Consider the following 87,158-nt stretch of genomic DNA (forward strand, 5'->3'; position numbering starts at 1 on the left):
TATTATACAGATGGTCCGCGTGTTCATGAATATTTACAAGAGATGAACCGAAATGTTTTTGCAGGAAAAGATGTCATTACAGTTGGAGAAATGTCATCTACGACAATTGATAATTGTATTAAATATTCTAATCCTGAGCGTAATGAATTAAGCATGACGTTTAGTTTCCATCATTTAAAAGTAGATTATCCGAATGGTGATAAGTGGACGAAAGCAGAGTTTGATTTTATTAAATTAAAAGAGATTATGTCTAACTGGCAAATTGAAATGCAAAAGGGCGGAGGATGGAATGCGTTATTTTGGTGTAATCATGACCAGCCTCGCATCGTGTCACGCTTTGGTGATGATGGAAAGTACCGAAACGAATCTGCAAAAATGTTAGCGACAGCCATGCACATGCTGCAAGGAACGCCTTATATTTATCAAGGGGAAGAAATCGGTATGACGAATCCTAAATTTGAGTCCATCGAGCAATATCGTGATGTAGAATCGTTAAATATATACGATATAAAGCTAAAAGAAGGGCTATCAAAAGAAGAGATTATAGGGATTTTAAAGCAAAAATCTCGTGACAACTCTCGCACTCCGATGCAGTGGAATGAAGAGATGAACAGTGGTTTTACAACAAGTACACCTTGGATTTCAGCGGCTGAAAATTTTAAAGAAATAAACGTAGAGAAGGCATTAGAAGATAAAGAGTCCGTATTTTATCATTATAAAAAGTTAATAGAGCTTAGAAAAACGTATGATGTAATTACAGAAGGAGAATATGCTATTTTGGATAAAAATGATCCTAAAATTTGGGCATATACTCGTACTACAGAAAGTGAAGTACTACTTGTTATAAATAACTTCTATGGAGAAGAAATAACGTATTCAGTACCAGCGCACGTTCAGTTAGATGGAATGAAACAAGAAGTACTACTGTCGAATTATAAAGATGCCAGCAAGGATATTGCAAAACTTAACTTAAGACCATATGAATCAATTGTGTATCGATATACGAAATAAAAAGGTTGTATGCCCGAGCGGCATACAACCTTTTTATTTTAAGACACCACTATACAAAATGCTTACTTCTACTTCAGGTTTGAATTTTACTTTTGCATAATCTTTATTCCAATTTTTTTTCTTCCATAAGTTAGGATGATAAGCGATAAGATGTCTTCCAATACCGAAAGCATCACAATTTGCTTTTTGTAGTTTTCTTGTTATTTTTTTCGCTTCTTTCGTGAGTTGTTTAGAAAGTTCTTTATTTAGTTTTTCTCTATCGTCCATTGTATACATATTATCTCTTGGAGATTCAAGTGCTATAACTTTTAATTGGAGCTTAATGTGAGCATAAACATTTCCTTTTTTATCTGTTGTTATTTTTAAGTCGCGTTTTAATTTTCGATTACTAATTTCCATTGTTAAATAATCAGATGTCTTCTCAGATTCATCACTAGTCAGTTTTTGGGTTATACGGGCACTTGTTCCCATTTTTCCGGTTAATAACACGAATAAAACAGATTGTTGCAAAGGTAAATGCCCAGTTAATTTATCATTGTTAAATAAAGCTAACCCGTTTGTAACTACTTCTTTTCCTTTTATTTTTATAGAAGGAAGGGTAAAGTCTTTACCGGGATCTAACATTTTTGTAGCAGCTGTTTCTAAAGTTTCTTTTGGAAATACACTCATATCTTCTAAGCTTTTCACTTTTTTCTTTAGAAAATCTCCAATTAGTAAATTTCCTATTTTCTTTTTTTCGAGTATCTCCGATGTTTCACCATCTACTGCAATAAGTTTTACTAAAGCAGTTGGGTTTGTTGGATCTCGAAAGCTGACATCTAAATAGGGGAGTATACCCTTTTTTAGAATTTTGGTTCCGAGTAATTGAACACCATATTTAAAATAGCGAATATTCCCAGTCACATTTTTTTTTAGGGCATCGCCTGTATCCATTATGTTATGCCCGGTTGCTGAATATATTTCATTCTCAAATGAAGATTGCTCTCCGCTTGAACTTTTTACGAGCTCGATTGTTTGCTGGAGTTTATTCTCTTCCGTAATATCAGCTCCAACGCTATAAGCTAAACTTGCCTCCCTTAATGGTTCTTGATCCCAACAGCCAGAAAGGAGGGAACTAGTACATAATATTAAAAGTAATTTAACTCTTTTTGGGAACATACTGTTCTCCTTTCTTCTTTCTTATTATTGAATAAAGTAGAAATAAAAGAGGGAGGACAACGATGAAAATATAGGTGAACTTATCAGTGAAAGTTGAAATTACTTTTAATTCTTCAGGTGTATCTATAAATAAGGCTACACTAAAAGCAATAATACCAACGATTGGAACAGCCTTTTTATGATTAGCAAGGTTGAATATATGTCCAATTCCGATTGAAGCAGCGCAGTAATAACTAGCAATAGAAGCGACAACTGTTATCATCCAAATTGGGATGAAGATTAGGTCCGTTCGATCTATAATTCCAATATGCAAGGAGCGTAATAAGTAAGCAACTGGCTCTGGAATAAGCTCAATTTGCTTTGGACTAAATACGATAAAGCAAATCCAAACGGTAAAAGTATAAAAAAGAGTTACAAATCCATTGGCGATAGAAATGGCCTTCAGTTTTGCAATAGAACTCCCATTTACTTTTGGGAAAGCGATAAGAATAATTTCAAAACCATACATGGCTGTAATTGTTTCCTTGGATGCTTGAATTATATTCCACCATCCGGCTTCTGTAATAGGAAAAATATAAGAGAAATCAGCTCGTGAAAGCCCTAGGGCAATTAAAAGAGCCATTGGAATAATGAGAATAGAGGCCATGACATAAAATCGTACGATGACTTTAAATGTGTTATAAGCTACATAACAACAAGCTACTGTACATAATATGAGAATTGCAGACCACGGAGTTGCGTGTAAAACCCATACTTTAATGACGTTACAAGCATTCAACATAACCGTCATACCGATAAGGGTAAAATAAAAAACATAAGAAAAGCCCAATAGTTTTCCCAACTTATTACCAAATAGCATACAAACACTTTTATACATATCTGCATCAGGAAATCGTTTTAAGAAAAGCCACATAAGTAAAATAATAAGTTGAATGGCAAGCCCCGCGATGAGCGCAGAAATCCAACCACCACCTTTTGCTATCGGATGAAGCCGGTTAGGTAGAGATAGTATACCGACCCCAATTTGGCATTGAATAACGAAAAAGGTAAATTGAACAAGTGAAATTTTACTTTGCGTGTTTGTCACCGTCCTCATCCTCTCTCGTTACATGTTGGCGCTGCATTTTTTTCGGTTTTGGATCATGTGGTCTTTCCCAAAATGACCAAATTGGTAGTCTTATGAAAGAATCTTTCATATCTTTAATCCGCATCGGGGCAACAGGAGAAAGATATGGTGTATGAAATGAATGAAGCTGACATAAGTGAACGAAAGTTATAATGAGACCGAATGATATTCCTACATATCCGAATATGGCAGCAAGGAGCATTAATGGAAAACGAAGAATCCGAACTGCTGAACTCATATCGTTTGATGGAACGAGAAAAGATGAGATTGCAGTTAAAGCTACAACGATGATCATTGTGTAAGAAACGAGTCCAGCTTTTACAATTGCATCCCCAATTACTAAACCACCTACAATACCGATTGTTTGTCCAACGCGGCTCGGCAAGCGAATACCAGCTTCTCGTAATAACTCGAAAATTAACTCCATTAAGAGAGCTTCAAAAATAGGAGGAAGCGGTACTTTCTCTAATGAAGCTTTAATCGTATACACAAGTTCGAGCGGTAACACATCAGGATGAAAAGCAACAGTTGCAATATATAAAGCTGGTAAGAGAAAGGCAATTAAAAAACTTACTAAGCGAATCATTCGGACGAAAGAACCGACAATCCAACGGTTATTATAATCATCTGGTGATTGATAGAAAGCAAATAATGTAACAGGAACGATGAGCACTGTTGGATCTCCATCAGATAAAATAGCAACACGCCCTTCCATTAAATTAGCAACAGTTCTATCTGGACGCTCTGTATTTAATTGCTGCGGAAATGGGGAGAAAGACGTGTCCTCTATAAATTCTTGTATGTATCCTGGTGGCATAAGTGCATCCGTTTTAATGGTTTCCAATCTTCTTTTCACTTCTATAACTAAATCGTCATTCGCTATATTTTGCATATAAGTAATTGCCACTTTCGTGTGCATTTCTTCACCGAGTGTAAAATACTTAACAACTAAATTTGGACTCTTAATGAGTTTACGAATAGAGGTTAAATTAGTTGCTAGATCCTCTACAAAACCAGTATGTGGACCGCGCACAACTCCTTCATTATCAGGCTCTGCTATATCTCTCTTTAAAGATAAGGTTGTTTCGAAAATACAAAAACTGTCGACGTGTTCATGAAAATATAAGGATTTACCTTGTAATAAAAGTTGTATCCCATAATTTAAATTCGTTTCTTTTTTCATATTTAACGTAGAAAAAGCTTTATCTAAAGATAAATCTGATCGCGTTAATAATGGCTCAAGGACTAACTGATGAATTAGATTTGGATCTGCTAAAGATTCGATATATAAGATTGCTCCTTTTCCGTTTTGAAAAGGGAGATCTAATTTTTTTATATCATCAGAATGAGAAAGTTTATTTTCAATGTAATTAATGTTCTCCGGAAGTGATGGAAACATATGCTTTTGGTTTTTACTCTCTTGTTGTTCTTTTTGCTCTGTCATAATTTCCACCTCTCTTAAAGTGCAATTGTTTCTGTTAATTTTTGTCGTTTGTGAGAAATTTATGCTTGAATTATTTTAAAAAAAGAGGATTGAAGGTTACGTTACATTGTCTTTTGTGCATTATTCAATTTCATAGCAGTACTTCTAACATTTGTGTCGAATTAAGAAGATATATAGGAGGGATATATATGGAAATAGCTGTAGAACGTGTTTTTACGAAAGAGATTTTAAAAAGAGCAGCGAATTTGTTTCATGTAACAGTGGAAGAAAAGCCACTTGGAGATTTTGAGAATTATATTTTTAAGGCGAAGGGTGATAATGATGAAGATTACGTATTACGTTTAACACATTCTTCTCATCGTTCTAAACAAGAGGTAGAGGCCGAACTAGATTTTTTACGATATGTTGCGGAGAATGGGGCAAAGGTAGCAGGACCTCTTTATTCAACGTCTCGAAATCTCGTAGAAAAAATCGTAGCAGAGGATGGAACGTTCTTTTCCGCTTCTTTATTTACATATGCAAAAGGTGAGCAAGTAAAAGGAGAGGAATCGCCTTATTGGGGCGAGCCTCTCTTTGAAGCATGGGGAAAAGCGATTGGGCAACTGCATCGCCTTACAATGGAATATCCTAAAACAGACTATCGTGATACGTGGGAAGAAGACGAGAGTGGGATTGTTAATGAACTAGAAGATGATCAAGTGAAAAAAATCGCTGCGGTATTAATGAATGAGATAAAGGCTCTTTCAATTGAAAGAGAAACGTTCGGCCTTATGCACGGGGATATTCATCCAGGTAATTTTCATTATGATGGTAAAGAGTTAACAATCTTTGATTTTGATGATGCAGCTTATAATTACTTTATACATGATTTAGCGATGGTTCTTTATTACTCTGTTCTATTTACACCGTGGACAGCAGAAGAGAAGACAGATTTTGCTCGTAAACAGTTACAAGTGTTACGAAAAGGATATGAGTATGAGCACAGGCTGGCGGATAGTTGGTATGAATCGTTGCCACTATTTTTACGTTTACGTGATATAGGTTTATATGGAACGCTTCAGAAGAAGTTTAAAGGGAAAGATATGCCTGATAACTTCTTGAAATTATCAGAAGAGCTATACGAAAGAATTATTAAAAGAGAAGCAATTGTGAATATATAATACATTTAGTTTAAAACAAAGTATATAAAACAAATATATACTTTGTTTTTTTATACAAAAATATGTTTACTTTATTAAAATAATATTGTCCTAGATTCGGTATGCACTTATAATTTTATATATATTCTGAATATTCTTTATAAAGAAGGAGGGGGAATGTTGGAAACTTTCGTAAATTGGTTAAATAATATTGTTTGGAGTCCAGCACTTGTTTATTTATGTTTAGGAGTAGGTTTATATTTTTCTATTCGAACGAAGTTTTTACAAGTAAGGCACGTAGGAGAAATGGTGAAGCTGACATTTCAAGGAGAAAAATCAGAGGCTGGTGTTTCTTCATTCCAAGCGTTAGCACTTTCGTTATCAGGACGTGTTGGGACAGGGAATATCGCTGGGGTAGCAACAGCGGTTGCATTCGGTGGACCAGGAGCTGTATTTTGGATGTGGGCAGTAGCCTTTTTAGGGGCAGGATCAGCTTATGTAGAATCAACACTCGCGCAAATATATAAGACGAAACATCAAGGGCAGTTTCGTGGTGGACCTGCTTATTACATCGAAAAAGGTCTAGGAGTTAAATGGTATGCTTTAGTATTCGTTGCAGCGACAATTCTTGCAACAGGACTTTTACTACCAGGCGTACAAGCAAATAGTATTGCTGTAAGTTTAGAAACGGCTTTTGGTATTAATACTACCGTATCAGGGGCTATATTAGTTGTCGTATTAGCTCTTATCATTTTCGGTGGAGTAAAGCGAATTGTTAACGTAGCGCAAGTTGTCGTACCTTTTATGGCAATAGGCTATATTTTAGTAGCTTGCGTCATTGTTGCTATGAATATTGAAAAATTGCCAGAAGCATTTATGTTAATTATAAGAAGTGCATTTGCATTAGAAGCTGCTTTCGGTGGTATTATCGGTTTAGCAATCTCTTGGGGGGTAAAACGTGGTATTTATTCCAATGAAGCAGGACAAGGGACTGGACCACACGCAGCAGCAGCAGCCGAAGTATCACATCCAGCTAAGCAAGGTTTAGTGCAAGCATTTTCCGTTTACATTGATACATTATTTGTTTGTTCAGCAACAGCATTTATGATGATTATTACAGGCATGTATAACGTATTTGATGCAAGCGGAAAAAACTTTATCGTTAATAAACTAAATGGTGCTCAGCCAGGACCAGGATATACACAGGCGGCGGTAGAATCTGTTTTCCCTGGATTTGGAAACGGTTTCGTTGCAATCTCGTTATTATTCTTCGCGTTTACAACAATTATGGCGTATTACTACATTGCAGAAACGAATATTGCGTACTTAAATCGTGATAAAGACCGTCCTTGGATGTCTATGGTACTAAAGTTTGTATTTTTAGGAGCTGTATTCTATGGATGTATAAAAACAGCAGCAACGGCTTGGGCTTTAGGCGACATTGGGGTAGGAATTATGGCATGGGTAAATATCATTGCGATTTTACTATTACAAAAACCTGCATTAGTCGCATTAAAGGATTATGAAAAACAGAAAAAAGAAGGAAAAGATCCAGTATTCGATCCAGGGCCATTAGGAATTAAAAATGCTGATTTTTGGGAGCATGAATACGGGAAAGATAAGAAAGAAGAAGTATCTTAACAGAATAGAAATGAAGAAGCAAAGGGGAAACTCTTTGCTTTTTTTTATGGACAAATTGAAGCTAAAAGTTATTTTTGGGACTATTTTTGAATATAAAAAGAATGTACATGCATTGTTAGGGGAAGGGGGAGTATGTTGATAGAATTTCGTAATGTAAATAAATATTATGGTAACTTTCAAGTTTTGAAAAATATTAATGTGCAAGTGAAAAAAGGCGAAGTGGTAGTAGTTGTCGGGCCTTCAGGATCAGGAAAAAGTACATTGCTTCGATGTATAAATCAATTAGAGGCAATTACAGATGGAGAATTAATTGTACAAAATACAGAGGTACACAATAAAAAAACGGACATGAATGAATTGCGGCGAAATATTGGGATGGTCTTTCAACATTTTTATTTATATCCACATAAAACGGTTCTGCAAAATATTACATTAGCACCGATTAAAGTAAATAAAGTTTCCAAAGAAGAAGCAGAGAAAACAGCAATGTTTTATTTAGAGAAAGTAGGAATCCCGGAGAAGGCTAATGTATATCCGCATCAATTATCCGGAGGACAACAGCAACGGGTGGCAATTGCTAGAGGACTTGCAATGCAGCCGGAAATTATGCTATTCGATGAGCCTACGTCTGCTCTTGATCCAGAGATGATTGGAGAGGTACTTGATGTTATGAAAGCACTGGCTAAAGAAGGGATGACAATGGTCGTTGTCACGCATGAAATGGGATTTGCTAGAGAGGTAGCAGATAGGATCTTATTTATGGATGATGGTCAAATTATTGAAGATACAACACCGGCGCACTTTTTTGCAAACCCTGAACAAGAAAGAGCTCGTTTATTTTTAAGTCGGGTGCTAAATCATTAGAGGAGGAATTTCATGCTTAAAATGAAAAAATTATTTACTTTAATCGTATTTTCATGTTTATTCGTGCTTGTTGTTGCTGGTTGCGGAAGTAAGAAAGATGAGGCAAAGGAAACAAATACGAAGCAAGGCGGGGCTGTTGAGCAAATTAAGAAACGAGGGAAATTAGTAGTTGGGGTGAAGAATGATACGAATTTATTTGGATTAAAAAATCCTTCAACAGGGCAGGTAGAAGGATTCGATGTTGATGTCGCGAAGGCACTTGCGAAAAAGATTCTTGGAGATGAAAAGAAGCTAGAGCTGAAAGAAGTAACGTCTAAAACACGTATTCCAATGCTGAAAAATGGTGATATTGATGCAATTATTGCAACAATGACAATTACGGAAGAACGCAAAAAAGAAGTGGATTTTTCAGATGTATATTTTAAAGCAGGACAATCGTTACTTGTGAAAAAAGGAAGCAATATTAAGAGTGTCGATGATATAAAACAAGGCGTTAAAGTATTAGCTGTAAAAGGATCAACATCTACAAATAACATTCGTCAAAAGTCACCAGAAGCGACTGTATTAGAGTTTGAAAATTATAGTGAGGCATTTACAGCGTTAAAGGCAGGTAAAGGTGATGTGTTGACGACAGATAATGCGATCCTTTACGGAATGGCAAAACAAGATTCTAATTATGAAGTAGTAGGAAAAATTTTCACAGATGAACCATACGGAATTGCAGTGCAAAAAGGGGCAGATGATTTAACGAAAGAGATTAATACTTTAATTAAAGACATGAAAGCAAGCGGGGAGTATGACAAATTATATGAGAAGTGGATTGGACAAAAACCAGAAAAGTAGATAGTAAAAGTGAGAGGATGAGAGTGCTCATCCTCTTCTTGTAAAGAAAGAGGGGAGAATATGTGCCTGATTTTTCTATATTAACGAATAACATTGATATGTATTTAGAAGGATTTAAATATACAGTTATGTCTAGTGTAATTGCATTGATAGGCAGTTTTATTTTAGGAGTAATTTTGGCAGTAATGCGTATTGCACCTATTCGTATTTTAAATTGGATAGGATCAGCTTTTGTGGAGTTTGTAAGAAATATTCCACTCGTATTAATTGCATTTATATTCTATTTTGCTTTACCTGTAATAGGAATTACTTTAAATGGTTTTGTAGCAGGAACAGTTACGCTTACGGTATATACGGCAGCTTTTATTGCAGAAGTAATTCGCGCTGGTATTTTATCAGTTGCGAAAGGGCAAATGGAAGCTGCCCGCTCTTCAGGGCTAACGTATGTGCAGGCGATGTATTATGTTGTCTTACCCCAAGCAGTGAAAATTGTAATTCCCCCTTTAGGAAACCAGTTTCTCAATTTAGTTAAAAACTCCTCAATACTTGGAATTATTGCTGGTGCTGATTTAATGTATCAAGGAGATTTAATTTCAACGAAGACGTTTGTTACGTTTGATGTTTATATATTTGTCGGGATGTTTTATTTAATATTAACAATTCCGCTCAGTATGCTAGTGCGTTATTTAGAAAAACGCTTAGCAAAGGAGGCGGTGTAAATGGATTTCAAGGGAGCAATTACAGGAGATCATATTCTATTTTTATTAAAAGGATTACTTATAACATTAGAGGTAGCGCTCATAGCAATTGTACTTAGTTTTATTATTGGAAGTGTAATCGGTATATTGCGCTACACGAAAATACCTGTCGTCTCACAAATATTAGGAGTTATAGTTGAAGTGATTCGAAACTTACCACTACTGTTAATTATATTTTTCACGTATTTTGCACTTCCAGAAGCAGGCTTGAAATTAGAAATTATAACAGCTGCAATTGTTGCTTTAACAATATTTGAGGCAGCAATGATATCTGAAATTGTTAGAAGTGGTTTATTGTCTATTGAAAAAGGGCAGGTTGAAGCCGCAAGATCTTCGGGATTAACTTATGTGCAAGCGCTTTGGCATATTATTTTGCCACAAGCATTAAGGAGAATGGTTCCGCCGCTTGTCAGTCAATTTATTTCATTGCTGAAGGATACGTCGCTAGCGGTTGTTATATCACTCCCTGAGCTTATGCATAATGCTCAAATTATTAGCGGGCAAAATGTGAATTACATGATTCCAACATTTATATTAGTAGCTTGTATGTACTTTATCGTAAATTATAGTTTATCAATTTTATCGAGAAGATTAGAACTTCGTTGACTCTTACAATATATGTAAGGGTTTTTTCCTTGTTTCTCCTTATTTTCCTCTAAATAGAATCTAAATCTTGCAATAATTCGATTTTTATATTATTTTATCAGAAAAGTTTTAATTTTATATAGAAAATGTAATCGCTTTCGTGTATATTTTTATTATCAGAAAATTTTAACAAGATATAGGGGTATTGGTAGGGGGAGGATTTAGATGCAGCAACCAACGAATGAGAAATTACATCGTACGATGAAGAGTAGACATTTATTTATGATCGCACTTGGTGGTGTAATCGGAACTGGTTTCTTCTTAGGTTCAGGTTACACCATTAATCAGGCTGGACCAGGGGGAGCCATCCTTTCATATTTAGTAGGCGGATTTATTATGTATTTAACAATGCTTTGTCTTGGAGAGTTAACGGTAGCAATGCCAGTTTCAGGTTCTTTCCAAAAGTATGCAACGAAGTTTATTGGACCAGGAACGGGCTTTATGATTGGCTGGTTATACTGGCTTGGCTGGGCAGTAACAGTGGGTCTAGAATTAACGTCAATAGGTTTAATGATGAAAAGATGGTTTCCAAATGTTGATGTTTGGGTATGGTGCCTTGTATTCGGTGTTATTTTATATGCTTCAAACGCAATTTCGGCAAAAAGTTATGCTGAATTAGAATTTTGGTTTTCTAGTATTAAAGTAGTTACCATTCTTGCCTTTGTTGTTCTTGGTGGTAGTGCATTATTAGGGTTTATATCATATGACGGAAAAGAAGCAGCACCTCTTTTCTCTAACTTTGTAAGCGATGGTGGATTATTTCCGAATGGACTAGCTGCCGTATTACTTACGATGATTACAGTTAACTTCTCGTTCCAAGGAACAGAGTTAATCGGGATTGCAGCGGGAGAAAGTGAAAATCCAGAAAAAACAATTCCACGCGCGATCCGTAATACAGTATGGCGCATTATGTTATTCTTCATTTTAACAATGACGATTTTAGTAGGGTTAATTTCTTGGAAAGAAGCTGGCGTAATTGAAAGTCCATTCGTAGTCGTATTTGATAAAATCGGTATTCCGTATGCAGCTGATATTATGAATTTCGTTATTATTACAGCGTTACTATCTGTAGCGAATTCAGGATTATATGCGGCAACTCGTATACTATGGTCACTTGCAAATGAAGGAATGGCACCAAAGTCTTTCCAAAAAGTAAATAAACGTGGTATTCCAATTACAGCGTTAGTTGTAACAATTGCTGTAGCTGCTTTATCTTTATTAACAAGCTTCCTTGCAGAAGATACAGTATACATGTACTTATTATCTATAGCTGGTTTATCAGCTGTTTCAAGTTGGATCATTATTGCTTTATCGCAACTTCGCTTTAGAAGTCAGTATATAAAAGGCGGAGGAAAGTTAGAGGACTTAAAGTATAGAACACCACTATACCCAATCGTTCCAATTTTAGCTTTAATTACAAATAGTATCGTTGTTATTAGTTTAGCGTTTATTCCAGAACAAAGAATGGCGTTATACTGTGGTATTCCATTTATCATTTTCTGCTATATATATTATTATATTAGTAAGAAACGGCAGAAACCGATGAAAGTGGAGATGGAAAAAACAAATGAAACTAACAATCAAACACGATGATATAGAAGCAGATTTATCGTATGGTCAATTAGCGATTGGAAAAGAAAACGGTTATTCACCGTTACAATTACTCGTTTCTTCTATCGCAGGGTGTAGTGCAATTGTCTTTCGAACGATTTTAGAAAAGAAACGTATTCCATACGATACGTTTACAATCGAAACTGAAATTGGTAGAAGTGAAGCGTTATCGAAGCCAGTTGAAAGTGTTCATTTGCACTATAAAATTAAAGCGCAAAATATTACAGAAGAGCAGCTGGACAAGGCGCTGCAACTTGCAGTGAAAAATTGTACGATTGTTCAATCTGTAAAAGATAGTATAAAGGTTACGGAAACAATTGAACTAATAAAATGAAACATAAAAACGTGAGAATACGGCTCTCACGTTTTTATGTTTTTAATAAAGGGGGAAATATGATGGAATGTTTAGGGTGTAAATTAGCAGGCGGAGAGGAAATTATATATAAAATATATGAAGATGATTATGTAACTTGCTTTTTAGATCATGCGCCTTTCTACCCAGGACATACTTTAATTGTGCCAAAGCAACATGTTGTAGAAGTAGATGAATTAAATGATGTTGTAGCAAAATCCGTTATGGATGCTTCTAAGCTTATTGCAAAAGCGATTAAGATAGTATATAAACCTGACGGAGTTACAGTTTGTCAAAATGGTGGAGTATTTAACGAGTTAACACATTATCATATGCATGTCGTACCAAGATATAAAGAGCGTTCGTTTGCTGAGTTTTATATGGTACAACCAGGAGAAAAGCAGAATCATAACTTGGAAGAGACACAGAATTTGTTAAAAGAAGCGATAGAGCATATGCTGCTTACTGAAAAGGCGTAGCGGTCAGGAAAATTCTAATATTAAAAAGCCCAATTTCTCAGTTAAAATAGAGAAATTGGGCTTTTGTTTATTCTATTATTAAATTTTATACATAAAAAGATTTTGCAGTGTCACAAAGTATAGCGCTTATTCGTTATATAGAGTGAGAGGAGGAATTATATGAAAGTTACAAACAACGATTATGAAAAGATGGAAGAGCTATATGAGTTGTATGAACAAAAGATTTATTATGTAGCGTATTCTATTTTAAATAATATTCAACAGGCTGAAGATGCGGTTCAAGAGACGTTTATTACTCTTTATAAGAACTTGGAAAAGCTCCATAGCTTGGCTACTCAAGAGCTTAAACGCTACATTTTGAGGGTCGCGAAAAACAAGGCGATTGATAGTTACCGGAAAAACAAACGACATGAAACATTTTTAGAAGAATATGAAAGAGAATCAACAGAAGCAGTAGATGAAAATATTGAAGAGTGGGAAAAACGTAAAATGTCTGAGGTTCAAATTGATGCATTGCTAAAAGAGTTAAACGAATCTAATAGACAGGTGTTTAAGTACAAAGTCTTCTATAACTTAACGTATCAAGAAATTTCAAGTGTCATGGGGATAACCGAGGCAAATGTCCGCAAGCAGTTTGAACGCGCTCGAAAACGAGTCCAAAATATGATAGGAGGTATACAACATGACGAATTCAAAGAACTCCAAAGAAATATATGAACTTGCTGAAAAAATTGCTTTAGATGATTTTGATAAACTTGAAGAACAACATGAATTTTCACATACATATACGCGCAAAAAGAAATTGTTTATGGAGGAAATGAAGCCGCAAAATGGACAACCGCTGAAAAAGCGTAAAAGACATCGTATGTTAATCGCTGCTGCTTGCTTATTGATCGGCATGCCGACAACCGTTTTTGGAGCAGTAAAGGTCTATAATATGATCGTTCAAAAACAAAATTATGAAGTAAATGTTTCAGTAACAAATAAGGACTCGAAAAAGGCTGATAAGTGGTATAAGCTGAAAATCGATAAATTACCAGAAAATATGGAAGCAATTGATGACTCTGCTATGAAATATTCCTTTAAAGATAATGACGCAAATGGAGGCTTTTCATTTAGTCTTTGGAGAGTAGGGGAAAATGCGGACTTTCAAACTTTATATTCAAAAAGCTACGAAGAAAAAGAGATAGGTGGCAAGAAAGCAGTAATTGTTCATAAAGAAACTGGAAACAACAATGTAATGTTTGATAGGAAGGTCTTTCTCTTTTTTGAGAAAGAAGGGATTATGTTAGAAAGTTTTATTGGATCAGATATAAATGAAGAACAAATGATAGATGTCTTAGGGAATATTTCACTTGAGCCCACGTCAAAAGAAAAGGCATCACATATATCAAATTATGATAAAAAGTATTTTAGCCAAGCAGATGAACCTAAAAAATCTAAAGTGATTCCTTTGAAAAAAGATAGCAAACGACTATTTCATATAGGGCAAAAGGTTCCAGTAACGATATCTATGGATAACAGCCAAATTGAATATGTGATAGAAAAAGTTGAAGTTTTTGATTCGATTAAAGATTTTAAACAAGAGAACTTTAATGAACTTGGCCTAGGGATATTAAGCAAGAAGAAGGCTTTAGATCAGACGGGAAAACTGCTATCGTACAGACGGGATGTATATAAATTAGGGAATGGTAAAGATTCAATTGATACATTAGTAGATTCGCAATTAGTTAATGTTAAATTTGTCTACTTGACAACAACAGTGAGAAATATTGGTAAACAGGCGACAGAAGAAATCTATATGCATCCATCCATAAAGCAGCTTAAATTTGAAGGGAATGCATGGAAATACGCTAAAGAAGAGGGAATGGATGCAACGCGTATTATGACGGGAGAAGTTGATTATTTAGAGCCTCACGGAGATGGGAAAAGCTTCTACAATATTGGCAGTATCCGACCAGGAGAAACGGTAAAAGTTAACTTAGGTTACTTTGTAGATGAAGATAAACTAGATTCAATCTTTTTGGATGCTTTCCATTACAGAGGGAATGGAAGTACTGAAAATATGAATGCGTCATATCGTTGGTGGATTGATATTCGTCAACAGTCAAAACGATAGGAACAAATACACAAAAAGCTGCTTATATTTAGCAGCTTTTTTCGTCTTCATACATATGTAAAACTTCTTTCGCACGCATACGTAAACCATCTATCAATTCTATCGGTTCTAAAACTTTTGCATCTTTTCCGAGTCTATAAAATAAAGGGGTAATAAAATTGATTTCTCCTTTATCAATTGTTGAATGTATATATCCTGTCCCGTTTTCGTTTGTTACAACGAATTCTTCAAGGTAAGGCACGCTTTTACATTGGCGTACGCCTTCTGTTGACAGTAAAACATGTAACTGAGTAGGATTATGTACTACGTGAGAGTTAGAGGCAAACCACTCTTCTAAATTCATGAATGTATCTTCATTTTCTTCCGTTGATAATATAGAAAGAATACGATCGACGCGATACAGTAATGTTTTTTCTACATTAAAATCATAAGCAGGTAAATACCATAAACCATCATGCGCATATACACCGATAGGATGAACGTGTTTTGTTTTGATCCTTGATTTAGATTCGTATTGAAAGTGTAAATTTTTATTTTCAATAGCCGCTGTTAACACTTCGTTTAAAAGTGGTGTCTCAATTGTTCTTTTCGGATTCCAAAAGGCGATATAAGAACGTATTTTGTCAACTTTAGCTTTCGCATCATGTTGTAGGGAGCTATATAGTTTATGTGTAACGGAATTTATTTCTGTGTTAAAAGGCAAGTCTCTGTAGTAGCTTAAAGATTGAAAGGCAAAAAAGATAGAGACTGCTTCTTCTTCGGTAAATAAAATAGGTGGAATTACTCTATTCGTTAATACTTTATATCCTCCGTTGCGACCTTGTTCAGCGTAAATGGGTAATCCCATATCACTTAAATCTAAAATGTATCTATGGACAGTACGAACAGAAATATTAAATTCATCGGCTATTTCTTGAGCTGTAAATGCTTTTTTCGCAGAAGCAAATATAAGAATATCTAATAAGCGTTTAGCTTTTGACAAATGTATCACCTTTTTTCTTTTTAAACATGACATAAATTGTCGTGTTTTATTGTTAGTATATTGTTTACATCATAATGTTATCAAGATGAGGTATAAGGAGGAAAAAATATGTCACGTGAAATAGTTTTATTTATTGCGGCGAGCTTAGATGGATATATTGCGAAAGAAGATGATGATTTACAGTGGTTAATGGAAACCGAAGGAGAGGGAGATAACGGTTATACAGAAATGTACGAAACTATTGATACAATAATTATGGGAAAAAGAACGTATGATTATGTAGTAGAGCATATAGAACCATTGCCGTATTTAGATAAAAAATGTTATGTTTTTTCTAACTCAGAAAAAGGTTCAAACGAACACGTGGAGTTTGTAAATGAAGATGTAGTGGAGTTTACAAAAAGGTTAAAAGCACAAGAAGGATCTAAAATATGGATGGTCGGTGGAGGGAGTCTCTTAAGAGAGTTCTTTAAGAATAATCTAATTGATGAATATGTTGTTACGATTACACCTCACATATTAGGTTCTGGAGTTCCGTTATTTCAAGACAAGAACCCGGAAATTAATTTAACTTTAACGGATACGAAACGTTTTGGGCAATTTGTAAATTTATATTATAAAGTAAAGTGATAAAAAACACGACTATTGATGATAGTCGTGTTTCTTTATGGATGGTAATGAAATTATAAAGCAAGACCCATAATCGACTTCGCTCGTTACAGTAATATTTCCGCCGTGTAGTTCTACAATTTCTTTTACGATAGATAGTCCTAAACCAGTTCCGCCTGTAGCTCGTGTTCTCGCTTTATCAACTCGATAAAAACGATCGAAAATGTGAGGGAGGTCTTCAGGCGGAATACCTTCGCCTTCATCTTCAATTGTAATGAAAATACGTCTATGTTCTTCTGTAACAGAAATGTTTATATGAGAATGTTCTTTTGAATGCCTATAAGCGTTATTTAAAATGTTTATTATAACTTGTTCAAATCGCTGTTCATCTAAGTTTACTACCAGTGTAGGAGGACAAGAGAAAGAAACTTTAATGTACCTTTCTTTATACATAGCGTTAACTTTTTCGGCTATGCGAGTAAGGAAGGTGTGTAAATGTACTTCCTTTACTTGAATAGAAAAGTTATGTTGTTCCATTTGTGCAAGTGAAAATAAATCTTGAACTAAGTTTGTAATGTAATCAGACTCATCTTTTATAATAGATAAATATCGCAAACGTTGCTCAGGAGATGTGGTCTCTTTTAAAGCAATGTCAGCGTAACCTCTTACGTATGTTAATGGTGTTCGTAATTCGTGAGCAACACTTGCTAGAAATTCACTTCGCTCTGTTTTCATATAATGTAGATCATTTGCGAGCGTCTGGATAGATGATGCTAGTTCACCAATTTCATCATTTCGAGTAGTCGTTAATGAAACGGACAAATCGCCTTTACTCATTTTTTCAGTTGCATGTTTCATGTGTAACAATGGTTTTGTTAATAAACGTGATAATAGGAAAATTGTGATGACTGTGAGTAGAAACGTGATGGCGCCAGCAATAATGAATTGTTTCGTTAATCCATTTACCAACTTTTCAATGGATTTTGTTCCAAGAAACATATACACATACCCTTCATGTTTTCCAGCTACTATGATAGGACTAACTGTACATATATAATTAGATGTTTTCCAATGATTTTCTATAATCGCTCCGTTATGGTCTGTTCGAGTCTGCATGCTACTAATGTGATTTTTTATAGTCGTGTTTATTTCGTTAGATTTAGCTAGCACTTCTTTATTTGTATTTGTAATAACGACAGTTGTTTCAGCTTCAGATTCCATTAATGCTACGTGAGAGATGGTTTGCTCATCGTAATATTTTTCAAGTACATCTCGATGACTATTTCCTCGCTTTAATAAAGCTGTCATTTCTTCATTTACTCTAGTGTTTACGAGACTATAATAGAGCAAAATAAAGAGAACACTTTCAATTAAAAGTGTAACAATTAAAAAATAAAATCCGAATTGAATTGAAATTCGTTTCATCATTTTGCCCCTTACTGTTCAGTATCAACCCATCGATAACCTACTCCATACACGGTTTTTAAATGATGATCAATAGGGAAATTTGCTTTTCGCAATTTATCACGTAAATTACGAATATGCGAATCGACTGTGCGATCTTCTGTATTTGTGTTTAATCCCCAAATTCGTTCGATGAGCTGATCACGGTTTAATACGTAGTTCACATGGCGTAAAAATAATCCGAGTAAAGAAAATTCAATTGGTGTGAGAAGGAGTTCTTCACTATGGACAGAAACGAAGTGTTTTGTTTCATCCCATACAATACCGTGATATTGGATTTGTTTATGTTCATTTGTACGTCTTAAAACGGCTTCAATTCTTGCGAAAAGTTCTTCTTCATGGAAAGGTTTCGTTACGTAATCATCGGCTCCAAGTTTTAATCCTTGAACGACATCTACTGTTTGATCACGAGCTGTAACCATAATAATAGGAATGTTACTAAAAGATCGGATTTTTTTGCAGGTTTCCCATCCGTCCATCTTTGGCATCATAATATCGAGTAAAACAAATTTAAAGTTTCGATTTTCTATATGTAAAATAGCTTCTTCTCCTGAAGTCGCACATACGCAGTTATATCCAATTGGGGTAAGATAAAGCGTTAATAATTCAAGCATTCTCGGTTCATCGTCTACGAGCAGTATATCAATCATAGAGAGCCCTCCATATTTATAATCGTTACTTAAAGTGTAATGCAAAATCATGAAGAAATGGTGCAGATTATGATGCGTCTGCATAATTTCTTCAGAATTGCTTGTTATTGTGGAGTTGAAATTACATTTTAGGTAATCATATTGGCTCAAAAATGATTAATACGGAGGCGGTATAGTGAAAAAAATGACCCGAATTTTTGGGATAACAATAATTACAGCAGTTGGTCTTGCTGCATGCGGACAAACGAATACAGACCATAAAAACCATGAATCTACAAAAGAGAAGAAAACAGAGCAAAAGGAAATGAAAATGAATCAGGAGGTAACGGCGCCAAAAGAAATGAACGAAGGTGCATCTAATGATTTATTAACGACAAGTCTAAAAAATGTGACGAGGTTAAATACAAATGACCCCCTAAAAATGGCAGTATTAACTTCGCAAACGATATGGCCAGCAACTCATAAGGAGAACCAGCCAGGTGCTGTTATTTTAGTACCAGTAAGCGAGTGGCAATTAGGTATTGCGAGTGCAGATCTTATTCATCATCCGAATAACGGGCCGATTTTATTTATAGAAAAAGAAAAGATACCGGAAATGACGTTAAAAGAAATAAAACGATTAAATCCAATCGGAACGAAAGATGGAACACAAATTATGGTGATGGGAGATGTAGGTACTAGCGCGCTTGAACAATTAAAAGGTTATAAAGTAAAACAAATAAAAGAAACGGACCCAGTTATATTTGCGAAGGATGTTGATAAGGAGTATGCCGATATAACAGGAAGCTACCCAAATAGTGTTATTATCGGTTCGTCTGCAGAAGAAGGACGTTTATATACAACCCCCGCTGTAAATTGGATTTCTCATATGCCGGAACCACTACTCTATACAGAAAAGAATAAAGTGCCAGAAGCGACAATAGAGGCATTAAAAATGAGAAAAGATAAAGCAAATATATATGTATTAGGGCCAGAAAAAATTGTTTCAAAAGAAGTAGAAAAAGAGCTAAGCAAATACGGGAAAGTAACGCGTATTAGTGGAGAGACCCCTACAGAAAACTCGATTGCGTTCGCTAAATTTAAAGATGAAAAAACAAAATTTGGCTGGGGATTCACAAAACCTGGTCACGGTTTATCATTTGTTTCAAGTAAAACACCAGATTTAGCAGTTGCTGGGGCACCTTTTTCACATATGGGTAAACATGCACCTGTTGTATTATTAGAAGAAGGTAAAGCTTCACAACCAGTGTATGACTTCCTTGCTACTATTCAGCCGAAGTTTAAAGATGATCCAACACTTGGACCATATAATCACGGTTTCTTATTAGGAAGTACGAGTGATATTTCATTTGAAACACAAGGAATACTAGATGAGAGGTTAGAAATTGTTCAGGAAAGTGGTCAAGGACACGGTGGACATTAATGAAATGAGTAAAGACGCTACTGATATAGCGTCTTTTTCTTTAGGAAACTTTTACATAGTAAAAAATCTTCTACTCGTTATATAATAGCCTTCGTGCAGTCGGCTAGATTTTCTTATGGAGAAAATCAAATGATAAAGGAGTAGAGGAGTGGTATTTTGTTTCAAACGATAAAAAATGATTGGTTTTCTAATGTGAGAGGGGACGTGTTATCAGGAATTGTCGTTGCTTTAGCATTAATTCCTGAAGCGATAGCCTTCTCTGTTATCGCTGGTGTGGATCCGACCGTTGGGTTATACGCAGCCTTTTGTATTGCAGTTACCATTTCATTTGTTGGCGGAAGAACTGGGATGATTTCAGTTGCAACAGGTGCAATGGCATTATTAATGGTAACGCTTGTTAAAGATCATGGTTTCAATCGGAACGTTTGATTGGAACTCTGTAACAACAATTCATAAAGTACCAAAAGGAAACGCATTTGTTATGATCGTAACAGTTGTGATTGTCCTAATTACACATAATTTAGCATTAGGTGTAATTATCGGAACAGTAATTAGTGCGGTGTTATTTGCATTCAATATGGAAAAGATTCACGTGAAACATTTATATATTGAAAATAAGAAAATATACGAAATTCACGGTCAACTTTTCTTTGTATCTACAGCCGATTTCATAAATAATTTTTCATTTAAAGAAGATGTAAAAGAAATTGAAATGAATTTTACTCATGCGCACGTATGGGATGATTCAGCAGTGGCATCAATTGATAAAGTTATCATGAAGTATGAACAAAGTGGTGTGAAAGTAACTATAACAGGATTAAATGAACGTAGTTCAAAACTTGTTGCAAATTTAGCGACTTATAATAAAAGAATTGCTAGTTAAAAGCCTCCTTTTTAGGGGGCTTTATTATATAATACGAGTAGGATAACGAAAAGGGGATTCAGCATATGTACAAACAAATTATATTAGCATGTGACGGTTCTGAACATGCACTTCGAGCAGCAGAGCATGCAACATATATTGCGAAATGTAGCGAAGAAACAAATGTTGAAGTTGTGTACGTAGTAGATAATAGAACGGCAAAATCAGATATTATACAAGGTCAAACAGATTTAGAAACAATATCGGCTAGTCGAAAAGATAAATTAAAAGAGATTGAAGGTTTATTAAAGAAAGAGAACATTTCTTATACAATTACGATATTACATGGTGATCCTGGAGATACAATTGTTCAATATGTAAATACAGGAGATATAGATCTTGTCATTGCTGGAAGTAGAGGGCTCAATACACTGCAAGAAATGGTGCTTGGAAGTGTAAGTCATAAAATAGCAAAACGAGTGAAATGTCCGGTGATGATTATAAAATGAAATAGAATGTAACGAAGACCTTAGTATAACTGAGGTCTTTTTTTATGTATAAATGACTCTTATTTGTGGAAATACTAGATATATAAGTTGAAAAGATGTTAACTTACAAATTTGTAAGTTAGTTGTTAGAGAAATCGATGTTATGAGATTTTTCCCATTGGTAAAATAAAAGTATCAAAGGGGAGATAGGGAGGATGGAAGTAATGAAATCATTTCAAAATTTGTCATATAGTCAAGGGGTAAGCTTAATTTGTCTAGGGGGATTTGCTGCATCTGTTACGTTAGCTGTTTTAATAAAGGTGTTTCATCAAATCTTTTAATTTTATAGTAGGGAAGGAATTGGTTGTTATCATTAGTAGGAACAGCAATGAAAATAAAAAATAGCTCTTAGCATGTATGTAAATGCTAAGAGCTATTTTTATGCTTGTTATATGTTATTTAAGCTTGCTTTTGTTTTACTGACCCTGTATTTAAAGTAAGAGCAAGGAAGAACATTGCAAGTACGCAAGATGCAAGTAATAAGATGAATCCGCCATCCCATCCGAATGCATCTACGATAAAGCCCATAGCTGCACTAGCGAAAGCAGCTCCGCCTAAGTAACCGAAGAATCCAGTTAAGCCTGCTGCAGTTCCAGCAGCTTTCTTTGGTGCTAAATCTAGAGCGTGTAGACCAATTAACATAACCGGTCCGTAAATTAAAAATCCAATTGCGACAAGTGCGATACTATCAACCATTGGATTACCAGGAGGGTTTAACCAGTAAACAAGAACTGCGATAAATACACCAACCATAAATAAAATACCAGCAGGTGCACGACGTCCTTTAAATAGTTTATCACTCATCCATCCGCAAAGAAGTGTACCTGGAATACCAGCCCATTCATATAGAGCGTAAGCAGTACGTGAGCTACTATGAGTAAAGCTTTTTTCTTCTACTAAATAAGTAGGAGCCCAGTCTACAACGCCGTAACGTACGAAATATACGAAAACGTTCGCAATAGCGATGTACCATAAAAACTTATTGTTTAATACGTATTTAAATAAAATTTCCTTTACTGAAAGCTCGCGTTCGCGGTCTTTTACTTTTTCATCTGGTGGATATTCTCCAGTATGTTCTTCAATAGAAGGTAGTCCACAAGATTGAGGCGTATCTTTCATCGTAATTAATACATAAATACCAACTAAAATTGAAAGAATACCTGGGAAGTAAAAAATACTTTTCCAGTCATCTGCGAAGAAGTATAAGCCTAATGTTACAAGTGAAGGCATAAGCGCTCCGCCAACATTATGAGCGACGTTCCAAATAGACATTTTTGTACCACGTTCGCTAATAGAGAACCAGTGAACCATCGTACGACCACAAGGAGGCCATCCCATACCTTGTACCCATCCATTTAAAAACTGAAGTACAAACATAAGTATAATGCTCGTTGTAATGAAAGAAAATGAGCCGAAAATAATATTAATGATACCTGATAAAAATAGCCCAGCTGCTAAAAAGTAGCGAGGATTACAACGATCGGATACGATACCCATAAGAAATTTACTTAATCCGTAAGCGATAGAAACTGCTGAAAGGATAACCCCAAGTTCCCCTTTACTAAAGCCTTGCTCGATTAAGTATGGCATTGCTAGTGAAAAGTTTTTTCGAACAAAGTAGTAACCTGCATAACCGATGAAGATACCTAAGAATACTTGTAAACGTAATTTACGGTATTCGCTATCAACGCGATCAGCTGGTAAGCGTTCCGCGTGGGGCGCAGGTTTAAATAATTGTGTGAAAAACATAAAATGAAAATCCTCTCCTAATTAATTCGAAGCGTTTTAAGACAGAGAACATAAAAAGGCCATGAAATATAAAAAAGTTTCCTTTTTTATGATTCATAGCCGTGTACTCCGTTTCTCCGTGACTGTCAATATTAACTTCGTCGAAAATTATACAACTTTGTGACAAAAATGTAAACGTTTTTATGAATAAAAGTATTGACGGATTTTGTTCGTAGGATTAATATTTAAATACATTAAATATTTTATTGTTTAAATAAGAGGTGGATAACATGCCAAATGATATGACGCATATCGATAAAATTCAAGCTCTTGCCTTTTCGATTGGAAAGAAAATGCAGACGGAGTTATTAGAACAAATGCAAGCGACAGGACTTACACCACCGCAGTTTTATATTTTAAAGATTTTAGATCATTATGGGGCTTCAAGAGCGACAACATTAGCGAAAAAGATGTATGTGAAGCCTAGCGCGATTACAGTGATGATTGATCGTCTAATCGATCAAGAACTTGTAGAACGCTATCACGACAAAGGTGACCGTCGCGTTGTCATCATCGAGTTAACAAAAAAGGGGAAAGCTAGAGTAGAAGAGGCAATGACAGCTCGTAACGAGCATATTGCAAAATACTTTTCACATTTAGAGTTGCAAGAAAGAGAAGATTTATTACGTCTCTTTGAGAAGTTAGAAACCATTATTTGCGGGACACAAGAGAAAAAAGAGAATAACTAAGAGGAATTGAGGAGATTACATGGAGCAACAAGAAAATCAAAATAGAAAGTTGTTGTTAATCGGTTTAGTAATCGCGATGCTATTTGCTGCATTAGATGGAACAATTGTTGGTACAGCAATGCCACGTATCGTCGGTGACCTAGGCGGATTAAGTTTAATGACATGGTTAACGACAGCTTATATGTTAACATCAACGACAGTTGTACCAATTGCAGGTAAATTAGCGGATTTACTTGGTCGTCGTAACGTATATATAACAGGGCTAGTTATTTTCATGATTGGTTCGGCGTTATGTGGTATGGCGAATGGTATGACAGAATTAATTATTTTCCGTGGTATTCAAGGTCTTGGTGGCGGTATTATGATGCCAATGGCTATGATTATTATTGGAGATATGTTCACGGGAAAAGAACGTGCGAAATGGCAAGGTATTTTTGGTGCGTTATACGGTCTTGCTTCTGTAATTGGACCGCAAGTTGGTGGTTGGATTGTAGATGCAGTGAACTGGAGATGGGTATTCTACATTAACTTACCGGTTGGTATTTTAGCAACAATCTTTATTGCAATGGGATTAAAATCGCATAAACAAACAGGACCAATTAAAATCGATATCGCTGGAATCTTTACGATGATTCTCGGTGTTGTAAGTTTATTACTTGCGCTAACGTTTGGCGGAAAAGATTATGCATGGGATTCTTGGCAAATTATCGGTTTATTTGCACTAGCTGTAATTGGTATCGTTAGCTTTGTTATCGTTGAAACGAAAGCTGAAGAGCCAATTTTACCAATGCATTTCTTTAAAAATCGCACATTTACAATACTGAATGCGATTGGATTCTTTATGAGTATTGGAATGTTCGGCGCGATTATGTTCGTACCATTCTTCATGCAAGGTATTGTAGGAGTAAGTGCTGCTGAATCAGGAACAATTATGACTCCAATGATGATTACAATGATTGTGATGAGTATTATCGGTGGGCAACTTGTATTAAAAGTTGGTGTAAAACCACAAATTATCGCAGGTATGCTTATTATGGCCGGTGGTTTCTGGTTATTAACAACGATGGATATGCACACAACGAAGCTTACAGCTACTTCTTATATGATGGTTATCGGTTTAGGAATGGGTCTTGTAATGCCGACATTAACATTAGCGTTACAAGAAAGCTTCCCGAAAAAAGACCTTGGTGTTGTAACATCATCAAGTCAGTTCTTCCGACAAATCGGTGGTACATTTGGTATTACAATTTTAGGATCAATTATGAATAACACTTCAGGTGTGACATTAACAAAGAATTTAGTACCTGTATTAGATACATTCCCGAAAGAAGCGGGACAAATGGTAACGAAATTTAAAGATATGATTCACACAGATCCACAAGGTTTATATTCAATGCTATTTAGCCCAGAGGCATTAAAACAAATGCCAGAAGCGTTCGCTAACAGTATTGTACCTATTTTGAAAAACTCTTTAGTAGACTCGCTTCATACTGTATTCTTAACAGGATTAGTATTTATCGTAGTAGGTGCCATCTTTACGATTTTCTTACAAAAAATTAAATTGTCAGATCGTAAAAAAGATGCTAAAGAGCCTGCTGTAGAAGAAAAAGAAAAAACTGTATCATACTCGTAATGAAGAAGCATCGCCTTATGGCGGTGCTTTTTTGAGTATAACCTTAAAAGCTTTTTAGTGAGAAATGATTGACGTATTTTTAGAAATACGTTATATTATTTTCTGTAAACGGTTACATGAAATGAGGAGAAAAGAGAATGAGTACGATCAAAGACGTTGCGAAATTAGCGGGAGTATCTGTTGCGACCGTTTCCAGAGTTCTAAATAAAAATGGATATGTTCACGAAGATACATTAAAAAAGGTAGAACGTGCAATTGAGATGTTAGATTATAAGCCTAGTACAGTAGCGCGTTCACTGTATAATAAAAAGTCTCGTTTAATTGGCTTAGTTGTTCCAAATATCGTGAATCCATTCTTTCCGGAAGTTGCACGTGCCGTAGAAGATGTAGCACATAAACAAGGTTACACAGTTGTCCTTTGTAACTCTGATGAAAGTTTAGAAAAAGAGAAACAATATATTGATGTGCTTAGACAAAATAATGTAGATGGATTTATTGTAGCAACGAATCCACAAAATAGTGTTAATTACATGAATTTATCTATTCCAATTGTTGCGATTGACCGTATGTTTAATGAGCGTATTCCTACTGTATATGCAGATAACTATGCAGGAAGTCAGGCTGCGACAAAGTTGTTACTAGATAAAGGATGTAAACATATTGCACATATTCGCGGTCCACGTGATGTGAGTACTGCAAATGAACGTTTTGAAGGTTTTGTAGACGTTATTACGCAAAATAATCTTTCGTATATGATTGCAGAGAGTACGTTTGATCCAGCAAATAGTGAGCGTGTAGCGATGGAATTATTAGAAGAATACCCGCATATTGATGGTATTGTTGCTGGGAATGATTTAATTGCGATTGGTATTGTAAAGGCTGCACTTCAAAAGGGGATTGTCATTCCAAATGATTTACAAATTATCGGATTTGATGGAATTTCTTTAACGGAAATGATGTATCCATCTATTACAACAGTTGCACAACCGATATATGAAATGGGGAAAATTGCAACAGAGTTGTTGTTAGAGCAAATGGAAGGAAATACATTAAAAGAGAAACACTATCGTTTGCCGATTGAAATTTTAGAACGAAATACAACGAAGTAAGGAGATGAAACAGATGCCAAATATTGCAGTAGTAGGGAGCATTTCAATGGACTTAGTGGCTGTTTCAAAAAAACGGCCGAAAGCAGGAGAAACAGTAATTGGTGAAGCGTTTCATACAATTCCAGGAGGGAAAGGAGCAAACCAAGCAGTTGCTGCAGCTAGATTAGGAGCAAATGTAGCAATGGTTGGAGCGGTAGGAAATGATGATTATGGAACAGTAGTTAGAAAAAATCTAGAGAACGAACGCATTTTTATCGATTATGTGGTACCGGTTACAGATAGAACGACAGGAATTGCTCATATCGTTTTAGCAGAAGAAGATAACAGTATTGTTGTCGTACAAGGGGCGAATGCTCTTGTAAATAAGTCAGTTGTAGATCGCTCCAAAGACCTTCTTGTAAAAGCGGATATGGTTGTTCTTCAACTAGAAATTCCACTTGAAACAGTAAAATATGTATTGGCTATTTGTGAGGAACATAATATTCCTGTTATGTTGAATCCAGCGCCAGCACAAGTTTTATCAGAAGAAATTTTAGAAAAAGCGACTTATATTACGCCAAATGAACATGAGTGCCGCATCGTATTAGATGATTTTACATCACCAATTGAAGATTTATTGGCGAAGTATCCCAATAAATTATTGATGACAGAAGGTTCTAACGGTGTTCGTTTCCATAATGGCACGGAGATTGTACATGTTCCTAGCATTGCTGTTGATGTAGTGGATACAACTGGAGCTGGTGATACATTTAATGGTGCGTTAGCAGTTGCACTTTCTGAAGGAGAGACACTTCAAAAAGCAATTCGTTTCGCGAATATTGCCGGTGGTCTTTCTGTAACGAAACTTGGGGCGCAAGGCGGCATGCCAACGAGAGATAAAGTACGTGAAGTGCAGGTGATTGTTGGATGAAGAAACACGGCGTATTAAACAGTGAGATTGCATCAATCCTTGCTTCACTTGGGCATACGGATACGATTGTAATTGCTGATTGCGGTTTACCAATTCCTGACGGAGTAAAAAGAATTGATTTAGCTGTTGAAATTGGAAAACCTAGCTTTTTAGATGTATTGCAAGTGGTAGCTGATGATATGGCAATCGAAAAAGTGACGTTAGCAGAAGAAGTCATTATAAATAATGCGGAAGTAAATAAAGAAATAGAGCAGAAATTAATAGAGCCAGCATTTGAGTATGTATCTCATGAGCAATTTAAAGAGCATACAAAGAAAGCGAAGGCGATTATTCGTACAGGCGAGGCTACGCCTTATGCAAATGTAATTTTACATGCAGGCGTGATTTTTTAATAAAGGGAAGTGATGGGAATGCATATTGAAATGAAAAACATTTCAAAGGCGTTCAATGGAAATCCTGTTTTGAAGAATGCACAGTTTATGATTGAAACAGGAGAAGTCCATGCATTGATGGGGGAAAATGGAGCGGGTAAATCAACGCTCATGAAGATTTTAACAGGTGTATACAAAAAAGATGGTGGGACAATCACAATTGATGGGCAAGAGCGCACCTTTAAAAATGCGAAAGAAGCTGAAGAGTACGGCATCGCATTTATACATCAAGAACTAAACATATTGCCGAATTTAACAGTAGCTGAAAATATGTTTCTCGGTAAAGAGTTAATGTATGGGAAAACAGGTATTTTACGCACTCGCCAAATGAATGCGATTGCGCAGCAGCAACTAGCGGAGTTAGGGTTGCATGTAAGAGGCGCTATGTTAGCAGAGGAATTATCGGTTGGACAACAGCAAATTATCGAAATTGCGAAAGCATTAATGACAAACGCGAGCGTTATTATTATGGATGAACCTACTGCGGCACTGACGGATCGTGAAATCGAAACGCTCTTTACAGTAATCAATAAGTTACGTAAAGAAGGTGTTTCATTCGTGTACATTTCGCATCGTATGGAAGAGATTTTCTCAATATGTGATGCTATTACGATTTTGCGTGATGGAGAATACGTCGGAAAGAGATTAATTCCAGAAACATCATTTGATGAAGTAGTGAGTATGATGGTGGGGCGCAGCATTGGTGAACGTTACCCAGAGCGAAATAGTCAAATTGGTGATGTCATTTTTGAAATGCGTAACGGAACGAAGAAAGGGAAATTTGAAAATGTTTCGTTTCAAGTGAGGAAAGGTGAAATCCTTGGTGTAGCTGGTTTGATGGGGGCTGGTCGCACTGATATTATGAAAGCGATATTTGGTTATGAACCTTTAGACTCTGGACAAATTTTTATAAATGGACAAGAAGTAAAGATTGATAGTCCAATAGATGCAATTAGACAAAGAATTGCTTTCATTACAGAAGATAGAAAGTCTGAAGGATTAGTGTTAGATTTTTCAATTCGAGAAAATTTAGCTTTACCGAATTTAGAAAGTCTTTCAAAGGGAAGTATTCTAAGCAACGAGCTAGAACAACAGTTTACAGAGGATATGATGAAGCTTCTTAATGTGAAAGCATCTAGCGGAGAGCAGGCAGTGAAATCTCTTTCTGGTGGAAATCAGCAAAAGATTGTAATCGCAAAATGGCTAGGCATTCATCCGCAATTACTCATTTTAGATGAGCCAACAAGAGGTGTTGATGTTGGAGCGAAAAAAGAAATTTACTCTATTATGAATAAGCTTACAGAGCAAGGCGATGCCGTTATTATGGTATCATCTGAGCTTCCGGAAGTTTTAGGGATGAGTGATCGAGTTCTTGTTATTCATGAAGGAAAAGTCGGCGGAATTTTAGGGAAAGATGAGGCATCACAAGAGTCTATTATGGCACTAGCTACAGGGGGAGAGTAAGGATGGCTAAGAAGGGGAATGTATTACAACAACTCGGTTCTTTAATCGGTTTAGTATTAATTATCGTCGTAATTACAGCTTTAAATCCAGCGTTTATTGAAATTCCAAATTTATTTAATATACTGCGTCAAGTATCGATTAATGCGCTTATTGCATTCGGAATGACCTTCGTAATTTTAACAGGGGGTATTGACTTATCGGTAGGTTCTATTTTAGCATTATCAAGTGCACTTGTTGCTGGAATGATGGCAAGTGGCATGGATCCGTTCCTTGCAATGGCAGTTGGATTATTAGCAGGTCTTGTAATGGGAATTGTAAACGGTATCATCATTGCGAAAGGAAAAGTAGCTCCATTTATTGCAACTTTGGCAACAATGACTATTTTTCGTGGGTTGACGCTTGTTTATATGGACGGACGTCCGATCACTGGTCTTGGTGATCATTTAATGTTCCAAATGTTTGGCCGCGGTTATTTTCTTGGTATTCCGGTACCAGCTGTTACAATGATGATCGCTTTCGCAGTACTGTACTTCATTTTGAAGAAAACGACATTTGGTCGCCGTACATTTGCAATTGGTGGAAATGAAGAAGCAGCAGCACTATCAGGTATTAATGTTACGAGAATTAAAGTAATGATTTACGGTCTTTCCGGAATTTTGGCAGCGCTTGCAGGTATTGTCTTAACATCACGATTAGATTCTGCACAGCCGACTGCAGGTACTTCTTATGAATTAGATGCAATTGCAGCAGTTGTATTAGGTGGAACAAGTCTTTCTGGGGGAAGAGGATGGATTGTTGGTACATTCATCGGTGTACTTATTATCGGTGTATTAAATAACGGTTTAAATTTATTAGGTGTATCTTCTTTCTTCCAACAAGTTGTAAAAGGACTTGTAATCTTACTAGCTGTATTAATTGATCGCAGAAAAGAAGCGTAATGGAGGGACAGTTCATGAAGAAATGGTTACTTATACTCGTTGCATGTATTATGGTCATTACTGCTGGTTGTTCAATGGAACCGCCAGAATGGGCAAAGGATTCTAGCGATAAAGGTCGAAATAAAACTATTAAAGTTGGATTCTCTGTTTCAACTTTAAATAATCCCTTTTTTGTAACTTTGAAAAAGGGTGCAGAAAAGAAAGCGAAAGATAGTGGCATCGAATTAATTGCTGTTGATGCACAAAATGATGCAGCAAAGCAAACGAACGATGTTGAAGATTTAATTCAAAAGGGTGTCGATGTAGTTGTTATTAATCCGACCGATTCAGATGCTGTTGCTTCAGCAGTAAGTGCGGCAAATGCAGCAAATGTTCCTGTTATTACAGTAGACCGCGTTGCGAATTCAGGTAAGGTTGTTTCTCACATTGCTTCTAACAATATCGAAGGTGGTCAAATGGCTAGTGATTACATTCGTGAATTAGTTGGCGAAGGAGCAAACGTTGCTGAGTTAGAAGGAATCCCTGGATCTTCCGCTGCTCGTGAACGTGGGAAAGGATTCCATAACGTAGCCGATAAGTCTTTAAAAGTAGTTGCAAAACAAGCAGCTGATTTTGATAGAGCGAAAGGATTATCTGTTATGGAAAACATTTTGCAAGCAAATGGTGATATTAAAGCCGTGTTTGCGCATAACGATGAGATGGCATTAGGTGCACTTGAAGCATTGAAGTCTGCTGGAAAAACAGATGTAGTCGTTGTTGGATTTGATGCAACAGACGATGCAGTGAAAGCGGTTAACGATGGGCGTATGGCTGCAACAGTTGCTCAAAAACCGGAATTAATCGGGGAGAAGGCGATGCAAACAGCAAAAGAGATAACACAAGGTAAAAAAGTGGACAAATCTATTCCGATTGAATTAGAGCTTATTAAGAAAAATAAATAAATATAAAATGAAAATTAGGAAGGAAGAACAACAAATGAAATTCTTTATTGATACAGCAAACGTTAACGAAATTAAAGAGGCAAATGAATTAGGTGTATTAGCTGGAGTAACGACAAATCCATCACTTGTAGCAAAAGAAGGCGTAGACTTCCACGAACGCATTCGTGAAATTTGCAACGTTGTAGAAGGACCTGTAAGTGCAGAAGTAATTAGCTTAGAAGCTGATAAGATGATTGAAGAAGGAAAAGAACTAGCGAAGATTGCTCCAAACGTTGTAGTAAAAGTTCCAATGACAACAGAAGGTTTAAAAGCAGTAAAAGCGTTCTCTGATTTAGGAATTCGTACAAACGTTACATTAGTGTTCTCAGCAGTTCAAGCATTACTTGCAGCTCGTGCTGGTGCAACATACGTTTCACCATTCTTAGGTCGCTTAGACGATATCGGTCATAACGGTATGGACTTAATTCGTCAAATCGCAGAAATCTTTGCAATTCATGGCATCGAAACAGAAATCATTGCAGCATCTGTACGTCACAGTGTTCACGTAACTGACGCAGCATTAAACGGTGCACATATTGCAACAATCCCAGCAAACGTAATTGCTTCATTAGTGAAGCACCCATTAACAGATCAAGGAATTGAGAAATTCTTAGCTGATTGGGAAAAAACACAAGAGAAATAATAGAAAAGCAAGAATCCTAGTTTAATTGACTAGGATTCTTTTTTTTATTTAAAAGAATTTTCATGCAATTTTGCATATTGTCTTTTAAATTTGTTATATAAGATATTTAATATATATCACATAACTCTTTATTTTTCATATTTCGACATAAAGTGAAACTTTAATCAGTGGGGGCTTTGTTCATCCCCCCACTGATTATTAATTGAACCAAGGGATAAAAAGATAGAGGGTCTGACCAGAAAACTGGAGGGCATGATTCTATAACAAAAAGCTTAATGTTTATAGAATTATGTCTTTTTATATAGGGAGGGTAGTAAACAGAGATTTTGACAAAAATGCACCAATTTATCTGAATTTTAAGTTTTATAAAAGGGGAGAAATGGAATGAGAAGAAAAGCACCATTTAAAGTGTTGTCATCATTAGCAATTGCGGCAATTATCGGATGTACATCTGTAATGAGTGCTCCGTTAGCATATGCAGAAACGGCAGCAAAAAAGAAAGATAATGTATCTACAACACCAATTGATTACAATTTAATTCAAGAAGATCGTTTAGCGGAAGCACTGAAAGAAAGAGGAACAATTAATCCATCATCTTCTAAAGAAGAGACGAAAAAAGCTGTTGAGCAATATATTGAAAAGAAACAAGGAGATCAGGCGAATAAAGAAATTCTTCCAGATGCTCACTCACAAGAAACGTCTGATTTCACAAAAAAAGTAAAAGAGAAAAAGATGGAAGAAAAGGAAAATGTAAAAAAGGCTGAAAAAAATGTTAGCCTTGAGCAAAAGCCAGAACCAAATAAAAATCAATTGAATGGGCAAGTTCCAACTTCAAAAGCAAAGCAAGCTCCATATAAGGGATCTGTTCGATCGGATAAAGTATTAGTGCTACTCGTTGAATTTAGTGATTATAAACATAATAATATTGATCAAACACCAGGTTATATGTATTCGAAAGACTTTAGTAGAGAACATTATCAAAAGATGTTGTTCGGTAATGAGCCTTATACTTTATTTGATGGTTCAAAAGTAAAAACGTTTAAACAATACTATGAAGAGCAGTCTGGTGGTAGTTATACGACAGATGGATATGTAACGGAGTGGCTAACTGTTCCAGGAAAAGCATCTGATTATGGAGCTGATGGTAGCAGTGGTCACGATAATAAAGGTCCGAAAGGTGCACGTGATTTAGTGAAAGAAGCTTTGCATGCAGCTGCTGAGAAAGGACTAGATTTATCCCAGTTTGATCAATTTGATAGATATGATACAAACGGGGACGGGAATCAAAATGAACCTGACGGTGTAATTGATCATTTAATGGTAATCCATGCTGGTGTTGGTCAAGAAGCTGGTGGCGGTAAATTAGGTGATGATGCGATCTGGTCACATCGTTCAAAATTAGCAGTAGATCCAGTAGCGATTGAAGGTACGAAATCAAAGGTAGATTACTTTGGTGGTAAAGTAGCAGCACATGATTACACAATTGAACCAGAAGATGGAGCTGTAGGTGTGTTTGCACATGAATTTGGACATGATCTTGGATTACCAGATGAATATGACACGAAATATACTGGAAATGGTTCACCAGTCGAAGCTTGGTCATTAATGAGTGGAGGTAGTTGGACAGGGAAAATCGCAGGAACAGAGCCGACTAGTTTTTCACCACAAAATAAAGACTTCTTACAAAAGAATATGGGTGGCAACTGGGCAAAAATATTAGAAGTAGATTACGATAAAATTAAGAGTGGTGTGGGAGTTCCTACCTATATTGATCAAAGTGTTACGAAATCAAATCGTCCAGGCGTTGTACGTGTTAACTTACCAGGTAAAAGTGTTGAAACGATTAAACCGGAGTTTGGAAAGCATGCATATTATAGTACAAGAGGCGATGATATGCATACAACGTTAGAGACACCATTCTTTGATTTAACAAAGGGAACAAATGCAAAATTCGATTATAAAGCAAATTATGAGTTAGAAGCAGAGTGCGATTTCGTCGAAGTACATGCAGTAACAGAAGATGGAACGAAGACGTTAATTGATAGACTTGGAGAAAAAGTAGTCCAAGGAGATAAAGATACAACAGATGGGAAATGGATTGATAAATCATATGATTTAAGTCAATTTAAAGGCAAAAAAGTGAAACTACAATTCGACTATATTACAGATCCGGCTGTAACATATAAAGGTTTTGCGATGGATAATGTAAATGTAACTGTTGATGGACAAGTTGTATTTTCTGATGATGCAGAAGGACAGTCTAAAATGAATTTAAATGGTTTTGTTGTTTCTGATGGGACAGAGAAGAAAGCTCATTACTACTACTTAGAATGGAGAAACTATGCGGGATCAGATAATGGATTAAAAGCAGGAAAAGGTCCAGTGTATAATACAGGTCTTGTCGTTTGGTATGCAGATGATAGTTTTAAAGATAACTGGGTTGGGATGCATCCAGGTGAAGGATTCCTTGGTGTTGTTGACTCTCATCCAGAAGCGCTAGTTGGTAATTTAAACGGGAAACCAGCATACGGTAATACGGGCATGCAAATTGCAGATGCTGCATTTTCATTTGATAAAACACCAGCATGGAGTGTAAATTCATTAACACGTGGTCAGTTTAACTATTCTGGATTACAAGGTGTTACAACTTTTGATGATTCAAAAGTATATAGTAACAAGCAAATTGCAGACGCAGGAAGAAAAGTTCCAAACCTTGGACTTAAATTCCAAGTTGTTGGACAGGCAGAAGATAAATCAGCAGGTGCTGTTTGGATTAAACGTTAATAACATAAAAGCACATTCTTCATATGAAGAGTGTGCTTTTTAATTTGTACAGTAAGTTATTATTTTAGTTTATGTAATACAAGTTTTTATTCATGTGTAGTGTATCAAATTATGTGGGGAAAGGAAATATTTCCGAGGAAATTGTCGAAGTATCGTCAGTATTTATAAACTTTCTGTTTAAAAGAAGAGATGTATTATTGCCTTTACGGCTCAATTTATTTACATTGTTATTTGGTTATACACAAAAGTAATATATTCGGCAGTAAAAGAGCGCTATTGGATAGTGTTCTTTTTGTAGATAGAAAGGAGTTGAGTTAAATGAAAGAAATAATTGAATGTCCACAGTGTGAAGGAGAGATTACTGTGCAACATATTATTGATCTCCCGCATCCTTTTTCATTCAGATGTCCACACTGCAAGGTGAGGTTAAAAGAAATGAGAATCACACCGTGCTTAATATTAGCAGCAATTTGTATCATTCCACTGTTTATTATAATTGGAGAGAGTATTAAGGAATTACTAGTAAAATATTTTTCTATTATAGATGATGTACCAACTGTACTTATTTTCTTCTTATTTTGTTATCCATTGTATTATTTCTATGAAAAATATAATGCTATATTGTTTATTAAATACGGCTTATTGAAAGTTAAAAGTTGAATTGAATAGGAGATTATCATAATGCTTTGGAAAATATATTTAGTTATTGTAGCAATGTTAGCTATTATTTCGTTAGTAAGGGGCATGTTTCAAACACCAATTCAAAAGTTTGACTTTGTAGTTTCTATTATTACGTGGATAGGGCTCTTTGGTTTTGTATTTGATATACAAATATTAACCTCAATTGTTTGGAAATGTATCTTCTTGTTTAGCGTCATTTGGACTTTAACTGCAGTTTTTGTTTTTCGTTTATATGAAGAGCGAGATGAGCCGTTACCTTTTATATTTAAAGTAATTGGAATTATTCCAACGCTTCCATTATATTACGGATTATATCAATATGCATTTTAAAAAAGACAACGATGGATTATCCCATCATTGTCTTTTTTACTTTGCTTCTTACATAAATCATCCCAGCAAATGTTAATAAAAATGCTGTCCCGATAATGAAGCTGATGCTAGGTGATGCTCCGATTGCGCCGACTGTAAAGGAGCCAGCAACAACTCCTAATGAGAAGAAGGCATAAAATAATCCGAATGCCTTTCCGCGATTATCGTCTGTAGTATTTTCAACGAGTAAAGCGTTAATAGACGGGAAGAGGATTGCGAATCCAATTCCATAAATTATCATTACGATAAAGAGCATACCTTTTGTAGCAAATAATCCGAGTAAAGATAATGCGAATGCCATAACTGCAATTCCGATTAGCATTAGTTTCGAACGATTAAATCGATCGTAAATACGATTTGTTGGAAGCAAGAAGAAGAGGATAGCAGTTATACCAAATACACTTAACATCATGCCTGTTGTGGATGCTTTAAGCGCTAATGCCTCAACTTTTACTGGTAACATATAAGTGACAATTCCTTGTGAAAACATTAATGTGAAAGCACCAATATATGCTTGTAATAACGGTTCTGATTTTAAAAGTTCAACCATATCTTCTTTGTTTATCATTTGCGTTCTTGATGTATCTTTTCTTGATACGTTATTTGGTAAGAAGAATAGAGATACGATCGTACCAAGAGCCATTAAAATAGAAATAGTAATGAAGACCCATTCTACGCCAGCTGTTGCTTTCATAATACCGCTGAAAGCCGGTCCTACGATTGCGGCTGTTCCAACAGCAGCACCAGATAGAGCCATTGCTTTTCCTTGTCTTTTTGCATTTGTTTGTTTTGATAAAAATGTAAAGGCAGCAGGAATTAAAAAGCCATCACTAAATCCATGCATAAAGCGAACAACTAATAGTTGTTCACCACTTTGAACAACGGTGTATAACAAGACTATGAAACTCGTAATTCCCATGCTTATATAAAGGATTTTTTTTGCACCAAATTTATCGACAGCTGCTCCAGCAATAATATTACCGATCATATTAGCGAATGAGTACATACCGACAACTAGCCCGATAATAAGAGGGGTTCCTCCAAGGCTTTGAGCGAAAGTACTCATAATAGGTAATTGTGAAAATGTATCTAAAAATGCCACGATAACGATAAAGTAAATAAAATATTTCAAGCGATATTCACCTCTCCTATGCTATTATGGCATAATGCTAATTTCACCTGCAATGAAATTGAATTAACAGATGTGGAAAAAAGTACAAAGTGACAAAATATTGAACGTTATTTGTAAAAAATTAGTAGAGATGCGATTGTTTTTTTGAAATATATGGATAGAAGTATTATAATAGAATTGTAAACTTCACCAGGTTAAGTATATACATAGAGAGGGATGTATAAAATGAAAGCACTACTTTGGCATAATCAACGTGATGTACGAGTAGAAGAAGTACCAGAACCAACAGTAAAACCAGGAACAGTGAAAATCAAAGTTAAATGGTGTGGTATTTGTGGGACAGACTTGCATGAATATTTAGCAGGGCCTATTTTTATTCCAACAGAAGAACATCCATTAACACATGTGAAAGCACCTGTTATTTTAGGTCATGAGTTTAGTGGTGAGGTAATAGAGATTGGTGAAGGAGTTACATCTCATAAAGTGGGAGACCGCGTTGTTGTAGAACCAATTTATTCTTGTGGTAAATGTGAAGCTTGTAAACATGGACATTACAATGTTTGTGAACAACTTGTTTTCCACGGTCTTGGCGGAGAAGGCGGCGGTTTCTCTGAATATACAGTAGTACCAGAAGATATGGTTCATCACATTCCAGATGAAATGACGTATGAACAAGGTGCGCTTGTAGAACCAGCAGCAGTAGCAGTTCATGCAGTACGTCAAAGTAAATTAAAAGAAGGGGAAGCTGTAGCAGTATTTGGTTGCGGTCCAATTGGACTTCTTGTTATCCAAGCAGCTAAAGCAGCAGGAGCGACTCCTGTTATTGCAGTTGAACTTTCTAAAGAACGTCAAGAGTTAGCGAAATTAGCAGGTGCGGATTATGTATTAAATCCAGCAACTCAAGATGTGTTAGCTGAAATTCGTAACTTAACAAATGGTTTAGGTGTAAATGTTAGCTTTGAAGTAACAGGTGTTGAAGTTGTACTACGACAAGCGATTGAAAGTACAAGCTTCGAAGGACAAACTGTAATTGTTAGTGTATGGGAAAAAGACGCAACAATTACTCCAAATAACTTAGTATTAAAAGAAAAAGAAGTTATTGGTATTTTAGGATACCGTCACATCTTCCCAGCTGTTATTAAATTAATTAGCTCTGGTCAAATTCAAGCAGAGAAATTAATTACGAAAAAAATTACAGTCGATCAAGTTGTTGAAGAGGGATTTGAAGCACTTGTAAAAGATAAAACACAAGTAAAAATTCTTGTTTCACCTAAATAAGATAGAATCGAATAGAGTAGCCCTTTTCTAGAAATAGAAGAGGGCTACTTTTTTTCTATACTGAAAGGTGATAGACTTTCCTTTGACTAAATGTATTTTTGTTTGGAAGGGAGAATCTAATGCTTTCATTTTTGTTAACTTTAAAGCGAATGTTAAGAGCCTGTTTACGAGCGTGGAAAGATAAAGAATTTCAAGTATTATTCGTATTAACAATTTTGACTTTAATATCGGGTACGATTTTTTATAGTACAGTTGAAGAATTACGTCCTATTGACGCTTTATATTTTAGTGTGGTCACGTTGACGACTGTCGGTGATGGGAATTTTAGTCCGCAAACTGATTTCGGAAAGATATTTACAATCTTATACATATTTATTGGGATTGGATTAGTGTTTGGATTTATTCATAAGTTAGCAGTTAATGTACAATTGCCAAGTATATTATCGAATAGAAAAAAAGAGTAAAGCGTTCAGATGCTTTACTCTTTTTTTACATTAGTTTAGACAAGCCTTAATAATAGTTTATTAAAATGAAAGTGTATTCATTCATTATATTCACTGTGTATAAAGTTATAATGATATGAACATTTGCATATTTTAATTTATTGATAGAAATTTCGTGAAAGGTGGGATATTCTAGTCATAGGTTAACCGGACGACATCATAGGATCCTAACAAAATGTTTACAATAATTCAATTATAAAATGGAGGATTTTATATGAAAAAGAAAGTACTTGCTTTAGCGGCAGCTATTACATTAGTTGCTCCATTACAAAGTGTTGCATTTGCTCATGAAAATGATGGGGGACAGAGATTTGGAGTTATTCCGCGCTGGTCTGCTGAAGATAAACATAAAGAAGGCGTGAATTCTCATTTATGGATTGTAAACCGTGCAATTGATATTATGTCTCGTAATACAACACTTGTAAAACAAGATCGAGTTGCACTATTAAATGAATGGCGTACGGAGTTAGAGAACGGTATTTATGCTGCTGACTATGAAAATCCTTATTATGATAATAGCACATTTGCTTCACATTTCTATGACCCTGACAATGGGAAAACTTATATTCCGTATGCAAAGCAGGCAAAGGAAACTGGAGCTAAGTATTTTAAATTAGCTGGTGAGTCTTACAAAAATAAAGATATGAAACAAGCATTCTTCTATTTAGGATTATCTCTTCATTATCTAGGGGATGTAAACCAACCGATGCATGCAGCAAACTTTACGAACCTTTCGTATCCACAAGGGTTCCATTCTAAATATGAAAACTTTGTAGATACGATAAAAGATAACTATAAAGTAACGGATGGAAATGGATATTGGAACTGGAAAGGTACGAATCCAGAAGATTGGATTCATGGAGCGGCAGTAGTTGCGAAACAAGATTACGCTGGCATTGTAAATGATAATACGAAAGATTGGTTCGTGAGAGCTGCTGTATCACAAGAATATGCAGATAAATGGCGCGCTGAAGTTACACCAATGACAGGTAAGCGTTTAATGGATGCACAACGTGTTACTGCTGGATATATTCAGCTTTGGTTTGATACGTACGGAAATCGTTAAGTATTTAAAAAAGGTCAAATCTCAGAATAGAGTATTTGGCCTTTTTATCACTATACAATACATGGAGGTATGAAACGTGAAAGGTAAATTGCTAAAAGGTGTACTTAGCTTAGGTGTTGGTCTAGGAGCTTTATATAGTGGAACGTCAGCTCAAGCAGAAGCGTCTACAAATCAAAACGATACATTAAAAGTGATGACGCATAATGTATATATGCTATCAACAAACTTATATCCGAACTGGGGACAAACTGAGCGTGCTGATTTAATCGGGGCGGCAGATTATATAAAGAATCAAGACGTAGTTATATTAAATGAAGTGTTTGATAATAGCGCATCAGATCGTTTATTAGGGAATTTGAAGAAAGAATATCCAAATCAAACAGCAGTATTAGGTCGTAGTAGTGGAAGTGAATGGGATAAAACGTTAGGAAACTATTCATCTTCAACTCCTGAAGATGGTGGCGTTGCGATTGTGAGCAAATGGCCAATCGCTGAAAAGATTCAATATGTATTTGCAAAAGGATGCGGGCCAGATAATTTATCGAATAAAGGATTTGTATACACGAAAATTAAGAAAAATGATCGCTTTGTTCATGTAATTGGTACGCATTTGCAAGCGGAAGATAGTATGTGCGGAAAAACTTCACCTGCATCTGTACGTACAGACCAATTAAAAGAAATTCAAGACTTTATTAAAAATAAAAATATACCAAATAATGAGTATGTGTTAATTGGTGGTGATATGAACGTAAATAAAATAAATGCAGAGAACAAGAATGACTCAGAGTATGCATCTATGTTTAAAACATTGAACGCTTCTGTACCATCTTATACTGGACATACAGCGACTTGGGACGCAACGACAAACAGTATTGCAAAATATAATTTCCCTGATAGTCCTGCTGAGTATTTAGATTATATTATTGCAAGTAAAGACCATGCGAACCCATCGTATATAGAGAATAAGGTGTTACAGCCGCAATCCCCACAATGGACTGTTACATCATGGTTCCAAAAATATACGTATAATGATTACTCTGATCATTATCCAGTAGAGGCGACTATTTCTATGAAGTAGTTTCAAAAAGTTTCTTCGTAAAGAAGAAACTTTTTTTATTTGCAAACAGGAAAATCACACTTTCTTTCCAATATGTATAAGACATATTGAGAAGAGGAGAGAAAAATGTGGATCGAGGAATTTTTAAAGAAGTTCCATTACCGTGTGCATTTTTGGATGAAGTGGCTTTAGATAGAAATATTCAATCGATTATAGAGTTAAGTGGAAATAAAAAGATTCGTATAGCGAGTAAATCGTTACGCTCTGTTCCGATTATGCAAAAGATACTAGCTGCAAATGATCGATTTCAAGGTATTATGTGCTTTTCACCTAGAGAGATTTTATTTTTAATAGAACAAGGATTTAATGATTTATTGCTTGGATATCCTGCTTACGATGAAAGAGCTCTGTATGAAATTAGTTTGTTAACAAAGAAAGGTTTCATTATAACTTGTATGGTGGATTGTGAAGAGCATATTGTGTATTTAGAAAACATTGCTGAGCAATCTAAAGGATGTTTTCGTGTTTGTTTGGATATTGATATGAGTAGTCGCTTCTTTCAATTTCATTTTGGTGTACAAAGGTCCCCAGTAAAAAATGTGCAGGATGCGTTGAAAGTAGTAGAAAAGGTGAGAAGGTCATCATATTTAATGTTAGATGGTGTAATGGGATATGAAGCTCAAATTGCCGGGGTGGGCGATTATATACCGAATCAATGGTTGAAAAGTAAAGTGATTTCGTATTTAAAGCAGAAATCAGTGCTAGAAGTTAAAGAAAGAAGAGAACATATTGTAAAAGCAATACAAAACATTGGTATTGAGCTAAGGTTTGTAAATGGAGGCGGAACAGGAAGCATAAAAACAACCGAGAAAGATAATTCAGTTTCAGAGATTACAATAGGTTCTGCTTTTTATTCTCCGAAGCTGTTTGATTATTATAAAGAGGTGAAATTTCATCCAGCGGTCGGATTTGCCTTACCAGTTGTGCGTAAACCAGTCCCGTTTATTTACACTTGCCTAGGTGGTGGATATATTGCTTCAGGAGCAGTTGGAAAAGATAAAGAGCCTGAAGTTTGGAGACCGAAGGGTGCAAAATTATTAGCTTTAGAAGGTGCTGGCGAGGTACAAACGCCAATTTTTTATAACGGCGAGGAACGAGTGGATATAGGAGAGACCATTTTGTTTCGTCATAGTAAGGCTGGTGAATTATGTGAACGCTTTCCTTTTTTGTATCGTGTTAAAAAAGGAGAGATTGTCGGGGAGTATTCAACATATCGGGGGGATGGCCAATGCTTTCTATAAAGGGACAAAAGTGGAGAAATTGGACAGGGAATGTAGAAGGAACGCCGCATTATACGATGTATCCAGAAAGTATACAAGATGTAGTAGAAGTTGTGGGGCTTGCGCGAAAAAAGGGAAAGAAAATTCGTGTTGTCGGTTCAGGACACTCGTTTACCCCCCTTGTGCAAACGGAAGAAGTTTTAGTTTCTTTAGATGAATTGAAGGGTATTGTGAATATTGATGCAGAGAAGATGGTTGCTGAAGTATGGGCAGGAACAAAGTTATATGATTTAGGGAAGTTACTTGAGGAAAAAGGTTATGCGCAAGAAAATTTAGGGGATATTGATTCGCAATCTATTGCAGGAGCGATTAGTACGGGGACTCATGGAACGGGTATTACCTTTGGGAGTTTATCAACACAAGTTATAGAGATTACGGCAGTTCTATCTAATGGTGAGAGTATAGTTTGTTCGGAAGCTGAGAACGTAGAATATTGGAGAGCGTTTCAGTTGTCACTTGGAATGTTAGGTATCATTGTAAAGATAAAATTGAAGGTTATTCCAGCGTATTCACTCGTTTATGAAAGTGAAAAACAGTCATTATCCACTGTAATGAACAAACTAGAAGAATATAAGAAGCATCGTCATTTTGAATTTTTCGTTTTTCCTTATTCTGATGAAGTACAAGTGAAACTTACGAACGAAACAACGAATAAAGGCAGTGATTTGAAATGGCATAAACTAAAGGTGGAGTTACTTGAAAATAGGATGTTCTCTTTACTATCTAAAGGATGTAAATGGTTTCCTTCTATAAGTAAAGGCGTGAGTCGGTTATCAGCTAAAGCTGTACCAAACACAAAAATAATTGGCCCGAGCTATGAAGTATTTGCTACATCACGTACGGTGCCATTTTATGAAATGGAGTATAGCATTCCTTCAAAGTATATGAGGACGGTTGTAGAAGAAATCTCAAATCTTATTGAAAAGAAAAAGTATAAGGTGCACTTCCCAATCGAATGCCGTTATGTGAAAGGGGATGATATATGGCTTAGTCCGGCCTATGGAAGAGATTCAGCATATATCGCTGTTCATATGTATAAAGGTATGAAATATGCTGCTTACTTTGGCGAAGTGGAAAAGATTTTTCTAAAGTATGAAGGGCGTCCACATTGGGGGAAAATGCATACATTATCATATGAGCAATTACAATATATATATCCAGAATTTCATTCGTTTTTACAGGTGAGGAAATCTCTAGATGAACTTGGAATGTTTTTTAATCCTTATGCAGAAAAGTTATTTATCCCGCTATTTGTCGGGCAGTAACACTCTCGTCGCAAAATTCGGTGGGAGATAACCGCCCGGTTGGGGAGGGCTGATTAAAGTTTCACATTATGTATATGAAAAAGCTGACAAATAATTATTTGTCAGCTTTTTTTAGTGTAATTGCATTTCTTGTATGACTAATATGTTCATAAAATAGTAGTTTATCCCGGCTAAATACATGTAGTAAAACATGAATAATAAATAGGCCGTTAATGATGAATAAGAATAACAATGTAACGAGTAATACTAAAGGCTCTGTGTGATTTAAAATAGAGCTACTAGAAAGAATATAATTGATTCCACCTAATGCAAAATAAAATATACCGTAGCGAATAAATAGTTCTTTTAATGTAATACGATTTGATTTTCCTTTCACGTGAATGCGAAGCAATGCTTTCCCAATTGTTTTTCCGTTAGTAAAGTATGGAATAATAATAAAGTAAATAAGGATTGAACACGTAATGAAAATGAGTTCATACATATTGGTGTAAGATTGCATATTAGAAACGAAGAAAGAATTTCCTTTGTTTTTAACGACAGGTACGACGATAGATAAGAAAATCCAATCAATTTGCATCGCGATAAGGCGACGAATGAATCCGACTGGTTTCGTTTCCAAATCAATATGACTATCTAACTCGTTTGTCTTCGGAAGGAAGTACGTAAATATTGGTGCAATGATAAAACCAATTACGCCACCTAATGTATTTAAAAACAAATCATCGATATCAAATAATCGGTATGCACAATTGTATATACCGTATAATCCAGTCACTTGTGTTAGCTCGAAAAATAGTGAAAGGAAAAAGGAAATGCAAATTGTTTGTAAGAAACTACGTCGGAAATAATAACGTAAGTAAATACCGAATGGAACAGTTAATAGAACGTTAAAGGCAACTTGTAAAAACGCAGACTCTTTTAATAAGTAGAAATAAGTAGCTGGTTTCGTTAAAACTGCCGATGTATGACTACTAATCTCTTGTATGAAATAAAATGGTGCGAGTTGCATGTGTTGTGTATTAGCCGGTTGTAGGCTACAAGTATCAAACGTTTGTGGCAACGGCAAAATAACAAGAAAATAGGCATTTAATAAGTAAAGTAATAATGAGTATAAAATAAATGAGCGCCATTTATTTAAATAACCGTATTTTCGATAATTAAATATTAAAAAAGGGATTAAAAGAAACATTGCTAAAAAAGGAAATAAAATAAATGCTGTTTTCACTGGAAATAAATATGCAGTCAAAGTAAAACTCCTTTCAATAAAAATTCGTTTATCATTATAGCGCTAAAAATATTTAAATACAAAGTTAAAACCTTTCGAAATAGAAAAAATTACTAATTTGATAGAGATTAAGTTATAATAAATTTAATATAAGGATATTGTGATTATATAAGTTGAGAGAGGGTACAAGAGATGCGATATGAACTTTTTTCTGTAAGTGGGGATCATATTACGACTTTTGAAAGTGCATGGCGTTTTCAGGAGGGAGAACAGATTTTTGTTCATGATGATCAAACAAAACGAAACTTTATTATTATTCGGCTGACGCATGATGTATTTCAACAAAATAAACATGTTATTCGTTTGTATTGTCAAGAGAAGAAAGTGTATGCATAAGAGAAGCCCTCTTACAGTATGAAAAGTAAGAGGGTCCTTATCTCGTTATTTGTGAACAGCCCAATTGATGAGGGCTGATTAATTTAACTTTATCATTTTGGCCCTCGTAAGGAATAAAAAGAGAAGGATTAATGCACATAGGTAGCATTTGATTTGGAAGAAAGGATATAGCCTTGTATTTTGTGCTTCAAAGTTTCATTGCCTTCTTTTTGAGAAAGCCATGTATGGTAATCTTGTTGTGTTTTCCATAACATACGAATCATATACTCTGCCTTATCATTTGTACGATGAACAGGTGAAAACTCTATGTTAATACAACCGTTCGTTCCGGGGGAAGGATAATATTGTTTAAGCCCATAAAGTAGCTCATTTTCATATTCGTACTTAATGTGAATGAGTTTAGTAACTATAAACATATAAACACCTCTTTTACGATAATAGTAGGAAAGATAGAATTACTGTAATAGTGAATTTTATAAATATTATACTATTCAGAAAATTATAAGTAAATAACAGGTTTTAACTTAATAAAGGTATAAAAAAGCGAGCCATTCTATTACACTAGATGACTCGCTTTTAATTTGTAAGTTTTACTTTATAAGAAAATAAGAGTAAGTACACCTACGATAATACAATAGAAAGAGAAATATTTTAAATTTCCTTTTGCCATAATGTTCATAAACCATTTTAGTGAAATATACGTCATGATAAATGTTGCGATGAATGCAACGACATATGGTACGAATAATGTGTCTAGATTTGGATCATTTGCAATGTCTGTAATGCTTAACAATAAGCCACCTAAGCTAACAGGAATGTATAGTAAGAATGAGAAGCGAAGAGCTGTTTCTTGCTTCATACCAAGTAACATTGCTGCTACGATTGTGGCACCAGATCGGCTTATTCCGGGAATCAGTGCACAAGCTTGTGCTAATCCGACGATGATTGCATCTTTCATAGAAAGGTCGCCATCATTTTTACGACCGCGTAAATTTCTAATAATCCAAAGGCCGACAGCAGTAATAAGAAGGGAAACCCCAACCATCTTCACACCTTTTAAGTACTGATCGATGTAATCTTTAAATAAAACACCAATAACACCTGCTGGAATGGTTGCAATAACAAGATAAATAATAAAGAAGAAATCTGATTTTGCGTCTTCTGCTCTTGTAAATATATAAGAGAGACCATTCTTCGTTAGACGAATTAAATCATTTCTATAAATAAGTAATACAGCTAATAATGAAGCTGAATTAACAAGTAGTTCGAAGCTAAACCCTTCTATTTTTAGTCCTAGCAAATGTTGTGCTAAAACGAGATGACCACTTGAAGAAATCGGAATTGGTTCTGTTAGTCCTTGGAACAGACCGAGAATTAAATATTTTAAAACGTAGTAAAATTGTTCCATAATAACCTCCTTGTTTATTAGTTGAAAGAAACAACTTTTCCATTATAACAAAGATATGGATGAATATTGAAAAGAAATAAATATTCAAAATAAAATAAAAATCCCTTATAGCAGTATAAGGGATTCTTAATTTTAATTAAGAAGTCACTGTTCCTTGAAGACTTTTAGACAATTGAACATCGACTTTTTCAGCATCATGAATATGATTCATAATAGTAGTATTTAATTTATGGAACATTTGTTGTGTGTTAGCAAATTCTCGTAATATGTCATCATTACAAGACTTTTGGTTTTCGATAGCCTTAATAACATTTGTAGCACCATTTTGTAACGTTTGAATCATAACTAAAATATTTTCAATTCTAGCATTTGTATCGGCGCTCATTTCTACACCTTCATCGACTAAATGTAAATTATCTTTTGTGTTATCATATGCTTTTTCAATTTCTTCTTGAATTTTTTTCGTTAAGTTGCCGATGTTTTTTGTACTTTCTGCTGTACTTTCCGCTAGTTTTCTTACTTCATTGGCAACGACAGCGAATCCTTTACCGTGCTCTCCAGCACGCGCGGCTTCAATACTCGCATTTAATGCAAGTAAATTTGTTTGTGCTGCAATGTTTTGAATGACTTCTACAATTTGCTCGATTTCCTTTGAACGTTCGCTTAGATGATTCATACTATTAGACGTGCGTTGAGATTGTTCACCTAATTTATTAATTACAATAAGTAAGCGGTGAACGGATTCTTTTCCTTCATTAGAGCAGTCAATAATTTCTGCAATAGACTGAATTAAGCTTTGTTCCTTTTGTAACATTTCATTATTTAACTCATTGGAATGTGTCGTACGTGTTGAAACATTTTCGAAACATGAACTTAACTGTTGAACTAAATTTTGAAGTGTATTGTGTTGGTTATTTACAAGTTGATGCTCTTGTACAACGCTTTGTACACGATCGTGGATAGTAGAAATAGTCTCTTGCTTTTCAATATCTTTTTGTTTTAATTCTGCTTCTAATTCTTGTATACGCTCTTCTAATTGAGCAATTGTATGTTGGAGTGATTTTTTTTGAGTAAACATGTATTTATTTCAACCGCCTTCGAAAGTTATATTTTCTCTATATTTGGATTTTAGCATCTTTTGTATTTTTTAAATATAGGAATTGTTAAATATTTAAGAATCTATTACATTTTATTCATAATTCTCTTTTTTTCGTCACGAAAAATAAACTGTATTTAATCGTTTTGTAAACAAACTGTAAAATAAATCATGTATAACTGTATAAGAAGGGAGTCGGATTATGAACTATTTTAAGCGAATCAGCTGTCTAGTATTAGCAGGAATTATCGGTCTTTCTAGTACAGTCGCTGTTAAAGCAGAGTCAAACGACGAGAAACTTAACAACATGCAACAGCAATTGCAACAAAACGATGCAGAAATGCAAAAGAAAGAGCAAGAGAAGCAAGCTGTTAGTAAAGAAATTAAAGGTATCGAAAACGAACTACATAATTTAAATAATACAATTGCAAAAAATAAAGAGGATCAAGCTGCTATTCAACGTAAAATCGATGAAACACATAAGCAGATTGAGCAAAAAAAGCAAGAAATTGTCGTTTTGGAGGATAAAGTCCTTGCTCGTAAAGATATTATGAGAAAACGTATGGTTTCTGTTCAAAACAGTTCAAATACAAGTTTAGTAGTAGAAGTTGTAGTAGAATCAAAAAACTTTGCAGACTTCTTACAACGTATGAACGCAGTTTCTACTATTCTAGAAGCTGATAAAGAAATTTTACGTCTACAAGAACAAGATCTTCGTCAAATTGAAGAAGATAAGAAAACAATTGACGAAAAAGAAGCATCTTTAGTAGTAGACAAACAAAAATTAGCAAAAGCGCAAGCTGAACTGCAAGATAACTTGAAAAAGCGTCAAGATAACTTACAAACAGTTCAAGCTAAATATAATGAAGTTGCAAGTCAACTTAATTTAGCAGCGGAAGAAAAAGCTAAAATTGAATCAAATATGAAGACAGTACAAGAAACGATTGCTCGTGAGCAAGAAGCAGCAAGAATCGCAGCGGAAGAGCGTGCAAAAGCAGAAGCAGCTGCAAAAGCAGAGCAAGAAGCTTTAGCGAAAGCACAAGCAGAAATTGCTGAAAAGCAAAAGCAGGAAAAAGCTAGTAAACCAGCTGAACCTGTAGCAAAAAATACAGAAACACAGTCTAAGCCTGATACGAAACCAACTCAAGGTGGAAAAGAATTTTACGTAACAGCAACCGCTTATACAGCTGACCCATCTGAAAACGGCTATAAACCGGGTGAAACTGTAAAATCTAAGTTAGGACATAATTTAACTGCAAATCCAAACATGAAATTAATTGCTGTAGATCCATCTGTTATCCCATTAGGTTCTACTGTATATGTAGAAGGATATGGGACAGCAATTGCTGGAGATACTGGTAGTGCAATAAAAGGGCATATCATTGATCTATTAATGCCAAATTCAGCTCAAGCTAATGACTGGGGTAGAAGAACAGTTAAAGTTAAAATTCTAAACTAACAAGTAATCCAACTTTACAATACGTAGAGTTGGATTTTTTTATAATAATAATGTTAAGTTGAGTTTACATTTTGTTAAGGATAGCATACAATAATGGTGAGAGGTGGTAAATTTGACCATTTTAAACAGAGTAAAAGAATTAAGAGCTCGTTTTAACTTTACGCAAAGCGTATTAGCAGAAAAGGTTGGAGTAACGAGACAAACAATTGCAGCAATTGAAAAAGGGGATTACGTTCCTTCGTTGTTATTAGCACTTACGATTTGTGATGTGTTCCAGTTAAAGATGGAAGATGTGTTTGTTTTAAATAAGGAGGGAGAAGAGGATGAATAGAATTGTTTTTTCTTATATTATAAATGTACTCTATACTGCACTAGCATGTTGGACATTTGTTGAATTTTATAGTGTTATTACAGAGTTAGCAGATATAATTAAAAACGAGAAATTCCCATTTGAAGTATGGTTTAATGGAGTACCATTCATTTTATTATTTATTGGAGCAATTATAGTTACAATTTTTTATAGAATTCAAAAGAAAAAATATAAGAATTTATCTTTTTGGATGTATCCATTATTATTTCCGCTAGAAGATGAACGTGAAAAAGCGATTACGGATAAAGCTTGCCGAACAACATTTGTATCGTTATGGTTTGTGTTACCTTGTGCAGTTGGATTTTTAACTTTTTCGCCTATTATTAATGAATATCTTCCTGGATACCCATTATATATTCTATTTTCTATTTTCTTTATTCAAATGACAGTATTTCACGTATCACTATACAGAAATAAATTAGCTTAAAAAGAAACCTTCTTGCACCGGCAAGAAGGTTTCTTTTCAGCTAATACTTGTACATATGACGATATTATTTTATCATTTTATATAGAGTAAGATTTTGTAAGGGAAAGGAACTGTGTATGAATAAGCAAAGAATTTATAGTATAGTAGCAATTCTGCTATTTGTTGTAGGTGGCGTGTTAATTGGAAAGCCATTTTATGATGGATATCAGGCTGAAAAGAAACAGACTGAAAATGTGCAGGCTGTTCAAAAGATGGATTATGAAAAGCATGAGACGGAATTTGTAGATGCTTCCAAAATTAATCAACCAGACTTGGCGGAAGTAGCGAATGCATCATTAGATAAGAAACAAGTAATTGGTCGTATTTCGATTCCAAGTGTTTCAGTAGAACTGCCTGTTTTAAAAGCTTCTACTGAAAAAAACTTATTATCAGGTGCAGCGACAGTAAAAGAGAATCAAGTTATGGGAAAAGGAAATTACGCATTAGCAGGACATAATATGTCTAAAAAAGGTGTTTTATTTAGTGATATAGCTTCTTTGAAAAAAGGCCATAAAATTTATTTGTATAACAATGAAAATGAATATGAGTATGCGGTTACTGGTGTATCTGAAGTGACTCCTGATAAGTGGGAAGTTGTAGAGGATCATGGGAAAGATGAGATAACGCTTATTACATGTGTATCTGTAAAGGACAATTCTAAGCGTTATGTTGTTGCTGGTGATTTAGTAGGAACGAAGGCGAAGAAGTAAAAAAGAAGGGGAACTCTTTAAAGAGTTCCCCTTCTTTTTTACTAATGTTGAGAAATAATAGAATATTTCGGTTTGTATTTAATTATTCTTCTATTTATGTATAATAAATTTAGAATTCTATATTTTGGGAGGAACAAGAGTGAGACAACAGGTGAAGAAACTTCTTTTAACAACGAGTATAGCGTTATTGGTAGCTCCAATTTCAGCTTATGCGCATCCAGGGCGTACAGATGCTAATGGCGGACATACGTGTCGTACAAATTGTGAGAAGTGGGGATTACAGTACGGGGAATATCATTATCACAATAAACCAGCTTCTAGTAGTGGCGCAACGAGCCCAGCTCCTAGTCAGAATAATAATAGTGCTGTAGAAGCTGAGAGACAAGCAGAAGCACAGCGCAATACTGAGGCTGAAAAACAACGTGCTGCAGAAGCACAGCGTAAAGCTGAAGAAGAGAGACAACGTGTAGCCGAGGAACAAAGAAAAGCTGAAGAGGCACGTAAGCAAGAGGAAGCGCAGCGCCAAGCTGATATGGAAAAAGGTCAACTTGAAGGTCAAAAGAATGGAGAAACTGATTTTAAAGCAGGAAAAAATGATGCAGAAGTGCATGTAGCTGGAAAATCTGATGCATATAAACAAGCGTTTAAAGCGACTTATGTAGCCGCATGGTCTTTAGAAGAGCAGAAGAAAACGCATTTTGAAAAAGGAAAAGAACAAGGTTTAGCACAAGAGACAATGGACGATAGTCAAGTTGCTCCAGAGTTTAAGGTAAACTTTGCAGACGGATTCAAAGTAGGGAATAAAGAAAGAACAGAAAAAATTGAAAAAGAGCAAGCTAAATTAGGGGAAAAGACAGGGAAAGAACTAGCTGAAAAGAATCCTGGAAATAGAGAGAAAGAAGTATACGTGAAGGCATATGAAACAGCGTATGAAAAAGGCTATAAGTCTACAAAAAAGGCAGTAGAAAAGGCTGGCTATAAGTATGCATTTGAAAACTATGATTTAAAAGTTCCTGCTAAGTATGAACGAAATGAATTGTTAAAGAAATGGTTTACTGAAGGATTTAAATCGAATAAAAAAGCAGCGGAAATTCGAGAAGAAGGGTATAAAAAAGGAGACAGCTGGTTCTCATTCTTCTATAAGAGTTTCGTACCAAGTGAATATAAAGAACATAAAGAGCTGTACGAACAAGCAATAGAAAAAGGTAAAACAGCATAAAAAAGATGAGGAGAAATTCCTCATCTTTTTTAATCCATCCATTTCACTAATTTCTTAGAAATTAATAATAAAACACAGCCTAATACAATTGCTACAGCGCCAATAACTGTGAATACTTCAGCGTATCCAAGTGAAGTTGTGAAGCTTGCAAGTTGTCCGCCTAAAATGTTGGCGATACCTGAACTTGCTAGCCATACACCCATTAATAAAGATGCTAATTTTACCGGAGCAAGCGCACTAACCATTGATAGTCCGACAGGTGATAAGAATAGCTCACCTAACGTATGGAAAAGATACGTAAAGACGATAAACAGTAAGTTTGCTTTTTCTGTAATGTTATGTTCATCACTACCTGTTTTTAATGTAGCGATAACGAGAATGATATAACCGATACCGAGTAAGATCATACCAAGTCCCATTTTAGTTGGGATTTTTAAATCACCCTGATTGCGAGTTGCAAGTTTTGCCCATAATGCAGAAATGACTGGAGCAAGTAAAATAATAAATAATGGATTGACCGATTGGAACCAAGATGTTGGAACTTCCCATCCGAACACAGAGCGGTCTACAAATTTGTTTGTATATAATGTTAATGAGCTACCAGCTTGTTCAAAGCCAGCCCAGAAGAAGACAACGAAGCATGTTAAAATGACGATAACTGCGGTACGTTGTTTTTCTTTTTTTGTTAACGGTGTATCTCCTACTGATGGTTGTCCAGCAGCTGTTTGTAAATCGCGAGTTGGTTTTTTACCGATATTACCAAGGAAGCGATTTGATAGTGTTGTAAATAAAATTTGTCCAATGATCATTCCGATTGAAGCGGCTAAGAAACCGTAACGGAATCCGTAATGTACAACGCCATCAACTGTTGTTTTGAATAAATTTTCTGATAAAAATCCGCAAACGAGTGGAGCTAAAAATGACCCGACGTTAATACCCATATAGAAAATGGTAAATGCACTATCACGTTTTGGATCGTTCTCTTCGTATAATTCTCCAACCAGTGTAGAGATGTTGGGTTTGAAGAATCCGTTACCTATAATAATAAGCGCTAATCCGAGGTATAGGCCTAATTGGTTTTGCAAGGCAAATAGTGTAAGGTTACCGATTGCCATTGTTATACCACCAATTGTGATTGCTTTTCGTCTACCTAGAAAACGGTCTGTTAAGTATCCACCAATCATTGGTGTGAAATAACAGGCTCCAGTATAAAATCCGTAAATAGAGAGTGCCCATGCGGGACTAAACCCAAGACCACCGCTTACTAAAGCTGTCGTTAAATATAATGTTAATAATCCTCGTAATCCATAGTAACTAAATCTTTCCCACATTTCTGTAAAGAAGAGTAAGTATAAACCTGGAGGATGTTTCTTTTTTCTTTGTTGTTCTCTTTCTAGTTGTATCGCTGATTCCATGTTATTTTCCTCCTGACACAAACAAAAACAAAGTTAATAATTTTGTACATTTAATATTTTACCTTATTAACTATTATAAGTCAATAAAGGTTGATTTTTCAGAAGAAATTGGAAAAGAGGAATAGCTATAGAATGGGTGTTTCTTTTGTGATAGACTATGGACTATGTTTTCTTTGTAAGGAAGCGGGTTATTGTACTTTTTTATATGTGAAATTGATTTCATAAAAGATGAAATTAAAGAAGGAGAAAGAAATGAAATTGTTACAGAAAAAAGAAATTTTACTTATTAGCCTTATGTTATTCTCTATGTTCTTTGGAGCAGGGAATTTGATATTTCCACCTTTCCTTGGATATGAAGCAGGAGAACATGTTTGGATTTCATTAGTAGGGTTTATTATATCAGCAACAGGTCTTCCTATATTAGGTGTTATCTCTATTGCAAAAGCAGGAAGTTTTCAAACGTTAGCGGGTAGGGTTCATTCTTCATTTGCAATTATTTTTCCATGTATCGTGTATGTATTTATTGGACCTGGGCTTGGTATACCACGTGCGGGAAGTTTAGCTTTTGAAATGGGGCCAGGTCAGTTATTCCCTGAAGCAGGAAACGGATTATTATTGTTTTACACAGTTATTTTCTTTAGTATTGTTTACTGGTTAAGTTTATCTCCATCTAAATTAATGGGGTTGTTTGGAAAAGTCTTGACGCCGTTATTATTATGTATGATTGCACTCATTTTTATAAAGAGTATGTTTACAACGGTAGGAGATATGAAAGAACCAATAGGGAACTATGGACAAGCTCCTATGTTTCAAGGGTTTTTAGATGGATATTTAACAATGGATGCGTTAGCTGCTTTAATCTTTGGAATTGTTATTGCAAATGCATTACGTGCAAAGGGTATTGAAGATGATAAAGGTTTAGCGAAATATATGAGTATTGCTGGAATTGGGGCAGGACTATTATTATCGATTATTTATGTCATCCTTGGATATGTGGGGGCAATTAGTGGCTCATTAGGAACATTTGATAACGGTGCGAAAGTGTTAGCACAAGTTATGATTACATTATTTGGACAGGGTGGAGTCGTTTTATTAGGTCTTATTTTTACTATCGCGTGTTTATGTGTTTCAATTGGACTTGTTACGTCGTGTAGTCAATTTTTTGCGAGTGCATTTCCGAAAGTATCTTATAAATTGTGGGCATTTATAGTAAGCGTTGTTAGTATGATTTTAGCTAATTTAGGGTTAACGCAAATTTTAAAAGTATCAGTACCAATTCTTGGATTTATTTATCCAATTGCGTTAACGCTTATTATTCTAGGGTTATTCCATCAGTATATTGGAAAGTATGCATACGTATATGCAGTAACTGTTTTGGTTGTAGCGATATTTAGTGCAATTGATATTTTAAATAAAAATGTAATGATGAATCAGTGGACGTCAGCATTAAAATACATCCCGTTTTATACAGAAGGTGTTGGGTGGATTGTTCCAGCTATTGTAGGCATGTGTCTTGGTTTTATCGTTAGCATTTTTCTAAATAAGAATAAATGAGTAAAAAGGTGTTTTCCTATTTTGGGAAGACACCTTTCTTTTTTTGGAAAAATACTATTGAAAATGAATAGACTAAGAGTATGATAAAGATAATTGGTAATATATAGGTTTAATGAGAGTTACGAATAAGGGGGGAGCGTATGAAGAAGGATTTGGATAAGAAAATAGAAGCACTCGAAACGGCAATTGAAACAATTCAAGAAGCACTTGCTGAATTAAAAGTGAAGCAAAGGGAAATAGAAGTAGAAAACGCTCAGCAACATGTTAGTAAGAACAAGAAAGAATATATTGAAACGGTAATGGAGGAAAATCCAAAAGAAGAAATAGTTAAGATAAAAGAGCCTTTGCAAGAACGTCAGGTAAAACAAGTAGATATATCTGCTTTTAAACCAGAGCCATTTAATATTATTAAGTTTTGTCAAACATGGTTACCGCGTGTATTTGTCGGTATTATGTTGCTTGGAGTGATCTGGTTATTTAAAGCAGGGGTAGATGCTGGCTTATTAACACCAGCGATACGAATTGTGTTTGGTATCGTATTATCTATCGGATTGTATTATATAGGAGATATTCAAATTAAAAGAGAGCGGCAGGCGTTAGGGTTAGTATTAGCTGGAGGAAGTATTACCGGGATTGTTCTAACAACGTTTGCAGCACATTATTTATATGGATTTATTCCGGCAAGTGTCGCGTTTCTCTGTAATATTGCATGGGTTATTTTAGGTATTTATTTAGCGAAAAGATATCAATCGGAATATCTCACTATTTTCGTAGCGGTCGGAGCGTTCTTCGTACCATTCTTGTTAAATAGTACGACTCCTAATCCTTATATTTTCTTTGGATATGAGACAGTATTAACACTTAGTTTATTATGGTATGCGTTGAAAAATCGTTATAAATACTTATATATGATTTCTTACGCTGTTGCTGCCATTGTCCTTTTCGTTTTCTTTGCTGTTATGTCAATGTTAGTAGAGAACTTGCAAATACAGTTAACGATTGTATATGGTTTGATTCATTTACTATTATTTTGGCATATGTTTACGGAGAGAAGTTTTATACTAGAACCACGTTTGGCGATATTTAGTGCAAATGCAGTGTTCTTTATACTAGCTATTTCAAAAATACCTGATTTTACAACATGGGGATTAATTATTAGTGCAATCGTGCATGCCGCTATGTTCGTATTTGAATATAGGAAAAATAGACATTCTACATTTACAAATCTCTTATTTGGTTTCGTAATGGGAGCATTTAGTTTAGCAATTTTATATGAGTATAGTTTAGTGAATGCAGCGATTGTACTATTATTACAAGGTTTCCTCGGCATGGTCACTTCTATTAAAGTAAAACAACAGATAAAATTGTATGTTAGTGCGACGGTTTACGCAATTGGAATGATACAGACTATTTTTAGCCCGTTTGATCAATTTATTTCGGCAGGCTTTGTTGCTCATCTTATTTTAATAGGAACGTTCTATTATTGCATGAGAGAAGCGAAAGAAGTATTAGCGAGCTTCGGCAAATATATGTATTCTATAGTGCTCTATTGGTTTATGATAATTGTATTTATTACAATTACGAGAATCGGTGAAGTTTTATCTACAGATGGAAGCGTAATTAGTGTATCAGTATCGTTATTATGGATGGTATATGCATTATTTGCGGTTTGGTTTGGAAGAAATAGAAATATGAATGAAATATTATATGCTGGTTTAGTCGTTTTAGTCGTAACGGTAGGGAAGTTATTCTTACTTGACTTACCAGAGGTATCGATGATGATTAGGGCAGTGTTATTCCTAATCGTCGGTAGTATAGGTATCGTTATTTCAAGAATGTTTTTCTCGAAGGAAGAGAAGTGAGAAGAAGGCAATCCATGTATGGATTGCCTTTTTTATTATTTCTTATTAATTGTTACAGTTTCATTATATTTCGTTGTTGTATTTTGGCGTAGACGAAGCGTTGCTTGTCCAATTGTATTTGAATCAATCTGTACATTTACAACTTTCTCAGCAGAGCCTAAGCTGTTTGTTGTGAAAGAAAATGCACTACTATATCCAAAAGTAGATGGCCAAGTGCCGTTTGCATTTTGTACTTTAGCCACTTGTGTTCCTCCAGTAGTGAAGATACCTAAAGAATAGTTGTTATAAGTTGTATTAGGTAGTAAGTTGTTTACTTGAATCTTCATTTGGAAAATTTCATTGTTTGGTAGAATGCTAGGGTGTGTAACGACGTAGTCGCTTGTTGTTACCGCACCATTATAACCGTATGAACCTGGTTTGAAAGTATTTGTATTAAACCATTGATAACCTGCATTTGGTGCACCCCAAGGTTCAGGTTGTGGTTCTGTTGATAAGCTTGGCTGTTCAAATGTCTGTAGAGCTGTAGGTGAATCAAGTTGTAAACCATTTACTTGATCTAAACTTGTAAATGTCTCTTTATTCGATAACCAATTTACGATGTTTTCTAATAAGATAGCATCGTTTTCTTCTTTATAACCATCGTAAGTTTTCTTTGTTTGGCCAGAATCTTCACGAACGTACTTTGGCGTAGCATCTTCAACAGGAGAAGAGTCACCAATAAAGGCAGCTTTTCCAAGTCCTACTTTTGCAATTGCAGCATATGGGCCTTCTGCAATACCACCGCCATTATAAACGCCACTATCAACAGCGTTATTCCATTTTGATGGATTTTCTGGAAGGTAAACAAGTCCTTTTGCTAGTTTTGGGTTTGTAATTGCTAGAGTAGAACCAGCATGCATTGCTACAGACGAAACACCTTTTGTAATTCCGAAAGATTGTTCAGGTGATACAATTGTTTTCGCTGAAACATCACCAAGTGCATTGTAGCGGAAGCGAATACCGAAGTTGTCAGAGAGCCAATCAGAGCTTTCTACTCCTTGCATAGCTTGTGAATTTGCTTCTTCATTAGACATTCCTTTTGCTGGATTATCCCAAGCACCGCGTCTATATCCATTAAATACTTCAGAAGAGTCCCAGCGATTTTTATTACGATCTGCATTGTAATGATCAGCAATAAAGAAGATACTACCACCATTTTTTACATATTGTAACATAGCGTCCTGCTCAGATTTTTTGTAAGGAATATTAGCTTCTGGAACGATAAATACATTGTAATCTTTTAAATCTTCGTACGTAATAGGTGTTGATTTACGAAGTTCCTTTACGTGATATCCGTTTTTTGCAATGCCGTTTCCGAAGTCAGAAAAGCCGCCGTCAATAACCCAGTCAGCTGTCCCAGCAGTTTGACCGTGTGTATTATCAAATAATACTTTCTTCCCATTGTTTTGATTTACAACTTTTGCAGCAATTTCAGGAGCTGGGTCTACAGAGCTTTCGGCATAAGTAGACGGTATGAACGAGGTCCCTATACTTAGTGTAATTGCTGTTGCTAAAGAAAATGTAATCCATTTTTTATTCTTCATAGAAGAATCCCCCTAATAATAAATATATGTGCTTTAATAATGTAATTTATTTTTCTGTAAAAATAAAGACGGAAAACATAAAAAATATTAAAAAATTGTAAAAATACCGTGAATTTTGTTGAGAAATATTTATATAGATATAAAAACATCCCTTCCAAGTAATAAGGAAGGGATGTTTTGCTTAACTAATTTTTGAGTTAGGTGTTTCATCAATCTTATGAAACCCTTTCATGTAATATACGATTGCTAAGCCGATAAGCCAAATTGGGCCGACAATCAATGCAATTCGTGTATCTTCTGAATATGCCATTATACATAAGACTAGTGCAAGGAAGGCAAGTGAGAAATATGAGCTTAATGGGTATAAAGGCATTTTATATGATAACTTTTGTTTATTTTGAGTAGGCAAGCTTTTACGGAATTTAATTTGAGCGACTAATATAATGCCCCAAGTCCAAATTGCACCGAAAGTTGAAATGCTAGTAAGCCATGTAAATACCTTTGCAGGTACAAGATAGTTTAATATAACACCAATTAGTAAAACGATAGCAGTTGCTACAATTCCTTGGCTTGGAATGCCATTTTTATTTAAACGACCAAATCTTTCAGGAGCTTTTTTCTGCTGAGCTAATGTATATAGCATACGGCCTGTACTAAATAAACCACCGTTACAAGAAGAAAGAGCTGCTGTTAATACGACAAAGTTAATAATACCTGCTGCTTTTGCGATACCAATTTGCTGGAATGTTAATACAAATGGACTGCCTTTCTCACCAAGTTCGTTCCATGGATAAATTGCCATCATAACGAATAATGCCCCAACGTAAAAGAGTAGAATTCTCCAAAATACGTTATCAATTGCCTTTGCGAGTGTTTTCTTCGGATTTTGAGCCTCACCAGCTGTAACACCGATTAATTCAACGCCTAAATAAGCGAATAGTACCATCTGCATGGAGAGTAGTAACCCAGAAAATCCATTTGGGAACCAGCCACCATGTGACCAAAGATTTGAAATACCAGTAGCGATACCACCGTTTCCGAATCCGAATAAAATAATACCAGCTCCGACCACTATCATACAGATAATTGTGACAATTTTAATGAGAGCAAACCAAAACTCAAGTTCTCCAAATACTTTTACCGATAAGAAGTTAAAAGCGCTCATTAATAATAGAGCAAGTAATGCCCAAGTCCAGCGCGGGATATCAGGGAACCAGTACTGCATGTAAATGCCAGCTGCTGTAATTTCAGCCATACAAGTAACAACCCATAAGAACCAGTAATTCCAACCAGTAATATAACCAGCGAGTGGTCCAATATAATCATATGCATATTTACTAAAAGAACCAGCAACAGGTTGTTCAATTGCCATTTCCCCAAGCGCTCGCATAATGAAAAAAATAACGAGACCGGCAATCATATAGCCTAGCAAAATAGAAGGACCTGCTAGTTTAATGGCGGAAGCGGATCCTAAAAATAGCCCAACGCCAATAGCTGAGCCCAGTGACATTAAAGTAATATGTCGTTCTTTTAAACCACGATTTAAAGTTCCAGATTTGTTTGTGTGCTGCATAAGAAGAATCCCCCTTGTAGAGTGAACGATATTTGAATGCGTTTACTAAATATTTAACTATTTCAAATTATAAAACATTTCTATCTGTTATGCTACAAAAATAATCATAATGAACTGTACTACATCTGTACTTGTCAGACTTAAACTTAAAATTCGAACTATTAGGGAATATATTGACTCTTCTTTTTATTGATTGTTAAGATTAAGTATTATATTTTCTCGCATACTAGTAAGAAAAAGAATGTGTGATAATAATTCAGGTGTAGGAAGGGTACATAAGCATGTTTCAATTACAAAAATATAACACTTCTGTGAAGCAAGAGTTTTTAGCTGGCATCACAACTTTTTTTACATTTGCGTATATTCTTGTCATCAATCCAAAAATATTATCTGATGCAGGTGTACCATTTGACCAAGCGTTTACAGCAACAATTATTGCAACCGTTGTTGGAACAGTAGGTATGGCGATTTTCGCGAATTACCCGATTGTTATTGCTCCAGCTATGGGAATGAATGCATATTTTGCTTATTCTGTTGTACAGAAGGCAGAAGGGATTACATATGTAGTTGCCTTTTCAGCTGTATTTGTAACGGGGATTATTTTTCTTTTATTATCTTTTACTTCGTTTAGGCAAAAGTTAATTTTAGCAATTCCTGATAGTTTAAAGCATGCAATTGCAGGTGGAATTGGACTATTTATTGCTTTTATTGGATTGCGCCTTTCTGGAATTATCGTGGATCATCCGTCTAATTTAGTTACGATTGGTGATTTTCATTCTCCAGCTGTTATTTTAACTTTAATTGGTTTAATATTAGCGGCGGTATTAATGACATTGCGTGTGAGCGGTGCATTATTTATTAGTATGATTGTGACAGGAATTATTGCCTTCTTTACAGGGCAATTGAAGTTTGCTGATAAAATTGTGGCGATGCCTCATTTACCAGAGGGTATCATCGTTTCAAACCCAATCAATGCCTTTTCAGATGTAATTGAATACGGATTATACGGCGTTGTATTTTCATTTTTACTTGTACTTTTATTCGATACAACAGGTGCATTACTCGGTTTAATTAAACAAGCAGGTTTAATTACAGACAATACAGAGAAGCGTTTTGGTAAAGCGTTTATTGCGGATGCAATTGGCGGGACTACAGGTTCTATCTTTGGAACAAGCCCAACAGCAGCGACGATTGAATCGTCAGCAGGTATTGCTGCAGGTGGTAAAACTGGATTAACAGGGATTGTAGTTGTTGGTCTAACAATTATAACGGCATTTTTTAGTCCTGTTATTGCTTCTCTATCAAGTGTAGCCGCTATTACAGCTCCTTCATTAATTATAGTAGGTAGTTTAATGGCGCAAAGCATTCGAGATATTAATTGGAATGAATTTGAAGATACGTTACCAGCATTTTTAATTTTTATAGGTATTCCGTTAACATCTAGTATTGCAAATGGAATCGCAATTGGATTTTTAGTATATCCAGTCTTGAAAATTGTGAAGGGTAAAGGGATGGAAGTACATCCATTACTATACTTATTTGCATTCTTATTTGGATGTCATTTATTCTTATAATATAAATATAGGAGAGGGCCTTCTTATGAGAGGCTCCCTTTTTGTGTATAATAAAGTGAAACTATAGGCAGTAGGGGATGTCCTCACTGTGTATTAGCCCACACCAATTCAGATAAGGTGAAAACTTAATTGGTTTCGTAAAATATAAATTACGTAATGGAATATATATGTTACAATAAGGGTGAAGGAGGAACATGAATGGCTGTAAGTAAAATAAAAGTCGCGCGTGTTCAGTTAGATTTAACACAGCAACAATTAGCAGAAAAAGTAGGCGTTACAAGGCAAACGATTAGTTTAATTGAGAAGGGGAAATACAATCCATCTTTAGATTTATGTTTAAAAATTTGTTATGCAGTAGATAAAACGTTGAATGATTTGTTTTGGGAGGAAAAGGAGTGGTAGGATGAAAATCGTGAAAGATGAACGTTTAATGATTGAAGGGTTAAAACATATTAGATTAGCTTTCATCTTACAAAATATCGTCATACTAGCTATCGTCTTTTACCGCTATGTCTTGCAAGGGGCAGGATATGAAAGTGTTTCGGATTTATTAATGGTATTTATGGGCGGGATAATAATTATTAACTTTTTAAATCTGAAAAATTCAGTGGAAGTGTATGAGCATACGGGCGGAGTGTCGCGTCGTTATTTTATGAAGCTATTATTCATTCCGGTGGGTATTATTATTGGGATTTTAGCTATTTGTATCGTTGTAACACCAGATATTTCGATAAAGGAAATTAGTATGACAGGACTTATTATGTTTGCTTGTTTTTTAGTTCCTAGTTTGTTTATATACATATATATGAAAAAAATAAAAAGAGAAGATTGAAATATAAGAAAGGCTTTCCCGTATTGAGGAAAGCTTTTCTTATATCTTTTTATACAAAACTTTATGAAGGCCAATTGGTTTAATTTCAAAAATTTCACCATGCTCCTGAAAGCCTAATCGCTTGTAATAGTCAGTTACAGTAATTCGGCCATTACACCATAACATATTTGCTTGACGCTCTTGTAAGATTTGTTCTGCATTCTGAATTAAGGAGCTTCCAGCGTGGTTGTTTCGAAACTCAGGTAATGTGGCCATTCCTCGTAGACGATAATGAATACCGGCTGGTAGGTCAGGGTATATTTCTTTTGAGAAGGAAGCGATACTAATTAGTTCATCGTTTATAAATGCGCCTAAGTGGAAGGTGTCTGTTTCATAATCGGAAGGATATTTACAATCTGCTAATGTTTGATTGGGGCGTAAAATTTTTTGACGTAATACGTAAGTTTCAGATCCCTCAATATTTTTCACGATAATCATATTAACATCCTTTCTTATAAGGCCTTTTCTGTTAATTGTATAAAGAAATAAGCAGGTGCGGCGAGAAGTCCGAGTATGCTAGCAGTTCCGAGAAGGAGTGAAAGTAGGAGGCAAGAATATTTTATTCCATTCGATTTTTTCCATCCGTAACTACAAATCTCAATACTAACACCGATGAGAATAATGGCAACGAGTATTTCTGCTAATAATAAAAGAGCTAAAGTTACAATAGACATAATGTGATCCATCCTCATAATATGTGATAGTAACATTTTACCATATGAAGTTAAAAAAATGCCCCTCAATTATGTGAGGGGCATTTTTTTACTCTAATATGTTTTTTAGTGTATCGATATGTTCTTTTGAACCTGTTACAAGTAATGTGTCACCGTGTTGTAGTCTTGAATCACCATGTGGTATTAATGCTTTGTTACCGCGGTAGATTTGAATGACAAGTACATCACCTAAAAACGGGAGGCGGCGAAGCGCAACGCCGTTATATTTATTGCTGCGCAGTTCAACTTCACGTACTGTTTCGTTTGCTGTTGTAATTAAGCGAACGAGACTAGGTTTATCAATAAGTGCACGTAATAAAATACGTGTAGAGTTAATTGTTGAGAATACAGCGATATGTTCTTGCGTTGCTTTTTCTTGTAGAAGTGGATCTTCTACACTTGCAATAACATGTTCAACACCTAGCTCTTTTGCATGTTCTGCCAATAATAAGTTTTGTTCATCATCGCTTGTTGCAACAACGACGCGATCTGCATCAAATGCTGTTTGTTCAGTTAATGATGCGATTGTGATGTCATCTAATTTCACGATAGGGAAGTCATGTGATTTCGCTTCTTCATCATTTATTTTGTTTTGACGCATCATATATAGCGTTACGTCATAATCTTCTCGTTTTAAATCTAGTGATAACGGAAGGGTAATTCTGCTCGCGCCAATAATAGCTACTTTTGGTTTTGGTGTTTCTACTTTTGGGAACATTTTTTTAAACAATATAGGTGCAAAAATACAAGTAATAACTGCGCTTAAAATAAGAGAGGCAGATAAACTTGGACTGATGATCTCCAGTTTTTCACCAATTTGTGCAGCCGCAATAACTAAAGAAAGTGTCGATGTTAATAAGATTGCACTTCCAAGTACGATATTACGTGGATACCATTTTCTTAAGACGAGTGATGGTAAGAGTTTCGAAATAAAGAGTCCTACAATTAAGATTGGAATCATTAGCATGCTAGAAGGTTCTTTGAAAATAGACCACACCTCTAGATTTACACCAACCATTACGAAGAAAATAGGGATGAAGAAACCATAGCCGATAGAATCAAGTTTTTCCACCATATCTTCATTTGGTGATAATAACGATACAAGTACACCTGCTAAGAAGGCACCTAAAATATTTTCTGCTCCAACAGATTCCGATAACCCAACTAAGATTAAAATGAGTGCAAAAACAGCTCGTGTATCAATTTGTACACTACCAGCTTTTAAACTATCTAAGTATGGAATGTTTTTAAAGCGTTTTGCAATAAAGTAAATGACAATACCGGCACCGAATAGAATAAGTAAGAGCCACATACTTTGACCGCTTTCGGAATTTAATCCGACGAAAACAGCGAGTAAAATCATTGTAACTAAGTCTGCAATAACAGCAACTAATAAAATGATTTGTCCGATTGCAGTTTTTCCTAGGTTGTTTTCTTTTAATGTTGGTACAACAACACCTAAAGAAATAGTTGAAATAATTAAAGTCATGAACATTGCATTATCTACAAATCCTAGCCATACGAATAGTAATGATAGGGCATAAGATAAGATGAAAATAAATAAGAAGATAATGCTTGCTACTTGAAATGTATTTGGCTCGTTTGTCGTATTTTTTTTCCCTTTTTGTTTAAAGATAGAAAAATCAATTTCTAAACCGCTTAAGAACATGAGGAAGATAAATCCTAATGTTGATAAAACTTGAAGCCATATATCTGGCTCAATAATATTAAACCCACTTTTACCTACAAAGATTCCTGCAATAATTTCTGCAACGACAACAGGAAGTGCTTTTAATTTAAAGCGTTGTAACAAAAGGGGAACGAAAAACGCGATTGCAACGACAACCATAAGTGATAGAACAGAAGTATGATGTTCCATTGCGTTCTCTCCCTTCAAATAAATATAGTACCTATTTAGCCATATAATAGGTAGAAAAGCAACGCATATGGATTCGATTTCATAAAGAAAGATTTTTCTTAACATTTGTCATAATAAGTATATTTTTCATGATTCTGTTGTTAATTCCGTAATGTGGATGTAACAGGGGAGGGGATAAAAAAAGACTGCTGAGGAATCTCAGCAGTCTTTTTCATGTACATTACATTGAGAAGAAGATCCATACAGTTAAACCAACTGTTGCAGTTGCAACGAAGAAACTGTATATCATTGTAAGAATTTGAACTCTTCCTTCTCCTTCTTTTAAATGCATGAACATAATTAATTGTAACAATGCTTGCGCAACAGCCATTATGATAATAGTTGTTAAGACTGTTGAAAGTGGCAATGTTGTGTAAAGTGCCACGTATAACGCTAGAAACGTTAATGCAAGCGATAAAATAAATCCGAAAACGTGTGACCAAGGGAATCCGCTATGCGCATGCCCGTTTGCTTGATTGTTGTTTTGAGCCATTTACGCCACCATCCCGTTCAAGTAAACTAGTGTGTAAATAAAGACCCAAACTAGATCAAGGAAATGCCAGTATAAGCTGATAATGAATACTTTACGAGCTGTAACTGGTGTTAAACCTCGTTTTAAAATTTGGATAATAACACAAGTTGCCCAAATGATACCGCCTGTTACGTGAGCTCCGTGCGTTCCAAGAAGAACGAAGAATCCGGATAAGAAAGCACTTGTTTGAATTGTTGCGCCTTCACCAATGTACATAATGAACTCTTCGATCTCAAAGAATAGGAAACCTGCACCTAAAAGTAATGTAAGGACGAACCATCCAAGCATCGCTTTTTGGTTATGCTTACGCATTTCATGAATTACGATACCGCATGTAAAACTACTTGTTAAAAGTAGTAATGTTTGAATTAAAAGCGTTTTAAGTTCAAACAATTGCGCTGGTGTTGGGCCATCTGCCGTACGACCAGCAAGGACTAGATAAGAGGCGAAAAGTGTTGCGAACAGCATAATTTCAGCCCCAAGAAAAATCCAGAATCCTAGGATATTCAATCTGCTTTGTTCGGATTGATATTCCAAAGGTAAGCTTTTATCTAAAGCCGCCATGTCATTTCACCTCTCATGCTATATGTTCTGTTTTTTTAATTTCATCAACACTGATATAGTAACCTTCATCATAATCGAATGAACGATAGATTAAGCAAGCTAAAATACCAACTCCACCGATTGCTGCAAGCCAGAACCAGCTAAATACTAATGCGAAACCTGCAAGACCGAAGAATCCAGACGCAATAATAGGCACACCAGAGTTACTTGGCATGTGAATTGGTTTGATATCTTCTGCTGCTGGTGTAACTGTTTCTCCGCGTTTTTTCATGTACCAGAAAGCATCAGCTTCTTTAATTTCAGGAAGCTTCGCGAAGTTGTAATGTTGTACAGGAGAGTGAGTTGCCCATTCAAGTGTACGACCATCCCATGGATCTCCAGTTGTGTCACGTTCACCGTGACGTGCACTCCAAATTACGTTGTAGCAAAGAAGTAGGAAGCCGATACCCATCATTACCGCACCAACAGATGCGATTTGGTTTAGCCATCCCCATCCAAGACTTTCAGAGTAAGTGTACATACGACGAGTCATACCGTCTAAACCTAAGAAGTACATTGGGAAGAAACAGATGTTGAATCCGCTCATAAAGATCCAGAATGTCCATTTACCTAGGCGTTCATTTAACATATGACCAGTCATTTTTGGATACCAGAATGTGAATCCAGCAAGCATAGCGAATACTGTACCTGCGATTAATACGTAGTGGAAGTGAGCGATTAGGAAGTAGCTGTTATGGTATTGATAATCAGCAGCTGCCATTCCAAGCATAACCCCTGTAACCCCACCGACTACGAAGTTTGGAATAAATGCCAATGACCAAAGCATTGGAACTGTAAAACGGATACGTCCTTTATACAGTGTAAACAACCAGTTAAAGATCTTAACACCGGTTGGAATCGAAATCGCCATTGTCGAAATCGAGAAGAATGAGTTAACCGCTGGACCTGCACCCATCGTGAAGAAGTGGTGAAGCCATACGACGAAACTTAGTAAAGAAATTGCAACCATTGAGTATACCATCGCACTGTAACCGAATAGACGCTTACGTGAGAATGTACTAATGATTTCAGAGAAAATACCGAATGCCGGTAAAATAACGATATATACTTCAGGGTGACCCCATACCCAGAACAGGTTGGCCCATAACATCGGCATACCGCCGCTCGCCATCGTAAAGAAGTGAGCATCGAATAGACGGTCAAATGTCATTAATGCAAGAGCAACTGTTAATACTGGGAAAGCGAAAATAATGATAATTGTTGTAATTAAGATTGACCAAGTAAACATTGGCATTCTCATTAAAGTCATACCAGGTGTACGCATTTTTAAGATAGTAACAAGGAAGTTAATACCGGTCATTAGCGTACCGAGACCTGAAATCTGTAATGCAATTGCGTAGTAGTTATTTCCTACGCCTGAAGTAAACTCTGTACCTGCCATTGGGAAGTAAGAAGTCCACCCAGCGTCTGGAGAACCACCGATTACGAAAGCGATGTTGAATAACATTGCTCCGACAAAGAATAACCAGAAACTTAAAGCATTTAAGAACGGATATGCAACGTCACGAGCACCAATTTGTAATGGTACTACAAGGTTCATTAATCCCATAACGAATGGCATTGCCATGAAAAGAATCATTACTGTACCATGCGTTGTAAAGATTCCGTTATAGTGTTCAGCGTTTAAATAAGTTGTTTCTGGGAATGTTAACTGTGCACGGATCATTAAACCATCCATACCACCACGGAATAACATGATAACCGCAGAAATAATATACATAGCTCCGATTTTTTTATGGTCAACAGTTGTTAACCATTCGTCCCAAAGCCATTTCCATTTTTTATACTTTGTTAGTACGAAAATGATTGCTAATGTCACAAGAACGATAGAAGCGTCTGCACCGTAAATAATCGGGTCACCTGTGACAAAGAATTCATCAAGCTTCACTGTGTTCACTCCAATCTGTTGGAATAATAGCTATTATTTTTTGTTTTTGTAGTAGTTATAATCACAATATTCAAGTGATTTTGGATCTACATAACTTAAGTGGTGACTAGAGAATGTCATACGACCAACTACACCAGGTTTAACAATTTCGTTGTACTTAGCTTCTGTTAGTTTAGGAGCAGTTTCTTGTACTTCTTTAACCCACTTGTCATATTTCTCTTTAGTTTTTGCTTCAACTTCGAACTCCATGTGTGTGAATCCTTCACCAGAGAAGTTCGCACTACGGCCTAGGTAAGAACCTGGCTTATCAGCTTGTAAATAAAGATCCATAATCATGCCATCCATTGTGTACTTCATACCACCAAGTTCTGGTACCCAGAAAGCATTCATTGGGCCGACAGAAGTCAGTTTGAATTGAATTGGTACACCAGCTGGGATGTTTAAATAGTTAACGGTTTCAATTTTTTCCTCTGGGTAACTGAATAACCATTTCCAGTTTGCAGATGTAACATAAATTTCAACTGGTTTAATATGTTTGGACTCTTTCGGAACCTCTTCCGAAGCATAAGTTGCTTTTACTGTTGGAATCGATAATGCGATAACGATAATAACAGGAACAAGCGTCCAAATAATTTCTAGTAATGTGTTACCGTGTTGTTCAGGTGGCTCATAGTCCATATTCTCTGGTTTTTCACGATAACGAATCAAGATGACTGTAAACAGAATGAATACAATTGCGATAATTAATGACATAAGCAAGAATGACCAAACAATTAAATCATACTGTGCTTTTGCAACAGGTCCTTGCGGATTTAATACTGCGAGTTTTTTATCACAGCCACCGAGGAACAGAAGTAATGATAACGGAAGAAGTGAAGCCAACTTCCAAAACGCTTTCTTTAGTTGCACGATTGAAAATCTCCTTTCTCCTTGGATTGAAACTATGCCAATAAAACAATATAAACCTATTAATTTATAGAAGGCAATAGTTTTTGATATATTGTTAAAAAATAGACACAAATGCACACTTTTTAAGGTGAATATCATTTGTAACTTGATTACATTGTAAACTATTTTCCAGAGAAAAACGTGATTGTGAAAATTTTAAGATAAATAAAGTTATACCAGGATATCCAAGAAATAGAAAAAAGCTATCTTATTATAAGGAAGATAGCTGAATATTTTGTATATTTAGTTTATTTCTTGTGTGACAGTTCGTGGCTGTTCAAGTGTGACAATTTTTTTATATTTAACTTGGTATAAAATGTAACAAATAATCATAAATGGAATGCCGCAATAAAGAGCAATTCTTTGATCTGGAATGAAAGCCAAACTAACAAATGTAATGAAATTGAGCGAGAACGCTACGATTGGAACGAGTGGATAGAGCGGTGTACGATATTTTAAATCATTTATGTCGCCACCATTTTTCACGAAATTTCTACGGAAGAAAAACTGTGAAGCGGCGATTGACATCCAAACTACAACGGCAGCCATTGCTGCAATAGATGTTAAAACTAGAAAGACAGTATCTGCGGCAAATACACTTGTTAGTAAGGACAGGCTAGCGAAAATCAGGCTGAAAATTAATGCATTTAGCGGTACACCTTTTTTAGTTAATTTCGTAAATGCTGGACTTGCCATTCCTTGTTTTGCCATCGCCCACAGCATACGAGAATTTGCGTATAGACCAGAGTTAGCAACGGATAATACAGCTGTAATAATAACAAAGTTCATAATGTCTGCTGCATATGGGACACCGGCTACATCAAATACAAGTACAAAGGGACTTTCGACTAGATTAGCCTCTTGCCATGGGAGTAAACCTACAACAACTGATATCGCTAAGACGAAGAAGAAGAGAGTTCGCCAAATTGTATTTTTTATTGCTTTTGGAATTGTTTTTTCAGGATTTTCACTTTCTCCTGAAGCGATTCCAATTAATTCTGTTCCTTGGAAGGAGTAATTTACTGTAATCATCGTAAGAAGAACAGCTAATGCACCGTTTGGAAATAGCCCACCATTTTCAGTGAAATTATGAAGCATTGGAGCTGGCTTTCCATTGAAGTCTAGTAGACCGAACATAACAGCACCACCAAGCACGATGAAAATAACAATTGTCGCGACTTTTACACTTGCGAACCAAAACTCTGCTTCTGCATATGCTTTTGCTGATAAAGCGTTTACAAGGAAGAGTGCTGCTGCAAATGTAACGCACCAAATCCAGGAAGAAACGTCTGGAAACCAGCGTTTCATTAAAATACTTACAGTTGTTAACTCCACGCCAACTGTAACAGCCCAATTTAACCAATACATCCAACCAACAACAAATCCAAAACCAGGTGAAATGAATTTGCTTGCATAACTTTGGAATGAACCTGCTTCTGGCATAGCAACGGATAATTCACCAAGACATAACATCGTTAAATACATAACAAATCCACCGACTAAAAATGCAAGAATAGCACCACCAGGTCCGGCATTATGGACGATTTGACCAGATCCCATAAATAGCCCGGTTCCGATAACACCGCCGAGTGCAATCATAAATAGGTGTCTACTTTTCATTGTTCGTTTTAAATCTGTTTGTTCAATTTGTTGATTCATATGCCCCTCACCCCGTATTTTCTTGAATGTGTAAACTTCGTTTTATTCTGAGTTTTTAATCATTAGTGGGGGATGCAAAACACACTCGGTTTATTTGCTATGAAATGAATGGAGTATGTAAAAAACGAACTATGACTAAATACTCTAAGAATGTTTGTTAACATGGTGATATCTTCACTATGTTAACAATTTTGATTTTAGCAAAATATTCTGTAAATGTATATTTATTTTTCTTTTTATTAAAAATAATTAGAATTTTTATAATTAATTCTATGAGCGATAATTCACATGATCTTTCTAGCAAACTAGTAAGAAGAAGGGTACAATGATAAGAGGTGTATCTGTAAAATAATAATTAATGGAGTTTTGTTTATAATGAAAAAGTTAAAATATCTTTTTGTTTTTGGAATTATACTTGCTGCTGCATTTTTTATAGGAAAAGATAAAATCATGCAAAAGGCGCAAGTTCTACGCTTAGAGTTTCTATCTGAAATGAAAGAAGCAGCTATGATTGAAGATGTTCCGTTTATTAAACAATTACCAGAATTACCTCGAGGATGTGAAGTGACAAGTTTAGCTATGTTGCTGCAATATAAAGGTGTACAAGTAGATAAGATGCAACTTGCTAGCGAAATTCATCGTGTTCCATTTGAACAAAATGGTTTGCGTGGAAATCCTTACGAGGGATTTGTGGGAAATATTTATACAAAGGCAGAGCCTGGATATGGTGTATACAATAAACCAATCTTTGATTTAGCAGAAAAATATGTTCCTGAAAAAGTAATTAATTTAACAGGTAGAGACATGCAAGATATATATAAAGTAATTAGTTCTGGTTCTCCGGTATGGGTCATTATTAATACGACGTTTAAGCCGCTAGCTGAAAGTAGTTTTGAAACATGGAATACGAGTTCAGGCGAAGTGAAAATTACATATTATGAGCATAGTGCAGTAGTAATTGGATATGATCAAAACTTTGTATATGTAAATGATCCTCTTAAAAATAATCCGCGCTTGGCTGTTCCGCGAGCAGAATTTGAGAAAGCTTGGGAGCAAATGGGAAAACAAGCAATTACTATTTTATAATAATGAAAAAGTCATCTTTTGGATGGCTTTTTCTTTTTAGTTTATCATCACTGAAAATTCGGAAGATTCTTTTAAAAGTTAACAATTCACGTTATAATAACATTTAACTTGGTGAAGAAGGGGAGAAGAGAAATGGATGTTGCAAAGGAACTTGTTTTGTCAAAAAATCAGTTGGTTGAGTGGAGAAGGCATTTTCATAAGTATCCAGAGTTATCTTTTCAAGAAGAGAAAACATCGCAGTTTGTGTTCGATATACTTCGGAAATTCCCATATTTAGAAGTGTCACGGCCGACTAAATATAGTGTGATGGCAAAGTTAGTAGGTAAACATCCGGGCAAAACAGTTGCGATTCGAGCCGATATGGATGCTCTTCCTATTCATGAAGAAAATGAGTTTGATTTTATTTCTATATATAAAGGTGTAATGCATGCATGTGGTCATGATGGACATATAGCGATATTACTTGGGGTTGTACATAAGTTAGTAGAAGAAAGAGAGAAAATTAAAGGGGAGATTCGTTTTCTATTCCAACATGCTGAAGAGAATTTTCCTGGTGGTGCAGAGGAGATGGTTGCTGCAGGTGTAATGGAAGGTGTGGATTATATTATTGGTGCTCACCTTTGGGCGTCATTAGAGGTTGGGAAAATAGGTGTTATTTATGGCCCTGCAATGGCTGCACCGGATGTTTTTAAAATTAAGATAGAGGGAAAAGGTGGACATGCTGGAATCCCTCATGAAACGGTGGATAGTATTGCAATTGGAACACAAGTCGTTTCGCAACTTCAGCAAATTGTATCTCGCCTCACGAATCCATTAGATTCTCTCGTAATATCTGTTACACAATTTCATGCGGGGACAACTCATAATGTAATACCAGAGCAAGCCGAGATTGAAGGGACAGTGAGAAGTTTAAGACATGAATTACGAGGTGAAACAGAGAAGAAGATTGAGCGGATTGTGAAGCATATTACGGAATCTTACGGAGCGAAATATACATTTTCATATGAATATGGGTATCGACCAGTTGTAAATGACTATGAAGCTACAGAGCTTATTGAACAAACGGCATTACAACTTTATGGAAGGGATAGAGTTGTTCGTTTACAGCCGACGATGGCTGGAGAAGATTTTTCAGCGTTTTTACAAAAGGCACCGGGGACATTCTTTTTTATCGGAGCGGGAAATAAAGAGAAAGGTATTATATATCCTCACCATCACCCTCGTTTTACGATTGACGAAGATGCATTACCGATTGGAGTGGAAGTCTTTGTATCAGCCATTATGAACTTTATAAGTAAAGGAGAATGAGATGAAGAAAATACACATTCTAGCGCTTATCCCAGTTCTTTGTTTAGTAGTTGGGCCAATATTTGCGAATTCAGTTACTCCTTACGTATTAGGGATGCCATTTTTATTATTTTGGGTATTATTATCAGTGTTTATTACGTCTTTTTGTATGGGGCTTGTGTACGTGTTTGATCCTGCTAATAAGGAGGATGTAAAATGACTGCATTACTTATCATTATTTTATTTTTGTTTCTCGCACTATTTTTAGGGATTCGGGCACAACATGGAAAAGATATGAATTTAGAGCAATGGTCAGTTGGGGGAAGAGGGTTTGGCACTATTTTTGTTTTTCTCCTTATGGCAGGTGAAATTTATACGACGTTTACATTTTTGGGAGGAAGTGGCTGGGCGTATAGCAAAGGAGCACCTACCTTTTATATTTTAGGGTATGGCGCTTTAGCTTATCTTTTATCGTATTTTTTATTGCCACCGATTTGGAAGTATGCGAAAGAGCATAACCTTGTTTCACAGTCGGATTTTTTTGCGAAGAAATATAGAAGTAAAGCGCTTGGGATTATTGTTTCAATTGTTGGTGTTGTTTCCATCATCCCATATCTTGTTTTACAGTTAAAAGGACTGGGAATTATCGTTTCAGAAGCTTCTTACGGAAGGGTGTCACCTGTTGTTGCGGTTTGGATTGGTGCTATTGTTATAACTATATATGTAATGGTTTCAGGTATACATGGTTCGGCTTGGACGGCTGCTTTGAAGGATATTATGATACTGTTTATCGTTATGTTTTTAGGTATATATTTACCGTATCATTATTATGGAGGATTTCAGCCGATGTTTGAGGCTGTAGAGGCAGCGAAACCGGGATTTTTATCTTTACCTGAAGAAGGAATGAGTATTTCTTGGTTTGTTTCTACTATTATATTAACGGCCCTCGGTTTTTATATGTGGCCTCATACATTTGCTTCTGCTTTTTCTGCAAAAAATGAAAAAGTATTTCGTAAAAATGCAGCAATTATGCCATTGTATTCTTTAGTTTTACTTTTCGTATTTTTTGCAGGATTTGCTGCTATATTGCAAGTTCCTGGGTTAAAGGGAGCGGATGTAGATCTTTCGTTATTCCGTCTTGCTTTACAAACTTTTGATCCTTGGTTTATTGGAATTATTGGTAGTGCGGGAGTATTAACGGCATTGGTTCCGGGTTCGATGCTTGTTATGGCGGCTTCTACACTGTTAGCGAAAAATATTTATCGAACGATAGTTCCATCTGCTTCAGATAGACAAGTTGCTAAGATGGCAAAATTATTTGTGCCTGTAGTAACGCTCGTGGCAGTTTTATTTACATTTAAAGGAGGAGAAACGATAGGAGCGCTTCTATTAATGGGATACAGTATTGTTACACAACTTTTCCCTGCACTTGTATGTAGCTTGTTTCCACGCCAAATTATTACGAAGCAAGGAGCGATTGCAGGAATAGGAGTTGGGCTGTTAGTGGTCGCATATATTACCTTATCTGGTTCAACTATAGCCACAATGTTTCCGAGTTTCCCGCAGTATATAAAAGATTTGAATGTAGGCATAGTCGCATTGTTAATTAATATGATTGTGATGTTTGTAGTTAGTGGATTTACAAAAAGTGTATCTATAAAGAAAAACAATATAATAGTAGAAAAGTAATTCGTTTATCCCGCATTAACGGGCAGTAAGACCCTCAACTCAAAATTCAGCGGAAGCAAAGAAGTTAGGTAGGGGCCCTGCTGCCTGTAAAAGTCCGATTGGTGAGGGCTGATTAAAGTTTTACTTTATTAGAGCTATCTTTGAAAAGAGATAGCTCTTTTTTGTATATATTTTCTTCAATTAGCGGAATCTAACTAAAAACTTGTTGAAAAGGAAGTTAGGTGGGGAAATTGTTAGAGCTTGAAGGTAACTTATTTGAAGTTATGAAAGAAATTAGGGATGAGTTAGGTTCACCTAATGATTTAACAATTAGAGAAGTTGTTCTTGCTGGGAGTTTTACACGTTGTGCGGTTGTGTTTTTATGTGGGTTAACAGACAAGGATAATGTTTATAAATATGTAGTTCGTACTCTTCAATATGAAGAAGTGCAAAATGAAGCGGCTGTCGTTCAGACGTTATTGGATCGTTTTATTTCTATTGCGGAAGTGGGTAAGAAGACAACGTTTCCGGATATTATAAATGCGATTTTAGCGGGAGATACAGTTATATTAATTGATAATATTCAAACTGCTATCGTTATTAATAGTAGGGCTTGGGAGAAGAGAAGTTTAGAGCCACCAGTGACAGAAGATTTAATACGCGGACCAAGAGTTGGATTAAATGAAGATATTAATGTGAATAAAATGTTAATCCGACGCAGTTTACGCGATCCAAAGTTGAGGTTCCAATCTTATATTATGGGGAAGCGATCGCAGAAAGAAGTAACCCTAGTATATATAGAAGATATTATTAATCCTCACATTGTAAAAGAGTTAGATCGCCGTCTTCAATCAATAGTGACAGATGTTATTTTGGAAACAGGTACGATTGAACAATTAATTCAGGATAATAATTTATCTCCATTTCCACAGTTTTTGAATACAGAGAGGCCAGATAATATTATAGCGTCATTAGCGAAGGGAAAAGCGGCCATTTTAGTAGACGGATCTCCGTTTGCTCTTATTGCACCGCTTGTGTTTGTTGATATTTTTCAATCTGTAGAAGATCATTACGAGCGCTGGGTGATTGGAACGTTACTAAGATTTTTACGTATGGGTTCAGGTATAATCGCGGTTTTGTTACCAGCTATGTATGTAGCACTTGTATCTTATCATCAAGGACTTATTCCTTCTAAACTGGCTTATTCAATTGCAGGTGCGAGGGAAGGTGTTCCGTTTCCAGCATATATTGAAACGTTAATGATGGCCTTGACTATGGAATTAATACGAGAAGCTGGAATCCGATTGCCCAAACCAATGGGACAAACGATAGGGATTGTAGGAGGTCTTGTAATTGGAGAAGCTGCGGTAAATGCAGGGATTGTAAATCCGTTTTTAGTTATTATTATTGCAGTTACTGCGATTGCTACGTTCTCGCTTCCTGTATATAGTATTACGATTACGTTCCGAATTTTACTTTTCGTCTTTGTATTAGCTGCAACGGCTTTTGGACTGTATGGGATCATTCTAGCTCTGATTGCACTTGCTATTCATATTACAAATTTAACAAGTGTTGGTATACCGTATACAACTCCCATTGCTCCTGCATTTTATAAAGATTGGAAAGAAGAATTTATTCGCATGCCAAAATCGATGTTGAAAGATAGACCAGAGTACTTACAAACAAAAGATTCTACAATACGTCCAAAGGAGCGAAAATAAGTGAAACCATTTGAGTATGGCGATGAAGAGATTGGATCTCGGGAAATTGGGTTTGCGGTATCATCGACCATTATTGGTATAGGGGCATTGTCTATGCCGAGAGATATCGCTAACCAAACTTTATTTTCGGACGGTTGGATTATCTTGCTTTTGGGTGGATTGATTTGCGCAGTTTTAGGCTGGTTTGTGACGAGAGTGGCTATCTTATTTCCAAAACAAAATTTTGTTCAATATACGAGTGCGCATTTGACGAAGCCTGTTGCATACACAATTAGTTGTATTTTAGTATTAACGTTTGCTGCTTTGACAGCATATGAATCGCGAATGATTTCAGTTATTTCTCAAACGTATTTATTTAGTGATACACCAATACAACTACTGTCTTTCTTCTTCTTATTAGTTGTTATTTATGGAATAGCAGGATCAAGAGCAGCCTTATTAAGGTTAAATGTTTTATTCTTACCTATTGTTTTAATTGCGATAGTACTTCTTTCTTTATTGAATATAAATTTAATGGAAATAAATAATTTACTACCAGCTTTTCAAACGAAAGTAAGTCAATATGCTGTTGGAGTTAAAAATTCTATTTTTACGTTTATTGGATTTGAAGTAGCTTTATTTTATGCGGTGTTGCTGAATGATAAGACAGCGAAAAAAGCGCCGATGGCAGTCGCGAAAGCGGTGATGGTAAACGTGCTGTCATACATTTTAATTTATGTAACTTGTATTAGTGTTTTTACGTATATGACAACACGTGGATTGACATATCCAACAATTGAATTAGGGAAAGAAATTGAAATTGGTGGAGGATTTTTAGAAAGGTTTGATGCGATTTTTTTTACGACTTGGATTATTACTATTTATAACACGACAGCAATGTACTATGATGTCGCATCTTTATTGTTTTGTGCTATGTTTCCGAAAGTGAAGAAACATATTTTTATTTTCGTAAGTGCCCCAATTATTTTTATGGCGAATATGATACCTAGTAGTTTGAATGCTTTATCAAGTTATGGGACTTATTTAGCTTGGATAGATATGGGGTGTGTTGTGTTAGCACCTTTGCTCGTTTTAATTGTATATAAAATAAAAAGAAGGAATGGTGGAAATGAAACACCTTCTTAAAATTATAATGGTTATGGCTTTAACTGGATTTATGAGTGGGTGTTCTGAGTTAGAAGAGATAGAAGAAAGAGGATTTGTAGTAGGAGCGGCTTACGATATCGTGAAGGAGAAGAAAGCGAATCCAATTATGAAAGGGACCTATCAGATGGTACTCCCCAGTAAATTGTCTCAACAGGGTGGACAAGGGGGTGGGGATAGCGAAAATTATATTAATGTTAGTGCAAAAGCAGATAGTGTATTTGAACAAATAAGAATAATCGCTAAAAAAATTAGCCGTACATTATTTTTCCCTCATATACAGGTGATTATTTTCTCTGAAGAATTACTTTCACATCCATACATTTTACAAAATACGTTAGATGTATATATTCGCGATCATGAGATGAGAAGAAATATTCGTTTGTTCGTTTCTAATAAAAATGCCGAAGCTATTTTAAAACAAAGTGCCAAGCCTGAAAATTTACCGGCGCAGTATATTGATATGTTAGCTGAACACCCTCCGAAAAATGCCCAAATGATTGAGGCTGCAAGAATTGGTGAGGTGCAGGAAAAGATGATCTCTAACCGAAGTTTTGTATTACCTATTCTGGAACTAACAAAACAAGGAGTACAAATGAACGGTGCAGCATTGTTTCGTGGAAAGGATAATAAATGTGTAGGCAATTTGAGTGGGGAAGAAACAGTAGGGATGAATTATATAATAGGCAAAAAAATTGGAGGTTTTTTTACCATCCGTAAAAAGAATCAACTTATTACATATGAAATTCATAAGTTACGTCGAAAAATTAAAGTATCCACAACGAATGCTACAAAACCAAAGTTTGATATTCATTTATCTCTGGAAGGCACATTGGCTGAGTTGCATTTCAGTGATCATAAAAAGGTTTTGAATGAAAAGCGTTTAGAGAAGGATATATCGGAAGAAATGGAGAAGCGTATTCAAAAATCAATTAAACTTGTTCAAAAAAAATATAAGGTAGATGTACTAGAGTTAGGGGAAGTGTATAAGCGACATAATTATAAAGAGTGGAAAAAGGTAAGTAAGAATTGGGATCAAGGCGAAAATTACTTTAGTAATGCTGAAATTACTGTTCATGTTCATCCAACAATTGAACATTCAGGTTCAGCTTTACCGAAAAGAGTGAAATAAGGTGATGAAAGTTGTTTACTGGATTAGGAATTAGTTGCACGATATTAATGGCAGTTCTTCCAGGAACTATATATTTTATTCATAAAAAACTCACAACGTATGGAGCACAGCCGTGGAATACTGATGTGCAAAAAAAGAAACCTGAATAATTTCAGGTTTCTTTCGTGCAAAGCATATGTGAAGGGGGATACCTTCTATGTATGCTTTGCTTTATACAAGCCCTAACCAATGTACCAATTGTGTAGAGAGGAATGTAACAACAATGGCGATAACGGTAGGGATTGCAAACGATAAGAATGTCCATTTTGCACTTTTTGTTTCTTTGTATATATTAACAAGTGTTGTTCCGCACGGGAAATGAAGAAGTGAGAACAACATTGTGTTTAACGCTGTTAACCAAGTCCAACCATTTTCTAGGAATAGATTTTTAATTTGATTAAAATCATCTATTTCAGTTAAAGCCCCAGTTGATAAGTAAGACATTAATAAAATTGGGATTACAATTTCATTAGCGGGTAGTCCAAGAATGAATGCAGCTAGAATAAAGCCGTCAAGTCCTAACATTTTAGCAAATGGATCTAGAAAGTTTACAAAATACATAAGTAAGCTTGTGTCACCAATAAAAATGTTAGCAAGTAACCAAGTTAATGCAGCCGCAGGGGCAGCAACAACTATAGCTCGTTTTAAAACATAGATTGACTTATCGAGTGTTGCGCGAACAATTGTATTCCAAACTTTTGGCTTGCGGTACGGAGGTAACTCAAGTGTGTAGTGGGTCGGAACCCCTTTTAAGGCTGTTTTTGATAGTACCCAAGAAACAGTTAATGTCATAATAACACCAATTACAACCATTCCGACTACAACGCCAGCAGTAACCAATGTTTGCATACTGCCTGTATAACCAGCAGCCATAAATAGTGAAGCCATTAAAATTAACATAGGCCAGCGACCGTTACAAGGAACGAAGTTGTTCGTTAAAATTGCTAGCATGCGTTCACGTGGTGATTCAATGATACGTGTTGACATAATGGCTGCTGCATTACAACCAAATCCCATTGCCATTGTTAAAGATTGTTTCCCGTGTGCGCCGGATCGTTTGAATAAGCGGTCCATATTAAACGCGACACGTGGTAAGTATCCGTAGTTTTCTAATAGCGCGAACATAGGGAAAAAGATTGCCATAGGTGGTAACATAACGCTAATAACAGCACCGATACCACGGAACAAACCAAGTATTAAAATGCCATGTAACCATTCAGGTGCATGCGCTGCTTGGAACCAAGATGTTAAATATCCTTCGGCCCATCCGAAGAATTCGGCAATCATATCAGATGGTACGTTAGCGCCTGCAATTGTAAGATAAAAAATAATAGATAAAATACCGAGCATAATTGGGAATCCCCAGATTGGAGATGTGAAAATTTTATCTAGTTTTTCGGAACGATATAATTTATCAGTATTTGTATATTGGACAGATTCTTTACATATGCTTGCAGATGTTCGGTAAATATCTCCGACTATATCATCTCGTATATCTTCTTTTGAAAGTGTTTGTGCATGTTGAATAATATAGTCTAATGGAAGAGCTTTACTGGCTGAGTGAGATTCCATTAATTACGACCTCCCTTACAAGTGGTTCATTATGGTGTTTTTGAAGTGTAGTTAAGAAATTTTTATCTCCATCTAATATACGTAACGCAATCCAACGTGCTGGATACGTATCACCGAACACTTTATAAATTTGTGGTTCTAATTCCTGAATCATATTTTCAATTTTTTCGCTGTAAGTAATTTTAATTGGTGTTGGAATTAGTTTTTTATTTGCTACTCTTGCAATAACATTTAGCAAATGACCAATACCTACTCGGTTACGTGCTGAAATTTTAACGACAGGTACACCAAGTGATTTTGCTAATTTCTTTTCATCGATAACAATCCCTTTTTTCTCGGCTTCATCAATTAAGTTAATGCAAATGACTACATTATTTGTCATCTCCATCACCTGGAGTGCTAAATTTAAATTTCTTTCCATAGCAGTTGCGTCTATAACAACTACAGTTACTTCTGGTTTTTCAAATATAATATAATCCCTCGCTACTTCTTCGTCTGCGGAATTTGAGTATAGTGAGTAAGTTCCCGGTAAATCTATTAATGTATAATTACTTCCGTTATGTTCATATTCTCCTTCAGCTTTTAAAACAGTTTTTCCCGTCCAGTTTCCAGTATGTTGTTTTAAGCCTGTTAAAGTATTAAATAATGTACTTTTCCCTGTATTCGGGTTACCAGCTAAAGCGATACGATGTTTGCTCATCTGAAATCATCTCCTATTAATACCCCGAAAATAAGGGAGCTTTCTTCTTTACGCAGTGCAATAGTTGTGTTGCTCACTTGATAAGCGACCGGATCTCCAAGTGGACTGCGTTGCAATACTTTAATCGTCGCCCCCGGGATAAATCCCAAATCTAATAAGCGTCGTTTCATAGTTCCTTCTAATTGTATCTTCTCAATTTGTACAAACTCTCCTATTTTAAATTCGGAAAGTGGTTTTATATTAGCCGATACCATAAAAGTTACCTCATCTCTATATTTTTAGTTTGAGTTTAAAAAGTTTCCTAAGGTAAACTTTTTGTTAGTAATATAGTAGACTACATTGGATTATGTTGTCAATTAGTACTTTAAAAATATTCATTTATTTTTAGAATTGTTCCAATTTATTTAGTTGTACTAAAAAATATTACTGAAATTATTTTTAATGTGCATAAATTAGGTGTGTAAAAATTAAAAAATACAGCGGAATTGTAAATGTAACTTTAACGAAAAGGGAAAAAGAGAGAAAAACATTTACATTGAATTTACATTGTTAAGAATATATTTACATTGCAGCGTAGTTAGTGTGGTTTTTGTTGGGTTATTTAACTATAAATGTTGGGATTTCTAGCTTTTAAGGATTATTATCGTCATTTACTTAAAATTAAAAATTGCTTAACACTCACATAATATTGTTGTCCTACAATGAATTTGTGTTCGAAAGAAAATGAATTCGAAAAGTGATAATCCAAATGGGGGTACAAGACATGGTTATGAAAAAAGGTATTAAATTTTCTTTAGCAGCTTTAGTGGTAGCAGGAGCATTAGTTGGTTGTGGGAAAGCAGAAGATACAACTAGTAAAGAAACTGCTAAAGGAAGCGATAATACAAAACAAGAATTATCAGGTACGATTGCAGCGGCTGGTTCTACAGCTCTTCTACCTCTTGCGGAGGAAGCTGGAAAGAAATTCATGGAGAAAAATTCAAAAGTTTCTATTCAAGTTCAAGGTGGCGGTAGTGGAACTGGGATTAACCAAGTAGCATCTGGTGCAGTACAAATTGGTAATTCAGATGTTCCGTCCGGAGATAAAATAAAAGATGCTGAAAAGGCGAAAGAATTAGTAGATAACAAGGTAGCGGGTATTGCATTCGCTCTTGTCGTAAATAAAGATGTAAAAGTTGATAACTTAACAATGCAACAAGTACAAGATATCTTCACTGGAAAAGTAACAAACTGGAAAGAAGTAGGCGGAAAAGATGAAAAAATTAATGTAATTAACCGTCCGGCTTCATCTGGTACACGTGCTACATTTGAAAAAACGATTATGAAAGACGCGAAAATTAATGATGGAACTGGTACAACACAAGATTCTAACGGTGCAGTAGAGCAAGCGATTAACTCTACTCCTGGTTCGGTGAGTTATTTAGCAATGTCTTACATGGTCGGCGAGAAAAAAGGCGCACTACAAACAGTGAAAATTGATGGTGCTGAACCGAAAGTTGAAAACATTGCGTCTGGTAAATATCCATTCTGGTCTTACGAATATATGGTAACAAAAGGTGAAGCGAAGGAAGCAACAAAAGCTTACATCGATTATGTAAAAGGTAAAGATTTTGAAAAGCAAGTAGAAGATATGGGCTACATTCCAATGTCTAAATTAAATAAGTAATAAAATTTTATGGGGCTGGCTGCAAGGCCAGTCCTGTTCATTTCAATCTGTGAAGTGGGGTCTGTCCTGTGATGAAGGGGAAAAAACAAATTAATTACGTAAAAAGTGAATATATAGGAAGATCACTTGTTACGTTTTGTGGTATTTTTATTGTTTTAATTACATTAGCTATTATTGCGTTTATTTGTGGGAAAGGTATTCAATCTTTTACACAAAGTGGTATCTCATTTACTGAGATGTTAACATCGACAAAATGGAATCCAAATGCTGATCAAGGATCCTTCGGGGCTTTAATTTTCATTGTAGGTTCAACGGTGGTTTCGTTAGGTGCGGTTATTATTAGTGCACCAATTGCTATAGCTCTTGCTATATTCATGAATTTAATTTCGCCAAAGTTTGGAAATAAAGTATTGAAGCCTGTTCTAGAATTGTTAGTTGGTATTCCTTCGGTTGTATACGGATTATTAGGTGTTACGATTTTAGTACCACTATTACGTGATTCGTTTGGGGGAGTAGGCTTTAGTTTAATTGCAGGTATTGTTGTATTAAGTATTATGATTTTACCTACTATTGCTAGTATCGCTTCTGATGCAATACGTTCTGTTCCATTTGATTATTTAGAAGCTTCTTATGGTCTAGGATCAACGAAATGGCAAGCGATTAGCCGAGTAATTGTTCCTGCTGCGAAGAAAGGGATTTTAACAGGTGTTGTTTTAGGTTTAGCGCGTGCTTTTGGTGAAGCGCTAGCGGTTCAAATGGTAATCGGGAATACGATTAAATTACCAGAAGGAATATATAGTCCGACAGCGACGTTAACTGGTATTTTAACAATGGACATGACGAATACATTGAACGGAACTGCTTGGAACAATGCGCTATGGACTTTAGCGATGATTTTACTTGTTATTTCATTCCTGTTTATTTTAGTAATTCGAGCGATTGGGCAAAGAGGTGAGCGATAATAATGAATGCAAGAACGGTAAATAAAGTTTGGACAGGTATCTTTTATGCGGTTGCAACTTTAGTTGTAGCTTTGCTAGTGTTCTTAGTATTTGAAATTTTACAAAAGGGATGGGGGTTTTGGGATCCTAATTTCTTGTTTGGAGAACCAAGCAATACAAGAGCTGGTGGTGGGATTGGTCCGCAGTTATTCAATTCCTTCTACATGCTTGTTATAACGCTTATTATATCTATTCCTCTTGGATTAGGTGCTGGAATATATTTAGCAGAGTACGCAAAACAAGGACGTTTTTTAAATTTTGTTCGTCTATGTATCGAGACAATGGCATCTTTACCTTCTATTGTTGTTGGTTTATTTGGTTTGTTAGTGTTCGTTACAATGACAGGTTGGGGATACACAGTAATGGGTGGTGCTCTTGCTTTAACTATTTTAAATTTACCAGGTTTAACGCGTGTTTGTGAAAATGCGATTTCAGAAGTTCCTCATAATGTAAAAGAGGCAAGTCTTGGATTAGGTGCAACGAAGTGGCAAACAATCGCTCGTATTATTATCCCATCGTCATTACCACAAATTATTACAGGGATTATTTTAGCGGCGGGTCGTATATTTGGGGAAGCGGCAGCATTAATTTACACAGCGGGTTTAACATCCCCGATTTTAAATTCAGCAGCGGATTTATCAAGTCCTGCGCATCCTTTAAATCCGTTTAGACCAGCTGAAACATTAGCGGTTCACATTTGGAAATTAAATTCTGAAGGAGTTATTCCAGATGCGAAGTTGATTGCGACAAAATCTGCAGCTGTATTAATTATTATGGTATTACTATTCAATGTTATTTCACGCTTGATAGCATCTATATTACACAAGCGCTTTACAGGAACGAAAAGAAAAAGTAAAACAACGAAAAAGGTAAAAGCGGCATAAATTATAAAGAAGAACTCTCTATTTATAGGTAGGGGGTTCTTTTGTATTTTAATATAGAAGGAATGGATGTAATGATTGTTGAATTTGTGATTAATTATAAAGAAGAACAGATGTAATTTGGATTGTGGATTCTAGTAAACCTATAGAGCAATATGTGGAAAAAATGATGGATTTTATGAATAAATAGAGAGAAGGCGTTATCTTCATTTGTGAAGGTAACGCCTTTTGTTTTTAAATATCAGGTGTTTCTGTAGAAGTGCTTATTTTCCTACGGGAGCGTCTTTTTCTCCCGATTTTATCTAATAGTTCATACATAACTGGAACGACTACTAATGTAAGAGCAGTTGAGACTGCCAAACCGCCGATGACGACGACGGCTAAACTTTTTGATACCATACTTCCCGCTTGGGATTGGCCAAATAGGAGTGGGAGCATAGCAACGATTGTTGTAATAGCTGTCATAATAATTGGGCGTAGTCTAGTAGAACCTGCTTCAAGTAAGGCTTCTCTAGTTTCCATTCCGTGTTCCCGATTTTGTTGGACTCTTTCTATTAATACAATAGCGTTTGTAACAACAATCCCGATTAACATTAATGCGCCGATCAAGGAATTTACATCAACAGGTGTTCGTGAAATGATTAATCCTAAAATACCACCGACAGCAGCTAACGGTAAGGAGAATAGGATTGCAAAAGGAGCACGTGCTTGCCCGAAGGTGATAACCATAATTAAATATACAATCCCGATTGCAATCCCCATAATTTTGAATAAATCTGTAAAATTCTCTTGCATAGATTCAGTAGCTCCTGCGATATTTACTTTTGCACCACTAGGTAAATCTAAGTCAGTCATCGCTTTATTTACTGCTGTGTTTACTTTACTCAAATCTTCATTTGAAGCTTCGGCTGTAATTTGGATTGTTTCTTTTCCGTCTTTATGGAAAATTTCTGTTTGCGTTTGTTTTTCTGAAATAGTTGCGATGTCTTTTAAAGGTATTGGTCCATTAATAGGTGATAGTATGTTTGTATTTAAAATATCTTCTTGTTTATTAATGTTTTCTTTTTTGTGTTCTATCATAATAGTAGCTTTTTCATTATTAATTGTAATTTCGCCAATAGGTGATTTCTTCATAAGGAATGCTAATTGTTGCGCAGCTATTTCTGGTGTTAAACCTAGTTGTTCAGCCTTTGTTTGATCAATATGAATTTGCCATTCTTTTTTAGAGTCTTCTAAATTTGTTTTTACTTTAGAAAGATCATCCATGCTTTTTAGTTTTGTTTCAACGATAGTAGCCGCCTCTTTTAAATCCGCTTCGTTAGTAGCTGTTACGTTAAATTGTAAGTTATTGCCGCCGCCAGAGCTTGAATAACTTGTTTTTATATAATCAAGTTCAGCAGGCTCAAAAGTTTTATTTTCCTTTTTTAACTCTTTAATATATTGATCAATATCAGAACCTTTTTTAAAGACTACGAATATACTAGCGAGGTTATTTTTAGTTGTTTGCCCCCATTGTGCATCTTCTGCGCTAGATCCCATTCGTAAAATAACGTCTGTTATATCTGAATTAGAAAGTAATTTCTTTTCAAAATCAAATGCTTTTTGTTTTTGAGATTCAGCATTATAATCGGCTGGAAATGTCATGTTAATAGATAACATTGTGTCGTCTTCAGATTTTATGTTTGCTTTCGGTAGTAATATATAAGCTGCAATTGATCCTACAAATAATAAAAATGCAGTAAGTAGAATAATGAATTTATGAGAAAGAGCCCACTTTAATGTAGCGACATATCGTGATGAAGAACTTGGCTTTCGATGCTTTGTTTTTTTGAGTAGTAAAAAAGCCATAAGTGGAACAACTGTTAGTGCAACGATTAAGGATGATAGTATAGAATATACAACTGCTAATACCATAGGTAACATTAATTTTCCGATTGCTCCCGATACGAGGCCGATAGGTAAAAAAACAGCGACCGTTGTTAAAGTAGAAGAAGTAATTGCGACTGCGACTTCTTTCGTTGCATCGAGAATGATATCTTTAGAGAAAGAATCTTTTTGTAAACGGCGGAAAATATTCTCGATGACAACGATACTATCATCGACGAGACGTCCAACCGCAACAGCTAAACCACCGAGGGTTAAAATGTTAAGCGTAATGTTAGATTGATGTAGTAAAAAGAGTGTTAATAAAATAGATAATGGAATACTGACAACAGCGATGAGTGTTGTTCGGAAGTTACGTAAAAAGATTAAGATAATTAGAGTTGCAGCAATTGCTCCAAGTATTACTTCTTTTCCCATGCTAGTAACAGCATTTTCAACTTGTTCATGGGTTGAAGCCAAAAGTTTAATAGAAAATTGATCTTTATATTCCTTATCTATCTCTTTAACTTTTTTATCAATCTCTTTTC

General features: G+C 35.5%; 82 protein-coding genes and 2 pseudogenes (2 of these 84 cut by a window edge). 57 read left to right on the forward strand and 27 right to left on the reverse strand.

The window, feature by feature from the left end:
* Positions 1-1,011, forward strand: partial view of an alpha,alpha-phosphotrehalase gene (gene treC / locus N2V80_RS03225; protein ID WP_000656144.1) — the 3' portion only. Its footprint begins 651 nt before the window's first position; the window shows 1,011 of its 1,662 coding nt (coding positions 652-1,662); its start codon lies off the left edge, out of view; its stop codon occupies positions 1,009-1,011.
* A 33-nt stretch (positions 1,012-1,044) separates the two neighbouring features.
* Here treC and N2V80_RS03230 read toward each other — a convergent pair whose 3' ends face one another.
* The 3 genes from N2V80_RS03230 to gerKA are packed head-to-tail and all read right to left on the reverse strand — an operon-like array spanning position 1,045 to position 4,739.
* A complete protein-coding gene (locus N2V80_RS03230; protein ID WP_000484128.1) occupies positions 1,045-2,169 on the reverse strand; it encodes a Ger(x)C family spore germination protein in 1,125 nt (374 codons plus the stop codon).
* On the reverse strand, positions 2,150-3,256 hold the full coding sequence (locus tag N2V80_RS03235) for a GerAB/ArcD/ProY family transporter (protein ID WP_000185796.1): 1,107 nt from the start codon (positions 3,254-3,256) through the stop codon (positions 2,150-2,152). The genes N2V80_RS03230 and N2V80_RS03235 overlap by 20 nt, the downstream gene beginning before the upstream one ends.
* On the reverse strand, positions 3,237-4,739 hold the full coding sequence (gene gerKA / locus N2V80_RS03240) for a spore germination protein GerKA (protein ID WP_061655590.1): 1,503 nt from the start codon (positions 4,737-4,739) through the stop codon (positions 3,237-3,239). Before gerKA ends, N2V80_RS03235 begins: the two co-directional genes overlap by 20 nt.
* A gap of 188 nt (positions 4,740-4,927) precedes the next feature.
* On the opposite strand from gerKA, the gene N2V80_RS03245 reads away from it, so the two are divergent.
* From N2V80_RS03245 to N2V80_RS03295, 11 genes are all read left to right on the forward strand, one after another.
* Positions 4,928-5,899 carry a phosphotransferase enzyme family protein gene (locus N2V80_RS03245; RefSeq protein WP_061655591.1) on the forward strand — a complete coding sequence of 324 codons (972 nt, stop codon included), beginning with the start codon at positions 4,928-4,930 and terminating at the stop codon, positions 5,897-5,899.
* Positions 5,900-6,058: 159 nt separating this feature from the next.
* Complete coding sequence (locus tag N2V80_RS03250) at positions 6,059-7,519, forward strand: alanine/glycine:cation symporter family protein (protein WP_033689169.1); 1,461 nt, start codon at positions 6,059-6,061, stop codon at positions 7,517-7,519.
* A 132-nt stretch (positions 7,520-7,651) separates the two neighbouring features.
* The gene (locus tag N2V80_RS03255) at positions 7,652-8,383 is read left to right on the forward strand and encodes an amino acid ABC transporter ATP-binding protein (RefSeq protein ID WP_050552230.1); all 732 of its coding nucleotides are present in this window, start codon (positions 7,652-7,654) and stop codon (positions 8,381-8,383) included.
* A gap of 12 nt (positions 8,384-8,395) precedes the next feature.
* On the forward strand, positions 8,396-9,226 hold the full coding sequence (gene glnH / locus N2V80_RS03260; RefSeq protein WP_000916491.1) for a glutamine ABC transporter substrate-binding protein GlnH: 831 nt from the start codon (positions 8,396-8,398) through the stop codon (positions 9,224-9,226).
* 62 nt (positions 9,227-9,288) lie between these two features.
* Positions 9,289-9,945, forward strand: a complete 657-nt coding sequence (locus tag N2V80_RS03265; protein ID WP_001112667.1) for an amino acid ABC transporter permease — start codon at positions 9,289-9,291, stop codon at positions 9,943-9,945.
* A complete protein-coding gene (locus N2V80_RS03270; RefSeq protein ID WP_000345955.1) occupies positions 9,946-10,590 on the forward strand; it encodes an amino acid ABC transporter permease in 645 nt (214 codons plus the stop codon).
* A gap of 204 nt (positions 10,591-10,794) precedes the next feature.
* A complete protein-coding gene (locus N2V80_RS03275) occupies positions 10,795-12,222 on the forward strand; it encodes an amino acid permease (RefSeq protein WP_001187113.1) in 1,428 nt (475 codons plus the stop codon).
* Positions 12,197-12,574 (forward strand): OsmC family protein, encoded by a 378-nt coding sequence (locus N2V80_RS03280; RefSeq protein WP_000778834.1) that lies wholly within the window; start codon positions 12,197-12,199, stop codon positions 12,572-12,574. Before N2V80_RS03275 ends, N2V80_RS03280 begins: the two co-directional genes overlap by 26 nt.
* A gap of 62 nt (positions 12,575-12,636) precedes the next feature.
* A complete protein-coding gene (locus N2V80_RS03285) occupies positions 12,637-13,071 on the forward strand; it encodes an HIT family protein (protein WP_061655592.1) in 435 nt (144 codons plus the stop codon).
* A 159-nt stretch (positions 13,072-13,230) separates the two neighbouring features.
* Complete coding sequence (locus N2V80_RS03290; RefSeq protein WP_061655593.1) at positions 13,231-13,788, forward strand: RNA polymerase sigma factor; 558 nt, start codon at positions 13,231-13,233, stop codon at positions 13,786-13,788.
* Positions 13,754-15,190, forward strand: a complete 1,437-nt coding sequence (locus tag N2V80_RS03295; protein ID WP_061655594.1) for a DUF4367 domain-containing protein — start codon at positions 13,754-13,756, stop codon at positions 15,188-15,190. Before N2V80_RS03290 ends, N2V80_RS03295 begins: the two co-directional genes overlap by 35 nt.
* Positions 15,191-15,218: 28 nt before the next feature.
* Here N2V80_RS03295 and N2V80_RS03300 read toward each other — a convergent pair whose 3' ends face one another.
* A complete protein-coding gene (locus N2V80_RS03300; RefSeq protein ID WP_119781844.1) occupies positions 15,219-16,205 on the reverse strand; it encodes a helix-turn-helix transcriptional regulator in 987 nt (328 codons plus the stop codon).
* A gap of 75 nt (positions 16,206-16,280) precedes the next feature.
* Between N2V80_RS03300 and N2V80_RS03305 the strand changes: the two genes are divergently transcribed.
* Entirely contained in the window at positions 16,281-16,802 is a 522-nt protein-coding gene (locus N2V80_RS03305) for a dihydrofolate reductase family protein (RefSeq protein ID WP_061655595.1), read from the forward strand.
* 12 nt (positions 16,803-16,814) lie between these two features.
* On the opposite strand, the gene N2V80_RS03310 is transcribed toward N2V80_RS03305, so the two are convergent.
* Together N2V80_RS03310 and N2V80_RS03315 are read right to left on the reverse strand one after the other, a co-directional pair.
* Positions 16,815-18,206, reverse strand: a complete 1,392-nt coding sequence (locus N2V80_RS03310) for a sensor histidine kinase (protein WP_000822532.1) — start codon at positions 18,204-18,206, stop codon at positions 16,815-16,817.
* 11 nt (positions 18,207-18,217) lie between these two features.
* Positions 18,218-18,895: a response regulator transcription factor gene (locus tag N2V80_RS03315; protein WP_000565484.1), complete on the reverse strand. Its 678-nt coding sequence runs from the start codon at positions 18,893-18,895 to the stop codon at positions 18,218-18,220.
* Between the two features lie 175 nt (positions 18,896-19,070).
* Between N2V80_RS03315 and N2V80_RS03320 the strand changes: the two genes are divergently transcribed.
* From N2V80_RS03320 to N2V80_RS03335, 4 genes and pseudogenes are all read left to right on the forward strand, one after another.
* Complete coding sequence (locus N2V80_RS03320) at positions 19,071-20,318, forward strand: cell wall-binding repeat-containing protein (RefSeq protein ID WP_061655596.1); 1,248 nt, start codon at positions 19,071-19,073, stop codon at positions 20,316-20,318.
* A 156-nt stretch (positions 20,319-20,474) separates the two neighbouring features.
* Positions 20,475-21,201: pseudogene (locus N2V80_RS03325) on the forward strand (SulP family inorganic anion transporter).
* Between the two features lie 65 nt (positions 21,202-21,266).
* A complete protein-coding gene (locus N2V80_RS03330; RefSeq protein WP_000277998.1) occupies positions 21,267-21,689 on the forward strand; it encodes a universal stress protein in 423 nt (140 codons plus the stop codon).
* A gap of 203 nt (positions 21,690-21,892) precedes the next feature.
* Positions 21,893-22,009 carry a DUF4027 family protein gene (locus tag N2V80_RS03335; RefSeq protein WP_000834733.1) on the forward strand — a complete coding sequence of 39 codons (117 nt, stop codon included), beginning with the start codon at positions 21,893-21,895 and terminating at the stop codon, positions 22,007-22,009.
* A 118-nt stretch (positions 22,010-22,127) separates the two neighbouring features.
* Here N2V80_RS03335 and glpT read toward each other — a convergent pair whose 3' ends face one another.
* Positions 22,128-23,477, reverse strand: coding sequence for a glycerol-3-phosphate transporter (glpT, locus tag N2V80_RS03340; protein WP_000466384.1), 1,350 nt, complete (start codon positions 23,475-23,477; stop codon positions 22,128-22,130).
* 269 nt (positions 23,478-23,746) lie between these two features.
* Here glpT and N2V80_RS03345 point away from each other — a divergent pair, with 269 nt between their 5' ends.
* The 12 genes from N2V80_RS03345 (at position 23,747) to N2V80_RS03400 (ending at position 36,108) form a co-directional block, all read left to right on the forward strand.
* Positions 23,747-24,205, forward strand: coding sequence for a MarR family winged helix-turn-helix transcriptional regulator (locus N2V80_RS03345; RefSeq protein ID WP_061655597.1), 459 nt, complete (start codon positions 23,747-23,749; stop codon positions 24,203-24,205).
* Between the two features lie 19 nt (positions 24,206-24,224).
* On the forward strand, positions 24,225-25,838 hold the full coding sequence (locus N2V80_RS03350; RefSeq protein ID WP_061655598.1) for an MDR family MFS transporter: 1,614 nt from the start codon (positions 24,225-24,227) through the stop codon (positions 25,836-25,838).
* A gap of 137 nt (positions 25,839-25,975) precedes the next feature.
* Complete coding sequence (rbsR, locus tag N2V80_RS03355) at positions 25,976-26,947, forward strand: ribose operon transcriptional repressor RbsR (protein WP_061655599.1); 972 nt, start codon at positions 25,976-25,978, stop codon at positions 26,945-26,947.
* Positions 26,948-26,960: 13 nt separating this feature from the next.
* Entirely contained in the window at positions 26,961-27,857 is an 897-nt protein-coding gene (rbsK, locus tag N2V80_RS03360) for a ribokinase (protein ID WP_001132864.1), read from the forward strand.
* Positions 27,854-28,249 carry a D-ribose pyranase gene (gene rbsD / locus N2V80_RS03365; RefSeq protein WP_048568075.1) on the forward strand — a complete coding sequence of 132 codons (396 nt, stop codon included), beginning with the start codon at positions 27,854-27,856 and terminating at the stop codon, positions 28,247-28,249. Before rbsK ends, rbsD begins: the two co-directional genes overlap by 4 nt.
* A gap of 18 nt (positions 28,250-28,267) precedes the next feature.
* Complete coding sequence (rbsA, locus tag N2V80_RS03370; RefSeq protein ID WP_001986250.1) at positions 28,268-29,752, forward strand: ribose ABC transporter ATP-binding protein RbsA; 1,485 nt, start codon at positions 28,268-28,270, stop codon at positions 29,750-29,752.
* 2 nt (positions 29,753-29,754) lie between these two features.
* Positions 29,755-30,690: an ABC transporter permease subunit gene (locus tag N2V80_RS03375; RefSeq protein WP_001074641.1), complete on the forward strand. Its 936-nt coding sequence runs from the start codon at positions 29,755-29,757 to the stop codon at positions 30,688-30,690.
* Between the two features lie 14 nt (positions 30,691-30,704).
* Positions 30,705-31,631 carry a ribose ABC transporter substrate-binding protein RbsB gene (gene rbsB, locus N2V80_RS03380; RefSeq protein ID WP_000758974.1) on the forward strand — a complete coding sequence of 309 codons (927 nt, stop codon included), beginning with the start codon at positions 30,705-30,707 and terminating at the stop codon, positions 31,629-31,631.
* 34 nt (positions 31,632-31,665) lie between these two features.
* Positions 31,666-32,313: a fructose-6-phosphate aldolase gene (fsa, locus tag N2V80_RS03385; RefSeq protein ID WP_000667698.1), complete on the forward strand. Its 648-nt coding sequence runs from the start codon at positions 31,666-31,668 to the stop codon at positions 32,311-32,313.
* A 384-nt stretch (positions 32,314-32,697) separates the two neighbouring features.
* Positions 32,698-35,097, forward strand: a complete 2,400-nt coding sequence (gene inhA2, locus N2V80_RS03390) for a M6 family metalloprotease immune inhibitor InhA2 (RefSeq protein ID WP_001252962.1) — start codon at positions 32,698-32,700, stop codon at positions 35,095-35,097.
* A 318-nt stretch (positions 35,098-35,415) separates the two neighbouring features.
* Complete coding sequence (locus N2V80_RS03395) at positions 35,416-35,757, forward strand: hypothetical protein (protein ID WP_000658668.1); 342 nt, start codon at positions 35,416-35,418, stop codon at positions 35,755-35,757.
* 21 nt (positions 35,758-35,778) lie between these two features.
* Positions 35,779-36,108, forward strand: a complete 330-nt coding sequence (locus N2V80_RS03400) for a hypothetical protein (RefSeq protein WP_000964467.1) — start codon at positions 35,779-35,781, stop codon at positions 36,106-36,108.
* Between the two features lie 16 nt (positions 36,109-36,124).
* Here N2V80_RS03400 and N2V80_RS03405 read toward each other — a convergent pair whose 3' ends face one another.
* Positions 36,125-37,279, reverse strand: a complete 1,155-nt coding sequence (locus N2V80_RS03405) for an MFS transporter (RefSeq protein WP_061655600.1) — start codon at positions 37,277-37,279, stop codon at positions 36,125-36,127.
* Between the two features lie 225 nt (positions 37,280-37,504).
* On the opposite strand from N2V80_RS03405, the gene bdhA reads away from it, so the two are divergent.
* The 6 genes from bdhA (at position 37,505) to N2V80_RS03435 (ending at position 43,788) form a co-directional block, all read left to right on the forward strand.
* Positions 37,505-38,557 carry a (R,R)-butanediol dehydrogenase gene (bdhA, locus tag N2V80_RS03410; protein WP_000645827.1) on the forward strand — a complete coding sequence of 351 codons (1,053 nt, stop codon included), beginning with the start codon at positions 37,505-37,507 and terminating at the stop codon, positions 38,555-38,557.
* Between the two features lie 119 nt (positions 38,558-38,676).
* The gene (locus N2V80_RS03415; protein WP_000948209.1) at positions 38,677-39,021 is read left to right on the forward strand and encodes a potassium channel family protein; all 345 of its coding nucleotides are present in this window, start codon (positions 38,677-38,679) and stop codon (positions 39,019-39,021) included.
* 253 nt (positions 39,022-39,274) lie between these two features.
* Positions 39,275-40,126 carry a phospholipase CerA gene (cerA, locus tag N2V80_RS03420; protein ID WP_000730997.1) on the forward strand — a complete coding sequence of 284 codons (852 nt, stop codon included), beginning with the start codon at positions 39,275-39,277 and terminating at the stop codon, positions 40,124-40,126.
* Between the two features lie 76 nt (positions 40,127-40,202).
* Entirely contained in the window at positions 40,203-41,204 is a 1,002-nt protein-coding gene (sph, locus tag N2V80_RS03425) for a sphingomyelinase C (protein WP_000676797.1), read from the forward strand.
* Positions 41,205-41,311: 107 nt separating this feature from the next.
* On the forward strand, positions 41,312-42,484 hold the full coding sequence (locus N2V80_RS03430) for an amino acid deaminase/aldolase (RefSeq protein WP_000373747.1): 1,173 nt from the start codon (positions 41,312-41,314) through the stop codon (positions 42,482-42,484).
* Positions 42,472-43,788 carry a D-arabinono-1,4-lactone oxidase gene (locus N2V80_RS03435; RefSeq protein ID WP_000948949.1) on the forward strand — a complete coding sequence of 439 codons (1,317 nt, stop codon included), beginning with the start codon at positions 42,472-42,474 and terminating at the stop codon, positions 43,786-43,788. Before N2V80_RS03430 ends, N2V80_RS03435 begins: the two co-directional genes overlap by 13 nt.
* A 94-nt stretch (positions 43,789-43,882) precedes the next feature.
* On the opposite strand, the gene N2V80_RS03440 is transcribed toward N2V80_RS03435, so the two are convergent.
* Positions 43,883-45,034: a VanZ family protein gene (locus N2V80_RS03440; protein WP_000128013.1), complete on the reverse strand. Its 1,152-nt coding sequence runs from the start codon at positions 45,032-45,034 to the stop codon at positions 43,883-43,885.
* A 171-nt stretch (positions 45,035-45,205) separates the two neighbouring features.
* Between N2V80_RS03440 and N2V80_RS03445 the strand changes: the two genes are divergently transcribed.
* Positions 45,206-45,409, forward strand: coding sequence for a hypothetical protein (locus tag N2V80_RS03445; protein ID WP_001268332.1), 204 nt, complete (start codon positions 45,206-45,208; stop codon positions 45,407-45,409).
* Positions 45,410-45,537: 128 nt separating this feature from the next.
* Here the strand turns inward: N2V80_RS03445 and N2V80_RS03450 are convergent, their stop codons facing one another.
* From N2V80_RS03450 to N2V80_RS30470, 3 genes and pseudogenes are all read right to left on the reverse strand, one after another.
* Positions 45,538-45,825: a hypothetical protein gene (locus N2V80_RS03450; protein ID WP_000471239.1), complete on the reverse strand. Its 288-nt coding sequence runs from the start codon at positions 45,823-45,825 to the stop codon at positions 45,538-45,540.
* A gap of 179 nt (positions 45,826-46,004) precedes the next feature.
* Entirely contained in the window at positions 46,005-46,817 is an 813-nt protein-coding gene (locus tag N2V80_RS03455) for an undecaprenyl-diphosphate phosphatase (RefSeq protein ID WP_000434796.1), read from the reverse strand.
* Between the two features lie 136 nt (positions 46,818-46,953).
* A pseudogene (locus N2V80_RS30470) lies at positions 46,954-47,484 on the reverse strand (methyl-accepting chemotaxis protein); the annotation flags it as partial.
* Positions 47,485-48,115: 631 nt separating this feature from the next.
* Here N2V80_RS30470 and N2V80_RS03465 point away from each other — a divergent pair.
* The 5 genes from N2V80_RS03465 (at position 48,116) to N2V80_RS03485 (ending at position 52,137) form a co-directional block, all read left to right on the forward strand.
* The gene (locus N2V80_RS03465) at positions 48,116-49,372 is read left to right on the forward strand and encodes a 3D domain-containing protein (protein WP_001105785.1); all 1,257 of its coding nucleotides are present in this window, start codon (positions 48,116-48,118) and stop codon (positions 49,370-49,372) included.
* Positions 49,373-49,484: 112 nt separating this feature from the next.
* Positions 49,485-49,703: a helix-turn-helix transcriptional regulator gene (locus N2V80_RS03470; protein WP_000154019.1), complete on the forward strand. Its 219-nt coding sequence runs from the start codon at positions 49,485-49,487 to the stop codon at positions 49,701-49,703.
* On the forward strand, positions 49,696-50,169 hold the full coding sequence (locus tag N2V80_RS03475; protein WP_001080043.1) for a hypothetical protein: 474 nt from the start codon (positions 49,696-49,698) through the stop codon (positions 50,167-50,169). The genes N2V80_RS03470 and N2V80_RS03475 overlap by 8 nt, the downstream gene beginning before the upstream one ends.
* A gap of 116 nt (positions 50,170-50,285) precedes the next feature.
* Positions 50,286-50,918 (forward strand): class A sortase, encoded by a 633-nt coding sequence (locus tag N2V80_RS03480; RefSeq protein WP_061655602.1) that lies wholly within the window; start codon positions 50,286-50,288, stop codon positions 50,916-50,918.
* Between the two features lie 139 nt (positions 50,919-51,057).
* A complete protein-coding gene (locus N2V80_RS03485; RefSeq protein WP_048568083.1) occupies positions 51,058-52,137 on the forward strand; it encodes a YHYH domain-containing protein in 1,080 nt (359 codons plus the stop codon).
* A 29-nt stretch (positions 52,138-52,166) separates the two neighbouring features.
* Here N2V80_RS03485 and N2V80_RS03490 read toward each other — a convergent pair whose 3' ends face one another.
* Positions 52,167-53,552 carry a peptide MFS transporter gene (locus N2V80_RS03490; RefSeq protein ID WP_061655603.1) on the reverse strand — a complete coding sequence of 462 codons (1,386 nt, stop codon included), beginning with the start codon at positions 53,550-53,552 and terminating at the stop codon, positions 52,167-52,169.
* A gap of 252 nt (positions 53,553-53,804) precedes the next feature.
* On the opposite strand from N2V80_RS03490, the gene brnQ1 reads away from it, so the two are divergent.
* Entirely contained in the window at positions 53,805-55,106 is a 1,302-nt protein-coding gene (gene brnQ1 / locus N2V80_RS03495; protein WP_000771689.1) for a branched-chain amino acid transport system II carrier protein BrnQ1, read from the forward strand.
* 140 nt (positions 55,107-55,246) lie between these two features.
* Entirely contained in the window at positions 55,247-56,968 is a 1,722-nt protein-coding gene (locus tag N2V80_RS03500) for a DUF2339 domain-containing protein (protein ID WP_061655604.1), read from the forward strand.
* A gap of 35 nt (positions 56,969-57,003) precedes the next feature.
* Here the strand turns inward: N2V80_RS03500 and N2V80_RS03505 are convergent, their stop codons facing one another.
* Both N2V80_RS03505 and N2V80_RS03510 read right to left on the reverse strand, forming a co-directional pair.
* Positions 57,004-58,551: a DNA-binding protein gene (locus tag N2V80_RS03505; protein ID WP_000791508.1), complete on the reverse strand. Its 1,548-nt coding sequence runs from the start codon at positions 58,549-58,551 to the stop codon at positions 57,004-57,006.
* Between the two features lie 181 nt (positions 58,552-58,732).
* On the reverse strand, positions 58,733-60,124 hold the full coding sequence (locus N2V80_RS03510; protein WP_001164895.1) for an amino acid permease: 1,392 nt from the start codon (positions 60,122-60,124) through the stop codon (positions 58,733-58,735).
* 281 nt (positions 60,125-60,405) lie between these two features.
* On the opposite strand from N2V80_RS03510, the gene N2V80_RS03515 reads away from it, so the two are divergent.
* The 3 genes from N2V80_RS03515 (at position 60,406) to N2V80_RS03525 (ending at position 62,530) form a co-directional block, all read left to right on the forward strand.
* Positions 60,406-61,698 (forward strand): NCS2 family permease, encoded by a 1,293-nt coding sequence (locus N2V80_RS03515; RefSeq protein WP_061655605.1) that lies wholly within the window; start codon positions 60,406-60,408, stop codon positions 61,696-61,698.
* A gap of 198 nt (positions 61,699-61,896) precedes the next feature.
* Entirely contained in the window at positions 61,897-62,100 is a 204-nt protein-coding gene (locus tag N2V80_RS03520; protein ID WP_000301183.1) for a helix-turn-helix transcriptional regulator, read from the forward strand.
* Position 62,101: 1 nt separating this feature from the next.
* On the forward strand, positions 62,102-62,530 hold the full coding sequence (locus tag N2V80_RS03525; protein WP_000706629.1) for a hypothetical protein: 429 nt from the start codon (positions 62,102-62,104) through the stop codon (positions 62,528-62,530).
* 39 nt (positions 62,531-62,569) lie between these two features.
* On the opposite strand, the gene N2V80_RS03530 is transcribed toward N2V80_RS03525, so the two are convergent.
* The 8 genes from N2V80_RS03530 to N2V80_RS03565 form a co-directional block, all read right to left on the reverse strand.
* Positions 62,570-63,007 (reverse strand): GNAT family N-acetyltransferase, encoded by a 438-nt coding sequence (locus N2V80_RS03530; protein ID WP_000587681.1) that lies wholly within the window; start codon positions 63,005-63,007, stop codon positions 62,570-62,572.
* Between the two features lie 14 nt (positions 63,008-63,021).
* Complete coding sequence (locus N2V80_RS03535) at positions 63,022-63,279, reverse strand: DUF4022 family protein (RefSeq protein WP_044129536.1); 258 nt, start codon at positions 63,277-63,279, stop codon at positions 63,022-63,024.
* A gap of 52 nt (positions 63,280-63,331) precedes the next feature.
* Positions 63,332-65,161 (reverse strand): monovalent cation:proton antiporter family protein, encoded by a 1,830-nt coding sequence (locus N2V80_RS03540; protein ID WP_061655606.1) that lies wholly within the window; start codon positions 65,159-65,161, stop codon positions 63,332-63,334.
* A 220-nt stretch (positions 65,162-65,381) separates the two neighbouring features.
* Positions 65,382-65,693: a cytochrome aa3 quinol oxidase subunit IV gene (qoxD, locus tag N2V80_RS03545; protein WP_000068425.1), complete on the reverse strand. Its 312-nt coding sequence runs from the start codon at positions 65,691-65,693 to the stop codon at positions 65,382-65,384.
* Complete coding sequence (gene qoxC, locus N2V80_RS03550) at positions 65,694-66,296, reverse strand: cytochrome aa3 quinol oxidase subunit III (RefSeq protein WP_000729318.1); 603 nt, start codon at positions 66,294-66,296, stop codon at positions 65,694-65,696. It lies immediately after the preceding gene.
* Positions 66,297-66,309: 13 nt separating this feature from the next.
* On the reverse strand, positions 66,310-68,244 hold the full coding sequence (gene qoxB / locus N2V80_RS03555; protein WP_000762367.1) for a cytochrome aa3 quinol oxidase subunit I: 1,935 nt from the start codon (positions 68,242-68,244) through the stop codon (positions 66,310-66,312).
* 33 nt (positions 68,245-68,277) lie between these two features.
* Positions 68,278-69,153: a cytochrome aa3 quinol oxidase subunit II gene (locus N2V80_RS03560; RefSeq protein WP_001176165.1), complete on the reverse strand. Its 876-nt coding sequence runs from the start codon at positions 69,151-69,153 to the stop codon at positions 68,278-68,280.
* Positions 69,154-69,435: 282 nt separating this feature from the next.
* Positions 69,436-70,851, reverse strand: a complete 1,416-nt coding sequence (locus N2V80_RS03565; RefSeq protein WP_001075749.1) for an amino acid permease — start codon at positions 70,849-70,851, stop codon at positions 69,436-69,438.
* A gap of 375 nt (positions 70,852-71,226) precedes the next feature.
* On the opposite strand from N2V80_RS03565, the gene N2V80_RS03570 reads away from it, so the two are divergent.
* The 8 genes from N2V80_RS03570 to N2V80_RS03605 all read left to right on the forward strand — a co-directional run bounded on the left by N2V80_RS03570 (position 71,227) and on the right by N2V80_RS03605 (position 79,037).
* On the forward strand, positions 71,227-71,937 hold the full coding sequence (locus tag N2V80_RS03570) for a C39 family peptidase (RefSeq protein ID WP_000734488.1): 711 nt from the start codon (positions 71,227-71,229) through the stop codon (positions 71,935-71,937).
* A gap of 132 nt (positions 71,938-72,069) precedes the next feature.
* Entirely contained in the window at positions 72,070-73,245 is a 1,176-nt protein-coding gene (locus tag N2V80_RS03575; protein ID WP_000382127.1) for an amidohydrolase, read from the forward strand.
* A 1-nt stretch (position 73,246) separates the two neighbouring features.
* A complete protein-coding gene (locus N2V80_RS03580; RefSeq protein WP_000719833.1) occupies positions 73,247-73,444 on the forward strand; it encodes a DUF3311 domain-containing protein in 198 nt (65 codons plus the stop codon).
* Entirely contained in the window at positions 73,441-74,913 is a 1,473-nt protein-coding gene (locus tag N2V80_RS03585) for a sodium:solute symporter family protein (protein ID WP_000125929.1), read from the forward strand. Before N2V80_RS03580 ends, N2V80_RS03585 begins: the two co-directional genes overlap by 4 nt.
* 221 nt (positions 74,914-75,134) lie before the next feature.
* On the forward strand, positions 75,135-76,613 hold the full coding sequence (gerLA, locus tag N2V80_RS03590; protein WP_139147433.1) for a spore germination protein GerLA: 1,479 nt from the start codon (positions 75,135-75,137) through the stop codon (positions 76,611-76,613).
* A complete protein-coding gene (gene gerLB, locus N2V80_RS03595) occupies positions 76,614-77,738 on the forward strand; it encodes a spore germination protein GerLB (RefSeq protein WP_000801992.1) in 1,125 nt (374 codons plus the stop codon).
* The gene (gene gerLC, locus N2V80_RS03600; RefSeq protein WP_000681631.1) at positions 77,722-78,888 is read left to right on the forward strand and encodes a spore germination protein GerLC; all 1,167 of its coding nucleotides are present in this window, start codon (positions 77,722-77,724) and stop codon (positions 78,886-78,888) included. The genes gerLB and gerLC overlap by 17 nt, the downstream gene beginning before the upstream one ends.
* A gap of 11 nt (positions 78,889-78,899) precedes the next feature.
* Positions 78,900-79,037 (forward strand): hypothetical protein, encoded by a 138-nt coding sequence (locus N2V80_RS03605; RefSeq protein WP_000493997.1) that lies wholly within the window; start codon positions 78,900-78,902, stop codon positions 79,035-79,037.
* A gap of 61 nt (positions 79,038-79,098) precedes the next feature.
* Here the strand turns inward: N2V80_RS03605 and N2V80_RS03610 are convergent, their stop codons facing one another.
* The 3 genes from N2V80_RS03610 to N2V80_RS03620 are packed head-to-tail and all read right to left on the reverse strand — an operon-like array spanning position 79,099 to position 81,453.
* Positions 79,099-80,499, reverse strand: coding sequence for a nucleoside recognition domain-containing protein (locus N2V80_RS03610; protein ID WP_000443602.1), 1,401 nt, complete (start codon positions 80,497-80,499; stop codon positions 79,099-79,101).
* Positions 80,477-81,199, reverse strand: a complete 723-nt coding sequence (locus N2V80_RS03615; protein ID WP_000033868.1) for a FeoB small GTPase domain-containing protein — start codon at positions 81,197-81,199, stop codon at positions 80,477-80,479. The genes N2V80_RS03610 and N2V80_RS03615 overlap by 23 nt, the downstream gene beginning before the upstream one ends.
* Entirely contained in the window at positions 81,196-81,453 is a 258-nt protein-coding gene (locus tag N2V80_RS03620; protein WP_000252982.1) for a FeoA family protein, read from the reverse strand. The genes N2V80_RS03615 and N2V80_RS03620 overlap by 4 nt, the downstream gene beginning before the upstream one ends.
* Positions 81,454-81,962: 509 nt before the next feature.
* Here N2V80_RS03620 and N2V80_RS03625 point away from each other — a divergent pair.
* From N2V80_RS03625 to pstA, 3 genes are all read left to right on the forward strand, one after another.
* A complete protein-coding gene (locus N2V80_RS03625; protein WP_000245109.1) occupies positions 81,963-82,865 on the forward strand; it encodes a phosphate ABC transporter substrate-binding protein PstS family protein in 903 nt (300 codons plus the stop codon).
* A gap of 71 nt (positions 82,866-82,936) precedes the next feature.
* Entirely contained in the window at positions 82,937-83,827 is an 891-nt protein-coding gene (gene pstC, locus N2V80_RS03630) for a phosphate ABC transporter permease subunit PstC (protein WP_000676676.1), read from the forward strand.
* Between the two features lie 2 nt (positions 83,828-83,829).
* A complete protein-coding gene (gene pstA, locus N2V80_RS03635) occupies positions 83,830-84,750 on the forward strand; it encodes a phosphate ABC transporter permease PstA (protein WP_000994152.1) in 921 nt (306 codons plus the stop codon).
* Positions 84,751-84,981: 231 nt separating this feature from the next.
* On the opposite strand, the gene N2V80_RS03640 is transcribed toward pstA, so the two are convergent.
* Positions 84,982-87,158, reverse strand: the 3' portion of a protein-coding gene (locus tag N2V80_RS03640) for an efflux RND transporter permease subunit (RefSeq protein WP_061655607.1). It continues 868 nt past the right edge of the window; 2,177 of the gene's 3,045 nt are visible here — the last part of the coding sequence; its start codon lies off the right edge, out of view; it ends in the stop codon at positions 84,982-84,984.

The organism is Bacillus sp. FSL W8-0640 (assembly GCF_038007725.1).
Taxonomy (GTDB): Bacteria; Bacillota; Bacilli; order Bacillales; family Bacillaceae_G; genus Bacillus_A; species Bacillus_A cereus.

Excerpts from the sequence above, each read along its gene's own strand:
- gerKA (WP_061655590.1), bottom strand. The coding sequence starts at position 4,739 with ATGACAGAGCAAAAAGAACAACAAGAGAGTAAAAACCAAAAGCATATG.
- N2V80_RS03285 (WP_061655592.1), top strand. The coding sequence starts at position 12,637 with ATGGAATGTTTAGGGTGTAAATTAGCAGGCGGAGAGGAAATTATATAT.
- N2V80_RS03575 (WP_000382127.1), top strand. The coding sequence starts at position 72,070 with ATGGATGTTGCAAAGGAACTTGTTTTGTCAAAAAATCAGTTGGTTGAG.
- N2V80_RS03255 (WP_050552230.1), top strand. The coding sequence starts at position 7,652 with ATGTTGATAGAATTTCGTAATGTAAATAAATATTATGGTAACTTTCAA.
- N2V80_RS03295 (WP_061655594.1), top strand. The coding sequence starts at position 13,754 with ATGACGAATTCAAAGAACTCCAAAGAAATATATGAACTTGCTGAAAAA.
- N2V80_RS03620 (WP_000252982.1), bottom strand. The coding sequence starts at position 81,453 with ATGGTATCGGCTAATATAAAACCACTTTCCGAATTTAAAATAGGAGAG.
- N2V80_RS03270 (WP_000345955.1), top strand. The coding sequence starts at position 9,946 with ATGGATTTCAAGGGAGCAATTACAGGAGATCATATTCTATTTTTATTA.
- N2V80_RS03245 (WP_061655591.1), top strand. The coding sequence starts at position 4,928 with ATGGAAATAGCTGTAGAACGTGTTTTTACGAAAGAGATTTTAAAAAGA.
- fsa (WP_000667698.1), top strand. The coding sequence starts at position 31,666 with ATGAAATTCTTTATTGATACAGCAAACGTTAACGAAATTAAAGAGGCA.
- N2V80_RS03515 (WP_061655605.1), top strand. The coding sequence starts at position 60,406 with ATGTTTCAATTACAAAAATATAACACTTCTGTGAAGCAAGAGTTTTTA.
- N2V80_RS03300 (WP_119781844.1), bottom strand. The coding sequence starts at position 16,205 with ATGTCATGTTTAAAAAGAAAAAAGGTGATACATTTGTCAAAAGCTAAA.
- glnH (WP_000916491.1), top strand. The coding sequence starts at position 8,396 with ATGCTTAAAATGAAAAAATTATTTACTTTAATCGTATTTTCATGTTTA.
- N2V80_RS03415 (WP_000948209.1), top strand. The coding sequence starts at position 38,677 with ATGCTTTCATTTTTGTTAACTTTAAAGCGAATGTTAAGAGCCTGTTTA.
- N2V80_RS03290 (WP_061655593.1), top strand. The coding sequence starts at position 13,231 with ATGAAAGTTACAAACAACGATTATGAAAAGATGGAAGAGCTATATGAG.
- N2V80_RS03280 (WP_000778834.1), top strand. The coding sequence starts at position 12,197 with ATGAAACTAACAATCAAACACGATGATATAGAAGCAGATTTATCGTAT.
- rbsR (WP_061655599.1), top strand. The coding sequence starts at position 25,976 with ATGAGTACGATCAAAGACGTTGCGAAATTAGCGGGAGTATCTGTTGCG.
- N2V80_RS03585 (WP_000125929.1), top strand. The coding sequence starts at position 73,441 with ATGACTGCATTACTTATCATTATTTTATTTTTGTTTCTCGCACTATTT.
- N2V80_RS03510 (WP_001164895.1), bottom strand. The coding sequence starts at position 60,124 with ATGCAGCACACAAACAAATCTGGAACTTTAAATCGTGGTTTAAAAGAA.
- bdhA (WP_000645827.1), top strand. The coding sequence starts at position 37,505 with ATGAAAGCACTACTTTGGCATAATCAACGTGATGTACGAGTAGAAGAA.
- N2V80_RS03520 (WP_000301183.1), top strand. The coding sequence starts at position 61,897 with ATGGCTGTAAGTAAAATAAAAGTCGCGCGTGTTCAGTTAGATTTAACA.
- qoxC (WP_000729318.1), bottom strand. The coding sequence starts at position 66,296 with ATGGCGGCTTTAGATAAAAGCTTACCTTTGGAATATCAATCCGAACAA.
- rbsB (WP_000758974.1), top strand. The coding sequence starts at position 30,705 with ATGAAGAAATGGTTACTTATACTCGTTGCATGTATTATGGTCATTACT.
- N2V80_RS03335 (WP_000834733.1), top strand. The coding sequence starts at position 21,893 with ATGAAATCATTTCAAAATTTGTCATATAGTCAAGGGGTAAGCTTAATT.
- N2V80_RS03400 (WP_000964467.1), top strand. The coding sequence starts at position 35,779 with ATGCTTTGGAAAATATATTTAGTTATTGTAGCAATGTTAGCTATTATT.
- cerA (WP_000730997.1), top strand. The coding sequence starts at position 39,275 with ATGAAAAAGAAAGTACTTGCTTTAGCGGCAGCTATTACATTAGTTGCT.
- N2V80_RS03345 (WP_061655597.1), top strand. The coding sequence starts at position 23,747 with ATGCCAAATGATATGACGCATATCGATAAAATTCAAGCTCTTGCCTTT.
- N2V80_RS03330 (WP_000277998.1), top strand. The coding sequence starts at position 21,267 with ATGTACAAACAAATTATATTAGCATGTGACGGTTCTGAACATGCACTT.
- N2V80_RS03535 (WP_044129536.1), bottom strand. The coding sequence starts at position 63,279 with ATGTTACTATCACATATTATGAGGATGGATCACATTATGTCTATTGTA.
- qoxD (WP_000068425.1), bottom strand. The coding sequence starts at position 65,693 with ATGGCTCAAAACAACAATCAAGCAAACGGGCATGCGCATAGCGGATTC.
- N2V80_RS03395 (WP_000658668.1), top strand. The coding sequence starts at position 35,416 with ATGAAAGAAATAATTGAATGTCCACAGTGTGAAGGAGAGATTACTGTG.
- N2V80_RS03610 (WP_000443602.1), bottom strand. The coding sequence starts at position 80,499 with ATGGAATCTCACTCAGCCAGTAAAGCTCTTCCATTAGACTATATTATT.
- N2V80_RS03500 (WP_061655604.1), top strand. The coding sequence starts at position 55,247 with ATGAAGAAGGATTTGGATAAGAAAATAGAAGCACTCGAAACGGCAATT.
- gerLC (WP_000681631.1), top strand. The coding sequence starts at position 77,722 with ATGAAACACCTTCTTAAAATTATAATGGTTATGGCTTTAACTGGATTT.
- N2V80_RS03615 (WP_000033868.1), bottom strand. The coding sequence starts at position 81,199 with ATGAGCAAACATCGTATCGCTTTAGCTGGTAACCCGAATACAGGGAAA.
- N2V80_RS03305 (WP_061655595.1), top strand. The coding sequence starts at position 16,281 with ATGTCACGTGAAATAGTTTTATTTATTGCGGCGAGCTTAGATGGATAT.
- N2V80_RS03375 (WP_001074641.1), top strand. The coding sequence starts at position 29,755 with ATGGCTAAGAAGGGGAATGTATTACAACAACTCGGTTCTTTAATCGGT.
- N2V80_RS03475 (WP_001080043.1), top strand. The coding sequence starts at position 49,696 with ATGAATAGAATTGTTTTTTCTTATATTATAAATGTACTCTATACTGCA.
- N2V80_RS03230 (WP_000484128.1), bottom strand. The coding sequence starts at position 2,169 with ATGTTCCCAAAAAGAGTTAAATTACTTTTAATATTATGTACTAGTTCC.
- N2V80_RS03540 (WP_061655606.1), bottom strand. The coding sequence starts at position 65,161 with ATGGAACATCATACTTCTGTTCTATCACTTATGGTTGTCGTTGCAATC.
- N2V80_RS03490 (WP_061655603.1), bottom strand. The coding sequence starts at position 53,552 with ATGGAATCAGCGATACAACTAGAAAGAGAACAACAAAGAAAAAAGAAA.
- N2V80_RS03275 (WP_001187113.1), top strand. The coding sequence starts at position 10,795 with ATGCAGCAACCAACGAATGAGAAATTACATCGTACGATGAAGAGTAGA.
- inhA2 (WP_001252962.1), top strand. The coding sequence starts at position 32,698 with ATGAGAAGAAAAGCACCATTTAAAGTGTTGTCATCATTAGCAATTGCG.
- N2V80_RS03465 (WP_001105785.1), top strand. The coding sequence starts at position 48,116 with ATGAACTATTTTAAGCGAATCAGCTGTCTAGTATTAGCAGGAATTATC.
- N2V80_RS03445 (WP_001268332.1), top strand. The coding sequence starts at position 45,206 with ATGCGATATGAACTTTTTTCTGTAAGTGGGGATCATATTACGACTTTT.
- glpT (WP_000466384.1), bottom strand. The coding sequence starts at position 23,477 with ATGTTTTTCACACAATTATTTAAACCTGCGCCCCACGCGGAACGCTTA.
- brnQ1 (WP_000771689.1), top strand. The coding sequence starts at position 53,805 with ATGAAATTGTTACAGAAAAAAGAAATTTTACTTATTAGCCTTATGTTA.
- pstA (WP_000994152.1), top strand. The coding sequence starts at position 83,830 with ATGAATGCAAGAACGGTAAATAAAGTTTGGACAGGTATCTTTTATGCG.
- N2V80_RS03505 (WP_000791508.1), bottom strand. The coding sequence starts at position 58,551 with ATGAAGAATAAAAAATGGATTACATTTTCTTTAGCAACAGCAATTACA.
- N2V80_RS03625 (WP_000245109.1), top strand. The coding sequence starts at position 81,963 with ATGGTTATGAAAAAAGGTATTAAATTTTCTTTAGCAGCTTTAGTGGTA.
- rbsK (WP_001132864.1), top strand. The coding sequence starts at position 26,961 with ATGCCAAATATTGCAGTAGTAGGGAGCATTTCAATGGACTTAGTGGCT.
- N2V80_RS03350 (WP_061655598.1), top strand. The coding sequence starts at position 24,225 with ATGGAGCAACAAGAAAATCAAAATAGAAAGTTGTTGTTAATCGGTTTA.
- pstC (WP_000676676.1), top strand. The coding sequence starts at position 82,937 with ATGAAGGGGAAAAAACAAATTAATTACGTAAAAAGTGAATATATAGGA.
- N2V80_RS03315 (WP_000565484.1), bottom strand. The coding sequence starts at position 18,895 with ATGATTGATATACTGCTCGTAGACGATGAACCGAGAATGCTTGAATTA.
- N2V80_RS03530 (WP_000587681.1), bottom strand. The coding sequence starts at position 63,007 with ATGATTATCGTGAAAAATATTGAGGGATCTGAAACTTACGTATTACGT.
- N2V80_RS03450 (WP_000471239.1), bottom strand. The coding sequence starts at position 45,825 with ATGTTTATAGTTACTAAACTCATTCACATTAAGTACGAATATGAAAAT.
- N2V80_RS03435 (WP_000948949.1), top strand. The coding sequence starts at position 42,472 with ATGCTTTCTATAAAGGGACAAAAGTGGAGAAATTGGACAGGGAATGTA.
- rbsA (WP_001986250.1), top strand. The coding sequence starts at position 28,268 with ATGCATATTGAAATGAAAAACATTTCAAAGGCGTTCAATGGAAATCCT.
- rbsD (WP_048568075.1), top strand. The coding sequence starts at position 27,854 with ATGAAGAAACACGGCGTATTAAACAGTGAGATTGCATCAATCCTTGCT.
- N2V80_RS03455 (WP_000434796.1), bottom strand. The coding sequence starts at position 46,817 with ATGGAACAATTTTACTACGTTTTAAAATATTTAATTCTCGGTCTGTTC.
- N2V80_RS03565 (WP_001075749.1), bottom strand. The coding sequence starts at position 70,851 with ATGAATCAACAAATTGAACAAACAGATTTAAAACGAACAATGAAAAGT.
- N2V80_RS03570 (WP_000734488.1), top strand. The coding sequence starts at position 71,227 with ATGAAAAAGTTAAAATATCTTTTTGTTTTTGGAATTATACTTGCTGCT.
- N2V80_RS03580 (WP_000719833.1), top strand. The coding sequence starts at position 73,247 with ATGAAGAAAATACACATTCTAGCGCTTATCCCAGTTCTTTGTTTAGTA.
- N2V80_RS03525 (WP_000706629.1), top strand. The coding sequence starts at position 62,102 with ATGAAAATCGTGAAAGATGAACGTTTAATGATTGAAGGGTTAAAACAT.
- N2V80_RS03310 (WP_000822532.1), bottom strand. The coding sequence starts at position 18,206 with ATGAAACGAATTTCAATTCAATTCGGATTTTATTTTTTAATTGTTACA.
- N2V80_RS03480 (WP_061655602.1), top strand. The coding sequence starts at position 50,286 with ATGAATAAGCAAAGAATTTATAGTATAGTAGCAATTCTGCTATTTGTT.